The following is an 86,769-nucleotide window of genomic DNA, read 5'->3' on the forward strand; positions in this document are numbered from 1 at the left end:
CCTTTGGAGGGCTAATAATAAACCACCAGTTGAACTGGTGGTTGCTAACTTAGAAGAGGAAATAGATTTACGGAGCAATCAATGCGCTTGATGCTGAAAAAATATACGAAACTGGTGGGAATTGAAAGGAATATAACGCCACATATGTTTAGACATACATACGCAACGCTTCTAATGAAGAATGATATAAACCAGAAAGCGGTAGCCGCTGCGCTGGGGCATTCAAAATCAATCATTACGGTGGACACTTATACGGATATACAGGCGATTATTGCAGATTGTGTTCAGGAGATTGTTATAGTAGAAGATGAAAGCGTAACAGCAGAAGATGATGCAGAGCAGGAAAGCAAAGAGGAAGCTGCGCCGGTAATCATTGTGTACGATTATTCGGATGTGACAGAGATGGATGATATTGCAGAATGGTATTTGGAGGAAGAGGTAGCTTAGGCTATCTCTTCTTTTTGGAGAAATAAGTTTATATATTTTTAGAAATGTTAAATGATTATAGTGGTCTGATAACAGGTCAAAAAATGAAAATACTGTGTGCATTGTTTTTTTGCAGCAAGTTGGTTATAATGTTATTAAGAATAATTAGGAAAGGTGGGGCAGACGGATGGAAAAATTGCAGGATATAGAATTGAAAAAGATATTGACGGAATTGGCAGATATGTTACAGAAAGTATATCAAGAAAAACTGAAAGCAGTAATTTTATATGGGTCTGTTGCACGTGGAACAGCTACCGATGAGTCGGATATAGATATTATGGTTCTTGTGGATGGAACTGATCAGGAATTAAGGATGTTTGAAGATAAACTGAGCGATGTTTCAACGGATATTTCGATAAAGTATTTTAAGGTTTTTTCAATTATTGATGTCAGTTACCAAGAATATATGACGTGGATGACAATTTCTCCATTTTATAGAAATGTGTCCGAGGAAGGAGTGGTTCTGTATGCAGCTTGATGTAAAAACTCTTTCAGAATATCGCTTCGCTCGTGCCAAAGAAGATATGGAAGCGGCTGTAAGCAATCACCGGTCAGGATTTTATAAGGTTGCGATAAACAGATCATATTATGCAATCTTTCACGCGATTAGGGCGGTAAATATTCTGGGAGGCTTTGATGCTTCGAAGCATAGTTCTGTAATTGCTCATTTTAATCAGGTTTATGTGCATGGAGGAAAGTTCGATAGGGGTACATATAAACTGATAGACAGTGCATACCGCATTAGAGAAAAATGTGACTACTCAGATTTCTTTATTGCATCAAAAGAGGACTCGGAAAATCAGATTTGCAATGCAAAAGAATTTCTTAATAGAGTAGAGAACTTTTTGCAGGCAGAAGGAAAAAATGAAATGTTATAGAGATAGAGAACCGTTTGCTTTTCACGCAGGCGGTTTTTTATTTTGTTAAAAACATAGTAGTAATTATAGATTGGTCTTGTGTTTATATTTCTTTTTTGCTACAATGAGAAAAGAACAGATGTTCGCAAGCAAGAATTGAATATTTATACAATCAGATGCATAAGCTGACAAAGAAAATTTAGGATTGTACCTTTATAATTATGTTGTTTTGTGCTATTCTGTTTTGAAGAATGACTGGGCGTTATGGTAAGTGACGCCCAGTCAAAAAAAATATTTTTAGTGACTTTATTCGTGTAATTGCCATTTTGACTAAAAAAAATAAAGGCCATTACACGAATTTTGACCTCAAATTACACGAATTTTCTGGTTGATACTAGTCGTATCGGGAGGTATTGAAGTGGAAAACGAACAGAAAAAGTTTAAATTAGTGTCAGATTATCAGCCGACCGGAGACCAGCCGCAGGCAATCGAAACCCTTGTCAAAGGGTTCCGGGAAGGCAACCAATGCCAGACTTTACTAGGGGTTACGGGCTCTGGCAAGACTTTTACGATGGCGAATGTGATCCAGCAGTTGAACAAGCCGACTTTGATTATTGCGCACAATAAGACGTTGGCGGCGCAGCTTTACGGAGAATTCAAAGAATATTTCCCGGAAAACAGCGTCGAATACTTTGTCTCCTACTACGACTACTACCAGCCGGAGGCTTACGTGCCGTCTTCGGATACGTATATTGCGAAGGACTCTGCGCGGAACGATGAGATTGATAAGCTGCGGCTTTCCGCGACTTCTGCACTGAGTGAGCGGAACGATGTCATTGTGGTTTCCAGTGTTTCGTGTATCTATGGAATCGGAAGCCCGAAGGACTACATGGAGATGATTATTTCGCTCCGCCCGGGAATGGAAAAGGACCGGGACGATGTGATCCGGCAGTTGATTGATATTCAGTATGACCGGAATGATATGGATTTCCACCGCGGTACGTTCCGCGTGCGCGGTGATGTATTGGAGATTTTTCCGGCGGAGGAGACGGACAAGGCGGTGCGCGTCGAGTTCTTCGGGGATGAGATTGACCGTCTGGTGCAGATCGATACGCTGACGGGTGAAATCTTATGTGAACTGAACCACATCGCAATCTTTCCTGCCTCCCACTACGTTGTGCCGATGGACACGATCCTGAAAGCAACAGGCGAGATTGAAAAGGATATGGAAGAGCAGGTGAAGTTCTTCAAGCACGAGGGAAAACTGATCGAGGCCCAGCGCATCGAGGAGCGGACCAATTTTGATATTGAGATGCTCAAAGAAACCGGCATCTGTTCCGGCATCGAAAACTATTCGCGTTACCTCTCCGGATTAAAGCCAGGCGAGCCGCCCTACACACTGATGGACTATTTCGGAGATGATTTCCTCATCATCGTGGATGAGTCGCATAAGACTGTTCCGCAGATCCGCAGCATGTATGCCGGCGACCAGTCGCGGAAATCGACGCTGGTGGACTATGGATTCCGTCTGCCGTCCGCAAAAGACAACCGCCCGTTGAACTTCGGCGAGTTCGAGGACCGGATCGATCAGATCCTCTTCGTATCTGCCACGCCGGGCGACTACGAGGCAGACCACGAGCTGCTGCGCGCCGAACAGATCATCCGCCCGACCGGCCTTCTCGACCCGGATGTCGAGGTGCGCCCGGTGGAGGGACAGATCGACGATCTGATTTCGGAAGTAAAGAAAGAAACTGAAAAACACAACAAAGTTCTCGTGACGACGCTGACGAAGCGTATGGCAGAGGATCTGACCGACTATATGAAAGAGGCCGGCATCCGCGTGCGCTACCTGCACTCCGATATCGACACCCTGGAACGGACCGAGATCATCCGTGATATGCGTCTCGATGTCTTCGATGTGCTCGTCGGCATCAACCTTCTGCGTGAGGGTCTCGACATCCCGGAAATCACACTCGTGGCGATCCTGGATGCCGATAAAGAAGGTTTCCTGCGTTCCGAAACCTCCCTGATCCAGACCATCGGCCGTGCCGCACGAAACAGCGAGGGCCATGTTATCATGTACGCCGATGTGATGACCGATTCCATGCGCCTCGCAATCGACGAGACGAAGCGCCGCCGTGCCCTGCAGGAAGCCTACAACAAAGAACACGGCATCACTCCGACCACCATCAAAAAAGCCGTCCGCGATCTCATCAGCATTTCGAAAGAAGTGGCAAAGACAGAAGAAAAGATGGAAAAAGACCAGGAGTCCATGAGCCGCGAAGAACTGGAAAAACTGATCGGCCAGGTACAGAAACAGATGAAAGCCGCTGCCGCCGAACTCAACTTCGAAATGGCCGCCGAGCTGCGTGACAAAATGATCACACTGAAGAAGAGCCTGGATGACATGGAAGAATAAAAAATCAGAAATAAAAAAGAAGAAAAGAGCATGAAAAAAAGCGTGCCGGAAAAGCGACAGAAAACTTTCCGGCACGCTTTTTTGCGTCCGATTTTGATTCCTTCTTGTTCAGAATTGACGCAAAATAAGAATACCATTATAATATAAAATACGACCAAACGGTCGTATCAAAACGAAAAACACAAAAATAAAAAAGACAACAATAAAAAAATTAATCGCCGAATTTTCTCTTTTTACTGGAGACACTCAGCAGATAGTCGACCGAGCAGTCATAGAACCGTGCAAGCCGGATCACATAGTCGATCGGGATGTCGCGGATTCCTTTTTCGTAGCGGGAATAGACGTCGCGGTTGCATTCGAGCAGGGCAGAAATCTCTTTGATGGTGAGATCCTGATCGATCCGCATATCTTCAATTCTCTGGTATTTCATACGTTGTACCATCCTTTCAGATTCAAACCCATACTACCAAACGGTTGGATGGACAAAGTTAAATCAGATCATATGGTCGCAAATTGGAGAATGGGGCGGGAGAGAGAAACGGCGGGTGAAGACAGCCTGTGCAGAAAACAGAAAAATATGTACGGCAGAAATGGGGGAACGAATGGGAAAAGCAGAAAGAATAGAAATAGAAGATTTTGTCCAGAATATAGTGGAACGGATGGAGACGCCGGAAGCGTTTGAAAAAATGATCAGCCGGGAGGAAGAATGCGAAGCGCAGGGGCGGGAGAGCCGTCTGAGGGATGTGCTGAAGAAAGAATGGCCGGTGGACGAAAAGGGAGAGCGCATCTATCAGATCACTAATATATATGAAGAAAAAGCAGAAGAACTCCTCATTGTAGAACTGTATACCGGCATCCACCTGGAAAACGGAGTCCAGTGCGGGCATTTTACGCTGTATCTCTGCGGGGAGCCGGACGGATGGAAACTCAGCGAAACGCGGATGATGGAATATCTGCAGAATCTGTAAACGAAAAAGCAAAACAGGGAGGACAGGGAGAAGAAAAACTGTCCTCCTGCTTTTGCTGCGGCGGAGACACCGGAAAGTCAGGATCCATACGGCCGCTTCTCATCGCTGATGCCGACCAGATAATCCAGACTGACCTGATACAGCTCCGCCAGACGGATGGCAATGGAGATCGGCAGCTGCCGGACGCCTTTTTCATATCGGGTATACACATCGCGGTTGCAGCCGAGATAGTCGGCAACCTGGCGGATCGTCAGATCGCGGTCCGTGCGCAGATCCTCCAGTCTCTGATATTTCATGATTCATCACCTCTGAGAAAATGCTACTAAATGGTCGTATCGAAATGGCAGAATCCTACCATACGGCTATAGCGCCTTTGAAACAGTAGAATGCAATAAAAAAGAAAAGTCAGATTCCTTTTCAGAAAGAAAACGGTTTATACTTTTTTCACAATTTCTTCATAGAAAAACCGGGAAAAGGTGTTGACAAACAAAAGGCAGAGTGCTATCTTAAGAGCATAGATGTTAGCACTCCACTGAAACGAGTGCTAACAGGACTATACAACAGGAAGGAGCTTATCTTAGTGGATACAGAATTGGATGAAAGAAAAAGAAAAATATTAAAAGCGATCATCCAGACGTATCTGGAAACGGGCGAGCCGGTCGGCTCAAGAACGATTTCCAAATACACGGATTTGAATTTAAGCTCCGCCACAATCCGGAATGAAATGTCCGATCTGGAAGAGATGGGTTACATCTTACAGCCCCACACTTCCGCAGGACGCATTCCTTCCGATAAAGGCTACCGCCTCTATGTAGATGAGCTGATGCGGGAAAAAGAACAGGAAGTTGCAGACATCAAAAACATGGTCATTGAAAAAACAGACCGAATGGAAAAAGTTCTGCAGCAGGTTGTCAAAGTCCTCGCTTCATCTACCAACTATGCAACGTTGATTACAGGACCGGAATATCACAGAAATAAAGTGAAATTCATCCAGCTCTCAAAAGTCAATGAAGAGCAGCTCCTGGCCGTCATCGTCGTAGAAGGCAACCTGGTGAAAAACCAGATGATCGACCTCGACGAGACCATCAACGATGAACAGATATTAAAGCTGAACCTGCTTCTGAACACACAGCTCAATGGCCTGACCATTGAAGAAATCAATCTTGGCATGATTAAGAAAATGAAAGAGCAGGCAGGCATCCACTCCGGCATCATCAGCAAAGTGGTCGATACCGTAGCGGAAGCCATCGCAGTCAGCGAAGAAGATGTGCCGGTGTACACCAGCGGCGCAACCAACATTTTCAAGTACCCTGAGCTTTCCGACAGCAGCAAAGCCAGCCAGCTGATCTCCACATTCGAGGAACGGCAGAAACTGGTCGATATGATCAAAGGAGCTGCCGAGGAGCAGGACGGAGAGGAAAATACCGGTATTCAGGTATACATCGGAAATGAATCTTCGATGGAACCCTTACGGGACTGCAGCGTGGTCACCACCACATACGATATGGGAAACGGTATGCGCGGAACAATCGGCATCGTGGGACCAAAGCGGATGGATTACGAAAATGTGGTAGATAACCTGAAAACATTAAAAGTTCAACTGGACGCCGTCTTCAAAAAGCCGGACACAGGTGAGTAGAAAGGTGGAATGATCAGTGAGCGAAGAAAATAGAAAGAAAGAGGAAACCATGGAAGAACCTACACGCGAGATGGAAAAAGAAACCGGAGCAGAGACCGATCTGCCGGAAACCGAACCGGCTGCGGAGCAGGAAGAAGCAAAGAAAGCAGCAGAGGCAAAAGAAGCGGAAGCTGCAGAAGAAACTGCTGAGGATGGCAAAGAACGAAAGTTCTTCAAAAAGAAAAAAGATAAAAAAGATGAGAAAATCGAAGAGCTGACTGACCGCCTGACCCGTCAGATGGCAGAGTTCGATAACTTCCGCAAACGCACCGAAAAAGAAAAAGCAAATATGTATGCCATTGGAGCAAAAGACATCATCGAGAAGATTCTTCCGGTTGTTGACAGCTTCGAGCGCGGACTTGCAACGGTGGAAAACCCGGAGGAAGATCCGTTCGCAGACGGCATGAATAAAGTATACAAACAGTTTACCACAGCACTCGATGAACTCGGTGTAACCGTGATCGAGGCCGTTGGAAAGGAATTCGATCCGAACCTGCACAACGCGGTGATGCATGTGGAGGATGAGGAAGCCGGCGAGAACATCGTCGTAGAAGAGTTCCTGAAGGGCTACATGTACAAAGGTTCCGTAGTCCGTCACAGTATGGTCAAGGTGGCTAATTAAGCCTTGAAGATAAATAAATAGAAATTAAACCATTTTTTAGCATAATTCATTGAGGAGGAAACAACAATGGGCAAAATTATTGGTATTGACTTAGGAACAACAAACAGCTGTGTAGCCGTTATGGAAGGTGGAAAACCAACCGTTATCGCAAACGCAGAGGGTGAAAGAACAACTCCATCTATCGTAGCATTCACAAAAACAGGTGACCGTCTGGTCGGCGAGCCGGCAAAACGTCAGGCTGTAACAAACGCAGACAGAACCATCCGTTCTATCAAACGTGAGATGGGTACTGACTATAAAGTAGACATCGAAGGAAAGAAATACTCTCCGCAGGAGATCTCCGCTATGATTCTTCAGAAACTGAAAGGTGATGCAGAGAACTACCTTGGTGAGAAAGTAACAGAAGCAGTTATCACAGTTCCGGCTTACTTCAATGACGCACAGCGTCAGGCAACCAAAGATGCCGGTAAAATCGCAGGTCTTGATGTAAAACGTATCATCAACGAGCCTACCGCAGCAGCTCTGGCATACGGACTGGACAACGAAAATGAGCAGAAGATCATGGTATACGACCTTGGCGGCGGTACTTTCGATGTTTCCATCATCGAGATCGGTGACGGCGTTATCGAAGTTCTTTCCACAGCAGGAAACAACCGTCTGGGCGGCGATGACTTCGACCAGAAAGTAACAGATTATATCCTTGCTGAGTTCAAGAAACAGGAAGGCGTAGATCTTTCCAATGATAAAATGGCTCTGCAGAGAATCAGAGAAGCAGCAGAGAAAGCAAAGAAAGAGCTTTCCAGCGCAACTACAACCAACATCAACCTGCCGTTCATCACTGCAACCGCAGATGGCCCGAAACATCTCGATATGAACCTGACAAAGGCTAAATTCGATGAGCTGACCCACGACCTGGTAGAGAAAACCGCAGAGCCGGTACAGAGAGCACTTTCTGATGCAGGCCTTCAGGCATCCGAGCTTTCCAAAGTCCTTCTGGTAGGCGGATCTACCCGTATCCCGGCTGTACAGGATAAAGTAAGACAGCTGACCGGACACGAGCCGAGCAAGAGCCTGAACCCGGATGAGTGCGTAGCACTTGGTGCTTCCGTACAGGGTGGTAAACTTGCAGGAGACGCCGGCGCAGGCGATATCCTTCTTCTGGATGTAACTCCGCTGTCTCTGTCCATCGAGACCATGGGAGGTATTGCAACTCGTCTGATCGAGCGTAACACCACAATCCCGACCAAGAAGAGCCAGATCTTCTCAACAGCAGCAGATAACCAGACAGCAGTAGATATCAACGTAGTACAGGGTGAGCGTCAGTTCGCGAAAGACAACAAATCCCTCGGCCAGTTCCGTCTGGATGGAATTCCGCCAGCAAGAAGAGGCGTTCCGCAGATCGAGGTTACCTTTGATATCGATGCCAACGGTATCGTAAATGTATCTGCAAAAGACCTGGGAACAGGAAAAGAGCAGCACATCACCATCACCGCAGGCTCTAACATGTCCGACAGCGAGATCGACAAAGCAGTCAAAGAAGCTGCTGAGTTCGAGGCTCAGGATAAGAAACGAAAAGAAGCAATCGACGCAAGAAACGATGCAGACTCCATGGTATTCCAGACCGAGAAAGCAATCGAGGAAGTCGGCGACAAGCTTGATGCAAACGACAAAACAGCAGTAGAAGCTGACCTGAACGCACTGAAAGATCTCATTGCAAAATGCAATCCGGAAGAGATGACCGATGCACAGGTAGCTGATCTGAAAGCAGCTCAGGAAAAACTGATGACAAGCGCTCAGAAACTGTTTGCAAAACTGTATGAGCAGCAGGGCGGAGCAGCAGGCGCTGGTGCTGGAGCAGCAGGTGCAGGCCCGGATATGGGAAATGCCGGAGCAGCAGGCGGCCATGACGACGATGTCGTAGACGCTGACTACAAAGAGGTTTAATTTTCGGCATGTCACACTCCGTGAAAATACCGACTGTGAGTTGAAACAATAAGTAAATAAACGCAAAAAGCCCTGTGAGGCGAATGTTTGCAGGGGACGGAAAATACATTCCGCCCCCTGTATTTATGCTGGTATTGCTTTCGGAAAAGTGCTATACTGGAGCGTGCGGAAAAACATTTCTGCAAAGATGAAATTTGTGGAACAGAAATGAAAAGGTGAACATAAATGGCAGAAAAAAGAGATTATTACGAGGTCCTCGGCGTAGACCGCGGAGCGGACGATGCAACATTAAAAAAAGCATACCGTAAACTGGCCAAGAAATACCATCCGGATATGAACCCGGGCGACAAAGAGGCCGAGGCAAAATTTAAAGAGGCGACAGAAGCCTATGGCGTGCTGAGTGATCCGGACAAACGGCGTCAGTACGATCAGTTTGGCCACGCTGCATTTGAAAACGGCGGTGGCGGCGCAGGAGCCGGCGGATTCGGCGGCTTCGACTTTGGCGGCGGAGATATGGGTGATATCTTCGGCGATATTTTCGGCGACCTGTTCGGTGGCGGCGGAAGCAGAAGAAGAGCAAACAATGGACCGATGAAGGGAGCAAACCTCCGCGCTGTTGTCCACATTACGTTTGAGGAAGCTGTTTTCGGATGCCAGAAAGAGCTCGAGATCAACCTGAAGGATACCTGTACAACGTGCCACGGAACCGGCGCAAAACCAGGAACTTCACCGGAGACATGCTCCAAATGTAACGGAACTGGTCAGATTACGTACACACAGCAGACCATGTTCGGTTCTGTGAGAAACGTGACGACCTGTCCGGATTGTAACGGAACCGGAAAGATCATTCGCGATAAATGTACCGCATGCCACGGCACGGGCTATACATCCAGCAGAAAACGCATTCAGGTCAACATTCCGGCTGGAATCGACGATGGACAGAGCATCCGGATCCGTGAAAAAGGTGAGCCGGGTGTAAACGGCGGACCGAGAGGAGATTTGCTTGTCGAGGTTCAGGTAACCCGTCATCCGATCTTCCAGAGACAGGATATGAACATCTTCTCTACCGCACCGATTACATTTGCGCAGGCAGCGCTCGGCGGTGATGTGAAGATCAGCACCGTTGACGGAGACGTTCTCTATACTGTAAAACCGGGAACTCAGACCGATACCAAGATCCGTCTGAAAGGAAAAGGCGTTCCATCTCTCCGGAACAGCAATGTACGCGGCGATCACTATGTAACACTTGTTGTTCAGACACCGACCAGGCTGAACGAAAAAGCAAAAGAAGCCCTTCGTGCCTTTGATGAAGCTTGCGGAAACCGTCAGGTGCCAGAAGCAAAAGTAGCCGATGGTGAGAATACCGCAGAACAGCCGAAGAAGAAAAAAGGGTTTATGGATAAGGTGAAGGAAGCGTTTGAGGATATTGATAAATAAAAAATCTATCTGTTTTTGTTCTCATTCGGACAAAATTTCTCACAGACTTGAGCATGTAGAATATGAAAAGTCTTTTCCAACACGCTCTAATATGAAAGAAATAGAAAATATGAGATAAATGAAAAGAAGAACCTGCAGGAGAAACAGGTTCTTCTTTTTTGACAAAATTTAAAAATACAGAATATTCAGAAAATTACAAATATTGATCTAAATCAAGAGAATGATGAGATGTGAAAAACTGTTCATGATATAATTAACAAAATTGCATAGGAATAAAAAAGATTGATGTTATGTAATGTAAAATAAAAAGGCAGAAAGGAAATAGAGCGGTTGGAAAATGAAAATATAGAAAAACAGGAGTTCTTCAAAACTTATTTAGGTATCAAAAATAAAAATGTGCTGAGCAGTCTGGAACAAATGGCGTATGTCTGGAAGGTGAAAGATAAGGAAGTTATCATTCGAGAAGGGGAACCGCTGCCATGCGTTCCTTTTCTGGTATCGGGCATTGTAAAAGGGTATTGTGAAAGCAAGGGAGATGGAAAAGAGCATGTTTCCTGCTTTGGTTATTTAAAAGGAGACATTGTTGTAGGAATTTCCAATTTATCCGTAAATGTGAAATCACTTTTGACGATAGAATCAATCAGTTCGTGTACCATGCTGTGCGTCCCGATACCAGAATTGTTGAAGTTGATTGAGCAATCGCCGGAAATGATGCGTTTATATAACCGTGCACTCAGCCTTGCATATAAAAAGCTAATTGAACATGAGGATATTGTTACAAACCACAGGGCAAAGGAACGATATCAATATTTTGTTGATACCTATCGGGATCTGGTAGACGTTGTGAGTAAGAAAGATATCGCTTCCTATCTGCATTTATCGCCGGAGAGTCTGAGCCGTGTCCTGAAAAGCTATAAGGAAGAAAAATAGAAAAACGAATCGAAAAGTGGTGCGCGCTGAGCGGAAAAATTTAATCAAATCAAGGAAATCCCTGTTTTCATTGAGGAAAGCAATAAGCAGTGAGGCGGGGAATTGCGTGAATCAGGAGGGGAAAGCCCCTTATAAGAGAGAAGACGGCAGATCTAAAAAAAGCAGATTATAAAGTACAAAAAAGAAATGGAAGGGGAAGAAAAATGGCATTTTTAGATGGAGTAAAAGGAAAAATTTCAAAAGCAGGATATTCAACTATGCAAAAAGCAAAGGATTTGTCGGAGATTACGAAACTGAATATGGCGGTTTCTGAATCGGAGACGAAAATCAATGAAATCTACAGTGAAATAGGATATAAAGTTTACTGTGCATATCGGGAAAATCCGCTGGAAGAAGTCAAAGAGGAAATTGGCCAGATCCGGGAGCTGGAAGAGGCTATGGAAGCATGCAAACTGCAGATCCAGGCAATCAATGCAATGAACAGCTGCCCGCGCTGCGGTGCAAAAATCAAACCGGAAATGATGTTCTGCAGCAGCTGTGGAATGAAACTGCAGAGTGAAGAACAGGAAACGGTGGAAGAAGAACAGGAACGGCCGGCTTTTTGCAGTGAATGCGGAGCACCGCTGGAACCGGATATGAAATTCTGTACGGTTTGTGGACATAAAGTTGACGAGTAAAATCGAGAGCGTGTTTGAAAAAGCAAAGCACAAAAGAGAAGATCAAATCAGACAGCAAAAAGATAAATGATCCAAAATAGGGAGGTGGATTTTGGATTATTTATTGCAAAGAAAAAAGATTTGTGGATAAAAAGGGACAGGAGAGGAAAACAAGTATGAAAAAATGCCCGGTATGTGGAAAAGAGTGGTCAGATGCGACAAGATTTTGCGGAAGCTGTGGAGCAAAACTGGAGGATGGAAATATTGTAGTGCCAGATATAGTGCCGGATGATGGGAAAGAGGAGCAGAGAAAAAAAACAGAGCCGGTCAAACCGAGTGTGAAAAAAACGATAGAACCTGTCAGACCGAAAACGAGGGAAACAGCAGAAAATAAAAAGATAGCAGAAGAAAAAGAAGAAGAAAAAAACACAGCTGAACGTAAAAGAGCAGAATACAATAAATCGGACGCCGTGCTGCCGGTAAAACGCAGAAAAAAAGGATGGAAAATTGCGACAGCACTTGGCCTGACTGCAATAGTGGCAGTCGGAGCAGTAGTTTTCTGTGTGAAGTCCGGGGAAAACATGGAACACCCATTTGTAGAATTATATGGGGACAGTTATGAAATTCTCACGAAAGAAAAACTGGGACATACCATAACCATTACAGACAATGGGCTGGACTGGTGAGAAGAGATCCCTATTACCTATTGTGGAAAGCAGAGTAGCAGTGTCCTTACAAAGTAAGAGAGTGCAAAAAATCTGGAAAATTATATTAGGACTCTATTCAGAAGTAAAGATACGATGAGAGAAAAAGGAGTAGAGAATATATGAAAAAAGCAGGAAGCCGAATTTTGATCATTACTTTTGGAATTATGGCGGCTATAGCAATTTTATATCCATGGAAGTTTGTTCCGGAATATGGAATACTCCAGATGACGGAATCAGGGGAAAAAGCTGGAAAAACAGCGGAAAGCCAGGAGTCCGATGAGGAATATATGCAGGTGGCAGATCGTGCAGTCGAAGCATTATTTACAGGAGATACCGATACGCTTCTGAGCCTGTTGCCGGAGCGGTATTTTGGCCAATATGGGGAAACGTTACAGTGGATCATAGAAAATGCAGTGGAAGAGGAACTTCAGAAACTGCAAGATGAAGTTGGGGATATACAAATTACCCATTGGCCAGTCAGATCAGAAAAACAGTCCGAAGGCAACATGGAAAAAATAAAAAGTCATTATGGAGAAGAAGGAGATACGGTCACCGATGCAAGAAATGTGTTTGTGGAAGTGAGTGCATCCGGCATAGAACCGGAAGAAATGGAGATAGCGGTTGTTGAAATTGACGGAAAATGGTATCTCGACTTTGAGGGTTGGGACGATGAATCGGAAGAAAACTATGACGACGAAGACGAAGAAGATGATGATGATACATGGTCGGATGATGAAGACGATATAAGTTCAAATGCGGAGACGTCTCATACATTGGAAAATATGAAATTTTCTGATGCAAGAGAATTTCAGGATGGACTTGCCTTTGTAAGAATTCACGGAAAGGGGGAATCTTACAAAGGCTTTCTGGATAAAAAGGGAAAGTTAAAGTTTTATATACCTTTTGATGAAGATGCAATTGATGCAGATATTTATCGGTACGATGTGAGTTTTAATAATGGTTATAACTGGTTCGTCTATGACAATATTTTTTATGTGATTGACACGGATGGAATGATAAAAAGCCAGTATGATGCAGACAAAGTGGCAGATTACGGCGGTGGTTATACCTGGCTGGAGGAGGAAGAAAATGTATCCTGGGATGATGCCGGGTTTTGGAAATATACACTGTATAGTCCGGAAGGGGGTGAAGTGTGTGATTATACAGTCAGCAATCAGGACCTGGAAAATCTGAGCTTTAAAAGATCCTACATGGGTGATGGAAAATTTCTGTATAAAAAAATGGACGGTACGAAAGAAGTCTGTGTTCTGGTTGAGCCGGAACTGGGAAAAGAAACAGAGTTAAACGTTTCGTTTGACAAAGCAGAAGAACATGGAATGCGGGACGGACTTATCATAGAAACGGGCGCAATGGACGATGGATATTGGGCAGGGGATGAAAATCCGTTTCATATTACAGTGATCGGGAATGGAGAAGAAAAAGAAATTGAAATCCCGAGTCAGTATCTTGGCCCGTTTGGCGGATATCCGACTCTGCTCGACTGGACAAAAAAATATGCACTTTTTACGGTAAGACAGGACGACCAGGACATTTATTTTTTGTGTGATCTGGAGACAGGCGATATCAAAAAATATACAGGAAAGTATGCGCCGTATTTTAAATATTATTCCACTACAACAAGCTGCATCGAGGATAATGTTCTTGCACTTTCCATGTATGGGGAAGATAATCAGTTTTATGTCTGCCTGATCAATGCGGATACCATGAAAGAAATTGCCGATCCGATTGCCGGAGAATCTTTTTCCATGGAAGATAAGACATTACTGATCGATCAGAAAGAATTGTATGATTTAAGCGGGAATCTGTTATATACCGTTGAGGATGGAAAAAAAGGAGAACGGGTCAGTGATGGAATCCTGCAGGTAACATACAGCGAGGAAGAAAAAGAGACTGTGGATGGTGAGTCGGAATATGTCGAGGTAGATAAGACAGATTATTACGATCTGAAAGGCAAAAAGTTATTTTCGGAAATGGATACAGCAGATAGCAAAATGGTGCTGGAACCATCCGAAGAAGTATAAAAATAGAGCAGAACAGGAGAATTTTCAGATGAAAACAAAAGCAAAATACGTCATTGTAATTCTGTTTTTATGTACGATACCACTATATTTCTGCAGAATGATCGGCTGGAAAGATGATGCCATCCGGCTTTACGATGTGATTCTCTATGGAATGGAAAGCCAGGAAGGAGACTCTTTTGTCGGAGGGATGATCTGGAAACTGATGCAGGAAAGTGTCTTTGAAAATATCAACGCATGGCTGATTGGAACAGCGGCAGTAACGCTTGTGGGATCAGTTCTGGTTACGCTGTTAAATGGAAAAAAGACCTATGTTCTGGCAATTGTATTATCCATCGTGACAAACGGAGGTCTTGCGTGGTCAATGCAACGACTCAGCTGGGGATGGAAAAACAAGGTTGATTATAACGGCCAGATGACAGGAATGCCGCTTCGCATGGAATTTGTGTGGGTGTGGATAGCACTTCATGTTCTGATTCTTATATTTGCACTGTGGGGAATGGTTTCTAAAGAGAAAAGTGCTTCAAAGAAAAGTATTTCAAGAAAAATTGAGCCGGAAAAAATCAAATCAAAAAAAACGGAATCGAAAAAAATCAAGCCGGAAGAAACCGTATCAAAGAACCCGGCAGCTTCGAAGATGCGGTCAGCGTGTCCCTCCTGCGGAAGAATTCCGAAAGAAGGAGAAAAGTTTTGTACGCGCTGCGGATCAAAACTGCAATAAGAGGAGCAGAAAATGAAAAAGGAAATCAAATGTCCCAGGTGCAGACGCAGGATTCAGAAAGAAGATGCCTATTGCCAGTACTGTGGCTGCCATGTGGCGGAAGAAAAAAAGAAGAAGAGAAAAAAGAAAATTCGAAGATTTCTGGTACTTGTCATTGTGATTGTGCTGTTTTTAGGTATCCTGCTTGCCATTGCAGTTGGATCACAGAAGAAGCAAATACAGGGATGGAAAGAAAGACAACTGGAAGAATGGAAACAAAAACAGGAAAAAGTGCAGGCAGATGAAGGTGACCAAAGCCAAAAACAGAACAAGAATCAGAATGGAGAACAGTCGCAGGATAGTCAGGATGTGAAAGAGCCAGGCACAATGAAAAAATGTGCCAATGGGGATACGGTTTATCAGCCGTCGGTAAGTACCGTTTCTTATGATGAAGATACCGGCCTGTTGTACTACGAAAATCTGCTGATTGTTTATCTGATAGAAAACAGCAGCCAGGAAGAGCGGGAAGCACTTGCAGCAAAGGTAGATGGAACGCTGGTTGGAAATATGAGCGGAAGCATGAACGTGATTGAAATCCTGGTGGAGGACACCGCGTATGCGGATCTGGAACAGAAGGCTGAAATTCTGATGGAAGAAGAAAATGTGCTCTACAGTTCGACGGAAATTCCGATGATGATGGAAAATACTGCAGATGAGAATCCATGGGAGGCAGGAGAACAGGATAAAAAGAATAATGACCATAATGAAAGCAAACCAGATGGAAATGACTGGTGGGCAGAGGCAATTGGAGCATTTTCTGCATGGGACTATGTTGATTCCCACGAGCAGGATCTTGCCAATGTGGCGGTCGGCATTATGGATGATGGAGTTGATGCGGAACACGAAGAATTTCAGAAAAACGGCGAAAGTAAAATTCACTGGCTGGAAGATTACAAAGAAAATCTGGCATTTGACCATGGCACACATGTGACGGGATTGATCGGTGCGGAAAATAATCAGGCCGGAATCCGTGGTGTGGCAGATCGGACGGATTTGTATTTTGTGAGCTGGTGGAAAGAAGATCTCTTCAGTACAGGAGAATATGTAAATGTAACAAAACAGATGATTGAAACGATGCTAAGTGAACATACGGCCTGCGTGGTGAATAATTCATGGGCAACTGTGATACAATCCAGAGAGCAGTATTTAAAAGATACGCTAATCGGGGAAAGACCGGTATGGGAAGAAAAAATAGCGGAGTTTCTCATAGAAAAAGGGAAGATTGATCAGAAATATGAGTTGTACGAAAGTTATCAAAAGGAATTAGAAACGAGCGCAAAATGCACTTCCAGTCAGATGATAGTGATGCTTTTTGAATTGCTTTTAAATCAACAGGAAAGATTTTTAATTGTCCAGAGTGCAGGCAATGGGTATGATAACGGTGGTGTGGGATTTGATGCTCAAAAGACAGGAGATTATTGCGGAATTAATGAGGAGGTTTATAACAGACTGGATGGAGAAACGCATAGATTAAGCAGAAGCGGATACTCCTATGAGAAAATTCGAAATCATATCCTGATTGTAGGTGCAGTGCAGGAAACAGAAAAGGGATATCAAATGACAGAATTTTCAAATTATGGTTCCAATATAGATATTGTTGCACCTGGATATGATGTTTACAGCACGATTACAGAAAAAGATGATTCCTATACCGAAGAAAATCCAGGCCATAAAAATCTTAGAACAGTGAAAAACGGGATTAAATATGGAAATCTGTCTGGAACATCCGTGGCGGCCCCACTGGTTTCCGGTTCTGCGGCTGTTCTGTGGTCTGTGGCTCCGGAACTTTCGGCGGAGGAGGTAAAAGAGACACTGATCTCCACAGCCGGAACCGCAAGATCAACCTGTCAGGAGGACAAGCGGGAAGAGTATCCGATGCTGAATCTGAAAGCTGCCCTGGAAAAGGTGGCAAAAAAAGATGCAACACATGTAATACTGGAAACCTTTTATAATAACGGAGAAAAAACGCATGACCTGTTTGCTTCAGAAGAAAATCGGGATCAGGAGTATGCTGTGATTACCGGATTGGATCAGGATGAAAATGTAGTATGGACCATTGAGACAGAAAAATCTCCGGCAGCGGAGATAACAGCCAATACAGAAATTGGAATTTATGAAGACAGGTATTATTATGCGCATTGTGGAGTTATTTATGCCGTACGCCTCCGGGACGGAAAAGAAATCTGGCACAGTGCATCATCACATGGTTCCATGACAGGAACGGATTTCGGACCGGACGGAACACTTTATTACTGCTCTTTCTATGGACCGGATTTTGGCGCAATTGATAAAGACGGAAATGAATTGTATGAAGTAGAAAGTTTCTATCCGGGATACTATTGGGCATATGAAGTACATTACGAAGGTGATCATGTTGATGTGAAAATGGACGGTACACCGTCCGGAGAAGAAACGGTGATCCGTGTCAATCTTTCTGACTATTCTTATTCTGTGGTACAGGAGTAGAAAACATGATTCCAGGCATAAACCCAAGGATAGACTGAAACATGAGTCTAGGCATAAGCACGGGATAGGACAAAACATAAGATAAAGTATAATGGGATGCCGCAGTTCGGGAAAAAATCCGGATTGCGGCATTTTTTTGCTGTCATGCACACGAACAAAAGATCCAAGGGGAGCTTTTTAGTGAAAAAAGAGTGAATTTGCACACAGGAAGTCCGAAATTTGATATAATATGAGAAATTTGAGGGAGATAAAAATTTTTTAACCGAATCATCGCTAACTACAGATATCCATTCGATGAACAGGAAAGGGACAGGGGACTTTATTTATGAAATTTCGACCATGTATTGATATCCACAATGGAAAAGTAAAACAGATTGTTGGGGGATCCTTAAAAGATCAGGGAAACCAGGCAAATGAAAATTTTGTTTCGGAGCAGGATGCGTCTTACTATGCGCAGTTATATAAAGAAAAAGGGATCACCGGAGGTCATGTGATTCTTCTGAACAAAAAAGATTCCGAATATTATCCGGAAACAAAGCGGCAGGCGCTGCTGGCACTTTCTACGTATCCGGGCGGACTGCAGGTTGGCGGCGGTATCGACGCGGAAAATGCCTGCGAATTTCTGACGGCCGGTGCAAGCCATGTGATCGTGACATCGTATGTGTTCCGGGATGGCCATGTATTCTATGAAAATCTCGAAAAACTGGTAACGACTGTTGGAAAACAGCGGCTGACCATGGACTTAAGCTGCCGGAAACGAAACGGGAAATATTATATTGTAACGGACCGCTGGCAAAAGTTTACAGAGGAAGAAGTAACGGAACCGCTCCTGCATCATCTGACGGAATACTGTGATGAATTTCTGATCCACGCGGTAGATGTCGAAGGAAAAGCATCCGGTATCGAGACAGAACTGGTGGAATTACTTGCGAAAATGAAAGATTTCCCTGTTACATATGCCGGCGGCGTCGGAAACTTTGCGGATCTGGAACTGCTGAAAAAGGTTGGGAACGATTATGTGGATGTGACGATCGGAAGCGCACTGGATCTGTTTGGCGGAAACATGAAATTTGAAGACGTACTGGAAATGTGCAGAAGGTAAGGAAAAAGATAACAAGCAAAGAAAATAACATGACAGGATAAAGTGTGTTTGATTTCCTCATATAGATGCGAGAAAAAATGGACGGAAAGAAAGAATCACAAAAATTGCAGGAAAAAACTCTAAAATATTCATGAATTTTCTAAATACTATTGCAAATAAAGACAACTATTGCTATAATTAGAGTTACTTACAGGGGAAGTGAAAAACCTGTAAAATTTGAGAGCAAAGGGGTTGGGCATAATGAAAATTACCATCAGCGGAAAAAATATTGACGTGACAGAGGGATTAAAAGCCGCGGTCAATGAAAAACTTGGCAAACTGGAGAAATATTTTACGCCTGACACAAATGTCATTGTAACCTTAAGCGTAGAGAAAGAAAGACAGAAAATTGAGGTTACCATTCCGGTAAAAGGAAATATCATCCGTTCCGAGCAGGTAAGCAACGATATGTACGTATCCATCGATCTGGTAGAGGAAGTCATCGAACGCCAGCTTCGCAAATACAAAAACAAAATTGCCGACAAACAGCAGGAAGCAGGAAACTTCCAGAAAGAATATCTGGAGCATGACTATCTGGAGGACGAAGACATCCAGATCATCCGTACGAAAAAATTCGGCATGAAACCAATGTATCCGGAAGATGCCTGCGTACAGATGGAACTTCTTGGACACACCTTCTTTGTATTCCGCAATGCAGAGACCGACGAAGTAAACGTCGTTTACAAGAGAAAGAACAACACCTACGGTCTGATCGAGCCGGAGTGCTGAAAAGTAAATAAAGAATGAACAGTCACCCTGTTTCCAGCTTAGAAAAGCTGTGAAACAGGGTGATTTTTTCGCGGAAAGGGCCGGAAAGTCCGGGAAAAGCCGTAAAAACAGCGGGAAACCGGGGAACGGCACCAAATGTTTACGAAAAATTCATTGTTATCTTGTGCCAGAAGTGGTAGAATAGTACCATATGTTAATATGGCAATTAATAGAGAAAGCAGGAGCAAACATTCTATGAAATTCACAGAAAAACTTTTTGGTACGCACAGTGAGCGTGAGCTGAAACGAATCTATCCAATTGTAGACAAAATCGAAGCTCTCCGCCCGACCATGCAGGCGCTGACCGATGAAGAGCTGCGTGCCAAGACAAAGGAATATAAAGACCGCTACAACGGAGGCGAATCCCTGGATTCCATTCTCCCGGAAGCATTCGCAACCGTCCGCGAGGCAGCAAAACGTTCCCTCGGTATGGAACACCACCGCGTACAGCTGATCGGTGGTATTATCCTCCATCAGGGCCGTATCGCTGAGATGAAAACCGGTGAAGGAAAAACCCTCGTTTCCACCCTTCCGGCTTACCTGAATGCACTGACCGGACGCGGTGTCCACATTGTTACCGTCAACGATTACCTGGCAAACCGAGATGCTGAGTGGATGGGCAAAGTCCACAGATTCCTCGGTTTGACCGTCGGTGTCGTTCTGAACGATATGAAGAACGATGAGCGCCGCCAGCAGTATGCATGCGACATCACCTACATCACCAACAACGAACTTGGTTTCGATTACCTGCGTGACAACATGGTGATCTACAAGGAGCAGCTCGTACAGAGAGAGCTTGCTTACTGTATCATCGACGAGGTCGACTCCGTCCTGATCGACGAGGCAAGAACACCTCTGATTATTTCCGGACAGAGCAGCAAATCCACCAAGCTGTACGAGACCGCAGATATTCTGGCACACCAGATGCAGCGCGGCGAGGCAAGCGGCGAGATGACCAAGATGACCGCGATCATGGGCGAGGAGATCGAGGAGACCGGAGACTTCATCGTCAACGAGAAGGACAAATTCGTTACCCTGACCGATGACGGTGTGAAGAAAGTCGAGAACTTCTTCCATATCGAGAACCTTTCCGATCCGGAGAACCTGGAGATCCAGCACAACGTGATCCTGGCGCTGCGTGCCAATTATCTGATGCACCGCGACAAGGACTACGTAGTCAAAGACGACGAGGTTCTGATCGTCGATGAGTTCACCGGCCGTATCATGCCGGGCCGCCGTTATTCCGATGGTCTGCATCAGGCAATCGAGGCAAAAGAGCACGTTAAAGTAAGAAGAGAGAGCAAGACTCTGGCAACCATCACGTTCCAGAACTTCTTTAACAAATACGAGAAAAAAGCCGGCATGACCGGTACTGCCCTCACCGAGGAGCAGGAGTTCCGTGACATCTACGGCATGGACGTTATCGAGATCCCGACCAACCGCCCGGTCATCCGTGTGGATATGGACGATGCCGTATACATGACGAAAAAAGAGAAATTCCACGCAGTCGTAGAGGAAGTCAAAGAGGCACATGCCGTGAACCAGCCGGTTCTGGTTGGTACCATCACCATTGAGACTTCCGAGCTGATCAGCAAAATGCTGCGCCGCGAGGGAATTCCGCATCAGGTCTTAAATGCGAAGTTCCATGAGCTCGAGGCAGAAATCGTAGCCCATGCCGGCGAGGCAGGAGCCGTTACCATCGCGACCAACATGGCCGGCCGTGGTACCGATATCAAGCTGGATGATGTGGCAAAAGCTGCCGGCGGCTTAAAGATCATCGGCACCGAGCGTCATGAGTCCCGCCGTATCGACAATCAGCTCCGCGGTCGTTCCGGCCGTCAGGGAGACCCGGGTGAGTCCCGTTTCTACATTTCCCTGGAAGACGATCTGATGAGACTCTTCGGTTCCGAAAAACTGATGGGCATTTTCAAATCCCTCGGCGTACCGGAAAATGAGCAGATCGAGCACAAGATGCTTTCTTCCGCCATCGAAAAAGCGCAGAAGAAGATCGAGGGCAACAACTACGGAATCCGTAAAAACCTGCTCGACTATGACCAGGTCAACAACGAGCAGCGTGAGATCATCTACAAAGAGAGACGCCGCGTTCTGGACGGCGAGAGCATGAGAGACACCATCTTCAAGATGATTGCCGACACCATCGACAATACCGTAGATCTCTGCATCGGCGAGAACACCGAGCAGTCCGAGTGGGATCTGACAGAATTAAATGAGATGCTGCTCTCCATCATGCCGGTGAAGGCAGTGACAAAAGAGCGCGTAGAGAAGATTTCCAAAAACGAGCTGAAACAGCAGTTAAAAGAGGAAGCTGTTAAACTCTACGAGGAGAAAGAAGCAGAATTCCCGGAGGAGGAGCAGATTCGTGAGCTTGAGCGTGTCGTTCTTCTGAAGGTTATCGACCAGAAGTGGATGGATCATATCGATGATATGGATCAGCTCCGCGAGGGTATCGGCCTGCAGGCATACGGCCAGAGAGACCCGAAGGTTGAGTACAAGATGGCAGCTTACGACATGTTTAACGAAATGCTCGAGTCCATCCAGCAGGATACCGTCCGTCTCCTGTTCCATGTACGTGTTGAGCAGAAAGTAGAACGTGAGCAGGTAGCCAAAGTGACCGGAACCAACAAAGACGAGTCCGGCCCGAGAAAACCGGTACAGCGCGCAGAGCGTAAGATCTATCCAAACGATCCATGCCCGTGCGGAAGCGGCAAGAAGTACAAACAGTGCTGCGGAAGAAAACCGGTTTGATAAAAGCAGAACAGCAGTGAGACGGATGAGCACGATCCGTTTGACAAAGCACGCAGCTTCCCTACCAGAAGCTGCGTGTCATACAAAATATAAAACAGAAAGCAGGTGAAGCTTGTGGTAGTTGAATTAGACCAGTTCAAAATGGAACTTGGCACATACGATAAACCATTAGTGGAAGTGAGGGATTCACTTTGACCTCGCTAACAAAGAGCAGAGGATCGAAGAATTAGAGCGTAAAATGGAGGAACCCAATTTCTGGGACAACCCCGAAGAAGCGCAGGAGCAGATGAAACAGCTGAGCAGCATGAAAGAGGACAGAGATACGTATCAGAAACTGGTATCCGCCAAAGAAGATATGGAAACTCTGATCGAGATGGGACAGGAGGAGGATGACGATTCCGTTGTTCCGGAAATCGCGGAAATGATGGAAGAGTTCAAGGCATCCTTCGATGCCATCCGCATCAAAACCCTGCTGTCCGGCGAATTTGACAAGGACAATGCGATCATCAAACTGAACGCAGGTGCAGGCGGAACCGAGGCGTGCGACTGGTGCGGCATGCTGTACCGTATGTACACCAGATGGGCAGAACGCAAAGGCTTTACGATCGAGGAACTCGACTTTCTGGACGGTGATGAGGCCGGTGTGAAGTCCGTGACATTCCAGGTCAACGGCGAAAACGCTTACGGTTATCTGAAATCCGAAAAAGGCGTTCACCGTCTCGTCCGTATTTCTCCGTTCAACGCGGCAGGAAAACGCCAGACATCGTTCGTATCGTGCGATGTTATGCCGGATATCGACAAAGAGATCGATGTTGAGGTTCGTGATGAGGATATCCGTATCGATACGTACCGTTCCAGCGGTGCCGGCGGACAGCACATCAACAAGACGTCATCGGCGATCCGAATCACGCATATGCCGACCGGCATCGTGGTTACGTGCCAGAATGAGCGTTCCCAGTTCCAGAACAAGGACAAGGCAATGCAGATGCTGAAAGCAAAATTGTATATGCTGAAACTCCAGGAGCAGGCAGATAAGCTGAGCGACATCCGCGGCGAAGTAACCGAGATCGGCTGGGGCAACCAGATCCGTTCTTACGTTATGCAGCCATACACCATGGTCAAAGACCACCGTACCAACGCAGAGACCGGAAACGTCGATGCAGTCATGGACGGCGGAATTGATCTGTTTATCAACGCATATCTGAAGTGGATTGCCCTCGGAACCGGAGCGAAAGAGGAAGAAGCATAATTCGGCTGTGGGCAGAGCACAGTGACAAGTAAAATAAGGAGCATTTTCACCAACAGAGGACGGAAATGCTCCTTTCTGTTTTGAAGCCAAAGGCAAACAGGAGGTAAAAGTATGGGTATTATCAGAGCAGCAGTCAATGCAGTACACGGCAGTTTCGCCGATCAGTGGCTGGAGACCGTGGAACCGTATGAGATGGGGGAACATACGGTATTTACAGAGGGAATTCTGGTAAGAAAAGGCCAGAATAAAAAGGGAAGCCAGACGATTTCAAACGGTTCTGTGATCCATGTCTATGACAATCAGTTTATGATGCTGGTGGACGGCGGAAAGATCATTGATTACACCGCAGAGCCGGGCTACTTTACCGTAGACCAGTCATCGTCTCCGTCGATGTTCAGCGGATCGCTTGACGCAGCCGTAAAAGATACGTTTGAGCGCCTGAAATTCGGCGGCCAGACCCCGCATGAGCAGAGAGTTTTCTATATTAATCTGCAGGAAATCAAGGGAATCAAATTCGGAACGAGAAATCCGGTCAACTATTTCGACCAGTTCTACAATGCCGAGCTGTTCCTTCGGGCACACGGTTCCTATTCCATCCGCATCATCGATCCGCTCCGCTTCTACGCAGAGGCTGTGCCGAGAAACGCATCCCGCGTAGAGATCGAGGATATCAACGAGCAGTATATGAACGAATTTTTAGAGGGCCTGCAGTCCTCGATCAATCAGATGGCAGCCGACGGCATCCGCATTTCGTTCGCAGCATCCAAGAGCGCCGAGCTGTCCCGCTACATGGCAGATGCGATGGATGAGAGCTGGCGGGCAATGCGCGGCATGGAGATCCAGTCCGTGGCAATCGCAAGCCTTTCCTACGATGAAGCTTCCCAGAAACTGATCCAGATGCGCAACGAAGGTGCGATGATGTCTGATCCATCGATCCGTGAGGGCTATGTACAGGGAGCGATGGCACGCAGTATGGAGAAAGCAGCAGCCAACCCAAACGGAGCCATGAACGGCTTTATGGGTGTTCAGATGGGCATGAATGCCTTCGGTTCCTCGTTTGCATCGGCGTCCGCTTCGAATCAGCAGCAGATGCAGCAGCAGGCGGCAGCCAAGGCACAGCAGGAAGCTGCAAAAGGCGTATGGAAATGCTCCTGCGGAACGGAGAACACCGGCAATTTCTGCTCAAACTGCGGAAGTGCAAAGCCGATGGTGTGGATCTGCGGCAAGTGTGGAACCGAGAACAGCGGTAAATTCTGTTCGAACTGTGGCAGCCCGAAACCGGAAGCGGCAGGAAAATGGGTCTGCGCATGCGGAACGGAGAATACCGGCAAGTTCTGCTCGAACTGCGGAAAACCAAGACAGTAAAAGAAAACAGATAACCATCCAATACAACAGCGGCTCCGGGGAAGGAGGGATAGAATATGGAGGTTATTACATACAAATGCCCGAACTGCGGAGGCGATCTGACCTTCGATCCGGCAAGCGGAAAGTATAAATGCGAGTACTGCCTGTCCTCGTTTACACAGGAAGAAGCCGAAAAGGCGAACCCGAAAGCAGCGGAAGCGCTGAACGGGGAGGACGATGCTGCCGGTGCACAGGAAGCATCCGATGCACAGAAGGAAAGCAGTACGGAGGAAACAAAAGGGGAAACAGAGCAGGGCGAAGCAGTTGTCTACACCTGCCCGAACTGCGGCGCCGAGATTGTGACCGATGCGACGACGGCAGCGACATACTGTTTCTACTGCCACAACCCGGTGGTGCTTTCCGGCCGGCTTTCGGGAGAATATATGCCGGATTTTGTGCTGCCGTTCAAAATCAGCAAGGAGCAGGCAATCGAGAAATTTTTGTCATTTACCCGGAAGAAACACTTTATTCCGAAGGATTTTTTCGAAAAGAGTCAGGTACAGAAGATGACAGGTGTCTATTTCCCGTACTGGATTTACGGCGGAGACTTTGAGACGGATTACATAGCGCGCGGCCGGAAGGTGAGAGTCTGGCAGACCGGTGATGTGGAGTACACAGAGACCAGCATCTACGATGTCCGCCGGGAGGGAGAGGTCCGTGTGGACGGTCTGTCGCGTAACGCTCTGAACAAGGCCGACCGCGATCTGATCGAATGCGTGCAGCCCTATCGTCTGGAGGAGATGCAGCCGTTTTCTATGGGCTATCTTTCCGGATTTCAGGCGGAAAAACGTGATATCGAACAGGCGCAGATCGCACCGGAACTGAAAAAAGAACTGGAGACGATGGCGCGCGGCGCAATGCGGAACGAGGCGAACGAGTATCTCTCCCTCGAGCAGGAGAAAATGAAGCTTTCTCCAAAGCGGGAGGACTGGCGTTACGTACTGTTTCCGGTCTGGACACTGACGTATCCGGGAAAAGACGGAAAGGTTTATTACTACGCGATGAACGGCCAGACTGGAACGATCAACGGCGATTTTCCCTATGAGCGGAAGAGAGCCCTTCTGACGTCGGCTGTGAGTGCTCTTCTGGTTCTGATTGTGATGCTGATAGGAGGGTATTTCGCATGAGAAGAATGAAAAAAGCAGGACAATATCTGCTCGGGATTTTTGCGGCCCTTCTGCTGTGCGGGATTTTTTCTGTGAATACCGTAAAAGCCGAATCCCAGCATATCTACGACAATGCATCGCTTCTTTCCGATGCGGAGGAGCAGGACCTCGAGAGATCCTGCGCGGAGTTCGAGAACAATACGGAAATTCATATGGTCATCCTGACCGAGCGCAGCAGCGGTTCCGAGGACTGTCAGGCGATTGCAGATGATTTTTATGACAAAAAGTATCCGAAAGAGCCAAACGGTGTCTGCTTCCTTATCGACATGGGACAGCGCCAGATCGTGATTTCGACGTCCGGTATTATGCAGTATTATATGTCCGATGCGGAAATTGATGATATCCTGCAGGCGGCGCAGGGCTACGCGAAAGACGGCGACTATGCGGGAACCTTTGCAAAAATGATTACGATGACGCAGGAATGCTTCGACCGAGGCGTTTCCGATGCGGACTATCTGATTACAGAAGACGGTTCCATTATTCATTACCGCAAAATCAACAGCACGGAAGCTCTTATTTCTGTTATCGCAGCGGCTGCGACAGGAATTCTTGTTTATTTTGGAATCTGGAAGAGCTACAGACGAAAGAAAAACCGTGGTGCAAAGAGCTATGCGGATCTGAAACGCGTAAACATCAGAGACCGCAGGGATGTGCTGATCGACCGTCATGTATCGATGCACAAAATCCAGAAGGATGATGGAAACCACGGCGGAGGCGTTTCTGGCGGCGGAGGTGGCGGCGGAAGCACCGTTCACACTTCGTCGAGCGGAAACAGTCACGGCGGCGGAAGCATTGGCTTCTGAAAACCGATTCGAAAAAATTCCTTGCGTATTGTGTCGGAATATGGTACGATCTTTCCTGTGAAAACAAATGTATTTCCTGGAAAGAGTATAAAGGTAGAGGATTGCCATGAGAGAAGAGAAAACAAAGTACTATGTAATCAAAGAAAAAGCGGTTCCCGAGGTTCTTTTGAAGGTCATCGAGGCCAAACGGCTGATGGATATGCAGGAGCTTACCGTGCAGCAGGCAACGGAAAAAGCGGGAATCAGCAGAAGCTCTTTCTATAAATACAAAGATGATATTCTTCCTTTTCATGACAACGCAAAAGGAAAAACGATTACATTTATTCTGCAGATGGACGATGAGCCGGGACTGCTTTCCGATGTGCTGAAGATTATTGCCGGGTTTCACGGAAACATTCTGACCATTCATCAGACCATCCCGTTAAACGGCGTGGCATCGCTGACGATCAGCGTGGATATCGCGGAAGACCGGGGAGACGCCTCGGAGATGATTAACGAGATTGAGTCCAGACAGGGAGTTCATTATTTTAAAATATTAGGACAGGAGTCCTGAAAAAGAAAAAGCAAGAGAGGGACAAAAGAGATGATTCAGATTGCAGTATTAGGATATGGCACGGTTGGTTCCGGTGTGGTAGAAGTGATCAACACGAACCATGACAGCATCAACAAGAGAGCAGAGAACGAAATTAATATCAAATACGTTCTGGATTTAAGAGATTTCCCGGGAGATCCAGTGGAAAAAGTGCTGGTACATGATTACGAAGTGATCGCAAACGATCCGGAGGTTGATATTGTTGTCGAGGTTATGGGCGGCGTTGAGCCGGCTTACACCTTCACAAAACGTGCGCTGGAGGCTGGAAAGAGCGTCTGCACATCCAACAAAGAGCTGGTGGCAAGACACGGTACCGAGCTTCTTGCAATTGCAAAAGAGCACGGCGCAAATTATCTGTTTGAGGCAAGCTGCGGCGGCGGTATCCCGATCATCCGTCCGTTAAACTCCTCCCTGACTGCAGATGAGATCGATGAAGTAACGGGTATCTTAAACGGTACGACAAACTACATCTTAAGCAAAATGGCAAGCGACGGTTCCGATTTTGCCGATGTGTTAAAAGAGGCACAGCGCCTTGGCTACGCAGAGCGCAACCCGGAAGCAGACGTAGAAGGCTACGATGCCTGCCGTAAAATTGCGATTCTTTCTTCTCTTGCCTATGGAAAAGAAGTCAATTACGAAGAGGTTTACACCGAGGGAATCACAAAGATCACCGCAGAGGACATCAAATATGCGACTTCGATGGGAACCGCGATCAAGCTGCTTGCAACAAGCCGCAAGGTGGGTGATCAGTATTACGCCATGGTAAGTCCGGTGATGATCGACGCGAAAAACCCGCTGTACAGCGTAAACGGTGTCTTCAATGCCATCTTCATCCACGGAAATGTACTGGGTGATGCGATGTTCTACGGAAGTGGAGCAGGAAAGCTCCCGACCGCAAGTGCCGTTGTAGCCGATGTCGTAGACTGTGCAAAGAACAAAGGCAGAAACGTCATGATGAGCTGGAGTGAGGAAAAACTGGACCTGCTGCAGATCGATGATGTACAGAGCCGCTTCTTCGTCCGCGTATCCGGCCACGCCGCAGAGCGCCAGGCAGAGATCGAGGAGCTGTTCGGAAAAGTGGAAATCGTAGCAGTTCCAAGCCTATCCGAGGAGTTCGCATTTATTACCGGCGAAATCACAGAGCAGGAGTACAGAGAAAAAGCAGAGAAACTCGACGGAATCCAGAGCAGAATCCGCGCGAGAATTTAAGATCTCGAAATAGACATAACTAAAAAGACGTTTCACAGCCGTAAAGCAAGGGGTGTGAAACGTCTTTTTAGTTATCTTAAAATTTATTTTTAAAGATCTGTGCCGGATCCAAAGGAATCCGTATCATATCCCACCGGTTCCGATGCCGGATACAGGACATCTTTCCGTTCCTGATAGAACGCAGCCATCGTGATCTGCATATAGGGCATTACCCACAAAAAGCCGATGGCACAGGAACAGGATGCGAGAATCTCAAGCCCTAAGAAACTTAAGAGAAGCAGAATGTAGCGGAAAAAGTTCTTCTTCATCATCGCAAAGCTCTGGCGAATTGCCTGGATCGGGCCGATGCCGGGAGCGTCGTTCATCACGAAGGTGGAAAGGGAAAACGGAACCAGCACCAGCGTGGAAACGAGAGAGCCGATCAGCTTATAAACGTAAACATTCATGAGCGAAGAAAGCTCGGCCTCGATGGAAAGTGCTGTTCCAAGCGTCAGTTCCGCACTCGGGGAGGAAAGATACTGGAAGCCTGGAATGCTGGAAATCAGGGCGATCACGGAGCTGATGCCGTTGATGATAAGGAACATCAGCACGTACTGGTCCGGGTGGTGATAGAAAGCGTAGAGCATATCACCGACGGAAATCGGTTCCCCGCGCAGCGTTGAGAGGCAGATCTTTAAGTAGCCTGCCTGGAAGAGGCTGAGGAGCAGGGAAAACAGGAACAGCGTCAGATTCAGGAAAATGATATCGTACAGCGTTGTGCCTGAAAAAATCAGCGTCGGGATGAGGGAGCAGGAGAAGGTGAGAAACAGGTTGATCGCGGTTGCGCCCACCAGCGTGCCGCATCGGCCTGCCATGGCCTCACGGGCCTGCTTTTTCAGTTCTGAAAATTTCTGTTTTTGTCCGTTCATGAAAAATCCTTTCTGGTACCTAGATGGTATTTCCGTCGGTGGTTGTTCCGTTATCCGGTGTCATCTGGTATTCCTGCATGTACTGATTGTAATACCGCTCGAGCAGGTTGGTGCTGCCGCCGCTGACCATGTTGAAAAGCAGGAAAGCATACATGATGCAGATACCGACAATTATGCCGATGGTACAGCCCGCAAGACCGGCTTTTGCCGTGCCGCTCATGCGTCCTGCGCCGCGGCTTAAAAGGGCGAAGATCACGCCGAGCGAGCCGAAAAACAGGGAACCCATGTTGAGCATGAACAAAAAGGAGCAGATCGCCATGACCATCGAAGCGGCCGCAAGGGCCTGCGAACCCGTCCTGCGCGGCGGCTGTACGGGAGGCTGCTGCTGGTAATGCTGATACGGTCCGGGACGCTGGCCCTCAGGCACGCCGTACGGATGGGAGGACTGATAGGAATCTCCGGACTCATTGGTGTTTGGATCGTAATTTTCTGGTGTCATAAAATGTCCTTTCTTCTGCAAAAAAGCGCGGTTTCACACGCAGTCTGTCAAAAAAGCTATAGTAAAGATTTTATCATGTAAGGTTGACAAAAACAAGACCTATTGATAAGGTAATAGAGTGGCTGTTCCGCCAAGGGTCCCGCTTTTTATGCGGGAAAAACAGAGAAGGAACAGCGTGTTTTGGAAGAGACAACAGGAGGAATTTACCTATGGATATGAATCAGGTATTGGCAGCTGAGCTGAACGTCAAACCGTGGCAGGTAGAAGCTGCAGTGAAACTGATTGACGAGGGAAACACGATCCCTTTTATTTCACGATATCGAAAAGAAGCAACAGGTTCCTTAAACGATGAGATACTGCGAAATCTGTACGATCGTCTGATGTACCTGCGCAGTTTAAATGACCGCAAGGCCGTTGTCCTTGCGAGCATCGAGGAGCAGGGCAAGCTGACCGCAGAACTGAAAAAATCCATCGAAGAGGCCGCAACTCTCGTGGTCGTAGAGGATTTATACCGCCCGTACCGTCCGAAACGCCGGACGCGTGCGACGATCGCAAAAGAAAAAGGACTGGAGCCGCTGGCGAATATCATTCTTCTGCAGATGACAAAAGAGCCGCTCGAAAAAGAGGCAGAGGCTTTTGTTTCAGAAGAAAAGGAAGTCAAAACGGCAAAAGACGCCATTGCTGGTGCCTGCGACATCATCGCCGAGAGCATTTCCGATGAGGCCGATTACCGTATGGAGATCCGCCGCAGAACCGAGGCGAAGGGCCTGATCGTCTCGACAGCAAAGGATGAGAAAGCAGAGTCCGTTTACGAGAATTACTATGAGTTTTCCGAGCCGGTATCGAAAATTGCCGGACACCGTGTGCTGGCACTGAACCGCGGTGAGAAAGAAAAATTCCTGAACGTCAAAATTGAAGCGCCGACGGAAGAAATCCTGCGTTATCTCGAGAAAAAAATCATCACCAAAGAGAATCCGCAGACAAAGCCGGTTCTGCAGGCGACCATCGAGGATGCCTACAACCGTCTGATCGCTCCGGCCATCGAGCGTGAGGTCAGAAATCAGCTCACCGAAAAGGCAGAGGATGGTGCGATCAAGGTCTTTGGAAAGAACCTTGAGCAGCTTCTGATGCAGCCGCCGATCGCAGGCCAGGTTGTCCTTGGATGGGACCCGGCGTTCCGTACGGGATGCAAGCTGGCCGTTGTCGATGCGACCGGAAAAGTGCTCGATACCACCGTGGTTTACCCGACCGCGCCGACGAACGAGAAGAAGATTGCAGCAGCAAAAGCGACCGTAAAAGATCTGATCCACAAATACGGCGTCACCCTGATTTCTGTCGGAAACGGAACTGCAAGCCGTGAGTCCGAGCAGATCATCGTCGAGATCTTAAAAGAGATCCCGGAGAAGGTTGCGTATGTGATCACAAACGAGGCAGGAGCGTCCGTTTACTCCGCAAGCAAGCTGGCAACCGAGGAATTTCCAAACTTTGATGTCGGACAGCGAAGCGCCGCTTCCATCGCACGCCGTGTGCAGGATCCGCTGGCAGAGCTTGTCAAAATCGATCCGAAATCCATCGGTGTCGGCCAGTATCAGCACGATATGAACCAGAAGAAGCTCGGCGAGGCGCTCGGCGGTGTCGTTGAGGACTGCGTGAATAAAGTCGGTGTCGATCTGAACACGGCATCCGCGTCGCTGCTGGAATACATTTCCGGTGTCAGCAAGGTGATAGCAAAAAACATCGTGGCATACCGCGAGGAGAACGGCCGTTTCGAGAGCAGAAAAGAGCTCCTGAAAGTGGCAAAACTCGGACCGAAGGCGTTTGAGCAGTGCGCGGGCTTTATGCGCATCACCGGCGGCAAAAATCCGCTGGACGGCACAAGCGTTCATCCGGAGAGCTACGAGGCAGTCGAGAAGCTGTTTGCAAAGTTAAATATGAAGACAGAGCAGATCAGCGATGGACCGACGGCGTTCTTCATCAAAGATTACAAAAAGATGGCAGAGGAGATCGGTGTCGGCGAGATTACGCTGCGCGATATCATCAAAGAGCTGCAGAAGCCTGGCCGTGACCCGCGTGACGAGATGCCGCGCCCGATCCTGCGCACCGACGTGCTCGATATGAAGGACCTGAAGGTCGGCATGATCTTAAAGGGAACCGTGCGCAACGTCATTGACTTCGGTGCATTCGTCGATATCGGCGTGCATCAGGACGGACTCGTCCACATTTCCCAGATGACGAAACGCTTCATCAAGCATCCGCTGGAGGCTGTGAGCGTCGGCGATATCGTGGAAGTGAAGGTCATCAGCCTTGATCTGGCGAAGAAGCGGATCGGGCTGTCGATGCTGCTGGATAAATAAAGTGTGATACGTGGGCTGCCCGAAAGAAAACAGGGGCAGCCCGCGGTGTATCAAAGGGGGATTACCATGAATGAGGAAGAAGTGCTGGTCGGACGGATTCAGGATCTGGCAGAGCAGTGTTATCACAGGGATGTTCCGTCACACACGGAGTTTCTGACGCTGGCGGAGCAGGATCTGTTCTACCGTACGGTAAATAAAATCCCGGGCGTGCGTTACGTGCTGTCCGGCGGATACGAGGCGGCAGAGCGGAAAGCGGCGCTGTTTCTGCCATCCTATGCAGAGGACGGTGATGCGTCGATGCTTCCGATAGCAGTCGTGCGCATCAGCCCGCTGAATGAAAAATTTGCGGATGCGCTGTCACACCGTGATTTCTTAGGATCACTGATGAATCTCGGCGTGGAGCGGTATAAGCTGGGAGACATTCTGATCGATGGAAACCAGGCGTATCTGATCTGTATGGCGGATATGGCGGACTACATCTGTGCGGAGCTGAAAAAAGTGCGCCATACGAGCGTGTACTGTGAAGTCGAGGCGGGACTGCCGGAGGAGCTGACGGAGCCGAAAACCGAGCGGAAAGAAGGCTCCGTCGCTTCCGTGCGGCTCGATGCGGTGCTGTCGCTGGCGTTCAGCAGTTCGCGGAGCAAAATGGTGCCGCTGATCGAGGGCGGCCAGGTGTTTATTAATGGAAAACTGGTGACGTCGCCGAGCGCGTCATTAAAAGAGGACGATCTCGTGACCGTGCGCCATATGGGAAAATTCCGCTATGTTGGCGTGCAGAATCAGACGAAAAAGGGAAGGCTGTACGTGGCTGTTGAACGATTTGTCTCATAATAGATATTTTGAGGAATTTTACCGGAAAAGACCATTGACAGTGTTTGTAAAAAGACGGTATTATAGAGGGTATGTAGAAGGTCCGCAGTTATGAGAATTTTCATGAAATTTTTCATACAGAAGCGGACTGCGAAGATTACGTATCAGGAAGGCAGGAAGAAAAATGGGAAAAATTATACTGACCGGTGACCGACCGACCGGCAAGCTGCATGTAGGACATTACGTTGGTTCACTGCGCCGCCGCGTAGAGCTGCAGAACTCCGGTGAATTCGATAAAATTTACATCATGATTGCAGACGCACAGGCGCTGACCGACAATGCGGACAACCCGGAGAAGGTGCGCCAGAACATTCTGGAGGTAGCACTGGATTACCTTTCCTGCGGACTTGATCCGGAAAAGAGCACCATCTTTATTCAGTCTCAGATTCCGGAACTGTGCGAGCTTTCTTTCTATTATATGAATCTCGTTACGGTTTCCAGACTGCAGAGAAACCCAACCGTAAAATCGGAGATCCAGATGAGAAACTTTGAGGCGAGCATCCCGGTTGGATTCTTCACCTACCCGATCAGCCAGGCAGCCGATATCACTGCATTCAAGGCAACGACCGTTCCGGTTGGAGAAGATCAGATGCCGATGATCGAGCAGACACAGGAGATCGTCCACAAATTCAATACAGTTTATGGCGAAGCACTTGTGCAGCCGAAGATTATGCTGCCGGAGAATGATTCCTGCAGACGTCTGCCGGGTATCGATGGAAAAGCGAAGATGAGTAAATCGCTCGGAAACTGCATTTACCTGTCCGAGGAGCCGGATGAGATCAAGAAAAAAGTCATGAGCATGTACACCGACCCGGATCACATCAAGATCACCGATCCGGGCAAGATCGAGGGAAATACCGTATTTACCTATCTCGATGCATTCTGCCAGCCGGAGCACTTCGAGCGCTATCTGCCGGATTACGCAAATCTCGACGAGCTGAAAGCACATTACCAGAGAGGCGGCCTTGGCGATGTCAAAGTGAAGAAGTTCCTGAACAATGTACTGCAGGAGACCTTAGAGCCGATCCGCAATCGCAGAAAAGAGCTGGAAAAAGACATTCCGGCGATCTATGAGATGCTGAAAAAAGGCAGCGAAGAGGCAGAAAAAGTTGCCGCTCAGACACTGGCGGATGTCAAAGCAGCCATGAAAATCAACTATTTTGATGATCTGGACCTGATCCGTTCCCAGGCAGAGCGTTACGGCAAATAATTACCAATAGAAGATGAATGGAAAAAGCGGACATTATGGTTCCGCTTTTTCTGTTGCAGGGCGGACGAAAGTTCGAAGTCCTGCGGTCGGAGAGGATAGCATATGGTCATACATGGATTTCAAAAGCTGACGCTGCTGGATTACCCGGGCAAGGTGGCGTGCACACTGTTTTCGGGCGGATGTAATTTCCGCTGCCCGTTCTGCCAGAACGGAAATCTCGTGCAGCATCCCGAATGGGAGCCGGTGATTCCGGAGGAGGAGATTTTTGCAGTGCTTGAAAAGCGGCGCGGCGTGCTGGACGGCGTCTGCGTGACGGGCGGTGAGCCGACGCTGGATCCGGATCTGGAGCGGTTCGTGACGAAAATTAAGGAACTGGGATATCTTGTGAAGCTCGATACGAATGGATACCGGCCGGAGATTTTGAAAAAGCTGGTGGAAGAGAAGAAAATCGACTACGTCGCCATGGACATCAAAAACGCGCCGTCCCGGTACGGCGAGACGGCGGGCGTGAAAAAGATCGATGTGATGCGGATCAATGAGTCGGTCGAGTTTTTAAAGAGCGGCATGGTGGACTATGAGTTCCGGACAACGCTCTGCAAAGAGCTGCATGGAAGGGAAGAGATCGAAGCGATCGGAAAGTGGCTTTCCGGGGCAAAACGGTACTTCCTGCAGAATTATCGGGAATCGGATTATGTGATTGATCCGAGGTTCTCGGGGTATGCGAGGGAACAGCTCGAACAGTTCTGCGAGATCCTGCGCGGAAAGATTGAGACGGTGGAGATCCGCGGCGTGGATTAAAAAACGCTTTAAAGCGTGCGGTACCAGTAGCCGAAGCGGGCATCGGGCGCGAGCTCGGAGGGGCGCATCGCCTGCTTGAAGTGGAAAAAGCCGAAGAGGCTTGCCATGAACTGCTCATTCGGCGTGTAGACGCCGGGGACGCCGAAATACCAGAGTTCCTGCTGGTCGCGGTTCCGGGCGAGGAGCAGATGGCGATAGGACGAGGAGCCATGGAGGACGAAGCGGTTCGCATCCACCGAAAGACCGGCGGCGCGGAGCTGTGGAAGATCGTCGAGTGAGAGGCGCAGGCAGTCGGTCAGATCATCATCTGGGAACGGATGGAACTCCGGGAACTGGTCCTGAAGCTGGAGATAGAGAGCAGCCCGGGACGGCGGCACGGCTGCTGCGGCGGGAAAATCGGCGGAAGTCATATGTAGCGGCTGGGCGGCAGAATCCGGGATGGGCTGCGGCGGTTCCGGGTTGGCAGAGGGATAGCTTTCTGCGGTTTTCACAGATTCCGCGGATGCGGGATGGAGTGTGTTGGCGGATGATTGCGTGATCCTGTCTGCAGGAACGGTGTTTACCGTGTCAGTTGATGTGGATTCTGTGGAGACGGTGGATTCCGGGCTGGAATTTTGTGGATAAGGTTCGGAATTGCTGCTGAATTCTGTGGAAAGTTCATCGAACTGTGCTTTGGAAGCGTCTGATGATGGCAGGGACTGCGCAGGTACGGCGGGATCCAGAGGTTCGGGTGTTTCGGCAGTTTTCTCTTCGGTCGGTCTGGTACCATTGTCTTCGGAGGTTTTGGGCTCCTGCGGGAGCGTGGGAGCGAAAAACTCCGGCTGAATCGGAAGATCGTCCCACTGGGTGGCGATGACGCCGGTCTGGCGGCAGAGCAGGATCAGACCGCCAAGCTCGTCGAGCGTGACATCCGTCTGCCCAATGGCATCGGAGTGCGTGAAGAGTTTTCCGCTCGTAGAAGAGCGCCCCGCAAGGAGATTTCCGAGCGGAATGCCGTACATCCGCCCTGACCGGCGGATAAATCCGTAGACCGTGACCGAGGTCTCCGGCGGAAGAGACGGCGGTTTGATCTGGAAGTCCATGCGGCAGAAGCCGTTCTGCGACTCCACGCGGACAAAGCCGCAGCATCCGCCCTTGCGGTTGTTCGGGTATTCGTATAGATAGGCAATGAAACGCCGGTAATCAGACATAAAAACCTCCTGCATAGAAGTAAAAAGAGTAGAAAAAGATACTGCGCTACAGTTCACGATATGCGGGAAGGACAGAAAATATACGCAGAGAAGAAAGGAAGTGCACAATGGAAGAAGAAACAAAGCTGGAAACGCCGGAGGAAAAAACGCACCGGAAAGAACGGGAACGCTTCATGCGCCAGGCGATTACGCAGGCGAAGAAAGCGGAAAAGCTGATGGAAGTGCCGATCGGCTGTGTGATTGTGTACGAGGGAAAGGTGATTGCGCGGGGGTATAACCGCAGAAATACGGATAAAAACACGCTGTCCCACGCGGAACTGAATGCGATCCGGAAAGCCAGCAAAAAGCTCGGCGACTGGCGGCTGGAGGGCTGTACGTTGTATGTCACCCTGGAACCGTGCCAGATGTGCGCCGGTGCGATCGTACAGGCGAGAGTCAGCGAAGTCGTCATCGGCAGCATGAACCCGAAGGCGGGCTGCGCGGGATCGATCTTAAATATGCTGGAAATGCACGAGTTTAACCATCAGGTGAAGGTCGAGCGCGGCGTGCTGAAAGAAGAGTGCTCGGAGATGCTGAGTGCGTTTTTCAGGAGACTGCGGGTGGTGAAAAAGAAGAAAAAAGAAGAGAGGAAGAGGGCGGAAGAAGGGAAAGAATAAAAGGAGAGGCAGCATCGGGATGGGATGCTGCCTGAGGAAGATTATTTGTTTGAGTAAGTTGCACTTTCGAATATTTCCGTAAAAAATACAATCCCCGTATTTCTATCGGAAACCATCGAAAAAATCATTGACGAATCCCGAAAAAAGCACTATAATATATGATGTATTTGACAAAATACGGAGAAGTACCCAAGAGGCTGAAGGGTCTGGCTTCGAACACCAGTAGGTCGGAAACGGCGCAAGGGTTCAAATCCCTTCTTCTCCGCTATGCAAAAAAGAGACAGCAAAAAGATTGAAAAATCGAAAAAGCTGTCTCTTTTTCTGTGAGAAATTATGAAATAGATGCAAAACAAAAGAAACAAAGACAGAAAAAACATCGCCAGTTCACGAAAAGGGACCGATGCACAACAAAGCAAAATAAAAAGGAGAGACAATACATGGCGCAGTTACCACAGGAATTTCTGACCCGCATGCAGGACATGCTGGGCGATGAATTTGATGCATTTTTAACTTCCTACGACGCACCCCGCACAGCCGGGCTGCGTGTGAATACAAAAAAATGCCGGACCGAAGATTTCCCGCCGCTTGTTCCGGGAACGTGGAAGAAAATTCCGTGGATTCCAAACGGCTATTTCGTGCCGGACGGCATGCGCATGGGCCAGTCTCCGCTGTATGCGGCAGGCGTCTTCTATCTGCAGGAGCCAAGCGCCATGACCCCGGCGTCCCGCCTCCCGATCGAACCGGGTGAGCGTGTGCTCGATCTCTGCGCCGCACCGGGCGGCAAGGCAACCGAGCTGAATGCGCGCCTGAAAGGAACCGGCCTTCTCGTCGCCAATGACATCAGCAACGCCCGCGCCAAAGCACTGCTGCGCAATCTGGAGCTGTTCGGAAGCGAAAACGTGCTTGTCACCAATGAGACACCGGCAGGCCTTGCAGACGTATTCCCGGGCTTCTTCGATAAAATCCTCGTGGATACACCGTGCTCCGGCGAGGGCATGTTCCGGAAAGACGAGGCAGTCATCGGCACCTGGACCCCGGAGCGGCCGGATTTCTTTGCGGATCTGCAGCGCGAGATCACCTCGAATGCTGTCAAAATGCTGCGTCCGGGCGGCCTCATGATGTATTCGACGTGTACCTTCGCCCCGCAGGAGGACGAGGGAACCGTTTCTTTCCTTCTGGAAAACTTCCCGGAAATGGAACTGATCGAGATGGAAGGCTACGAAGGTTTTTCAAAAGGCAATCCAGTCTGGGGAAACGGCGATCCGGAGATCGAAAAGACCGTGCGCATCTGGCCGCATAAAATGAACGGCGAGGGCCATTACCTTGCCCTGTTCCGCAAAAAAGGCGAAGCCATTCCTTATGAGACAGAAGAAAAACCGATCGAAAAGAAAAACAAAAAACAGAAAAACCGGAAAAAAGACCGCGGAACGGAAGCACCGGGTCCGTCGAAAGCAGAAAAACAGATCCTTTCCGATTTCCTGTCCCGGATGACAGCACCGATCCCGGTTGAGGAACTGGAAGTCCGCGCCGGAAAAGTATACCATTCCCCGTCCCTGCCGGATGGCGTGCGGAATCTTCATTTCCTGCGGAACGGTCTGTATCTCGGTGAACTGAAAAAAGACCGTTTCGAGCCGTCACAGCCGTTTGCCGTGACACTCTCCGCGGACAAGTTCAAAGATTACATGAATTTAAAGGCAGATGACGAGCGTACCGAAAAATATCTCCACGGTGAGACAATTTCCGTAGAGCCGGGAGAGACCGTATCGCCGTCGGGCTGGAAGCTGGTCTGCGTCGATGGATTCGGCCTTGGATGGGGCAAATTGGTCAATGGAACCTTGAAAAATAAGTACCCTGTTGGATGGAGAAAGTAGAAAAATCATGCCAGTTTTTGCAGGAAAAACGTCGAAATATTACAAAGTTATTAACAGAAATTAAAAAAGACTTTCATTTCAGACATACTTGTGTTATAATGGCAAAGTACGGCGGGAAAAAAGACCCATTTTCCGCAGTAACTTGGAGTGACAATCAGCAACAGAACGTAATAAGTATGAGGTGTACGACATGAAAAAAAAGAAATTATTCAGCCTGGTTTTGGCCACAGTGCTTACGGCAGCAACTGTTCTGCCATGCTATGGTGCCAGTACAAAGGAGAAAATTTCAAATGCTCAGGCAGAACAGGCTGCCGCACAGTCTCAGCTTGACAGCATACAGAGCAGGATTGACGAACTCAATTCCAAAAAGGGACAATCAGAAGAATATCTTTCCGAACTGAACCAGCAGCTGGACGATCTGCAGAACCGTCTGCAGGAGCTTCAGGATCAGTATGATGCGAAGCAGAACGAACTGGTACAGATTCAGGCAGATCTGGAAGATGCAAAAGCAAAAGAAGAAGAGCAGTACGAGGCGATGAAGCTCCGTATCCAGTATATGTATGAAAATTCTTCCGGAAACGGATACATGGCAATGCTCTTTTCTTCCAAAAGCATTTCAGAGCTGATCAGCCGGGCAGAATACATACAGAAAATTTCCGATTTCGACCGCGATCTTATGCAGGAGTATGAAGACACGGTAGACCAGGTAAAAGAAAAAGAAACACAGGTGCAGGAAGAGCAGGCAGCGATCGTAGAACTGCAGCAGCAGAGCAGCGATCAGCAGGAAGCCATCCAGGAGCTGTACGCAGCAGCTTATCAGGAACTCCGTACCTACTCCGCAGAGCTGGACGATGCAAAATCCAGCGAGAGTGCACTGGTAGATGAAATCAACAGCAAAGCAGATGCAATCAACGACCTGATCCGTCAGGCGAAAGAAGAGGAGATTGCAGCGCAGAAGAAAGCAGAAGAGGAAGCAGCCGCAGCAGCCGCCGCACAGCAGGCTGCCGCAGAAGCTGAGGCCGCCAGAAAACAGGCAGCCGAGGCAGAGGCCGCAAGAGTCGCAGCCGCAGAAGCAGCAAATGCCGCAGCGAAAGCAGATACCGATACAAGCAGCAGCTCCGGAAGCAGTTCTTCGGACAGCAGCGCATCCTCCACGACAACGGAGAGTCCATCCGCGTCAGATACTTCCAGCAGCTCCTCCAGCGGAACATACCTTGGAAGATTTAAACTGACAGGCTATTGCTCCTGTTCCATCTGTACCGGACAGTGGTCCGGCGGATCCACCGCGAGCGGAACCACACCGACCGCAGGAAGAACGATCGCCATGGGCGGTGTACCATTCGGAACGAAACTGATGATCAACGGCCAGGTTTACACGGTAGAAGACCGCGGAACCGCTTACGGCCACGTAGACATCTTCTGCAGCAGCCATTCCGAGGCGCTGAGCTTCGGCGTGCAGTATGCAGATGTATATCAGCTGAGCTGAGAAACAAAGATAAGAGATATGCCGGAACAGAACTTCCGGCATATCTCTTTTTTTGACTTTCTCAGAAACTGTCATTCTAAAAGAACACCAAAAAGGCTGCAAACCCGTGTGAAATGTACCTTTTGAAGCAATAATAAAAAAAATTAAAAAAATTTCAAAAAAGGTGTTGACATTCCTATAGACATCATATATAATAGCTATTGTTGACGGACGAGAGTTCAGAAAACAAATAAAATCGAAGCGTGGCTCAGTTTGGTAGAGCGCTGCGTTCGGGACGCAGAGGTCGTGGGTTCGAATCCCGTCGCTTCGACTGGAATGAAAATGCCGAAAGCCTTGACAATCAAGAGCTTCGGCATTTTTTCGTATGTCAGAAAGAGAACAGGAAACAGTACACGAGGAGGAAATTTTTGTGAAAGCATTATTTTTTGATATTGATGGAACGTTACTGAGTGAGATTACAAAAGAAATTCCGCAGAGCGCGCTCGATGCATTGAAAAAGACAGCGGAAAAAGGAAATCTTACGTTTATTAATACCGGCCGCACCTGGTCGGAGCTGCCCGAGGAGCTGAAAAAGCTTCCGTTTTCCGGATTTCTGTGCGGCTGCGGGACCTATCTGCGCCGGGACGGCGAAATCCTGATGCATCAGACGATTCCGAAAAAGCGCTGTGAGGAAATCCCGGTTATTTTAAAGGAGTGCAGGATCGGCATGATTCTGGAGGGAACGGATAATGTTTATTTTTCGTCGGAGGTATCCCGTTTTCGGGAGGTCGAGCAGACCCGTGCCTATTTCGCTGCTGTCGGAATCGGACTCGCGGAGACAGCGGAGACAAAAGGAATCATTTACGATAAATTTTGTATCGTAACTGATGCACAGTCTGATATAGAACGTATGTACCGTGAATTTGAGCAGGAGTTTGATATCATGGATCGCCGCGGCGGTGTATACGAAATCGTTCCGCACGGCTGCAGCAAAGGAACAGCTGTGGACTATGCGCTGAAACAGTTTCAGCTGGAGAAAGAAGATGCATACGTATTTGGCGACAGCAGCAACGACCTTACCATGTTCCGGTGCGGCGCACACACCATTGCGCTTGGAAAACATGATGAGATTCTGGATCCGTACACAGAGTACGTAACCGATACCGTCGAGCGGGACGGCGTGGCAAAGGCGATGGAGCATTACGGATTGATCTGACAGAAAAAAAGAAAGCGAAGGGGCGCATTTGAAAAGAAATTTTCAGGTGCGCCCCTTTGGTTGCAATTTTCTGAAAAAGGAAACAAGAAAAGCAGCGTCTGAAAAGGTATGTGCATTGCAAAGTAAAAAATTTCATGGTAATATAAAAATGAGTTTTTATGTATATTTGTAATGATACCAGGAGGTGAGCGTTCAGAAGTTCCATGGAAACAGAAAAAAATCAGATAAATAAAAAAAGCCTCAGATACCGTTTTACAGCAGGAACGATCGGAGTAAGTGTCTGGCAGCAGGAATGAATGCTCACTTGGCAAAGCCTATAAAAATTGAAAACATAAAGAGAATTTTGTGTGAATATTGTGTGTAGTGGCTGCAACTTCTCAAATCCGTATACCTGTTTTTCACGTTTTGTAGGATATTATAACGTAAATGTAAAACTGGCAGGGACAGGTTCTCTGTATACAGATAAAAGCAGGATAATGAAGTATAAAACAGAGAGAGGATTTTTATAAAATGGAAAAGTATGAAGACAAAATATATTCTTTAGGTGAGGCTGTAACGGGACAGACACAGGCTATGTCACAGGCCGTACAGAAAACACTGGAAAATAATGGCGGGGTAGGTATAATGACAGGATCTTATGACCAAAACCTGTCTATTTTGTCTGTGAATAATCTGCTGTTGCATAGTACAGGATATACATTCGATACTTTCATGGAACAGACAAAAGGCTCATTGAGAAACTTCTTTTATGACGAGGAAGATAGACTGGAGCGAGACCGTTTTTTGCAGCTTCACGGAACAGGGGAAGCACAGATCCTTACAGCAGACGGTACAGTGAAAAATGTACGGCTTTGTAAAGAGGATGCGACAGATGAGGCGGGCAGACAGATCTGGGTTATGTCCGTACAAGTCAACTGGGATCATGTAAATTTGACACTGCTCAATGAGGCTATCTGTTCCGGCTTCTGGTATTTTGACTGTGACGAAAACAGTGAGATTGTGAATGCAAACTGGAGTCATGAATTCCGAAAAATGCTTGGCTATCATGACACTCTGGACTTTCCGAATAAACTGGAATCCTGGTCAGATCTTCTGCATCCACAGGATAAAGAAAGAGTAATGGTGCAGCTTCAGGCGGCAATTAAGGATAAGACGAACCAGATAAAATACCAGGTAGAGTATCGTATGAGAATGAAGGATAATCAATACCAGTGGTTTCGGGCATCGGCAGAAGTAATACGCCGTCTGGATGGTTCTGCCAGCAGGATTGCCGGGATTTTTATTAATATTGATGCGGAAAAAAAGAGGCCATGCAGGCACAAAAATCTGCTGCTTTCCACCGGGCTTTTACGAAAGCAGACCTGTGTGAGTATTATGTAAATCTGGAAGCGAATACTTTTGATACCTTTAAGGTTGAACCGTCCCTGATGACAGTCTTTGAACAGAGTCATACATGGGATGAACTGATCCGTCATTTTGTGGATTCCTATGTTGTGGAGACAGATAAGAAGGCGGTATCCTCTTTTTACGACCGTGGTTATATTGCAGAAAGGCTGAAGGGTCTGGAAACCGAATTGGCTTTAGAGTGCCGTATCACTCTGAATGGAGAAGAACGATGGGTCCGCAATGTGGTCATACGTGGCGAAATAGAGGATTCAGAATATGCCATGATCTTTCTGCGTGATATCACAGAGACAAAGGTAGAGAGCGCACGGCATCTGCAGATGGCGGCGGATAATGCTTCCATGGAGCAGATAATTCAGAGTATTGTGCGTCTGGTTGACCGCTTTGTTGTCTGTGATCTGGAAAATGACAGATATGAATTCTATAACCTGAATGGACAGATGATATATAAACCTCTGGGATTCTATCATGATTTTCAGATGCAGGTTCTTGAAAAATATAAGACACTGGAACCATTGGAAACTATGGACATCCTGATCGCACCGGAAAATATCCGGAAGAATCTGAAAAGTGAAAATGATATTTATAAGTTTGAGTATTGCAGCCTGGATGAAAAGACTTATAAAATCGCTTCTTATATTCCTTTGGAATGGAAGAATGGAAAGCTGGAAAAGGTATTGCTGGCATCCATGGATGTGACACAGGAGAAGAAAGCAGAGATTGAATCCCGTCAGGCACTGAAAGAGGCTTACCGGTCTGCAGAAAATGCAAACCGTGCGAAAACAGAATTCCTTTCCAATATGTCCCACGATATCCGGACACCGATGAATGCCATTGTCGGCCTGACAGCAATTGCAGGAGCAAATATTGAGAGCCAGGACAGAGTCATTGAATGTCTCAGCAAAATTACAAAATCAAGCCGTCATCTGCTGGGGCTGATTAATGAAGTGCTGGATATGGCACGTATTGAAAGTGGAAAAATGACGCTGGCACAGGAGGATTTCAATCTGCCAGATCTGGTGGATAATCTTATAACACTCACAAAACCGGTGATTGATGAACATAAACACAATTTAGATATACACATTAATCACATTGAACATGAGAGTGTCTGTGGTGACAGCCTGAGAATCCAGCAGGTATTTGTGAATCTGATGAGTAATGCGGTCAAGTATACACCGGATGGTGGGAATATTACTTTTTCCATAGAGGAAAAGCCAAATGGATTTTCGGAACTTGGATGCTATGAATTTACGATTGAGGATAATGGGATCGGTATGTCACCGGAATTCCAGAAAATCATGTTTGATCCTTTCAGCCGCGCAGATGACCATCGGACAACCAGAGTCCAGGGAACAGGTCTGGGAATGGCAATCAGCAGAAATATTGTGAACCTGATGAATGGTAATATTAAAGTGGAAAGCACCTTACATAAGGGAACTAAAATTACAGTAACAATTTATCTGGAACTTCAGGAAAAAGAAAAAGAACAGGACAGAAATCTGATGAATCTACCTGTTCTGGTTGTGGATGATGATAAGACATGTTGTGAAAGTACAGTTGCCACATTGAAGGAGATTGGGATTACAGGCGAATGGGTTCTCTCCGGCAGAGAAGCCGTTGAGCGCTGTTATGCACATCATGAGCTAAAAAATGATTACTTTGCTGTTATTTTAGATTGGAAAATGCCGGATATGGACGGAATTGAAACAGCCAGACAGATCCGGAAACGGATAGGGAAAGAGATTACCATTATTGTACTGACATCTTATGAATTCAGCGAGATCGAAGAAGAAGCAAAGGCTGCAGGCGTAGATGCTTTTATTGCAAAACCGCTGTTCCGTTCCCGTTTGGCGGCTACATTGCGGCAGTTTACTTCTGGCAGAAAAGAAAAAACAGCAAGAAATTATCTGGATGAGCTGTCTGAAGCAGATTACACAGGAAAAAGAATTCTGCTGGTCGAGGATAATGAGTTAAACAGAGAAATTGCTGTTGAAATTCTGCAGATGACAGGGGCGGAAGTGGAAACGGCAGAAAATGGAAAAATTGCAGTTGAAAAAGTAGAAGCTTCACCGAAAGGCTTGTATGACCTTATTTTTATGGATATCCAAATGCCTGTCATGAATGGTTATGAGGCAACCGCAGCAATCAGGAGCCTTCCGGGTGAACAGGGAAAACTACCGATTGTTGCCATGACAGCAAATGCTTTTGCAGAAGATGTACAGCTGGCAAAAAATACAGGCATGAATGGACATATCGCGAAACCGCTGGATATGAATAAGCTGAATGATGTTCTGGAAAACTGGCTGTAATTGTTTCCCAATTATTGAATTAATGATTTTATCAGGAAAGAATGAGGAAAATACGAGGATGAAAAAGGCAAAACAATGTCTGATAGCATTACTGTCAGGTGTGCTTTTAGCAATTACTGTTTTGTCTGGCTGTGGACAATCTCAAAAAGCAGTATCTAAAAATGACGATCACCTTACCGTGTATCTGTGGGAAAATCGTTTAATGAAAAATATTGTACCCTATATCCATGAGCAGTTTCCAGATCAGGATATTGAGTTTATTACCGGTAACAATGATACCGATTTATATAGCTATTTTGAGGAACATGGTGAACTGCCGGATATCATAACCGTACGTCGATTTTCTGGAAAAGATGCACAGGATCTGGAGCCATATCTAATGGATTTTGCTTCTTATGATGTGGTTTCCAGGTATTACTCCTATGCATTGCAATATTATAAAAATTCAAAAAATGAGATTCAGTGGCTTCCTATCTGCGGTATACCGCAGACGATTATTGCCAACAAGACATTGTTTGAACAGTATGGAATCAAGATACCGAAAAACTATAAGGAATATGCACAGGCATGCCAGCAATTTTATGATAATGGTATAAAACCGTATTCCCTGGATCTTGCAGAAGACTGGTCCGCTCATGAGGTGATTCAGACAGGTGCAATTGGTGAATTCATGAGTCTGGATGGAATCGAATGGAGAAGCTCAGCTGAAAGTGCATCAGGGGATATCGCATTTGATGATGCGTTATGGAAACGTATTTTTTCAGAAACCAATACATTCTTGAAGGACTCACATTTTACAAGTGATGATATCAGTGTCGATATTAATACTGCAACGCAGATGTTCCTTGAGGGAAAAGCAGCAATGTTTCATGGTTATCCGGCACTTATGCAGGAATTTCAGGAACAGATGGATGCAGAATTAACTCGTATACCGTTTTTTTCACAGATTTCGGATGAAGCTTTTATAAATATGACCCCTTCTCTGAATATTGCATTTAACAAAGAACTGGAAAAAGATCAGGAAAAACTGGACCTGGCATTCGATGTCCTGGAGTGTATGATTTCAAAAGAAGGACAAACATTGATCGCAGATGGAAAGGGTGTAATTTCATTAAATGTAGATGTTCCAAACATGATGGAAGATGTACCTGGACTGGAAGATGAAATTAATAATAATTCTGTTTATATCCGATATTCTGCTCAAAAATCATTTGATGCCAGTCTTGAGGCTGTTCACGGATTATTGTCAGGGGAAATGGATGAAACACAGCTGATGAAAGAATCTGGCATTGCCAGAACTTTCAATCAGCTCTTTTTTAGCATCAGTTCCCTCTTGACATTTTTTCATTTCCTGCTATACTTATCAAAAGTAATTACTAAAGATAACTAATTTTTAAACAGAAAGGAACCTTTTCCATGACACAGGAAAAATTAAAGCAGTTCCTGGATGCGTGTTTTGATGCAAAGCGTCTGATCGAGAAGCTCCCGGACCTGCCGGACGGTATGAAGCCGCGGCAGGTGCATGTGCTGGATGCGGTGAGTGAGATTCAGAAAAAGCAGGGCTTCTGCCGCGTCAGCGACATCAGCAGCTATATGAACACAACGCTGCCGAGCATCACCAAGCTGGTGCAGGAACTGGAGGAGAGAAATCTTCTCGTGAAACAGGCGGATGAAAAAGATAAGCGCGTGATCAACCTGACACTGACCGAAGAGGGAAAAGAGTTTGTGGAACTCCGCGTGACGCACTTTCACGGGGAATGGGCATCCCGCCTGCCAGATCTGGACGACGCGGTGGTGGACGAATTTGTGCATGCAATCACACGGATGCAGGAAACGATGCCGGGAATAAAAGGAGTGAAAAACAATGGCAAAAGAAAATAAGAAAGAAATATCGTTTGTAGAGGGACCGATTTTCCAGTCCCTGATCCGCTTTGCGCTGCCGGTGCTCGGCGCGCTGATTCTGCAGGCGGCTTACGGTGCGGTCGACCTTCTCGTGGTCGGCTGGTTCGGCGATGCGTCGAGTATTTCCGCTGTCGGAACCGGAAGCAACTTCATGCAGATGGTAACACTTATCATCACCAGCCTTGCGATGGGTTCGACCGTTATGATCGGCCAGCACATCGGCGAGGGCAAGCCGGATAAGGCCGGCAAAACCGTGGGAACCTCGATTGTTCTGTTCGCCATCATCGGTATCGCCATGACGGTGATTCTGGAGCTGTTCGCAGGTCCGATCGCCAATATTTTACAGGTCCCGGCGGAGTCTTTTGACAAAACCGTCCTCTACCTGCGGATCTGTTCCGGCGGTATTCTGATCATCATCGCGTACAACGTCATCAGCAGCGTGCTTCGCGGAATCGGTAATGCAAATCTGCCGCTTTTATTCGTCGGCATCGCCTGCGCAGCCAATATTGCCGGAGATCTGTTCTTCGTCGGTGTGCTGAAACTGGACGTTGCGGGAGCAGCGCTTGCGACGGTTCTGGCGCAGCTGATTTCTGTCATCGCCTCCATGGGTGTGTTGAAAAAAGGCAATCTGCCGATTGAATTCAAAAAAGAAGACTGCCGCATCGACCATGACGAGCTGAAGAAAGTCCTGAACGTCGGTGTGCCGATCGCGCTGCAGGAGACGACCGTACAGATTTCCTTCCTTGTGATCAACTCGATCATCAACGGCATGGGCCTTATGCCGTCCGCCGGATACGGTGTGGCGCAGAAGCTGACCTCATTCATCATGCTGATCCCGTCCTCTGTGATGCAGTCTGTGTCAGCATTCGTGGCACAGAACACCGGAGCCGGAAAGAAAGACCGCGCGTGGAAGGGCTTCCTCACCGCAATCGCAACGGGCTGCTCTCTTGGAGTTGTGATTTTCTGCATCGGTTTCTTCGGTGGAAGTGTCATCTCCAGAATCTTCACGAGCGATCCGGCCGTTATCGAGCAGAGCGCCGCTTACCTGCGCGGTTTCGCACCGGAATGTATTCTGACCTGTGTGCTGTTCAGCAGCATCGGATACTTCAACGGCCGCGGCATCAGCATCCCGGTTATGATCCAGGGAATCACCTCCGCCTGCCTGATCCGTATTCCGCTGGCGCTGTTCTTCTCACACCTGCCGAATACGAACCTGACCTTCGTCGGCATGTCCACCCCGATCACAACCGTATACGGCATCTGCTTTTTCATGATCTGCTTTGCACGGTTAAAGAAAAAAGGGCAGATGTAATTGAATCAAACATAACAGAACTGCCTGGGAAACGGCACGGAGCGATCCGCCGTTTCCCAGGCAGTTTTTGGTATTGTTTGTCCGGAACTTTTTTGATACAATACAGACAGAAAGAGCGGAACCCTGTTCAGAAGGGACAGAACAGACGGAAAGGGGAAGAGGAGTGGATAACAGAGAAATCATCAATGAGACACTGGTCCATCTGTTTCACGAGATACAAAAACTGGAAGAAGAGGCGATCATCACCGAGGATTTCAAGGATCTGACGAACAACGATATGCACATCATAGAAGCCGTCGGCCTGGAGGGCGGCAATATGTCATCGATCGCGGCAAAGCTCGACATCACGGTCGGATCGCTGACAACGTCGATGAACAGTCTGGTGAAAAAAGGCTACACCGAGCGGGAGCGCAGCGAGAAGGACCGCCGGATCGTCTACATCCACCTGACCGGAAAGGGACGGCAGGCATTCCATCATCACGCAAAATTCCACGAGCAGATGACGGATGCCGTGATGGCGGAACTCGGAGAAGAGGAAGTGCAGGTGCTCGGGAAAACGCTGAAAGCGCTGACGGACTTCTTTCGGTCATATAAAAAATAGAAACAAAAAGGCTTTTGCAGCCGGGACAGAATCAGAAAAATCTGTCCGGTATGCAAAAGCCTTTTTCGCATGGAAACGCATAAAAAAATGCTATTTTTCTACGCCGTTCTTCTCACAGATATCCGCGAGCACACACCGTTCACAGTGCGGTGTCGTCCGCGCAGTACAGACCTCGCGTCCGTGCTCCACAAACCGGTGGCAGAGCGAGCTTCCTTCTTCCGGCGGCACAATTTTCCAGAGTGCCATCTCCACCTTCTTCGGATCCTTGCAGTCATGCACGAGCCCGATGCGGTTGCACAGCCGGATGCAGTGCGTATCCGTCACAATCGCAGGCTTTTTGAATACATCGCCCATAATCAGGTTCGCACTTTTCCGTCCCACGCCCGGGAGCTTCAAAAGTGCGTTAAAGTCATCCGGCACCTGGCTGTGGTACTCGTCGCGCAGCATGCGCATGCAGGCGTTGATGTCGCGTGCCTTGCTCTTTCCAAGACCGCACGGCCGCACAATTTCCTCGATTTCCTCCGGTGTCGCGTTTGCCAGCGCATCGATATCAGGATACTTTGCGTAGAGATCCTCCACCACAACATTGACCCGCGCATCGGTGCACTGTGCGGCCAGGCGGACACTGACGAGCAGCTTCCACGCCTGGTCATAGTCAAGCGTACAGTCGGCGTCAGGATATTCTTGTTTCAAACGTTCAATGACGGCAAGCGCCAGTTCTTCTTTTGTCATCGTGTTAAACTCCCATTCTCAAAGATATTAAAACAGCGAAAGCTATCAGGATCCTTTCTCGCGTGCTGCCTTCCGAAGCTGCAGCGGCGTCGTGTGAAACCGCTCGCGGAAGAGGCGGTGAAACAGCTTATCGTTTGTAAAACCATGCTTTTCCGCGAGCGTGCCGACCGGCAGATCCGTGGCGATCAGGTCGCGGTAGATGCGGGAAAGACGGTAGGAATTCAAGTATTCCAGATACGTCGTTTCCATGTTCTGGCGGAAGAACCGGCAGAAATATTCCGGCTGCAGCGAGACAACATCGGCAGCCTCCTTCAGCGTAATCGGCCGCTGGTAATTTTCCTGCGTGTACGTCAGAATCGTATCGAGCCGTGTCTGCGTCCGGGAGCTCATCGGGTGGTGCGCAAGCGGGCTCTTCTCGGAAAATTTCGTGTAGAGCAGATCGAGAAACGTAAAAAGCTCCCGCTGGAACGTCAGAAGATAGCCGTCGGGCATTTCCTCATGAAGCTGCATCATCGAAAGCAGAAGACGCCGGAACTGGCTGATATTTTTCTGCACTTCCGGATTCGTACTGTCGTAGTCAATCGAGAACCAGAGCTGTGACGGATCAGGCAGATAGTTCGCAAGAAACGCATCCGGAATCTGCATCAGAATCGAGCGGTTTCCCGTGGACGGACAGCGCGCCGTGTGGATACGCCCGGAATTGATCAGCAGAAATTGACCCGGAAGGACGGTCTTGGTGCGGTCCGAGAGCGTGACAATGGAGGAACCCTCCAGAATATAAATAATTTCCAGCGCGTCGTGCCAGTGCGGCGGCGAAAAACTGCCGAAATCGTCGGTTACGCGAAATTCGATGCTGCGGTTCGGCTGCAGCGTGATGTGTTCCTGGCGTGTCTGGCGCGGCAGATGATCTTTGCGTGGCATAAAAAACTCCTTTTTTGTTCAACTTAGTGTATCACTATCTTATCACGAAACCCCCGAATTGGGTATAGCAATTTTTGTATGAAGTTGTTATAATAAATGAACACAAAGCCACGTCACATACGGCTTCGTGCAAACTCAATCTAAAGAAAAGTGAAGGAAGAAAACGTATGTATCAAGTATGGAGTAACTTTTTAAATCCCGGCCAGATCGCCATGCTGGGAATCGTGGTCACCTTTCTGCTGACCTTTCTGGCGTTAAAGCATCCATTTTCCTTTCTGCCGAGCGATCACGGCAGAGAATTTGCCGTAAACGGCGGCCTCTCCCGCGGAAAACTGCGCGGCGTCGGCCTCGTGATCGTCATCTGTTTCCTGATCGGAAGCGTTCTGTTCCTGCCTCTTGGTGCCGAGTATGTGATCTACGCGATCCTGCTCGTCTGCATCATGCTGAGCGGCTACCTCGATGATGCATCCGAAACCCCGTGGAGCGATTACAAAAAAGGCGCGATTGACCTCGTCATCTCCATTGTGACCGTCATCACCTTTGTGAATTACAATTCCACCACGATCTACTTCGGAAGCATGTCCCTTACCATTCCGAAAGTGGTCTACATAATCCTCGGCATCATCCTGATCTGGATTTCGATCAACGTTACAAACTGTTCCGACGGTGTCGACGGACTCTGCGCGAGCCTTTCCTGCGTGGTCATCTTCGCGTTCAGTATGATTTTCCACGATGTCCTTGGAAGCTTCACCGTAGCCAATTACCTGTTCGTGGCAGCGCTTCTCGCGTACCTGTATTTCAATACCTCGCCGAGCAGCATGCTGATGGGCGACGCCGGTTCGAGAGCACTTGGCTTCTACATCGCCATCCTTGCCATGCAGTCCCGCCATCCGTTCTTATATCTGCTGATGGCAGGCGTGATGATCGTCGACGGAGGAATCGGCCTTGTCAAAGTATTTTTACTCCGTTTCCTGAAAATCGCAATCCTCAAAAATACAAGAACACCGCTGCATGACCATGTCCGCCTGAAATACAAGTGGTCCGACAGTCAGGTTGTGATCCGCTTTGTGATCCTGCAGATCCTGCTGGCAGTTGTTGCATATCTGATTGTGGCATAAAGAAAAAACAAAAGAAGAAAGATGGGAGTGTGTCCAGGCAAAAGTAATTGGAAATGCAACAGGATACTTTTGCGGGACACACTCCCGTTTTGCATATTGGAACCAGAAAAAGGTTCAAACCGGAAAAAAGATAATATCGCCGTATTTTTTCACAGAATCCTCCCTGTTTTCGACAGGAAAAGTGTGGTAGGATAAAATTACCAAAAAACGTCAGCCTGAAACAGGAATTCTGTAAAAAATGATGAAAAGAGAGTGCTTTTCATCCTCTGTTTCGGGCGCATCAAATCAGGAGGTAATGAAAAGATGAAATTCACAGAAGGTTACTGGCTTCCGAGTGAAAAAGCAAATGCATCCCATGCAATGCAGGCTTATGAAGTAGAGCAGATTCCAGGCGGTATGCGTATCCTGGCTACCACACGTCCGATCGAGCACAGAGGCATGACCCTGAACCTGCCGACCATCACCGTTGAGTTCGTAGCACATACACCGGACACCATCTCCATGGAGGCATGGCACTACGAAGCCTACGACAACAAAGTTCCGTCCTTCGACAAAACAGAGAGCGTATACGAGGACGTAACTGTAACGATCAACGAGGATGAGGCAGTTCTTGATACCGGAAGCGTACAGGTCCGCGTACAGAGAAAAGGTGTCTTTGCTTACACCTTCGAGGCAGATGGAAAAGTTCTGACCGGAAGCGGCTTCCGCAACCTTTCCTATATCAGATGGGACCGTCAGCAGAGCACCATGCTGCCAGCCCAGAATTACATGACCGAAAAATATCAGCCATATATGGTAAGCGAGCTCTCCCTTGGCGTCGGCGAGTGCGTATACGGCCTTGGCGAGAGATTTACTCCATTCGTAAAAAACGGACAGGTTGTAGACACCTGGAACGAGGACGGCGGTACGGCATCCGAAATCGGCTACAAATGCGTACCGTTCTACATGACAAACAACGGCTACGGTATTCTCGTTGACAGTACCGACAACGTTTCTTTCGAAGTAGCAAGTGAAAAAGTAGAGTATGTCGGCTTCTCCGTACCGGGCGAAAGAATCAAATACTATCTGTTCCACGGACCGTCACCGAAGAAGATCATGAACGAGTACACCGCGCTGACCGGACGCCCGGCACTTCCTCCGGCGTGGTCCTTTGGTCTGTGGCTGTCCACATCCTTTACCACAAACTACGACGAAGAGACTACCACATCCTTCATCGAGGGAATGGAAAAGAGAAATATTCCGCTGAGCGTTTTCCACTTCGACTGCTTCTGGATGCACGAATTCCACTGGTGCGATTTTGAGTGGGACAAGAAATGCTTCCCGGATATTCGCGCAACCTTAAAGAAATATCACGACAAAGGTCTTCACATCTGTGCATGGATCAACCCGTATATTGCACAGGGAACCGCATTCTTCAAAGAAGGCGCTGCAAACGGCTATCTGCTGCAGAGAGCAGACGGAAAAGGCGTATGGCAGACCGACAACTGGCAGGCAGGTATGGGCCTTGTGGACTTTACCAACCCGGATGCGGTTAAATGGTATACCGATAAACTGAGAACTGTTCTGGACTGCGGCGTAGACTGCTTTAAGACCGACTTCGGCGAGAGAATCCCGGTTGACGTTGTTTACCACGACGGAAGCGATCCGCAGGCAATGCACAACTACTATACATACCTGTACAACCAGGCAGTATTCAGCCTGTTAAAAGAAGTAAAAGGTGAGAACGAGGCAGTTCTGTTTGCAAGAAGTGCAACAGCAGGAAGCCAGAAATTCCCGGTACACTGGGGCGGCGACTGCTCTGCAAACTATCCGTCCATGGCAGAAACGCTGCGCGGCGGCCTTTCCTTCGCCATGAGCGGCTTCTCCTTCTGGAGCCATGATATCTCCGGATTCGAGAGCACCGCAACACCGGATCTGTACAAGAGATGGTGCGCATTTGGACTGATGTCTACCCACAGCCGTCTGCACGGATCCACAAGCTACCGTGTGCCGTGGCTGTTCGACGAAGAGTCCTGCGACGTAGTAAAATTCTTCACCAACCTGAAATGCTCGCTGATGCCGTACATTTTCCAGAAATCTGTAGAGGCACACGAGGAAGGAACCCCGGTAATGCGCCCGATGGTATTCGAGTTCATGAACGACCCGGCCGTTCCGTATCTGGATCAGCAGTACATGTTAGGTGATGCCCTTATGGTTGCACCGGTATTCCGCGAGGATAAAGTTGCACAGTACTACCTGCCGGAAGGCACCTGGACTGAGCTTCTGACCGGCGAGACAAAAGAGGGCGGAAGATGGTATCAGGGAACCTACGACTACTTCTCCATGCCGCTGTATGTAAGAGAGAACAGCATCGTAGTAAGAGGAAACTGCGACACCAAACCGGATTACGACTACGCTGACCACGCAACTGTTTGCGTATATCAGTTAAAAGACGCAGCCGAGACAAAAGTTCCGGATATCCACGGAAACAATGTATTCACCGTAAAAGCAGTGAAAGACGGCGACACAGTGAAAGTATCCGTAGAAGGTGCACATACGGAACTCAAAGTAGAAGTATTCGTCGGAAACGAGAAGAAAGAAGCTGTACTCGCAGCAGATGCGAACGAAGTTGTTGTTGCATAAGCATCGGAATGTAAGAATATAGGGAGAGGCACGGAAAAGCAAATTGTTCTGTGACCTCTCTTTTCAAAAAAGGAGAATAAAACAATGCGTTTTCAGACAAAAAATGGTGTGTTAATTGCACAGGCAAACGGAGAAACACTGCGGATTGAGCCGTGGGGAAAAGATTCCTTACGTGTCCGCGCAACCATGCTTCCAGAATTTTCCGGAAAAGACTGGGCGCTGACCGAAGTGCCGGAAAAAACAGAGGCAAAAGCAGAGCAGTTTGAGGTCGATCATCTGGAAATCGACGGATCGATGGGAAAAAGAACCAGCGCATCCATCACCAATGGAAAAATCCGTGCTGTGGTCAACTTTGCAGGAGTTATCACCTTCTACAAAGAAGAACAGGAAATTTTAAGAGAATATCACCGTTGCTACGACGGAACGATCAGCAAAGAGAGCCGCTGCTTAAAAACGGTCAACCGTGAGTGGAAAGGTGTGATCGGCGGAAGCGAATACAGCCTGAACCTGAAATTTGAGAGCAACGACGAAGAGAAGATTTTCGGAATGGGCCAGTATCAGCAGAAATACATGGATCTGAAGGGATGCACCCTGGAGCTGGCGCAGCGGAACTCCCAGATCAGCGTACCATTCGCCGTATCCAGCTTAGGATATGGTATGCTGTGGAACAATCCGGCTGTCGGACAGGTAACCTTCGGAAAGAACTACACCGAATGGACTGCACGCTCGACCAAAGATATGGACTACTGGCTGACCGCAGCCGATACACCGAAAGAGATCCTGGAAAATTACACCGCAGTGACCGGCCGCGCGCCGAAATTCCCGGAGGACCGTATGGGCCTGTGGCAGTGCAAGCTGCGCTACCGTACGCAGGAGGAAGTGCTTGAAGTGGCACGCCGCTACCAGAAGGAAGGCATCAAAATCGATCAGATTGTCATCGATTTCTTCCACTGGACCGTACAGGGCGACTGGAAATTCGATGAAAAATACTGGCCGGATCCAAAAGCCATGGTGGACGAACTGCATTCCATGGGAATCAAAGTTATCGTTTCCGTATGGCCAAGCGTAGACCGGAAGAGCGAGAACTTCTGGCCGATGCTGGACCGCGGCCTGCTGATTAAAACAGAGCGCGGCGCCCTGCAGACGTATGATTTCCAGGGGGACTGCGTGGAAATCGATGTGTTCAACCCGGAAACCAGAAAATACGTCTGGGAAGTCTGCAAGAAAAACTATTATGATTTTGGAATCGATGCCTTCTGGCTGGACAACTCAGAACCGGATTTCGGCGTTTACGATTTCGATCATTACCGCTATATCGACGGACCGGCTCTTTCCTGCAGCAATATCTATCCGCAGCTGTACAGCCGTGTCTTCTATGACGGCATGAAAGCAGAAGGAGAAGAAAATATTGTAAACCTGCTTCGCTGCGCCTGGGCCGGAAGTCAGAAATACGGAAATGTTGTATGGTCCGGCGATGTGCCGAGTACCTTTGAAGCCTTCTATGATCAGCTCCAGGCCGGCCTTAATATGGGTCTTGCCGGCATTCCGTGGTGGACAACCGATATCGGCGGCTTTATGACAGATGATGTCAATGACCCGGATTTCCAGCAGCTTCTGATCCGATGGTATGAGTTTGCCGTTTACTCTGCTGTTCTCCGTATGCACGGCGACCGCGGACCGCACAACATTCCACCGCTCGATGACCGTGACTTTGGCGGCGGCTATCTGTATACCGGCCAGTCCAATGAATTGTGGAGCTATGGAGAAGAAAATTACCGGATCATGAAGAAATATTACGACATCCGCATCAGCATGCACGATTACATCAAACAGCTGTATGACGAGGCATCCGAAAACGGTTCTCCGCTGATCCGTACCATGTTCTATGAGTTCCCGGATGACAAAAAATGCTGGGAGCTGCAGGATCAGTATATGTTCGGAAGCGAATACCTGGTAGCGCCGATTTTCCATCTGAACGAGTTTGAGCGTGAAGTATATCTTCCGGAAGGACGCTGGGAAGACACCAGAGACGGAAAAGTGTACGAAGGCGGACAGACTATCCGTGCCGCTGCACCGATCGATTCGATTCCGGTATTTAAGAAAATGGCATAAGATCGTGTAAAAAGGTCAAAAAAGAAAACAGTACAGAAGACACACACAGCGTGGGGACTTTTCTGTACTGTTTTCTTTTCGACTCTAACTGCGCATCAGATATCCATATTTGCGCATCTGTCGGCGTATGATTTGCTCAACACGCTGGCGGATTTCCAGAGGGTAGTAATCGGCCAGAGAAGCCAGTTCCGTGCAGACATCTTTTGGCGTAAAGGAAAAGTGAAGCTGGATACCGTATAATTCCTCCGCAGCATCCAGCTGTGTATCAAAATCAGAGCTGAAAGGTTTGGCTTCGATGCGTTCTATACAGACATCCATCGGCAGATCCAGAGGATAGTCATTGCTAATGTCTGCAAACAGGCATAAACCCTGATCGAATAGAGGACTTGGAGAATATTGCTCTGTTTCTGTATCATATAGAACAGCGATGTTGTTGGTGTGCCGGTCTTCGTTTAGAAAGAAGGCATCAATTTCCAGCATAGCGGTCAGATATGCACCGAAATTCTGAATTCCCGTCATGTGTTCCATCTGATCTGCCAGAAAACGAATGCGTTCCGCCGGTTCTGAAAAAGCAGCAAGCGTGATTGCCAGACTGTCTCCGGTATTCTGGCGGTACAGTTTTTCCAATGGGATCAGCATCTGATTTGCTTTTAGAAAATCAGGACTGGAACAGCCACTGCGGAGAGTGCCGCGGTATGCAATCCGAACAGGCTGATACAGGACAAACGGATGGGAAAGAGTGCTTTTTTGCAGTAAATGAGACACCAGTGTCTCCGAGAGTCCCTCATATCCCATATAGTCGGATTTGTACCAGATATTACCGATTTTCCACTTGAGCTGGTCCCCTTTTGAGGTGTGATCTGTTTTTTTGACAGGCAGCTGATGATCAAGACGGATCTGTTCCATGGCGTGCCTCCTTATTTTTCAGAATCAGGAGCCATTGCTCGTCACCGGCCATTCGCCCATCTGTTTTTTCAATGATAAGCAGCGGATCATAAAAGGGAAGTCCCATTTCTTTTAAAATGTCTTTGGCATGATCGCGTGTTTTGGGAAAACAGCGGCTTTCCAGAAACCAGGTAAAATCATCCCAGGTCGGATGCTCCACAACGCCAAAGGCACGAAGCGGAATTTTTTTTGTGTAATTCTGGATTGCAATTTTCTCATGACGGAAGTCGATATCAATCGTTGTGCAAAGCTGATCGCGGTAAAGAAAACACATCCGCGTTTTGACATCGGGATCCGTGCTGAAACAGTGAGCACGGGCAATTTGATTGTATACCGTCTGCCTGCTGACCTGAAAGGTGCGCGCGATCTCGGCAATACTTTTTCCCTGCTGCTGCATGGCAGCCATCTGAATGATTTGTGGCAGCGAAAAAGCAGGTTTTCTTCCAGCTGCATGGCGCAGTGCTTCTTTTTTCGCTAACTGCTGGTATTGTTTCGCGTCTTTGGAAAGCTTGCGCAGCTCCTTTGGGTCCGTTGTTCCAAAGATCTCGTAAATCTGTTGCTCAAATGTGTTTTTCATGCAATCACCTCGTTTCTGCCATTACTGTATCACAGAGATCTGAAAGCGTCAAGAAATCATTTATTGACAAAAAACGAACTGATTGAGAAAAGTTACGGCTCGCAGATGTCTGAGAACAGCAATCATGGCGATGAAAGAACTTCCCTGCAGTGCAGGCAAAAGCTTGGCAGAAAAAAGCAAAGGCAGACCCCATTCTGCGTGAAAAACTGCTTCAGACAAGGGAAAATCCGAATCCAATCCACGCATTCTGCGAAATCTGCCATGCCTATGACGTTTCCATCTATGAAATGGATCTTGCCATGGCAGGTGAAGAATTTTACGCAGAAATCAAACGCAGCACCAATGGCGGCGGAGAAAATTCCCCGGCGCTTGAAGGGGAAGATGACTTCTATGAGCTGTTTCTGGCAGCGTTAGAAAATATATGATTTTTTGCGAAGAATGTAAGTATTGATGAGTGTGGAAAGCTGCATGGACAGTGCCTGATGAACCTGCGAAGGGCTTGCCATGTCGTAGACGACACCGTCAAAAACTTTGAAGCGTTTCTCTTCTGGAAGCATTTCATATTGTTCCAGCGTGACTTTTTCGAGCTGTGGTTGAAGAACTGGCGTCATAAAATACACATCTTTTCCCAAAAATGAAATGAAATCGCTTAAAATTCTTTCTTTAAATGTTCTGCGAGAATCGTATCGTAATCGCCTTCGATTTCCTCATCGCGCCCTGCATACCGCAGATTGGTCTCCACGCCGACCGGCTCCACATCGTCTGCAAATTCCCAGATATGATACCGCAGACCGCGGTGCTCAAAGTCGATGCTTCCGCAGTTGTCCTCTTCCGTATAGGAAAACGTGATTTTTTTCTCGTTTAAGACAGATTGAATTTGTGTCATATGCATAAAGCGTGATACCTCCGATTTTGTAGTTATCTGGAATAAAAAACAGCTACATTTGTTTACATTAGTATAGAACAGGGCGGGAGAAAATTCAATCGAAATTCTGGTCAGAATCATCGCAGCAGCTCTCACACGCGGTGTGCAGAGACAGCACGGGGTCGGAACGACCATCAAACATTACGCCTGCAACAATCAGGAAGAAAACCGCCGCGGCGTATCGAGCATCGTCTCCGAGCGCGCTCTGCGTGAGATCTATCTGAAGGGCTTCGAAATTGCAATCAAAGAATCCCAGCCAAAGGCGATCATGACCTCCTACAACAAGGTAAACGGTGTCCACACCGCCAACAGCTACGATCTGTGCACAACCGCTGCAAGAAAGGAATGGGGCTTTGCCGGCATCATCATGACAGACTGGACCACAACAAACGCCGACGGAGGCTCCTCTGCCGCAAAATGCATTGCTGCCGGAAACGATCTTGTGATGCCGGGAACCGAAACCGACCGCCGCGAAATCCTGGATGCGCTGAGTGCCGAAAATGACCAGTATCTCGAGGAAAAAGACCTGACCGCCTGTGCCCAGAGAATCCTGGAAATGATTTTTACTTCCAATTCATATGAATAATGCGGCGTTTTCAGGGATAAAATAACATCAGAAATAGCTGCCGCCTCTTCGCAAAGCAAAATTTTCCATGCGGGCTTTGAATGTTACAGTTCGCTGAGATGCAGTGAACTGTAACATTCAAATAGTTGGGCAATTTCACGATTGAAATTTCCCATAACATGTATTAGAATATAAATGATATCAATAAATACGAGGACGTGAAAAGAATGTCAGGATTAAGTAACACACAATATTTTAAAGTAAAAACAGAGCCGGAGATTCAGGTAAAAGAGGTACTCGAAACCGTTTACAACGCCATGGTAGAAAAAGGGTATAATCCAGTCAACCAGATCGTAGGCTATATCATGTCAGGCGACCCGACGTACATCACAAGCTTTAAGGGGGCCAGAAGCCTGATCATGAAAGTAGAGCGTGATGAACTGGTAGAGGAACTGTTAAAAGAGTACATCAAAAATGAATCCTGGAAGTGAGCGTAATTACTATGAGAATAATGGGATTAGATTACGGCTCAAAAACAGTAGGGGTGGCAGTCAGCGACGCCCTGGGTCTTACTGCGCAGGGAATCGAAATTGTCCGCAGAAAATCGGAGAATAAGCTGCGTCAGACGCTGGCCCGGATTGAAGAGATAGCAAAAGAGTACGGCGTGGAAAAAATCGTACTCGGCTTCCCGAAACATATGAACAACGACATCGGAGAGCGGGCCGAAAAATCTCTCGAGTTCAAAGAAATGCTGGAGAGACGGACAGGTCTGCCCGTTGTCATGTGGGACGAGCGGCTGACAACGGTCGAAGCAGACCGCACCATGATGGAAACCGGAATCCGCAGGGAAAACCGCAAGGAGTACGTAGATATGATTGCAGCTGTTTTTATCCTGCAGGGATATCTGGACTATCTTTCCCATCAGAAGGAATCACAGGAAAACTGAACAAAGGAATATTGTATGGAAAAAATAACATTTGTAACAGATGATGGCGGCAAAGAAGAATTTTACGTGGAGGAGCAGACCAGAATCAACGGAGTCAACTATATTCTGGTATCCGATTCAAAGGACGATGAGGCAAATGCCTATATTCTGAAGGATATCTCCACCGATACCGACGCAGAGGCAGAGTATGTTATGGTAGAAGACGACACCGAATTCGATGCCGTTTCCGGCGTATTTGCTTCCATGTTGGATGACGAGGCAGACATCACCTATTGAACCAGCCGTTTTGAAGCCATACCGGGACGCAGACGAAGCGGGACCGGGACAGCGCTTTAAAGGGCAAATCCTGCAGGTGCGGGACATGCTCCATCAGCCTGAAGTGACGCTCAGGGGATGCGTGCGTGAAGCCGTACCGGTAACGGAATCGTTTGGAAAACATGCGCGGAGGTGCTATTTGAAAAAGAATAATGGAAGTAAATTAAAAATTATACCGCTTGGCGGTCTGGAACAGATCGGTATGAACATCACCGTTTTCGAGTATGAGGACAGTATCATCGTCGTAGACTGCGGACTTGCATTCCCGGAAGACGACATGCTCGGTATCGACCTGGTCATCCCGGATGTAACATATCTGAAAGAAAACATCGACAAAGTCAAAGGCTTCGTCATCACCCACGGCCACGAGGACCATATCGGAGCCCTGCCTTACATCTTAAAAGAAGTGAACGTGCCGGTCTACGCCACCAAACTGACGATTGGCCTGATCGAAAACAAATTAAAGGAGCACAACCTGCTCCGCACCACAAAACGGAAAATCATCAAACACGGACAGTCCATCAACCTGGGCGCATTCCGCATTGAGTTTATCAAAACAAACCACAGTATTGCCGATGCAGCAGCACTGGCAATCTACTCCCCGGCTGGCATCATCGTCCACACCGGAGACTTCAAAGTCGACTACACACCAGTCTTTGGTGATGTCATCGACCTGCAGAGATTCGCAGAGATCGGAAAGAAAGGCGTTCTGGCACTGATGTGCGACAGTACCAATGCAGAGCGGCCTGGCTTTACCATGTCCGAGCGGACCGTAGGAAAGACGATCGACGGCCTGTTTGCCGAGCATCAGAATTCCCGAATCATCATCGCAACCTTCGCATCGAACGTCGACCGTGTGCAGCAGATCATCAACTCTGCTTATAAATACGGCCGTAAAGTTGTCATCGAAGGCCGCAGTATGGTCAACATCATCTCCATCGCGCAGGAGCTGGGCTACATCAATATCCCGGAAAATACCCTGATCGATGTGGAGCAGATGAAAAACTACACCGGCGAGCAGCTTGTCCTGATCACCACCGGAAGCCAGGGCGAGTCCATGGCAGCACTGTCCCGTATGGCGGCACACCTGCACAAAAAGATCTCGATCCTGCCGGGCGACACCGTGATCTTCAGTTCCCACCCAATCCCGGGAAATGAAAAAGCCGTTTCGAACGTCATCAACGAACTGTCTGCACAGGGTGCCAACGTCGTATTCCAGGACGTTCACGTATCCGGACATGCCTGCCAGGAGGAAATCAAGCTGATCTACTCCCTGGTAAAACCGAAATACGCCATTCCGGTACACGGCGAGTACCGCCACTTAAAAGCACACGCAGAAGTAGCACAGAGTCTCGGCATCCCGAAAGAGAACATCTTCCTCATGTATTCCGGTGATGTCATGGAACTCGATGAGGACGGCGCAGCAGTAACTGGCAAAGTCCACACCGGAGCCATCATGGTCGACGGACTCGGCGTTGGTGATGTAGGAAATATCGTCCTGCGTGACCGCCAGCATCTGTCCGAGGACGGAATCATGGTCGTTGTACTGACTCTCGAAAAGAGAACAAACCAGCTTCTGGCCGGCCCGGACATCGTATCCCGCGGTTTCGTCTATGTACGCGAATCCGAGGATTTGATGGGCGAGGCAAGAGAAGTTGTAGAAGAGGCACTGGATGGCTGCCTTTCCAAAAATATCTCCGACTGGGGCAAGATCAAATCCACGATCAAAGATGCCCTCGGCGATTATGTATGGAAGAAAACAAAGAGAAGACCGATGATCCTTCCGATCATCATGGAGGCATAAATACCATGGACAAAGTAACAGAATGCCTGGACGCGCTCATCGAAGAAATGAGGGAGAGCAGGGCATATCAGAATTACTTGTGGATGGAAGAGAAACTTGAAAAAGACCCGGACTTAAAAAGCCGGGTCGACGACTATCGAATCCGCAACTACCGACTGCAGCAGTCCGAAAACGTAGACCTTTACGATGCGGTAGATTCCCTCGAACGGGATTCCTACGCACTCCGCAAAAGCGAGAAAGCAAACGCCTATCTTGAAGCGGAACTCGAGGTCTGTAAGATGGTACAGAAGGTGCAGGACCGTATTTCAGAGGCAATCCGCATCGGAGTACCGGAAATCTAAAACCGAAAATCAAAAGGAGAGCGCCCATGTCCGAAAAGAAAAGGGATGCCGGATACCGCGCAGCGCTGACAGGTGCGAAAGGAACCGTGCGCCTGCTCATTTACGTCTGCGTAATTCTTGTGATCATTCTGGCAGCGAAAACTTCATATCAGTTTGGACATGACGTGTTTGCTGAGGAGCCAGTCGCATCCAGAGGAAAAGGAAAGGAAGTCACCGTACAGGTGCGTTCCGGCATGGAGGCGAAAGAACTTGGCGAACTCCTGAAAGACAACGGACTGATCGACGAAAGCCTTCTGGTTTTCGAAGTCCAGTACCGCCTGTCCGGCTACTACGGCGGCATCAAGGACGGTTCCTACGTGCTGAACACCGCACAGACCGTCGATGAAATGCTGGAAATTCTGGCGGGCATCAACACCGAAGGACAGCCGTCTGCGGAATAACGCACGTTTGCAAAACAAGAGGAATCTTACATGATAATAGACGAACGAATGGTAACCTACATCAATTCCCTGGACACCGGCCACACCCCGTTTCTGGAAAATCTGGAGCGGACGGCCAAACAGACAAAAGTGCCGGTCATTCGCCGTGAAATGCAGAGCTTTTTAAAAGTATTCTTAAAGATGAAACAGCCAAAGAGAATCCTGGAGGTAGGAACTGCCGTAGGATTCTCTGCTGTTTTCATGGCACAGTACGGCGAACCGGACGCAGAGATTACCACAATAGAAAATTACGAAAAACGCATCCCGATCGCACGGGAGAACTTCGAAAAATCCGGCTTCGCCGACCGCATCACGCTGATCCCGGGAGACGCTGCAGAAGTCTTAAAAACCCTGGATGGCCCGTACGATTTTATCTTTATGGACGCCGCTAAGGGACAGTACATCCACTTCCTGCCGGAAGTCCTGCGTGTCCTTGATAAGAACGGCGTACTGATCACCGACAACGTGCTGCAGGACGGCGACGTCATCGAATCCCGCTTCGCCGTGGAACGCCGGAACCGCACGATCCACAAACGGATGCGGGAATACTTATTTGAACTGACACACAATGAAGGGCTGCTGACATCGGTCGTGCCGCTGGGAGATGGAATCGCGATCACGATGAAAAGCCATGAGAAGAGAGAGGAAACAACATGAGAAAACCGGAATTACTGGTTCCAGCCAGCAGTCTGGAAGTATTAAAAGTAGCAGTGATCTTCGGCGCAGATGCCGTATATATCGGCGGAGAAGTCTTCGGACTTCGGGCGAAGGCGAAGAACTTTTCGATGGAAGATATGAAAGAAGGTGTGGAGTTTGCGCATGAGCATGGCGTAAAGGTCTATGTCACCGCGAATATTCTGGCACATAACCAGGATCTTGAGGGCGTGCGCGCTTACTTTGCCGAATTAAAAGAGATCGGGCCGGATGCACTCATTATTTCGGATCCGGGAGTGTATCGGATTGCGATGGAAGTGTGCCCGGAGATTGAGCGGCATATCAGTACACAGGCGAATAATACGAACTATGGAACGTATCAGTTCTGGTATGAACAGGGGGCGAAGCGCGTCGTGACAGCGCGGGAGCTGTCGCTGGCGGAGATCAAAGAGATTCGGGAGCATATTCCGGAGGAGATGGAGATCGAGACGTTTATTCATGGGGCGATGTGTATTTCGTACTCGGGAAGATGTCTGCTGTCCAATTATTTCACGGGAAGAGATGCGAACCAGGGCGCCTGCACCCATCCGTGCCGGTGGAAGTATGCGGTCGTGGAAGAGTCCAGACCGGGGGAGTATCTGCCGGTGTATGAGAATGAGAGAGGAACGTATATCTTTAACTCGAAAGATCTTTGTATGATTGAGCATATCCCGGATTTGCTGGATGCGGGGATTGACAGTTATAAGATTGAAGGAAGAATGAAGACGGCGCTGTATGTGGCGACGGTGGCAAGGACGTATCGGAAGGCGATTGATGATTATCTGGAGAGCCCTAAGAAGTATGAGGAGAATATGGAGTGGTATCGGGATCAGATCTCGAACTGTACGTACAGGCAGTTTACTACGGGATTTTTCTATGGAAAGCCGGATCATGAGAGCCAGATTTATGACAGTAATACGTATGTGAAGGAGTATACGTATCTGGGGATTGTTGGGGAGAAGAATGAAAAAAGCAGATATGCGATTGAGCAGAGGAATAAGTTTTCGGTTGGGGAAGAGATTGAAGTGATGAAACCGGATGGGGAGAATGTCTGCGTTACGGTGAAGGGGATCTGGGATGATGAAGGGAACCAGATGGAGAGTGCGCCGCATCCGAAGCAGAAATTGTGGATTGATCTTGGCGTGGAATTGGATAGGTTTGATATTTTGAGAAGGAAAGAAATGGAATAGAATAGGAAAATAAAAGGGATTAGGAACGTGTCATTTTCGAAGGGTTGCTAATCCTTTTTTTGCGCGAATAGAGATCATGTAAAATAATGGTAATGATAAAAGAAACAAATAGGAAAAAGTTCGACATTCTGTGAAGAAAGTTGCTTCATAATGTTTACAAACTGGAGCAAATAAGCTAGAATATACATGATATTATTGGACTAAGGCTAAATGCTGTTTTAATAGGCCATAAGTCACAAAAATATGTTAAGTATCATTACAAACGGAATGTATATAACTGGCAATGTCTAGGTCTAATTCTCCGGAAAAATAGAATGGTCAGGGGTGGAGTCATAAAAACATAGATTTTAGCAATACGTGAGCTTTTCGCTACACCCTGATACAGAAAAATGAGAGTTTGCGTAGAGATATGTATACCTCTAATTAACCGGAAATATTGCATGAGAATGGAGTGAAAAAATCACTTAATGAAATTTTTTTGTCATAGTAAACAACAAAATTTTAAAAATCACTCAATAAAATATACAAAATGCACTAAAAATTACGTTGCAGCGTCAAACAATGTCTACCTCAAACTTTCAGTGGCGGCATGATGGTCTACGGTGGCGTATAAAACTCATGCAAAATACCCCTACTGCGAGCCTGTTTTATTGCAGAGCAAGAGACGGACATGATACCTTCATTTTTCCGGAGAATTAGAGGTGGAGGTTGAAAGTGTTGAAAAGCCCAAAATCTATTTTTCTGGAAAAGTTTATTGCAGACAAGAGATGGACATGATACCTGCATTTTCTGGAGAATTAGAGGTAGTGAGGGGTAGATGATTGTTCATGTTGCAACAAGAGCAGGATATGAACTTGTACAGTTTTAACAAAGTAAGTTGGTTTACGGGTTATGACAATAAGGGTCAGCACTTTGAAAAATGGAGAAGTGCGACTGCGAGTTTTGACAATAAGACCTAACACTTTGTCAGTGAGTTGTCCTTAAGGTTTGTACTTCAAAGTTTCAGTTGAGGGAAATCTGAGTGCTGCATCAAAGGGTGTGTACTCAATAAAACTGGGAATTTGTTCAGTTGAAGTGTGAGCAATAGTTAAGCACATCGCTGTGATAAACACATCGAGCTGATTTTTAAGAAGTTAATTACAATCCTGCGGGATGTGTACATATATCCATGCCGATTAAAGGGGTATCGGCAATTCAAAAAAGAGTGAGAGGAATATAGCGGAATGCCTAATAAGAAAAATCTTTTGATCTACGCTCATTACTATATTCCAGATACTGCGTCAACGGGGCAGATTCTCCGTGAGCTGGCGGAGGGTATGCTGGATAAGTTCAACATTACGGTCATCTGCGTGGTGCCGAGTTACTTAGGAACTATCGAAGAAAAATACAAGACGCAGAAATATTACGAAGAAGAAATCAACGGTGTGAAAGTCCTGCGAATCCGAGTGCCGGAGTTCAGCAAGACCAACAAGAAAAGCCGTGTGAAGAACATTGTTTCCTATTTCTTTGGGGCAATGAGTGCGACATTCAAGGTCGGAAAGCAGGACTATGTGTTCTCTATTTCCCAGCCGCCTATCCTCGGCGGCCTGCTGGGTGTTTGGGGAAAATGGGTAAAACACGCTAAGTACATCTATAACATTCAGGACTTCAACCCGGAGCAGGTGCTGGCTGTTGGTTACACCAAGAGCAAATTTGTGACCGATGCCATGATGTGGTTTGACAAGTTCAGCTGCAAGAGAAGTGACTTGATCATCACCGTTGGCAGGGATCTGGTTGAGACGGTAGTGGGGCGGTTCAAGGGCAAGAAAGTCCCTAAGACTGTCATGATCAACAACTGGATCGATGAGAATGAGATCTATCCGCTGGATGAGAGTAATGAAAAGGTTCTGGCCTTCAAGAAGAAGTACGGTCTGGATGGCAAATTTGTCATCATGTATTCCGGCAACATCGGTTTGTACTATGACCTAGAGAATCTAATTAAAGTGGTCGGAAAATTTGGTGCCGATACAAAGACCGCAGATGGTCGAGAAGTCGTATTTGCCTTTGTAGGTGCTGGTTCTGTACTGAAAACACTGGAAGACTATGTGTCCGAGCATCACATGGAGAATGTGACCTTTATTCCGTACCAGGACAAAGCTGACTTGATTTATAGTCTGAACGCTGGTGATGTTCACTGGTGTGTGAACGCGAAAGGTATTAAAGGCGTGAGCTGCCCGTCAAAAGCATACGGAATAATGGCCGCTTCGAAGCCCATTTTAGGGGTCTTGGAATCTGGATCTGAGATCCGCTGCATCATTGAGGACACAAAGGGTGGCCTGTGCTGTGAGCCGGGCGAGTATGACAAGGTTGCGGAAAATATCCGGTGGTTTATTGACAATGCTGGCGGTGAAGAGCTGAAAGCAATGGGGGCCAGAAGCCGGGAAAACCTTGAGAAAAATCTAACTAGAAACGTAAGTGTACAGAAGTATGCAGAAGAAATTCTGAAGCTGTAAAGGAGGCGAGAGGGAATGAACAGTAACTGGTTCAAGCTGGTTATGAAGATGACAAAAGTTGAATATGGAAAGAACCTCTTGCTGAAGGGCGTGCCAATCATTTTCAACAAGGGCGGTGCCAAGCTGAAGATTGGCGAGAATGTCACGATTAAGAGCAGCTTCCTCAGCAATCTGGTGGGCCTTTACAGCCGGACGATTATTGTTACTCGCGCACCAGGTGCAGAGATTGAAATCGGAGATAACGTTGGTATAAGTGGAGCAACGATTTACGCCCGCAAGAAGATCATGATTGGTGAGAATACCTGCATCGGCGGTAACTGTAAAATTCTGGACAACGACTTCCATCCTATCGAAGCTGAAACCAGAAATAAACTGCTTCGAGATGAAAATGGTGGTGACAGTAATTTGGTGCCAAGCAGAGAAATCAAAATCGGCAAGAACTGCTTCATCGGGTGCAATAGCATAATCCTGAAAGGCACAGTGCTGGGCGATGGCTGCGTTGTCGGTGCCGGTGCTGTGGTAGCTGGGAAATTTGAAGATAACTGTGTGATTGTGGGAAATCCGGCGAGGGTTATTAAGAGGCTGGAGGGCAATAGTTGATGAAGAAAATATGCTTTATTGCTCAGTTTCCTCCTCCGATGCATGGATTATCTAAGGCAGTTGAAACTCTTTACAATTCAAATTTGAATTCCGAGTTTGATCCACATGGAGAATTTGAATTTGAAAAGGTGGATATTACTAACAATAAGAACTTTATAAAAAATCTCCTGAAGATAAGTTGTAGTAAAGCAGATTTGTTTTACTTTACAATCAGCCAAACTAAGGGCGGGAATCTTCGGGACTTAGTTATTTTTAAGCTGTTGGAATTGCAACACAAGAAATGTTTGATTCATCTCCACGGCGGTTACTATCGTCAATTAGTTGATAACGATATGGCCAGCTGGCAACGCAAAGCAAATTATAAAGCCATCAAAAAACTCTCTGGTGTAATTGTTTTGTCAAAGTCTCTAAAGAAGATTTTTGAAGGGATGATTGATGATGATAAGATTTTTGTCGTAGAAAACTGCGTTGATGATCAGTATTTGCTCACAGACCAAGAAATCGAAAAAAAGCTGAAAGCATTAGAAAATGAAAAAGTTCTTCATGTTCTTTGGCTGAGCAACTTTATTAGAAGTAAGGGATATCCATTCGTTCTTGAAATGGCAAAAGCCGAAAAAGAGCGTGTAGACGCTGGTGGAGAGAAAAGATTCCATTTTGATTTTGCAGGCAAGTTCTTTGAAGGCAGTGAAAAAGATTACTTTGAAAGCTATATAAAAGAAAATAAGCTGGAGGAGTATGTTACATATCATGGGATTGTAGGTGGCGAACAGAAGAGAGAACTTCTGAAAAAATGCTATCTTTTTGCACTGCCAACTCGATATCCCAACGAGGGCCAGCCTATTAGTATTCTGGAAGCAATGGGTAATGGAATGTTTATTATTACAACAGATCATGCTGGTATTCCAGATATTGTGGAAGACGGTGTGAATGGAATTGTGATGAAGAAGTGCGATGTAAAACATATTTATGGAAGACTGTACGAGCAAAACGAGATGATAGGCAGTATATGCCAAGTGAATAGAGAATATTGTGAAAAAAATCACTCGGAAAACGTATATTTGCAAGCAATGAAATATTGTTTTGATATGGTTTAGAAATGTTAGAACAATTAGGTGAGAAGGAAAGACATCGTGATTGATAGAAGACGGCTAATAAAAATTCATCATCAAAGGAGGTGCCGTGCATGATATATCTATCGATTTTTAGTGTTGCAATATTGTGTACGGCATTAGCAGAATGGGCTGACCATAAAAAGATGGTTACTTTTTCATTAATGCTATCAATATGTGCAATTTTAGTACTGGCGATATTGGGAGGATTGCGTGATAAAACAATTGGAACAGATGTGCTGTATTATGTGAAAGGAAATTATGATTTGGCTGTTAGGTCGACAGCATTCACCAAATATTGTGCATCTGTATATGCAAAGGAACCACTATATTTATTGTGTGTCTATATAGTTGCAAAAATATTTGAAAATTTTCAAGTCCTGCTGTTTATACTTCAGCTTATCACAGTAGGGTGTGTATATTGTGCATTGTGGAGAATGCGAGATTCGGTGTCACCATGGTTTGCACTTCTTGTATATTGTGCATTGTATTATAATGACTCATTTAATATGGTGCGTCAGCATATGGCCATGGCGATTGTTTTACTTGGAAGCACATTCATCGTTGAAGAAAAATACAAAAAGAGTATTTTCTGCACGATTATTGCAACTTTGATTCATTTTCCAGCAGCTATTTCGTTGCTGAATATATGTTTATATGGTTATTTACAGAAGAAAAAGGTGAAAAAAAATGTAAGCATTCGAGAACTTGCTTTATTTGTTGTGGCAATTGTAGGAGTTTTAGGTGTTAAAACATGGAGTCAAGTCCTTATAAAATTTGGTCTGCTTAGTTCGAGATATTTATATTACTTTTCACATGAAAGTACATCAGGGCATTATCTGGACACTTTGATTTATTTGATTGAAATTTGTTATTTAATTGCAAATTCAAAAATGCTGTCAAAAAGAATGAAAAATTATAATTTCTATAAATTGATAGCATTATTTAATGTCATCTTTTTACAGTTGGCCTTATTCATGAATTATGGACATCGAATTAGTTTATATTTTGGAATTGTAAATGTAATGACAATTGGTCAAATTCCGAAGACTATATATAAAGCATCAAATCGAATGATAACCTATCTAATTGTAGTTGTAATAGCATTGAGTTATTGGCTTAGAATTTATTATTTTGGAGGAGTATCGAATACGATCCCATACATATTTTATAATCGGTGAGGATGCAGGATAATGATAAAGAAAACAGAAAATGAAATTATGGGGAACTGGGAGAAGACGCCAGTGGTTTCAATTAAATGTTTAGCATACAATCATGAAAAATATATTGCGGATGCATTGGATTCTTTTTTGATGCAGAAAACGACTTTTCCATTTGAGATTATTGTTCATGATGATGCATCAAAAGATAGAACAGCATCTATAATTTCGGAATATCAAAAGGCTTTTCCACATATTGTTAAGCCAATCTATGAAAAGGAAAATCAATATTCAAAAGGTTCTGGAATAATGAACAGAATCATAGATGAACAAATTACAGGGGAATATGTGGCTTTATGCGAGGGTGATGACTATTGGACAAATGAAGATAAATTGCAATTGCAGTTTGATGCAATGGAAAAGCATCCGAAAGTTGATATCTGTGCTCATGCTGTAAGAAAAATTAATGCAGCATCTGGAAAAGTCCTTGGGATAATTAGTCCGCAAAAAGAAAGTGGTGTAATATCTGTAAGCCGGGTAATTGCAGGTGGTGGTGGATTTGTTGGAACAAATTCGCTGTTTTATAGAAAAAAAGTATTTGATTCTGAGTTGCCCTTTAGAAAACTCTTAGAGATAGATTATACACTGCAGGTTCAAGGGGCTCTTAGAGGGGGAATGTTGTATTTGAATGACTGTATGGCTGACTATAGATTTATGTCGGTAGGGTCATGGTCCGTTCGCTATAATAATGAGGATGTTGTAAATGCGATGAATGTTCGGTGGATTGCGATGACAAACCAATTGGATATTGATACAGATAGAAAGTATCATGACATCATTCAAAGATATATGGATTTAAGGGAAGTTGATAGATTACTGAGATTTAAACATTTTGAAGAATTGAGAAGTTATAAATCTATCTATAAAAAGCTTGAAGGGGAGAGCAGAAAAAAGTATTATGTGATGACGAATTTTCCAAGAATATATACAGCACTTAAAAAGGTTCGAGATAAGGTGAAAAATGGACAATAAGAATGTTGTTAATAATTTTATATGGCGTTTTGCAGAAAGATGTGGTGCGCAGGCGGTAACTTTAATTGTATCTATTGTTCTAGCGCGTATCTTAACACCTGGTGATTTCGGGACAGTGTCATTGGTGATGGTTTTCACCACGATAATGCAGGTCTTTGTGGATAGTGGACTTGGAACGGCACTGATTCAAAAGAAAGATGCTGATGACTTGGATTTTTCATCTGTTTTTTATTTTAACTTTGCAGTGTGTTTGATTCTGTATGCTGTAATGTTTATGGCAGCACCCTTAATCGCAGGATTTTACAACGATACATCCCTTATATTAATCATTCGTGTTATTAGCCTTACAATTATCATTTCTGGAGTAAAGGGCATTCAACAGTCATATGTTTCACGAAATATGCTGTTCAAAAGATTTTTCTTTGCAACGCTAGGGGGAACAATTTTTTCAGCATTTCTTGGAATTGGTATGGCATATGCTGGATGTGGTGTGTGGTCCATTGTTGCACAACAACTTTCAAATACAGCAATCGATACCTTGATTCTTTGGGTTACAGTGAAATGGCGCCCTAAGAAGCTGTTTTCGTGGAAACGCCTAAAAGGCTTACTTTCCTATGGGTGGAAGCTGTTGATATCTTCTCTTTTGGATACAGTGTACAACAATTTGCGAAACTTAATCATTGGCAAAATATATACGTCAGCTGATTTGGCTTACTATAATCAAGGAGATAAATTTCCAAAGGTTATAGTGACTAATATAAATGCTTCAATTGATAGCGTATTATTACCATCGATGGCAGGAGAACAAGACCATCGCGATCGGGTTAAGAGCATGACCCGTCGTGCCATAAAAACTAGTACATACATTATGGCACCATTGATGATGGGACTAATGTTCTGTGCTGAGCCGGTGGTTAAGTTGCTTTTGACCGATAAGTGGCTACCGTGTGTACCTTACTTAAGAATTTTCTGCTTCACATATATGTTTTGGCCTATACACACTGCAAATCTTAATGCTATCAAAGCTATGGGACGAAGTGACCTTTTTCTTAAGTTGGAAATTGTAAAGAAAATAATGGGTTTAACGTTATTGTTGCTTACAATGAGAATTAGCGTTATGGCAATGGCGTATAGCTTGATAGTTTCGGGCATATGTAGTCAGGTCATAAACTCATGGCCTAATTGGAAATTGCTTAATTACAATTATTTTGAACAGCTGAGAGATATACTTCCATCAATTATTATTGCCTTAATCATGGGCATTATAGTCTATTTCGTAGGATTTCTGCGACTGCCAACTATTGTAATATTGCTTATTCAGGTGCTTACAGGTGCCGCAATTTATATCGGAGTGTCTGCATTATTGCATCTGGAGGAATTTGAATATCTATTTGAAATGGTTAAATCGTTTCTAAAAAGATGAGGAGGTTTGAAATTATGGAGAACAAAATTTTGGTTACACGGTCATCAATGCCAGAGCTTGATGAGTACATGAACGAGATTACATCTATGTGGGATAGTCATTGGCTTACCAATATGGGCCCGAAGCACAAGGAACTTCAGGCAAATCTATGTGACTACTTGGGTGTTGATAATATTGACCTTTTGACAAATGGTCACATGGCATTGGAACTCACTCTGCAGGCTATGAATTTGCAGGGGGAAGTTATCACGACGCCATTTACTTTTGCATCCACAACTCATGCGATTGTTCGTAATGGATTGACCCCTGTGTTTTGCGATATTGACCCAGATACCTATTGCATGGACGCAAGCAAAATAGAAAAGTTGATTACTGATCGTACCTGCGCAATTATGCCGGTTCATGTGTACGGCAATGTTTGTAATATTGAAGAGATTGAACGCATTGCGCATAAATATGAGCTTAAAGTTATTTATGATGCAGCGCATACGTTTGGCGAAACATACAAAGGAAAGGGAATTGGCTCTTTCGGTGATGCATCTTGCTTTAGCTTCCACGCTACAAAGGTATTTAATAGTATCGAAGGCGGTGCTGTTTGCTATAAAGATAAGCAGCTGGGAGCTAAACTCTATGAATTGAAGAACTTTGGTATCCACGGGCCAGAAGAAGTACCTGCTGTTGGCGCAAATGCAAAAATGAATGAATTCTGTGCAGCAATGGGACTTTGCAACCTTCGTCATGTTGATGAGGAAATTGCAAAGCGCAAGGCTGTGGTTGAAAGATATCGCGAACGACTGAATGGTGTGGATGGGATCCAACTTAACTGTATTCAGAATGATGTAAAGAGTAATTATGCCTATTTCCCAGTCGTGTTTGAGGAAAAATTGTTTGGCGCGAGCCGTGCAGAAGTATTTGATAAATTGGCGGAAAACGGAATTGGAGCCAGAAAGTATTTTTACCCTCTGACCAATACATTTGAGTGTTTCCATGGAAAGTATGATGTTACGAAGACACCTGTTGCCTTGCATATCAGCAAACGAGTACTTACGTTGCCTTTGTATGCTGATTTGGCACTGGAGGACGTAGATAGAATCTGTGATATTATTTTGAGTTGTAAATACTAAGGAGGGAATAACGTGAAAAAATTGATGGTCTTGGGAGGATCGCGCTATGCACTCCCGGTAATTAAAGCGGCGCATGATCTTGGAATTTACGTGATCACTTGTGACTATCTGCCAGATAATATTGCGCACAAGTATTCTGACGAATATTGCAATGTCAGCATCATCGACAAGGAAAAGACGCTTGAGGCGGCAAAGAAGTTGAATATTGATGGCATCATGTCCTTTGCCTGTGATCCTGGTGTTATTACAGCGGCATATGTGGCTGAACAGATGGGATTGCCCAATGTGGGACCCTATGAATCAGTTTGCATTCTGCAAAACAAAAGTAAGTTCCGCGAATTTCTGACGCAGAATGGCTTTACTGTTCCGACTGCAAAAGGCTACAAGAATATTGATGATGCATTGAAGGATGTCGGGATGTTCCATTGGCCGGTAATCGTCAAGCCTACGGATTCGGCTGGAAGTAAAGGTGTGACTCGTGTGGATGATCCCAAGGATTTGGAAAAAAGCATCCATTATGCACTCTCATATTCTCATTCGGACGAATTTATTATTGAGGATTTTATTACGCAGCATGGCTATTCGTCCGACACAGATAGCTTCTCTATCGATGGCGAGTTGAAGTTTGTATCCTTTGATTGCCAGCGATTTGACCGGGAGGCAAAGAACCCGTACACACCGGCAGCGTATAGCTGGCCGTCCTCAATGACTGCGGAGCATCAGGAAGAACTAAAAAATGAGATTCAGCGTCTTCTCAAATTGCTGAAGATGAAAACTGCAGTTTACAATATTGAAACGCGCGAAGGAACTGACGGTAAAGCGTATATTATGGAACTGTCCCCTCGTGGCGGTGGAAATCGTCTGGCAGAATGTTTGCGCTACGCAACCGGTGTGGACATGATTACGAACATGGTGAAGTATTCGGTTGGCTTACAAATTGATGAAATCCAGCAGAAGCCCTATAACGGTTGCTGGGCCGAAATTATTCTTCATAGCGATAAGCCGGGTGTCTTTAAGGAACTTTGGATTTCGGATGAGATCGCAGAAAATGTAGTGGAGAGGGATCTTTGGATTGAAGAAGGCACCACTGTTGGAGGATTTGAAGCGGCCAATGAAGCAATTGGTACACTGGTTCTCAGATTTGACAGTCAAGAGAGGATTGAAGAAGTTCTCGGCAACCAGAATAAATATGTAAATGTTGTATTAAAGTAATTACCAGAAAGGAAGGCACAATGAAAAAAATCGTTGTATTTGGTGCTAGTGGTGATACCGGACAGTATTTTATAAAGTATTTCTTAGAGCACTATAAGGATGAAGAATATCAAATTGTTGCAACAGGTACTCGCGAAACAGATTATTTTGACCAATTAAATGTTCCGTATTATCGGGTGGATATCACAAATAAAGATGAGTTCTCAAAACTGCCAAACGATGTTTATGCCGTGGTTGATCTTGCGGGCGCGATGCCTGCGAGAATGAAAGGATACAATCCTTATAAGTATATCGATGTAAACATTACTGGCAATCTGAACATATTAGAATATTGTAGAAAAAACAATGCGGATCGTATTTTGTTTGCGCAGAGCTTTGGTGATATAAAAGATTATGGAGACAAGAATCCGCTTTTAAGAGTGGATTTGCCGCGCAAATTCAGCTTCACGACAGATCATACTATTTATGTTATGTCTAAAAACTTTGCGGTAGATATGATTGAAAACTACCATCAAATGTATGGACTGAAGAGATTTATCTTTAGATTGCCGACAATCTATCTCTACTCGCCGGTAGACACGTTTTATGTGGATGGAGTAGAAAGAAAAATTGGATATAGGCTTCTAATTGATAGAGCAATAGCAGGAGAGCCTATTGAAGTGTGGGGCAATTCAAGCCGCGTAAAAGATATGGTCTATGTCAAAGATTTTTGCCAAATGCTATATAAGGCATTGTTTGTGAACCGTAATTGTGGATATTACAATGTTGGTACAGGCGTTGGCACTTCGCTTTTAGACCAAATTAAGGGAATGATTGATGTATTTGGAGAAAACGGTAAGAAGTCTAACATTATAATGCGACCGGATAAGCCTAATGCGCCGCAATATATTATGGATATAACACCGGCCATACAAGAACTAGGGTATCATCCTCAATATAACTATTTAGAAATGCTGCAGGATTTCAAGAAGGAAATGCAACTTCATAAAATAAATGGGGGGGTACAGATATAATGTAATCTGTCTCTTTGCTGCACCTCAAATGGAGAGTGCAGCATGAGAGAAATTGGTGGATTTTTAGAGCTGGAAAATAATCGTGGTCACGAATTCCATGAAAATAGTATCGCTTTAAATAGTGGTCGAAATTGTCTTCGCTTTTTGCTCCGTGCAAGAGAAATCAGAAGAATTTGGCTCCCCAAATTATTGTGTTCTGCAATATCAGAAACGTGTGAAGAAGAAAATGTAGAAATTGAATATTATCCAGTGAATGGCCAATTAAAGCCAATATTGACTTCTGTTCCGGGCAACGAATGGATATATTTGATAAATTATTATGGGCAATATAGTGATACGGAAATCTCTTCTTATTGTAGGCAGTATAGGAATGTGATTGTTGATAATGCGCAAGCATTCTATTCACAGCCCATAGTAGGTGTGGACACAATATATACTTGTAGAAAGTTTTTTGGGGTACCGGATGGTGGGTATCTCTATACGACTTGCAAATACAAAAAAGAATTAGCAGAGGATGAATCATTTGAGAGACTGCAGTTTCTTGCAGGGAGATTCGAACGCTCAGCGCAAGAATTCTACGGTGCTTATCGAAATAATGAAGAAGTGATAGACAAGCTTCCACTGAAGGCTATGTCGAAAATCACACATAATCTTCTGCGTGGTGTTGATTATGCGGTCGATGCTAGTATTCGAGAAAGAAATTTCGGCTACTTGCATCAAAAGCTTAAAGCAATCAATCAAATTGAAGTCACATTGCCAGCGGGACCATATATGTACCCTTTCTATACAAAAAATGGAGTAAATCTTCGACAACAGTTACAGAGAGAAAAAATATATATCCCAGTACTGTGGCCTAATGTAAAAGAAAATATCTATAATTCGGATGTTGAATATCAGTTGGCAGATAATATTCTACCATTGCCTTGCGATCAGCGATATACAACTGAGGATATGGACTATATGATTGAAAAAATACTAAGATTGGAGACTTTTTGACCATGAAGAAAATTGTTATCTTTGGTGCAACTGGAAATGTGGGCGCCTATGTCCACAAATATGCGTGTGAATATTTTAAAGGAAAGTATGAGGTGATTGCATCAGGTCATCGCCAGACGGATTTCTTTGAAAAGCAGGGACAAAAGTATGTTTCCGTAGATATCAGCAATCCAGAGGAATTCGATAAGCTTCCACAAGATGATGTGTATGCGGTTATTGATCTTGCTGCACAGATTCCGTCTTACATGAAAGGATATCAGCCAGAGAAATATGTAAAGTCGAACATTATGGGGGCATATAATGTCCTTGAATATTGCCGGAAAGTTCATGCTGACCGAATTCTGTTTTCGACAACGGTATTCGATATTTCGCTCTCAGCAACAAATGGCGCGGTTCTGAAGCCTGATATGCCGTATAATTTTAGCTATAAGGGCGATCATGCGGTTTATGTTATCACAAAAAATACCGCGATTGAGTTTATGAAGCATTACTACGAAGAGTATGGATTGAAGTATTTTGTGTTCCGGTTCCCGACGATTTATAACTATAGTCCGTACCACTATTATCATCCGAATGGAGTAAAGACACTTCGCCCGGTTTATCGAATGATTGATTTGGCTATGAAAGGTGACCCGATTGAACTTTGGGGCAATCCGAACTATGCCAAGGATATGGTTCATGTTTATGATTGTGCCCAAATGATTTGTAAAGCTGTTGAGGTTGACCGTGACCATGGCTGGTATAATGTTGGAACTGGTGTCCCTGTAACGTTACAGCATCAAATTGAAACGATCATTAAAGTGTTTTCTCCGAAAGATCATCCCTCCAAAATCGTTTATCGTCCTGATAAACCGGCTGGCGGTGGATTTCTTATGGACGTGACCAACGCAAAAGAGGAATTAGGCTACGAGCCGAAATATGATGTAGAGGCATTGTTTAGAAACTATAAGGAAGAGATGGAAGTCAATCGATTTAAAGAGCTTCGTGGAGAGTAAAAATATTATAAGCCTGCACTGTTATGGTGCAGGTTGCTACTCGAATTTTGCACACCTCTTCGTGGTGAGTAGTAGAAAACGACACTTGACGTTAATCAAGTGCGGCGAAGATGCAATTTAATTAGATGCCAGAAAATATAATTTGGACAATAAAATCAAATCGTTTTGTAACTGATGGAGGAGAAAAATTAACATGGATACTGAGACTTTGCGAAGGGTTCAACTCGCACAGCTAGAGATTGCAAAAGAAATAAAGCGAGTATGTGATGAAAATAACATCAAGTACTTTTTGGATTCCGGAACATTGCTTGGCGCAGTTCGCCATAAAGGTTTTATCCCTTGGGATGATGACATGGATATTGGGATGCTTCGAGATGAGTATGAAAAGTTCATTCGAATTGCGCCCGAAAAGCTAGACGAAAACTATTTTTTGCAAACATGGAAAAGCGATGAAAATTATCCACACGCGTATGCAAAAGTGAGAAAACTTGGAACAGTATATATAGAGAATGTTTCACAGAATAGTGGAGCACATAATGAGCTATTTGTTGATGTGTTTCCATATGACGCATATCCGGATTCTGAGTCTGACAGATATAGTCATGGCAGACAGGTGATGCTTTACCGATATGCGCTACAAATGAAAAATCATGTCAAGCCATGGGTTAGACACAAAAAATTATGGAAACGCATACTCGGAGAAATAAAGTATCTCCCGTATATTATTTTTTCGCTGACTCAAAATAGAAGTACTTTGATTAAAAATGCTGATGCTATAAATAAAAAATATAATGATCAGAAAACACAATATTATTATGAAGCAACTGGGGCAACACCATACGGAAAGTGGATTATTCCTACGAAATGCTTTGATAAATTGAGTACAGCAATATTTGAGGATACAGAATTTTCGGTTCCAGAGGATTCTGACCTGTATCTGCGCACGGCTTATGGTGACTATATGCAACTTCCACCGATAGAAAAACGCGGAAATCAGCACCAGATTATAGAGTTGAAGTTATAAAGGAGGAAATATTAAATGAAGAAGTATCATATTGGATATACATGTGGAGTATTTGATCTTTTCCATGTGGGACATCTGAACCTTTTGGAAAGATGCAAAGAAATGTGCGATATTCTTATTGTTGGTGTTTGTGATGATAAGTATGTTACTGAAATCAAGAAAAAGCAGCCTGTTTACCCAGAAGATCAAAGAATGCGAATTTTGAATGCTCTAAAAGTTGTAGACAGAGCCGAGTTGGTAACGATTGAAGAAACCGATGACAAAATGTTGGCGCTAAAGAAATTTGGATTTGATGTTCTGTTCTCTGGAGATGACTGGAAGGGATCTGAGCGTTATATGCGTACAGAAAAGCAGTTCGCAGAGTATGGGGCCTCAATTGAGTATTTGCCATATACGCATGGAATAAGCACTACAGAAATTAAAGAAAAAATGAAAGAACAGAAAGTATAATCGAGATGGTATTTGAAAAAACGGATATTTTACTTCCCAAAATTAAAGATTATAGAAAGTGGGCAGTTGTTGCATGTGATCAATTCACATCACAACCTGAATACTGGGAAAATGTGCAAAAATATATCGGAGATGAAGTATCTACATATAATTTGATTTTACCGGAAGCACAACTGTCGGGAAATAATGATGATAAAATAGCTAATATTAATGAAACAATGAACAGCTATTTAAAAAAGAATATTTTTGAAACATATAATAATTCGTATATATATGTTGAACGAAAATTAAAAAATGGTGCCATTCGTAAAGGTATAGTTGGCGCAATTGATTTGGAAGATTACGATTATAAACCAAACGCCAAATCTAAAATTAGGGCAACAGAAAAAACAGTGGTAGACCGTATACCGCCAAGAGTCAAGATCCGTGAAAATGCGAACATTGAATTGCCTCATATATTGCTTTTATGTGATGACCAAAAGCATCAATTGCTGGAATCAATTGAGACGATTAAAGAAAAGCTAGAAATACTATATGATTTTGATTTGATGCAGGATGGAGGACACATCACTGGATGGCTTGTATCTGAAGACAAAGCAGAGATATTTGATGCTGCTTTAGAAAAGTATTTACAAGATATTAGAGAAAAATATTATGGATTAGATGAAGATCCGATGATCTTTGCTGTAGGAGATGGAAATCATTCGCTTGCTACGGCGAAAGAATGCTATGAACAGCAAAAGAAAGCTTTTGGAACAAGTATAAAGTCAAGATATGCGTTAGTTGAGCTAGAGAATTTGCAGGACGAATCACAACAGTTTGAACCCATACATAGATTGCTAATGAATGTTGATATCAGTGACTTTCTTACAAAAATAAAAACAATATGTGTATCACAAAGTAAGCATAAGGTGGAATATTATACAAAGGAACAACAAGGCGTACTGTATTTAGATGAAAGTCTAGGAGAATTGACGGTCGGCATTTTACAAAGATTTTTAGATGATTACGTCAAAACAAATAATTGTGATATTGATTATATTCACGATAATGATGTTTTAAAGAAACTGAGCTGTAAATCCGATTGTATAGGGCTTTTATTATCAGCCATCGATAAAGAAAACTTGTTTTCAGAAATCATAAAAAATGGTTCATTACCACGAAAAACGTTTTCCATGGGACATGCTCAGGAAAAAAGATATTATATTGAAGCAAGAAGAATAAAATAACAAGAATATATGGAGAATGAAAATGAAAAAAGTTGTAACATTTGGAGTATATGATTATTTTCATCTAGGACATCTTCGGTTGTTTAAAAATGCGAAGAACCTTGGAGATTGGTTGATAGTTGCTGTTCAGGATGGCGATTATATATTGAAAACAAAACCGGATGCTAAAGTTATGTATACAACAGAGCAGAGAAAAGAATTGGTTAGTGCGCTAAGTGTAGTTGATGAAGTAGTAAGTTATACAGATGTTGATGTGACTATTAAGACATTGGATTTTGATGTTTTTGCAGTTGGCGAGGATCAAAATCATGCAGGATTTCAAAGAGCTATTGAGTGGTGCAAAGAAAATGGAAAAGAAGTTGTACGTATGAAAAGAACACCTGGAATTTGTTCATCAGAAATTAAGAAAAGTCTATAAGTAAGGAGAAAAGAATGAGTCATAATCGTCGGGGGGGGGTACCGCAGTAGCTCCCGAAAAAATGTAATACTATGGATCATTATAGTTTTGCTTGCTGCAATCCTTGGGATTCTCCTTTGGATGAACAAAAAGGATGAGGACAAGAAATCGGCAGAACTACGAGCAATGAATGCAAAATTGTATCAGGAAAAGCAGGAGAAAGAAGCAGCATTAAAACAGAAAAAGGCAGAGGATAGCTTTTATCAGAAGCTATCAGATGGTTTTGACGTTAATGTTTTGGTTGTGGGAGATTCAATCGGTGCGGGTGCTGGCACAGAAACAGATGGGCAGCAGTGGTTTAAACAGTTACAAGCATATTTAAGGACTGTTAATAAAGCATCTGTATCCGTAACAAATGTTTCAATGGGAGGTAATACCTCTTATGCTGGTTATGTCCGGACAATGGCACTTGATGATGACATTGACTACGACTTGGCGATTATTTGCTATGGTCAGAATGATGCCTTACAAGACTTGGATGTATATTATGAAGCTATGGTACAGGCCATCAAAAATAAGTACCCGAATTGCTCGATTATTTCAATTTTGGAATCCTCACAACGTGACTATACATCCAATATAACCACGATCCAAAGCATCTGTGACCATTATGGAATCCCTGTAGCAGACACAATTGCAGCGTTCAATAACTCTGGCAAGTCTTATGACGATTTGACCAAAGATGGCGTTCATCCGAATGATGCTGGTCAGACAATCTACTACGAAACCGTAAAGGCTGTTATTGATGAAAATGTAACTGCGTCTACCGGAAAAATGGAAGATGCAGATGTCATCAATGCAGATGTACATAAGTTCGATAACTTTATCTGGTATGGCGCGGATACTGATTTTGAGCGTGTAGATGATACGACATTTACTCTGAACGCATCTGCGTCTGGAATTTTGGGTATCGACTATACCTTTGAGTCTGGTGACAATAAAGCGGACATCTACGTGGATGGCAAACTATACAAATCTCCTACCGTTACGTTTAACTATGACTTCTCCCAGCGTCATATCATGGTAGTCAGCGATGACTGCACGGTAGAAAAGGAAATCAAAGTCGTGTTCAATAGCAAAGAACAAGCGGATGGCTTCCAGGGAATGTGCTTTAGCTGGGAATAACAATTTAGGCCGTGTGATTATTCACACGGTAGCTGCTCAAATCTTCACACACCTCTCCGTGGTGAGCAGCAGGCAACGGTCTTATGACTGGCTGAGATGTGAAGGAATACGAAGGCAAGGAGGAATAATGAAAGTGGAACCAGTATTTATTTCGGATTTTTTTGAATTGGATGACCGACTAGAAGAATTGGGTGTATTTGATTCTATAATAAACAAGGACAGTCACTTCTTTATTAACCTTCTTCGTTTAAAGAAATCTGATACGCCAGAATTTTCAAATGCATATGAGCGTGTTAATGACTTCTTTTCGAACATAATGATACTTTTAAGTGCCTCAAAAGATAAGGGAGATCGATTTTATCGTGAAGCCTTAAAAAAGTTTTCGTTTTCTGGATTAAATGGTGTAAATCTTGGCTTTTCTGAAACCGGTGTCGATGCTGGTTTTGGAAGGGTGTTGTCCGAAAAAGTTATTAGCGATGCATTTGATATTGTTAAAAATGGATCTACGCAGCCTGAAATTTTTCAACTGGTCGGTTTGTTTGAAGAAAATGTTGCAGCTGATAGGCTTAGCGATATGATTGCAACAATTATCAAGCCCGATATAGAGGCTTATACCAGGCGAATTAATCAAGCGTTGCAGATAAATCAAACTCATTATCCTGATGTTGAGTTCATAAATGAAATTGCAGTTAACCCATTTAAAAACTGTGAGTTATTATACTTGCCGACAGAGGTTTTACATGAACTTCCAATAGCGAGATGTTGGGATGATATTGACAGAGTGATTTCAGAAAATGAAAAAATACGAAACGAAGTCAACGAAGCAGTTGGTTTAGAATGGCAAAAGATGTGCTCGGCGGAAAAGAAGAACTATTTAAAACAGCACATTTTTATGGATGCGGGGCGTTGTGCCAAGATAATAGAGGGGTATAGAGAAGAAGAAATCGCCCCCTACTGTGTTGATAATGATCTTGAGTACTTTGTTGCTGATGCCTTTAAAAGAATGAAAAGAAGCGGTGCATTTAATTTCCTTGAGCACGCTGATAAACGTGAAATAGGAAGTTATGATGCGGCTTTAAAAGTTTTGGATATTTTTAAAGACTGGGTTGAACACAATAAGGGCTGGGATGAAATTCAATCCGCATCGACTCAGCGTCGGGAAAAAGCAGTTCAAAGAATGCTTCATCTGAGCGGAAAATATTACTGCGAATCAAATAATATTGATATGTCTTTTGAAGCAAATGAAGGGCCTGGCCCGGTGGACTTGAAAGTCAGCAGAGGAAACGATAAAACTGTTGTTGAAATTAAATTGTCATCCAATAATGATTATTTGCATGGATTTGAAGAACAGATAGAAAGCTATGCGCAGGCGGAAGGAACAAACAATAGGATATTTGTATATGTTATGGTTGGAAATCCGGGTCGTGACAAAAAAATAAAAGAGCAGTATCAAAAAATGCTTGATGAAGGAAAGAACCCTCCATATCTTTATATGATCGATTCGAAAAAACAGACATCTGCAAGTAATGCATAAGTAAAAGGGAACACATATGAGCGAAGCAATCGGAACCAGAGAATTTGCAGAGAAATTTGGCGTTACTCCGGCCACGGTATCAAAGTGGTGCCGTGAGGGAAAAATCCCGGATTGCAATCAAGACCGAAAAGGTTCACCGTGGCATATTCCCAAAGATGCAGTGCCACCGGCGGGATATAAGAGACGGAAAGTAAAGTAAGGATTCGGAGAAAGGGTGAGGATGCTAATATGGATCAAGAATTATTCAACCCACAATCGTCGTCCGTGACCTCCTCCCGAATCCTATACACCCCGTCCACGTTTGCGCGGACATCGTTACTGCATCTGCAGGAGGTCGGATCGCTGCAGGCCATCCACCCGCATACATCGACCAGAACGAACCTGACCTCGTTTCTGTGCTTCGTAGTTCTGTCTGGAAACGGAACCCTCACCTACGAAGGAACGACCTATGAGCTGTCAGCCGGGGACTGTGTGTTTATCGACTGTTGGAAAGCGTACAGCCATTCTACATCCGATAATCTCTGGTCACTTCAATGGTGCCACTTCTATGCGCCATCCCTTCCGGCTGTGTATGAGAAATACAAGGAGCGTGGTGGTCGGCCTGTGTTTCATCCAGATGATCTAACACCCTTCACATTACTCCTAACAGAACTCTATAACTTAGCTTCCTCATCTGATTACATCCGGGATATGCGGATCAATGAGAAGCTGGGAAGTCTATTGACTCTCCTAATGGAACAGTCCTGGCATCCAGAGAGCGTGACGGTGAGCCGGAAGAGAATGGAACTGGCAGCCGTGAAGGAATATCTGGACGAACACTTTACAGAGAAAATTATGCTGGAAGAGTTGGCAGAGAAGTTCTTTATCAACAAGTTCTATCTATCCAAAATCTTCAAAGAGAGCTACGGAACGACGGTCAATAACTATCTGATCTCAAAACGGATCACCAGAGCCAAGCAGCTGCTTCGCTTCACGGATATGACTGTGGATGAAATAGGCGTTGCGGTCGGCATGGCAGATGCAAATTATTTTAGTCGGATGTTCCGAAAAGTAGAGGGAATCAGTCCAAGGGAGTATAGAAAGCAATGGTAGACAAGCCAGAAATAATTGAAACACAACGTTTTGAAGATTTCCGTGGGTGGTTGTCGGTGTCAGCAGAGGGATTTCACGTGGTTCAAATCAACCAAGGGTTCAGCAAGAAAGCTGGAACGCTCCGTGGACTACACTTCCAAGAGGGAGAGTACGCGCAGGCAAAGCTGGTATCCTGCCTACATGGTTCGATTTTCAATGTTGCCGTGGATATCAGACCGGGAGATACTTTTGGATACGCCTATGGCGAGATTCTGTCCTTTGAAAATCAGAAGCAAATGTACATTCCGAGAGGCTTCGCCCACGGATACCTGACTTTGGAAGATGACACCCTGATGCAGTGGTGCGTGGATAACGACTTCTGCGCAGAAGCCGCGAGAGCTGTGAGGTACGATTCGGACTTCATCTGGGAAAGCGAGAGCTGGCCAGAAGGGGAGTATATTGTTTCGGAGAAAGACAGGAATGCGGAGAAATTTCCATTCTCTATTGCCAAAGATAAATAATGGTGGTTTAATAAAAATACATATAAAACTGAATCGAGGTATCGTATTATGCCCAGAACCAAAGGAAGCAAAAACCGCACAAAAATCGACTTCGATGCACAGATTGTAAAGCTGCAGAAGGACAAAGCTCTCTTAGAAGAGGGCGTAGCCAAGACCGTCACTCAGATTGAGGAATTAAAGACGGACATCAAGTCTATGCGTGAATCGTTGAAATCGCAGAAAGCTGAGATGTAAACGGTAGAACCTGAGTACCTTTTTATTCACTTCAAGTTATGCCATAAT

At 45.8% G+C, this 86,769-nt stretch carries 80 protein-coding genes, 2 tRNA genes and 2 pseudogenes; 73 read left to right on the forward strand and 11 right to left on the reverse strand.

Features of this window, described 5'->3' with window-relative positions; translation table 11 throughout:
* Positions 1 to 63 precede the first annotated feature (63 nt).
* From DW769_RS12770 to uvrB, 4 genes and pseudogenes are all read left to right on the forward strand, one after another.
* Positions 64 to 447: pseudogene (locus DW769_RS12770) on the forward strand (tyrosine-type recombinase/integrase); the annotation flags it as partial.
* Between the two features lie 166 nt (positions 448 to 613).
* On the forward strand, positions 614 to 964 hold the full coding sequence (locus tag DW769_RS12775) for a nucleotidyltransferase domain-containing protein (protein ID WP_055265120.1): 351 nt from the start codon (positions 614 to 616) through the stop codon (positions 962 to 964).
* Positions 954 to 1,364, forward strand: a complete 411-nt coding sequence (locus tag DW769_RS12780) for a HEPN domain-containing protein (protein WP_055265118.1) — start codon at positions 954 to 956, stop codon at positions 1,362 to 1,364. The genes DW769_RS12775 and DW769_RS12780 overlap by 11 nt, the downstream gene beginning before the upstream one ends.
* A 397-nt stretch (positions 1,365 to 1,761) precedes the next feature.
* Positions 1,762 to 3,762: an excinuclease ABC subunit UvrB gene (gene uvrB, locus DW769_RS12785; protein WP_118750454.1), complete on the forward strand. Its 2,001-nt coding sequence runs from the start codon at positions 1,762 to 1,764 to the stop codon at positions 3,760 to 3,762.
* A gap of 211 nt (positions 3,763 to 3,973) precedes the next feature.
* Here the strand turns inward: uvrB and DW769_RS12790 are convergent, their stop codons facing one another.
* Positions 3,974 to 4,192: a helix-turn-helix domain-containing protein gene (locus DW769_RS12790; protein WP_055228291.1), complete on the reverse strand. Its 219-nt coding sequence runs from the start codon at positions 4,190 to 4,192 to the stop codon at positions 3,974 to 3,976.
* Between the two features lie 172 nt (positions 4,193 to 4,364).
* Here DW769_RS12790 and DW769_RS12795 point away from each other — a divergent pair, with 172 nt between their 5' ends.
* Positions 4,365 to 4,730 (forward strand): hypothetical protein, encoded by a 366-nt coding sequence (locus tag DW769_RS12795; RefSeq protein ID WP_147398861.1) that lies wholly within the window; start codon positions 4,365 to 4,367, stop codon positions 4,728 to 4,730.
* 77 nt (positions 4,731 to 4,807) lie between these two features.
* Here the strand turns inward: DW769_RS12795 and DW769_RS12800 are convergent, their stop codons facing one another.
* Positions 4,808 to 5,026: a helix-turn-helix domain-containing protein gene (locus DW769_RS12800; RefSeq protein ID WP_117509604.1), complete on the reverse strand. Its 219-nt coding sequence runs from the start codon at positions 5,024 to 5,026 to the stop codon at positions 4,808 to 4,810.
* A 284-nt stretch (positions 5,027 to 5,310) separates the two neighbouring features.
* On the opposite strand from DW769_RS12800, the gene hrcA reads away from it, so the two are divergent.
* The 19 genes from hrcA (at position 5,311) to DW769_RS12895 (ending at position 29,067) form a co-directional block, all read left to right on the forward strand.
* A complete protein-coding gene (gene hrcA / locus DW769_RS12805; protein WP_022461073.1) occupies positions 5,311 to 6,369 on the forward strand; it encodes a heat-inducible transcriptional repressor HrcA in 1,059 nt (352 codons plus the stop codon).
* Between the two features lie 49 nt (positions 6,370 to 6,418).
* Positions 6,419 to 7,030 (forward strand): nucleotide exchange factor GrpE, encoded by a 612-nt coding sequence (gene grpE, locus DW769_RS12810; protein WP_055218747.1) that lies wholly within the window; start codon positions 6,419 to 6,421, stop codon positions 7,028 to 7,030.
* A 66-nt stretch (positions 7,031 to 7,096) separates the two neighbouring features.
* Positions 7,097 to 8,974, forward strand: coding sequence for a molecular chaperone DnaK (gene dnaK, locus DW769_RS12815; protein WP_055218405.1), 1,878 nt, complete (start codon positions 7,097 to 7,099; stop codon positions 8,972 to 8,974).
* Between the two features lie 225 nt (positions 8,975 to 9,199).
* Positions 9,200 to 10,411: a molecular chaperone DnaJ gene (gene dnaJ, locus DW769_RS12820; RefSeq protein ID WP_118750456.1), complete on the forward strand. Its 1,212-nt coding sequence runs from the start codon at positions 9,200 to 9,202 to the stop codon at positions 10,409 to 10,411.
* Positions 10,412 to 10,741: 330 nt separating this feature from the next.
* A complete protein-coding gene (locus DW769_RS12825) occupies positions 10,742 to 11,341 on the forward strand; it encodes a Crp/Fnr family transcriptional regulator (protein WP_118750457.1) in 600 nt (199 codons plus the stop codon).
* Between the two features lie 203 nt (positions 11,342 to 11,544).
* Entirely contained in the window at positions 11,545 to 12,018 is a 474-nt protein-coding gene (locus DW769_RS12830) for a zinc ribbon domain-containing protein (RefSeq protein WP_055228296.1), read from the forward strand.
* 155 nt (positions 12,019 to 12,173) lie between these two features.
* Positions 12,174 to 12,683 carry a zinc-ribbon domain-containing protein gene (locus tag DW769_RS12835; protein ID WP_117801385.1) on the forward strand — a complete coding sequence of 170 codons (510 nt, stop codon included), beginning with the start codon at positions 12,174 to 12,176 and terminating at the stop codon, positions 12,681 to 12,683.
* Positions 12,684 to 12,823: 140 nt separating this feature from the next.
* A complete protein-coding gene (locus tag DW769_RS12840; RefSeq protein WP_118750458.1) occupies positions 12,824 to 14,746 on the forward strand; it encodes a hypothetical protein in 1,923 nt (640 codons plus the stop codon).
* A 28-nt stretch (positions 14,747 to 14,774) separates the two neighbouring features.
* Positions 14,775 to 15,464, forward strand: coding sequence for a zinc ribbon domain-containing protein (locus tag DW769_RS12845; protein WP_055228299.1), 690 nt, complete (start codon positions 14,775 to 14,777; stop codon positions 15,462 to 15,464).
* Between the two features lie 12 nt (positions 15,465 to 15,476).
* Positions 15,477 to 17,969: a S8 family serine peptidase gene (locus DW769_RS12850; RefSeq protein ID WP_118750459.1), complete on the forward strand. Its 2,493-nt coding sequence runs from the start codon at positions 15,477 to 15,479 to the stop codon at positions 17,967 to 17,969.
* 325 nt (positions 17,970 to 18,294) lie between these two features.
* Positions 18,295 to 19,071, forward strand: a complete 777-nt coding sequence (gene hisA / locus DW769_RS12855) for a phosphoribosylformimino-5-aminoimidazole carboxamide ribotide isomerase (protein ID WP_118750460.1) — start codon at positions 18,295 to 18,297, stop codon at positions 19,069 to 19,071.
* A gap of 240 nt (positions 19,072 to 19,311) precedes the next feature.
* Positions 19,312 to 19,839 (forward strand): ribosome hibernation-promoting factor, HPF/YfiA family, encoded by a 528-nt coding sequence (gene hpf / locus DW769_RS12860; RefSeq protein ID WP_055218411.1) that lies wholly within the window; start codon positions 19,312 to 19,314, stop codon positions 19,837 to 19,839.
* A 234-nt stretch (positions 19,840 to 20,073) separates the two neighbouring features.
* Positions 20,074 to 22,644 (forward strand): preprotein translocase subunit SecA, encoded by a 2,571-nt coding sequence (secA, locus tag DW769_RS12865; protein WP_055218413.1) that lies wholly within the window; start codon positions 20,074 to 20,076, stop codon positions 22,642 to 22,644.
* A gap of 141 nt (positions 22,645 to 22,785) precedes the next feature.
* Positions 22,786 to 23,893 (forward strand): peptide chain release factor 2 gene (gene prfB / locus DW769_RS12870; protein WP_117509617.1). Its coding sequence is split into 2 segments (ribosomal slippage): positions 22,786 to 22,836 and positions 22,838 to 23,893, totalling 1,107 coding nucleotides; the frame shifts between segments, so codons are not numbered across the junction.
* A 111-nt stretch (positions 23,894 to 24,004) separates the two neighbouring features.
* Positions 24,005 to 25,258: an SPFH domain-containing protein gene (locus DW769_RS12875; RefSeq protein WP_022461321.1), complete on the forward strand. Its 1,254-nt coding sequence runs from the start codon at positions 24,005 to 24,007 to the stop codon at positions 25,256 to 25,258.
* A 56-nt stretch (positions 25,259 to 25,314) separates the two neighbouring features.
* A complete protein-coding gene (locus DW769_RS12880; protein ID WP_118750461.1) occupies positions 25,315 to 26,424 on the forward strand; it encodes a TFIIB-type zinc ribbon-containing protein in 1,110 nt (369 codons plus the stop codon).
* Positions 26,421 to 27,266, forward strand: a complete 846-nt coding sequence (locus tag DW769_RS12885) for a TPM domain-containing protein (protein ID WP_118750462.1) — start codon at positions 26,421 to 26,423, stop codon at positions 27,264 to 27,266. The genes DW769_RS12880 and DW769_RS12885 overlap by 4 nt, the downstream gene beginning before the upstream one ends.
* 106 nt (positions 27,267 to 27,372) lie before the next feature.
* Positions 27,373 to 27,819, forward strand: coding sequence for an ACT domain-containing protein (locus tag DW769_RS12890; RefSeq protein WP_118666415.1), 447 nt, complete (start codon positions 27,373 to 27,375; stop codon positions 27,817 to 27,819).
* Positions 27,820 to 27,849: 30 nt separating this feature from the next.
* Positions 27,850 to 29,067 carry a homoserine dehydrogenase gene (locus tag DW769_RS12895; RefSeq protein WP_118750463.1) on the forward strand — a complete coding sequence of 406 codons (1,218 nt, stop codon included), beginning with the start codon at positions 27,850 to 27,852 and terminating at the stop codon, positions 29,065 to 29,067.
* A gap of 89 nt (positions 29,068 to 29,156) precedes the next feature.
* On the opposite strand, the gene DW769_RS12900 is transcribed toward DW769_RS12895, so the two are convergent.
* Positions 29,157 to 29,975 carry a DUF975 family protein gene (locus DW769_RS12900; protein WP_055265104.1) on the reverse strand — a complete coding sequence of 273 codons (819 nt, stop codon included), beginning with the start codon at positions 29,973 to 29,975 and terminating at the stop codon, positions 29,157 to 29,159.
* 19 nt (positions 29,976 to 29,994) lie between these two features.
* A complete protein-coding gene (locus DW769_RS12905; protein WP_117801393.1) occupies positions 29,995 to 30,474 on the reverse strand; it encodes a hypothetical protein in 480 nt (159 codons plus the stop codon).
* Positions 30,475 to 30,683: 209 nt separating this feature from the next.
* Between DW769_RS12905 and DW769_RS12910 the strand changes: the two genes are divergently transcribed.
* The 4 genes from DW769_RS12910 (at position 30,684) to DW769_RS12925 (ending at position 35,706) form a co-directional block, all read left to right on the forward strand.
* Positions 30,684 to 32,828 carry a Tex family protein gene (locus DW769_RS12910; protein WP_118750464.1) on the forward strand — a complete coding sequence of 715 codons (2,145 nt, stop codon included), beginning with the start codon at positions 30,684 to 30,686 and terminating at the stop codon, positions 32,826 to 32,828.
* 66 nt (positions 32,829 to 32,894) lie between these two features.
* Positions 32,895 to 33,659 carry a YlmH family RNA-binding protein gene (locus tag DW769_RS12915; RefSeq protein WP_022461313.1) on the forward strand — a complete coding sequence of 255 codons (765 nt, stop codon included), beginning with the start codon at positions 32,895 to 32,897 and terminating at the stop codon, positions 33,657 to 33,659.
* Positions 33,660 to 33,822: 163 nt separating this feature from the next.
* Positions 33,823 to 34,908 carry a tryptophan--tRNA ligase gene (trpS, locus tag DW769_RS12920; RefSeq protein WP_022461312.1) on the forward strand — a complete coding sequence of 362 codons (1,086 nt, stop codon included), beginning with the start codon at positions 33,823 to 33,825 and terminating at the stop codon, positions 34,906 to 34,908.
* Between the two features lie 102 nt (positions 34,909 to 35,010).
* The gene (locus DW769_RS12925; RefSeq protein ID WP_022461311.1) at positions 35,011 to 35,706 is read left to right on the forward strand and encodes an anaerobic ribonucleoside-triphosphate reductase activating protein; all 696 of its coding nucleotides are present in this window, start codon (positions 35,011 to 35,013) and stop codon (positions 35,704 to 35,706) included.
* A gap of 8 nt (positions 35,707 to 35,714) precedes the next feature.
* Here the strand turns inward: DW769_RS12925 and DW769_RS12930 are convergent, their stop codons facing one another.
* Positions 35,715 to 36,896 carry a DUF6128 domain-containing protein gene (locus DW769_RS12930; RefSeq protein ID WP_118750465.1) on the reverse strand — a complete coding sequence of 394 codons (1,182 nt, stop codon included), beginning with the start codon at positions 36,894 to 36,896 and terminating at the stop codon, positions 35,715 to 35,717.
* 107 nt (positions 36,897 to 37,003) lie between these two features.
* Between DW769_RS12930 and tadA the strand changes: the two genes are divergently transcribed.
* The 11 genes and pseudogenes from tadA (at position 37,004) to DW769_RS12990 (ending at position 49,635) form a co-directional block, all read left to right on the forward strand.
* On the forward strand, positions 37,004 to 37,552 hold the full coding sequence (gene tadA / locus DW769_RS12935; RefSeq protein ID WP_022461309.1) for a tRNA adenosine(34) deaminase TadA: 549 nt from the start codon (positions 37,004 to 37,006) through the stop codon (positions 37,550 to 37,552).
* A 179-nt stretch (positions 37,553 to 37,731) separates the two neighbouring features.
* Positions 37,732 to 37,817: transfer RNA gene (locus DW769_RS12940), tRNA-Ser, on the forward strand.
* Between the two features lie 172 nt (positions 37,818 to 37,989).
* Positions 37,990 to 39,423: an RsmF rRNA methyltransferase first C-terminal domain-containing protein gene (locus DW769_RS12945; protein ID WP_118750466.1), complete on the forward strand. Its 1,434-nt coding sequence runs from the start codon at positions 37,990 to 37,992 to the stop codon at positions 39,421 to 39,423.
* Between the two features lie 190 nt (positions 39,424 to 39,613).
* Positions 39,614 to 40,909, forward strand: coding sequence for a PcsB-like coiled-coil domain-containing protein (locus DW769_RS12950; RefSeq protein WP_118750467.1), 1,296 nt, complete (start codon positions 39,614 to 39,616; stop codon positions 40,907 to 40,909).
* Positions 40,910 to 41,145: 236 nt separating this feature from the next.
* A tRNA-Pro gene (locus DW769_RS12955) sits at positions 41,146 to 41,219 on the forward strand.
* Positions 41,220 to 41,318: 99 nt separating this feature from the next.
* The gene (locus DW769_RS12960) at positions 41,319 to 42,104 is read left to right on the forward strand and encodes a Cof-type HAD-IIB family hydrolase (RefSeq protein WP_242857168.1); all 786 of its coding nucleotides are present in this window, start codon (positions 41,319 to 41,321) and stop codon (positions 42,102 to 42,104) included.
* A 510-nt stretch (positions 42,105 to 42,614) separates the two neighbouring features.
* Positions 42,615 to 45,820, forward strand: a pseudogene (locus DW769_RS12970) (response regulator).
* Between the two features lie 58 nt (positions 45,821 to 45,878).
* Positions 45,879 to 47,210 (forward strand): ABC transporter substrate-binding protein, encoded by a 1,332-nt coding sequence (locus DW769_RS12975; RefSeq protein ID WP_243105457.1) that lies wholly within the window; start codon positions 45,879 to 45,881, stop codon positions 47,208 to 47,210.
* Positions 47,211 to 47,236: 26 nt separating this feature from the next.
* A complete protein-coding gene (locus tag DW769_RS12980; protein WP_118595853.1) occupies positions 47,237 to 47,701 on the forward strand; it encodes a MarR family winged helix-turn-helix transcriptional regulator in 465 nt (154 codons plus the stop codon).
* Complete coding sequence (locus DW769_RS12985) at positions 47,685 to 49,034, forward strand: MATE family efflux transporter (RefSeq protein WP_118750468.1); 1,350 nt, start codon at positions 47,685 to 47,687, stop codon at positions 49,032 to 49,034. The genes DW769_RS12980 and DW769_RS12985 overlap by 17 nt, the downstream gene beginning before the upstream one ends.
* A gap of 163 nt (positions 49,035 to 49,197) precedes the next feature.
* The gene (locus DW769_RS12990; RefSeq protein WP_022463033.1) at positions 49,198 to 49,635 is read left to right on the forward strand and encodes a MarR family winged helix-turn-helix transcriptional regulator; all 438 of its coding nucleotides are present in this window, start codon (positions 49,198 to 49,200) and stop codon (positions 49,633 to 49,635) included.
* Positions 49,636 to 49,725: 90 nt separating this feature from the next.
* Here DW769_RS12990 and DW769_RS12995 read toward each other — a convergent pair whose 3' ends face one another.
* Both DW769_RS12995 and DW769_RS13000 read right to left on the reverse strand, forming a co-directional pair.
* Positions 49,726 to 50,367 (reverse strand): endonuclease III domain-containing protein, encoded by a 642-nt coding sequence (locus DW769_RS12995; protein WP_022463034.1) that lies wholly within the window; start codon positions 50,365 to 50,367, stop codon positions 49,726 to 49,728.
* A gap of 45 nt (positions 50,368 to 50,412) precedes the next feature.
* On the reverse strand, positions 50,413 to 51,288 hold the full coding sequence (locus tag DW769_RS13000; protein WP_022463035.1) for an AraC family transcriptional regulator: 876 nt from the start codon (positions 51,286 to 51,288) through the stop codon (positions 50,413 to 50,415).
* A 167-nt stretch (positions 51,289 to 51,455) separates the two neighbouring features.
* On the opposite strand from DW769_RS13000, the gene DW769_RS13005 reads away from it, so the two are divergent.
* The 3 genes from DW769_RS13005 (at position 51,456) to DW769_RS13020 (ending at position 57,140) form a co-directional block, all read left to right on the forward strand.
* Positions 51,456 to 52,406, forward strand: a complete 951-nt coding sequence (locus DW769_RS13005; RefSeq protein ID WP_118641095.1) for a phospho-N-acetylmuramoyl-pentapeptide-transferase — start codon at positions 51,456 to 51,458, stop codon at positions 52,404 to 52,406.
* A 303-nt stretch (positions 52,407 to 52,709) separates the two neighbouring features.
* The gene (gene yicI, locus DW769_RS13015) at positions 52,710 to 55,028 is read left to right on the forward strand and encodes an alpha-xylosidase (protein WP_118641091.1); all 2,319 of its coding nucleotides are present in this window, start codon (positions 52,710 to 52,712) and stop codon (positions 55,026 to 55,028) included.
* An 84-nt stretch (positions 55,029 to 55,112) separates the two neighbouring features.
* A complete protein-coding gene (locus DW769_RS13020; protein WP_118641089.1) occupies positions 55,113 to 57,140 on the forward strand; it encodes a glycoside hydrolase family 31 protein in 2,028 nt (675 codons plus the stop codon).
* An 84-nt stretch (positions 57,141 to 57,224) separates the two neighbouring features.
* Here the strand turns inward: DW769_RS13020 and DW769_RS13025 are convergent, their stop codons facing one another.
* Positions 57,225 to 58,046 (reverse strand): hypothetical protein, encoded by an 822-nt coding sequence (locus DW769_RS13025; protein WP_118641087.1) that lies wholly within the window; start codon positions 58,044 to 58,046, stop codon positions 57,225 to 57,227.
* Positions 58,027 to 58,662, reverse strand: a complete 636-nt coding sequence (locus tag DW769_RS13030; RefSeq protein WP_118641085.1) for a helix-turn-helix domain-containing protein — start codon at positions 58,660 to 58,662, stop codon at positions 58,027 to 58,029. The genes DW769_RS13025 and DW769_RS13030 overlap by 20 nt, the downstream gene beginning before the upstream one ends.
* A 149-nt stretch (positions 58,663 to 58,811) precedes the next feature.
* On the opposite strand from DW769_RS13030, the gene DW769_RS13035 reads away from it, so the two are divergent.
* A complete protein-coding gene (locus tag DW769_RS13035; protein ID WP_118641083.1) occupies positions 58,812 to 59,087 on the forward strand; it encodes a hypothetical protein in 276 nt (91 codons plus the stop codon).
* On the opposite strand, the gene DW769_RS13040 is transcribed toward DW769_RS13035, so the two are convergent.
* Complete coding sequence (locus tag DW769_RS13040; protein ID WP_147398277.1) at positions 59,073 to 59,273, reverse strand: hypothetical protein; 201 nt, start codon at positions 59,271 to 59,273, stop codon at positions 59,073 to 59,075. The genes DW769_RS13035 and DW769_RS13040 overlap by 15 nt on opposite strands.
* 38 nt (positions 59,274 to 59,311) lie before the next feature.
* Positions 59,312 to 59,554: a hypothetical protein gene (locus tag DW769_RS13045; protein ID WP_055265060.1), complete on the reverse strand. Its 243-nt coding sequence runs from the start codon at positions 59,552 to 59,554 to the stop codon at positions 59,312 to 59,314.
* A 136-nt stretch (positions 59,555 to 59,690) separates the two neighbouring features.
* Between DW769_RS13045 and DW769_RS13050 the strand changes: the two genes are divergently transcribed.
* From DW769_RS13050 to DW769_RS13195, 30 genes are all read left to right on the forward strand, one after another.
* A complete protein-coding gene (locus DW769_RS13050; RefSeq protein WP_416388409.1) occupies positions 59,691 to 60,173 on the forward strand; it encodes a glycoside hydrolase family 3 N-terminal domain-containing protein in 483 nt (160 codons plus the stop codon).
* Between the two features lie 206 nt (positions 60,174 to 60,379).
* Positions 60,380 to 60,643 carry an IreB family regulatory phosphoprotein gene (locus DW769_RS13055; protein ID WP_022461716.1) on the forward strand — a complete coding sequence of 88 codons (264 nt, stop codon included), beginning with the start codon at positions 60,380 to 60,382 and terminating at the stop codon, positions 60,641 to 60,643.
* 11 nt (positions 60,644 to 60,654) lie between these two features.
* The gene (ruvX, locus tag DW769_RS13060) at positions 60,655 to 61,098 is read left to right on the forward strand and encodes a Holliday junction resolvase RuvX (protein ID WP_022461717.1); all 444 of its coding nucleotides are present in this window, start codon (positions 60,655 to 60,657) and stop codon (positions 61,096 to 61,098) included.
* Between the two features lie 15 nt (positions 61,099 to 61,113).
* Positions 61,114 to 61,374, forward strand: a complete 261-nt coding sequence (locus DW769_RS13065) for a DUF1292 domain-containing protein (protein WP_022461718.1) — start codon at positions 61,114 to 61,116, stop codon at positions 61,372 to 61,374.
* Between the two features lie 178 nt (positions 61,375 to 61,552).
* Entirely contained in the window at positions 61,553 to 63,217 is a 1,665-nt protein-coding gene (locus tag DW769_RS13070; protein ID WP_055218756.1) for a ribonuclease J, read from the forward strand.
* Between the two features lie 5 nt (positions 63,218 to 63,222).
* Positions 63,223 to 63,558, forward strand: coding sequence for a YlbF family regulator (locus tag DW769_RS13075; RefSeq protein WP_158578899.1), 336 nt, complete (start codon positions 63,223 to 63,225; stop codon positions 63,556 to 63,558).
* A 26-nt stretch (positions 63,559 to 63,584) separates the two neighbouring features.
* Positions 63,585 to 63,998: a solute-binding protein gene (locus DW769_RS13080; RefSeq protein WP_117761676.1), complete on the forward strand. Its 414-nt coding sequence runs from the start codon at positions 63,585 to 63,587 to the stop codon at positions 63,996 to 63,998.
* Positions 63,999 to 64,028: 30 nt separating this feature from the next.
* Positions 64,029 to 64,694 (forward strand): O-methyltransferase, encoded by a 666-nt coding sequence (locus DW769_RS13085; protein WP_118750470.1) that lies wholly within the window; start codon positions 64,029 to 64,031, stop codon positions 64,692 to 64,694.
* Positions 64,691 to 65,920: a peptidase U32 family protein gene (locus DW769_RS13090; RefSeq protein WP_117509576.1), complete on the forward strand. Its 1,230-nt coding sequence runs from the start codon at positions 64,691 to 64,693 to the stop codon at positions 65,918 to 65,920. The genes DW769_RS13085 and DW769_RS13090 overlap by 4 nt, the downstream gene beginning before the upstream one ends.
* A 1,223-nt stretch (positions 65,921 to 67,143) precedes the next feature.
* On the forward strand, positions 67,144 to 68,412 hold the full coding sequence (locus DW769_RS13095) for a glycosyltransferase family 4 protein (RefSeq protein WP_117801410.1): 1,269 nt from the start codon (positions 67,144 to 67,146) through the stop codon (positions 68,410 to 68,412).
* A gap of 15 nt (positions 68,413 to 68,427) precedes the next feature.
* The gene (locus DW769_RS13100) at positions 68,428 to 69,012 is read left to right on the forward strand and encodes an acyltransferase (RefSeq protein ID WP_117801411.1); all 585 of its coding nucleotides are present in this window, start codon (positions 68,428 to 68,430) and stop codon (positions 69,010 to 69,012) included.
* Positions 69,012 to 70,106, forward strand: a complete 1,095-nt coding sequence (locus tag DW769_RS13105) for a glycosyltransferase family 4 protein (RefSeq protein ID WP_117801412.1) — start codon at positions 69,012 to 69,014, stop codon at positions 70,104 to 70,106. Before DW769_RS13100 ends, DW769_RS13105 begins: the two co-directional genes overlap by 1 nt.
* An 89-nt stretch (positions 70,107 to 70,195) precedes the next feature.
* Entirely contained in the window at positions 70,196 to 71,302 is a 1,107-nt protein-coding gene (locus DW769_RS13110) for an EpsG family protein (protein WP_117801413.1), read from the forward strand.
* A 12-nt stretch (positions 71,303 to 71,314) separates the two neighbouring features.
* The gene (locus DW769_RS13115) at positions 71,315 to 72,313 is read left to right on the forward strand and encodes a glycosyltransferase family 2 protein (protein ID WP_117801414.1); all 999 of its coding nucleotides are present in this window, start codon (positions 71,315 to 71,317) and stop codon (positions 72,311 to 72,313) included.
* Positions 72,303 to 73,736 carry a lipopolysaccharide biosynthesis protein gene (locus tag DW769_RS13120; RefSeq protein ID WP_117801415.1) on the forward strand — a complete coding sequence of 478 codons (1,434 nt, stop codon included), beginning with the start codon at positions 72,303 to 72,305 and terminating at the stop codon, positions 73,734 to 73,736. Before DW769_RS13115 ends, DW769_RS13120 begins: the two co-directional genes overlap by 11 nt.
* A 14-nt stretch (positions 73,737 to 73,750) precedes the next feature.
* Positions 73,751 to 74,860: a DegT/DnrJ/EryC1/StrS family aminotransferase gene (locus tag DW769_RS13125; protein ID WP_117801416.1), complete on the forward strand. Its 1,110-nt coding sequence runs from the start codon at positions 73,751 to 73,753 to the stop codon at positions 74,858 to 74,860.
* Positions 74,861 to 74,872: 12 nt separating this feature from the next.
* Positions 74,873 to 76,072 carry an ATP-grasp domain-containing protein gene (locus tag DW769_RS13130; RefSeq protein WP_199607178.1) on the forward strand — a complete coding sequence of 400 codons (1,200 nt, stop codon included), beginning with the start codon at positions 74,873 to 74,875 and terminating at the stop codon, positions 76,070 to 76,072.
* Positions 76,073 to 76,092: 20 nt separating this feature from the next.
* Positions 76,093 to 77,085 carry an NAD-dependent epimerase/dehydratase family protein gene (locus DW769_RS13135; RefSeq protein WP_117801417.1) on the forward strand — a complete coding sequence of 331 codons (993 nt, stop codon included), beginning with the start codon at positions 76,093 to 76,095 and terminating at the stop codon, positions 77,083 to 77,085.
* 42 nt (positions 77,086 to 77,127) lie between these two features.
* Positions 77,128 to 78,081, forward strand: coding sequence for a hypothetical protein (locus tag DW769_RS13140; protein ID WP_117801418.1), 954 nt, complete (start codon positions 77,128 to 77,130; stop codon positions 78,079 to 78,081).
* A gap of 2 nt (positions 78,082 to 78,083) precedes the next feature.
* Positions 78,084 to 79,076: an NAD-dependent epimerase/dehydratase family protein gene (locus DW769_RS13145; protein ID WP_117801419.1), complete on the forward strand. Its 993-nt coding sequence runs from the start codon at positions 78,084 to 78,086 to the stop codon at positions 79,074 to 79,076.
* Positions 79,077 to 79,269: 193 nt separating this feature from the next.
* Positions 79,270 to 80,100: a LicD family protein gene (locus DW769_RS13150; protein ID WP_117801420.1), complete on the forward strand. Its 831-nt coding sequence runs from the start codon at positions 79,270 to 79,272 to the stop codon at positions 80,098 to 80,100.
* A 15-nt stretch (positions 80,101 to 80,115) separates the two neighbouring features.
* Positions 80,116 to 80,550 carry an adenylyltransferase/cytidyltransferase family protein gene (locus DW769_RS13155; protein WP_117801421.1) on the forward strand — a complete coding sequence of 145 codons (435 nt, stop codon included), beginning with the start codon at positions 80,116 to 80,118 and terminating at the stop codon, positions 80,548 to 80,550.
* A gap of 5 nt (positions 80,551 to 80,555) precedes the next feature.
* Positions 80,556 to 81,779 carry a DUF1015 domain-containing protein gene (locus DW769_RS13160; protein ID WP_117801422.1) on the forward strand — a complete coding sequence of 408 codons (1,224 nt, stop codon included), beginning with the start codon at positions 80,556 to 80,558 and terminating at the stop codon, positions 81,777 to 81,779.
* 22 nt (positions 81,780 to 81,801) lie between these two features.
* Positions 81,802 to 82,197 (forward strand): adenylyltransferase/cytidyltransferase family protein, encoded by a 396-nt coding sequence (locus DW769_RS13165; RefSeq protein ID WP_158568318.1) that lies wholly within the window; start codon positions 81,802 to 81,804, stop codon positions 82,195 to 82,197.
* Between the two features lie 120 nt (positions 82,198 to 82,317).
* The gene (locus DW769_RS13170) at positions 82,318 to 83,361 is read left to right on the forward strand and encodes an SGNH/GDSL hydrolase family protein (RefSeq protein ID WP_117801424.1); all 1,044 of its coding nucleotides are present in this window, start codon (positions 82,318 to 82,320) and stop codon (positions 83,359 to 83,361) included.
* A gap of 127 nt (positions 83,362 to 83,488) precedes the next feature.
* Positions 83,489 to 84,895 (forward strand): hypothetical protein, encoded by a 1,407-nt coding sequence (locus DW769_RS16920; RefSeq protein ID WP_243001835.1) that lies wholly within the window; start codon positions 83,489 to 83,491, stop codon positions 84,893 to 84,895.
* A 16-nt stretch (positions 84,896 to 84,911) separates the two neighbouring features.
* Positions 84,912 to 85,094: a helix-turn-helix domain-containing protein gene (locus DW769_RS13180; RefSeq protein ID WP_117801425.1), complete on the forward strand. Its 183-nt coding sequence runs from the start codon at positions 84,912 to 84,914 to the stop codon at positions 85,092 to 85,094.
* Between the two features lie 29 nt (positions 85,095 to 85,123).
* Complete coding sequence (locus DW769_RS13185; RefSeq protein ID WP_118750471.1) at positions 85,124 to 85,987, forward strand: AraC family transcriptional regulator; 864 nt, start codon at positions 85,124 to 85,126, stop codon at positions 85,985 to 85,987.
* Complete coding sequence (gene rfbC / locus DW769_RS13190) at positions 85,981 to 86,487, forward strand: dTDP-4-dehydrorhamnose 3,5-epimerase (RefSeq protein WP_117801427.1); 507 nt, start codon at positions 85,981 to 85,983, stop codon at positions 86,485 to 86,487. Before DW769_RS13185 ends, rfbC begins: the two co-directional genes overlap by 7 nt.
* Before the next feature lie 48 nt (positions 86,488 to 86,535).
* Positions 86,536 to 86,721: a hypothetical protein gene (locus DW769_RS13195; protein ID WP_199688483.1), complete on the forward strand. Its 186-nt coding sequence runs from the start codon at positions 86,536 to 86,538 to the stop codon at positions 86,719 to 86,721.
* Positions 86,722 to 86,769: the final 48 nt, after the last annotated feature.

Source organism: Blautia sp. AM29-29, from assembly GCF_003480555.1.
In the GTDB taxonomy this organism is placed as follows: domain Bacteria; phylum Bacillota; class Clostridia; order Lachnospirales; family Lachnospiraceae; genus Fusicatenibacter; species Fusicatenibacter saccharivorans.

Coding starts and splice junctions, on each gene's coding strand:
- DW769_RS12775 (WP_055265120.1), top strand. CDS start 614: ATGGAAAAATTGCAGGATATAGAATTGAAAAAGATATTGACGGAATTG.
- DW769_RS12780 (WP_055265118.1), top strand. CDS start 954: ATGCAGCTTGATGTAAAAACTCTTTCAGAATATCGCTTCGCTCGTGCC.
- DW769_RS12790 (WP_055228291.1), bottom strand. CDS start 4,192: ATGAAATACCAGAGAATTGAAGATATGCGGATCGATCAGGATCTCACC.
- DW769_RS12795 (WP_147398861.1), top strand. CDS start 4,365: ATGGGAAAAGCAGAAAGAATAGAAATAGAAGATTTTGTCCAGAATATA.
- DW769_RS12800 (WP_117509604.1), bottom strand. CDS start 5,026: ATGAAATATCAGAGACTGGAGGATCTGCGCACGGACCGCGATCTGACG.
- grpE (WP_055218747.1), top strand. CDS start 6,419: ATGGAAGAACCTACACGCGAGATGGAAAAAGAAACCGGAGCAGAGACC.
- dnaK (WP_055218405.1), top strand. CDS start 7,097: ATGGGCAAAATTATTGGTATTGACTTAGGAACAACAAACAGCTGTGTA.
- dnaJ (WP_118750456.1), top strand. CDS start 9,200: ATGGCAGAAAAAAGAGATTATTACGAGGTCCTCGGCGTAGACCGCGGA.
- DW769_RS12830 (WP_055228296.1), top strand. CDS start 11,545: ATGGCATTTTTAGATGGAGTAAAAGGAAAAATTTCAAAAGCAGGATAT.
- DW769_RS12835 (WP_117801385.1), top strand. CDS start 12,174: ATGAAAAAATGCCCGGTATGTGGAAAAGAGTGGTCAGATGCGACAAGA.
- DW769_RS12840 (WP_118750458.1), top strand. CDS start 12,824: ATGAAAAAAGCAGGAAGCCGAATTTTGATCATTACTTTTGGAATTATG.
- DW769_RS12845 (WP_055228299.1), top strand. CDS start 14,775: ATGAAAACAAAAGCAAAATACGTCATTGTAATTCTGTTTTTATGTACG.
- DW769_RS12850 (WP_118750459.1), top strand. CDS start 15,477: ATGAAAAAGGAAATCAAATGTCCCAGGTGCAGACGCAGGATTCAGAAA.
- hisA (WP_118750460.1), top strand. CDS start 18,295: ATGAAATTTCGACCATGTATTGATATCCACAATGGAAAAGTAAAACAG.
- hpf (WP_055218411.1), top strand. CDS start 19,312: ATGAAAATTACCATCAGCGGAAAAAATATTGACGTGACAGAGGGATTA.
- secA (WP_055218413.1), top strand. CDS start 20,074: ATGAAATTCACAGAAAAACTTTTTGGTACGCACAGTGAGCGTGAGCTG.
- DW769_RS12875 (WP_022461321.1), top strand. CDS start 24,005: ATGGGTATTATCAGAGCAGCAGTCAATGCAGTACACGGCAGTTTCGCC.
- DW769_RS12880 (WP_118750461.1), top strand. CDS start 25,315: ATGGAGGTTATTACATACAAATGCCCGAACTGCGGAGGCGATCTGACC.
- DW769_RS12885 (WP_118750462.1), top strand. CDS start 26,421: ATGAGAAGAATGAAAAAAGCAGGACAATATCTGCTCGGGATTTTTGCG.
- DW769_RS12890 (WP_118666415.1), top strand. CDS start 27,373: ATGAGAGAAGAGAAAACAAAGTACTATGTAATCAAAGAAAAAGCGGTT.
- DW769_RS12895 (WP_118750463.1), top strand. CDS start 27,850: ATGATTCAGATTGCAGTATTAGGATATGGCACGGTTGGTTCCGGTGTG.
- DW769_RS12900 (WP_055265104.1), bottom strand. CDS start 29,975: ATGAACGGACAAAAACAGAAATTTTCAGAACTGAAAAAGCAGGCCCGT.
- DW769_RS12905 (WP_117801393.1), bottom strand. CDS start 30,474: ATGACACCAGAAAATTACGATCCAAACACCAATGAGTCCGGAGATTCC.
- DW769_RS12910 (WP_118750464.1), top strand. CDS start 30,684: ATGGATATGAATCAGGTATTGGCAGCTGAGCTGAACGTCAAACCGTGG.
- DW769_RS12915 (WP_022461313.1), top strand. CDS start 32,895: ATGAATGAGGAAGAAGTGCTGGTCGGACGGATTCAGGATCTGGCAGAG.
- trpS (WP_022461312.1), top strand. CDS start 33,823: ATGGGAAAAATTATACTGACCGGTGACCGACCGACCGGCAAGCTGCAT.
- DW769_RS12925 (WP_022461311.1), top strand. CDS start 35,011: ATGGTCATACATGGATTTCAAAAGCTGACGCTGCTGGATTACCCGGGC.
- DW769_RS12930 (WP_118750465.1), bottom strand. CDS start 36,896: ATGTCTGATTACCGGCGTTTCATTGCCTATCTATACGAATACCCGAAC.
- tadA (WP_022461309.1), top strand. CDS start 37,004: ATGGAAGAAGAAACAAAGCTGGAAACGCCGGAGGAAAAAACGCACCGG.
- DW769_RS12945 (WP_118750466.1), top strand. CDS start 37,990: ATGGCGCAGTTACCACAGGAATTTCTGACCCGCATGCAGGACATGCTG.
- DW769_RS12950 (WP_118750467.1), top strand. CDS start 39,614: ATGAAAAAAAAGAAATTATTCAGCCTGGTTTTGGCCACAGTGCTTACG.
- DW769_RS12975 (WP_243105457.1), top strand. CDS start 45,879: ATGAAAAAGGCAAAACAATGTCTGATAGCATTACTGTCAGGTGTGCTT.
- DW769_RS12980 (WP_118595853.1), top strand. CDS start 47,237: ATGACACAGGAAAAATTAAAGCAGTTCCTGGATGCGTGTTTTGATGCA.
- DW769_RS12985 (WP_118750468.1), top strand. CDS start 47,685: ATGGCAAAAGAAAATAAGAAAGAAATATCGTTTGTAGAGGGACCGATT.
- DW769_RS12995 (WP_022463034.1), bottom strand. CDS start 50,367: ATGACAAAAGAAGAACTGGCGCTTGCCGTCATTGAACGTTTGAAACAA.
- DW769_RS13000 (WP_022463035.1), bottom strand. CDS start 51,288: ATGCCACGCAAAGATCATCTGCCGCGCCAGACACGCCAGGAACACATC.
- DW769_RS13005 (WP_118641095.1), top strand. CDS start 51,456: ATGTATCAAGTATGGAGTAACTTTTTAAATCCCGGCCAGATCGCCATG.
- yicI (WP_118641091.1), top strand. CDS start 52,710: ATGAAATTCACAGAAGGTTACTGGCTTCCGAGTGAAAAAGCAAATGCA.
- DW769_RS13020 (WP_118641089.1), top strand. CDS start 55,113: ATGCGTTTTCAGACAAAAAATGGTGTGTTAATTGCACAGGCAAACGGA.
- DW769_RS13025 (WP_118641087.1), bottom strand. CDS start 58,046: ATGGAACAGATCCGTCTTGATCATCAGCTGCCTGTCAAAAAAACAGAT.
- DW769_RS13030 (WP_118641085.1), bottom strand. CDS start 58,662: ATGAAAAACACATTTGAGCAACAGATTTACGAGATCTTTGGAACAACG.
- DW769_RS13040 (WP_147398277.1), bottom strand. CDS start 59,273: ATGACGCCAGTTCTTCAACCACAGCTCGAAAAAGTCACGCTGGAACAA.
- DW769_RS13045 (WP_055265060.1), bottom strand. CDS start 59,554: ATGCATATGACACAAATTCAATCTGTCTTAAACGAGAAAAAAATCACG.
- DW769_RS13055 (WP_022461716.1), top strand. CDS start 60,380: ATGTCAGGATTAAGTAACACACAATATTTTAAAGTAAAAACAGAGCCG.
- ruvX (WP_022461717.1), top strand. CDS start 60,655: ATGAGAATAATGGGATTAGATTACGGCTCAAAAACAGTAGGGGTGGCA.
- DW769_RS13065 (WP_022461718.1), top strand. CDS start 61,114: ATGGAAAAAATAACATTTGTAACAGATGATGGCGGCAAAGAAGAATTT.
- DW769_RS13075 (WP_158578899.1), top strand. CDS start 63,223: ATGGACAAAGTAACAGAATGCCTGGACGCGCTCATCGAAGAAATGAGG.
- DW769_RS13080 (WP_117761676.1), top strand. CDS start 63,585: ATGTCCGAAAAGAAAAGGGATGCCGGATACCGCGCAGCGCTGACAGGT.
- DW769_RS13085 (WP_118750470.1), top strand. CDS start 64,029: ATGATAATAGACGAACGAATGGTAACCTACATCAATTCCCTGGACACC.
- DW769_RS13090 (WP_117509576.1), top strand. CDS start 64,691: ATGAGAAAACCGGAATTACTGGTTCCAGCCAGCAGTCTGGAAGTATTA.
- DW769_RS13095 (WP_117801410.1), top strand. CDS start 67,144: ATGCCTAATAAGAAAAATCTTTTGATCTACGCTCATTACTATATTCCA.
- DW769_RS13100 (WP_117801411.1), top strand. CDS start 68,428: ATGAACAGTAACTGGTTCAAGCTGGTTATGAAGATGACAAAAGTTGAA.
- DW769_RS13105 (WP_117801412.1), top strand. CDS start 69,012: ATGAAGAAAATATGCTTTATTGCTCAGTTTCCTCCTCCGATGCATGGA.
- DW769_RS13110 (WP_117801413.1), top strand. CDS start 70,196: ATGATATATCTATCGATTTTTAGTGTTGCAATATTGTGTACGGCATTA.
- DW769_RS13115 (WP_117801414.1), top strand. CDS start 71,315: ATGATAAAGAAAACAGAAAATGAAATTATGGGGAACTGGGAGAAGACG.
- DW769_RS13120 (WP_117801415.1), top strand. CDS start 72,303: ATGGACAATAAGAATGTTGTTAATAATTTTATATGGCGTTTTGCAGAA.
- DW769_RS13125 (WP_117801416.1), top strand. CDS start 73,751: ATGGAGAACAAAATTTTGGTTACACGGTCATCAATGCCAGAGCTTGAT.
- DW769_RS13135 (WP_117801417.1), top strand. CDS start 76,093: ATGAAAAAAATCGTTGTATTTGGTGCTAGTGGTGATACCGGACAGTAT.
- DW769_RS13140 (WP_117801418.1), top strand. CDS start 77,128: ATGAGAGAAATTGGTGGATTTTTAGAGCTGGAAAATAATCGTGGTCAC.
- DW769_RS13145 (WP_117801419.1), top strand. CDS start 78,084: ATGAAGAAAATTGTTATCTTTGGTGCAACTGGAAATGTGGGCGCCTAT.
- DW769_RS13150 (WP_117801420.1), top strand. CDS start 79,270: ATGGATACTGAGACTTTGCGAAGGGTTCAACTCGCACAGCTAGAGATT.
- DW769_RS13155 (WP_117801421.1), top strand. CDS start 80,116: ATGAAGAAGTATCATATTGGATATACATGTGGAGTATTTGATCTTTTC.
- DW769_RS13160 (WP_117801422.1), top strand. CDS start 80,556: ATGGTATTTGAAAAAACGGATATTTTACTTCCCAAAATTAAAGATTAT.
- DW769_RS13165 (WP_158568318.1), top strand. CDS start 81,802: ATGAAAAAAGTTGTAACATTTGGAGTATATGATTATTTTCATCTAGGA.
- DW769_RS13170 (WP_117801424.1), top strand. CDS start 82,318: ATGAACAAAAAGGATGAGGACAAGAAATCGGCAGAACTACGAGCAATG.
- DW769_RS16920 (WP_243001835.1), top strand. CDS start 83,489: ATGAAAGTGGAACCAGTATTTATTTCGGATTTTTTTGAATTGGATGAC.
- DW769_RS13180 (WP_117801425.1), top strand. CDS start 84,912: ATGAGCGAAGCAATCGGAACCAGAGAATTTGCAGAGAAATTTGGCGTT.
- DW769_RS13185 (WP_118750471.1), top strand. CDS start 85,124: ATGGATCAAGAATTATTCAACCCACAATCGTCGTCCGTGACCTCCTCC.
- rfbC (WP_117801427.1), top strand. CDS start 85,981: ATGGTAGACAAGCCAGAAATAATTGAAACACAACGTTTTGAAGATTTC.
- DW769_RS13195 (WP_199688483.1), top strand. CDS start 86,536: ATGCCCAGAACCAAAGGAAGCAAAAACCGCACAAAAATCGACTTCGAT.